Annotated in this window: 104 protein-coding genes, 1 tRNA gene, 1 other RNA gene, 2 pseudogenes and 1 riboswitch (2 of these 109 only partly in view); of the genes and pseudogenes, 59 read left to right on the top strand and 49 right to left on the bottom strand. The window is 71.4% G+C overall.

The features are described 5' to 3' along the window. The 3 genes from AC3AGO_RS24300 to AC3AGO_RS24290 all read left to right on the top strand — a co-directional run. Window positions 1-794: the 3' portion of a carbohydrate ABC transporter permease gene (locus AC3AGO_RS24300; RefSeq protein WP_487822354.1), read on the top strand. The gene continues 115 nt to the left of window position 1, outside the view; 794 of the gene's 909 nt are visible here — the last part of the coding sequence; its start codon lies beyond the left edge, outside the window; it ends in the stop codon at window positions 792-794. A gap of 70 nt (window positions 795-864) precedes the next feature. Further along, the gene (locus AC3AGO_RS24295) at window positions 865-1,890 is read left to right on the top strand and encodes a hydroxyacid dehydrogenase (protein ID WP_487822353.1); all 1,026 of its coding nucleotides are present in this window, start codon (window positions 865-867) and stop codon (window positions 1,888-1,890) included. Continuing rightward, complete coding sequence (locus tag AC3AGO_RS24290) at window positions 1,887-3,845, top strand: DUF2264 domain-containing protein (RefSeq protein ID WP_487822352.1); 1,959 nt, start codon at window positions 1,887-1,889, stop codon at window positions 3,843-3,845. Before AC3AGO_RS24295 ends, AC3AGO_RS24290 begins: the two co-directional genes overlap by 4 nt. Window positions 3,846-3,907: 62 nt before the next feature. Here AC3AGO_RS24290 and AC3AGO_RS24285 read toward each other — a convergent pair whose 3' ends face one another. After that, window positions 3,908-4,156, bottom strand: coding sequence for a hypothetical protein (locus tag AC3AGO_RS24285; protein ID WP_487822351.1), 249 nt, complete (start codon window positions 4,154-4,156; stop codon window positions 3,908-3,910). 52 nt (window positions 4,157-4,208) lie between these two features. Here AC3AGO_RS24285 and map point away from each other — a divergent pair, with 52 nt between their 5' ends. Next, window positions 4,209-5,066 carry a type I methionyl aminopeptidase gene (map, locus tag AC3AGO_RS24280; RefSeq protein WP_487822350.1) on the top strand — a complete coding sequence of 286 codons (858 nt, stop codon included), beginning with the start codon at window positions 4,209-4,211 and terminating at the stop codon, window positions 5,064-5,066. Between the two features lie 67 nt (window positions 5,067-5,133). Continuing rightward, the gene (locus tag AC3AGO_RS24275) at window positions 5,134-5,667 is read left to right on the top strand and encodes a hypothetical protein (RefSeq protein WP_487822349.1); all 534 of its coding nucleotides are present in this window, start codon (window positions 5,134-5,136) and stop codon (window positions 5,665-5,667) included. A 127-nt stretch (window positions 5,668-5,794) separates the two neighbouring features. Here the strand turns inward: AC3AGO_RS24275 and AC3AGO_RS24270 are convergent, their stop codons facing one another. Beyond that, window positions 5,795-6,529 carry a phosphorylase family protein gene (locus AC3AGO_RS24270; protein ID WP_487822348.1) on the bottom strand — a complete coding sequence of 245 codons (735 nt, stop codon included), beginning with the start codon at window positions 6,527-6,529 and terminating at the stop codon, window positions 5,795-5,797. A 144-nt stretch (window positions 6,530-6,673) separates the two neighbouring features. Continuing rightward, window positions 6,674-7,465 carry an SDR family NAD(P)-dependent oxidoreductase gene (locus AC3AGO_RS24265; RefSeq protein ID WP_487822347.1) on the bottom strand — a complete coding sequence of 264 codons (792 nt, stop codon included), beginning with the start codon at window positions 7,463-7,465 and terminating at the stop codon, window positions 6,674-6,676. Window positions 7,466-7,500: 35 nt separating this feature from the next. On the opposite strand from AC3AGO_RS24265, the gene AC3AGO_RS24260 reads away from it, so the two are divergent. The 6 genes from AC3AGO_RS24260 to AC3AGO_RS24235 all read left to right on the top strand — a co-directional run bounded on the left by AC3AGO_RS24260 (window position 7,501) and on the right by AC3AGO_RS24235 (window position 14,335). Then, window positions 7,501-7,983 carry a cupin domain-containing protein gene (locus AC3AGO_RS24260; protein WP_487822346.1) on the top strand — a complete coding sequence of 161 codons (483 nt, stop codon included), beginning with the start codon at window positions 7,501-7,503 and terminating at the stop codon, window positions 7,981-7,983. A 208-nt stretch (window positions 7,984-8,191) separates the two neighbouring features. After that, window positions 8,192-9,355, top strand: coding sequence for an iron uptake system protein EfeO (gene efeO / locus AC3AGO_RS24255; protein WP_487822345.1), 1,164 nt, complete (start codon window positions 8,192-8,194; stop codon window positions 9,353-9,355). A gap of 10 nt (window positions 9,356-9,365) precedes the next feature. Continuing rightward, window positions 9,366-10,748, top strand: a complete 1,383-nt coding sequence (gene efeB / locus AC3AGO_RS24250; RefSeq protein ID WP_487822344.1) for an iron uptake transporter deferrochelatase/peroxidase subunit — start codon at window positions 9,366-9,368, stop codon at window positions 10,746-10,748. Window positions 10,749-10,752: 4 nt separating this feature from the next. After that, window positions 10,753-11,619, top strand: coding sequence for an iron uptake transporter permease EfeU (gene efeU / locus AC3AGO_RS24245; RefSeq protein ID WP_487822343.1), 867 nt, complete (start codon window positions 10,753-10,755; stop codon window positions 11,617-11,619). Window positions 11,620-11,687: 68 nt separating this feature from the next. Further along, the gene (locus AC3AGO_RS24240; protein WP_487822342.1) at window positions 11,688-13,322 is read left to right on the top strand and encodes an IS200/IS605 family accessory protein TnpB-related protein; all 1,635 of its coding nucleotides are present in this window, start codon (window positions 11,688-11,690) and stop codon (window positions 13,320-13,322) included. 38 nt (window positions 13,323-13,360) lie between these two features. Continuing rightward, window positions 13,361-14,335: an SCO2278 family lipoprotein gene (locus AC3AGO_RS24235; protein ID WP_487824787.1), complete on the top strand. Its 975-nt coding sequence runs from the start codon at window positions 13,361-13,363 to the stop codon at window positions 14,333-14,335. 64 nt (window positions 14,336-14,399) lie between these two features. Here the strand turns inward: AC3AGO_RS24235 and AC3AGO_RS24230 are convergent, their stop codons facing one another. Further along, complete coding sequence (locus AC3AGO_RS24230; RefSeq protein WP_487824786.1) at window positions 14,400-15,170, bottom strand: bifunctional DNA primase/polymerase; 771 nt, start codon at window positions 15,168-15,170, stop codon at window positions 14,400-14,402. Window positions 15,171-15,319: 149 nt separating this feature from the next. Between AC3AGO_RS24230 and AC3AGO_RS24225 the strand changes: the two genes are divergently transcribed. Further along, window positions 15,320-16,234, top strand: a complete 915-nt coding sequence (locus tag AC3AGO_RS24225) for a glycerophosphodiester phosphodiesterase (protein WP_487822341.1) — start codon at window positions 15,320-15,322, stop codon at window positions 16,232-16,234. Between the two features lie 51 nt (window positions 16,235-16,285). Here the strand turns inward: AC3AGO_RS24225 and AC3AGO_RS24220 are convergent, their stop codons facing one another. Beyond that, complete coding sequence (locus tag AC3AGO_RS24220) at window positions 16,286-16,900, bottom strand: TetR/AcrR family transcriptional regulator (RefSeq protein WP_487822340.1); 615 nt, start codon at window positions 16,898-16,900, stop codon at window positions 16,286-16,288. A gap of 157 nt (window positions 16,901-17,057) precedes the next feature. On the opposite strand from AC3AGO_RS24220, the gene ddaH reads away from it, so the two are divergent. Both ddaH and AC3AGO_RS24210 read left to right on the top strand, forming a co-directional pair. After that, window positions 17,058-17,891 carry a dimethylargininase gene (ddaH, locus tag AC3AGO_RS24215; RefSeq protein ID WP_487822339.1) on the top strand — a complete coding sequence of 278 codons (834 nt, stop codon included), beginning with the start codon at window positions 17,058-17,060 and terminating at the stop codon, window positions 17,889-17,891. 435 nt (window positions 17,892-18,326) lie between these two features. Continuing rightward, window positions 18,327-19,331 (top strand): small ribosomal subunit Rsm22 family protein, encoded by a 1,005-nt coding sequence (locus tag AC3AGO_RS24210; RefSeq protein ID WP_487822338.1) that lies wholly within the window; start codon window positions 18,327-18,329, stop codon window positions 19,329-19,331. A 48-nt stretch (window positions 19,332-19,379) separates the two neighbouring features. On the opposite strand, the gene AC3AGO_RS24205 is transcribed toward AC3AGO_RS24210, so the two are convergent. The 3 genes from AC3AGO_RS24205 to AC3AGO_RS24195 form a co-directional block, all read right to left on the bottom strand. Beyond that, on the bottom strand, window positions 19,380-20,519 hold the full coding sequence (locus AC3AGO_RS24205; RefSeq protein WP_487822337.1) for a serine hydrolase domain-containing protein: 1,140 nt from the start codon (window positions 20,517-20,519) through the stop codon (window positions 19,380-19,382). Then, complete coding sequence (locus AC3AGO_RS24200) at window positions 20,492-21,916, bottom strand: multidrug effflux MFS transporter (RefSeq protein ID WP_487822336.1); 1,425 nt, start codon at window positions 21,914-21,916, stop codon at window positions 20,492-20,494. The genes AC3AGO_RS24205 and AC3AGO_RS24200 overlap by 28 nt, the downstream gene beginning before the upstream one ends. Before the next feature lie 105 nt (window positions 21,917-22,021). Beyond that, window positions 22,022-23,656, bottom strand: a complete 1,635-nt coding sequence (locus tag AC3AGO_RS24195) for an alkaline phosphatase D family protein (protein WP_487822335.1) — start codon at window positions 23,654-23,656, stop codon at window positions 22,022-22,024. Between the two features lie 109 nt (window positions 23,657-23,765). On the opposite strand from AC3AGO_RS24195, the gene AC3AGO_RS24190 reads away from it, so the two are divergent. The 3 genes from AC3AGO_RS24190 (at window position 23,766) to rnpB (ending at window position 26,349) form a co-directional block, all read left to right on the top strand. Beyond that, window positions 23,766-24,557: an SDR family oxidoreductase gene (locus AC3AGO_RS24190; RefSeq protein WP_487822334.1), complete on the top strand. Its 792-nt coding sequence runs from the start codon at window positions 23,766-23,768 to the stop codon at window positions 24,555-24,557. 169 nt (window positions 24,558-24,726) lie between these two features. Further along, entirely contained in the window at window positions 24,727-25,902 is a 1,176-nt protein-coding gene (locus AC3AGO_RS24185; protein WP_487822333.1) for a lactate 2-monooxygenase, read from the top strand. Window positions 25,903-25,941: 39 nt separating this feature from the next. Next, window positions 25,942-26,349: RNase P RNA component class A (gene rnpB, locus AC3AGO_RS24180), an RNA gene on the top strand. 161 nt (window positions 26,350-26,510) lie between these two features. Here rnpB and AC3AGO_RS24175 read toward each other — a convergent pair. From AC3AGO_RS24175 to AC3AGO_RS24165, 3 genes are read right to left on the bottom strand one after another with little or no spacing between them, the layout of a single operon-like run. Next, window positions 26,511-26,726 (bottom strand): hypothetical protein, encoded by a 216-nt coding sequence (locus AC3AGO_RS24175; RefSeq protein WP_487822332.1) that lies wholly within the window; start codon window positions 26,724-26,726, stop codon window positions 26,511-26,513. Between the two features lie 59 nt (window positions 26,727-26,785). Next, window positions 26,786-27,982 (bottom strand): hypothetical protein, encoded by a 1,197-nt coding sequence (locus tag AC3AGO_RS24170; protein ID WP_487822331.1) that lies wholly within the window; start codon window positions 27,980-27,982, stop codon window positions 26,786-26,788. A gap of 11 nt (window positions 27,983-27,993) precedes the next feature. After that, window positions 27,994-28,551, bottom strand: a complete 558-nt coding sequence (locus AC3AGO_RS24165) for a hypothetical protein (RefSeq protein ID WP_487822330.1) — start codon at window positions 28,549-28,551, stop codon at window positions 27,994-27,996. Between the two features lie 131 nt (window positions 28,552-28,682). Between AC3AGO_RS24165 and AC3AGO_RS24160 the strand changes: the two genes are divergently transcribed. The 7 genes from AC3AGO_RS24160 to eda all read left to right on the top strand — a co-directional run bounded on the left by AC3AGO_RS24160 (window position 28,683) and on the right by eda (window position 32,934). Then, on the top strand, window positions 28,683-28,919 hold the full coding sequence (locus AC3AGO_RS24160; RefSeq protein ID WP_487822329.1) for a chaplin: 237 nt from the start codon (window positions 28,683-28,685) through the stop codon (window positions 28,917-28,919). Between the two features lie 241 nt (window positions 28,920-29,160). Next, complete coding sequence (locus AC3AGO_RS24155) at window positions 29,161-29,727, top strand: hypothetical protein (protein ID WP_487822328.1); 567 nt, start codon at window positions 29,161-29,163, stop codon at window positions 29,725-29,727. A gap of 302 nt (window positions 29,728-30,029) precedes the next feature. Continuing rightward, entirely contained in the window at window positions 30,030-30,281 is a 252-nt protein-coding gene (locus AC3AGO_RS24150) for a hypothetical protein (protein WP_487822327.1), read from the top strand. A 164-nt stretch (window positions 30,282-30,445) separates the two neighbouring features. Beyond that, a complete protein-coding gene (locus AC3AGO_RS24145) occupies window positions 30,446-30,697 on the top strand; it encodes a hypothetical protein (RefSeq protein ID WP_487822326.1) in 252 nt (83 codons plus the stop codon). Between the two features lie 217 nt (window positions 30,698-30,914). Beyond that, window positions 30,915-31,190 carry a hypothetical protein gene (locus tag AC3AGO_RS24140; RefSeq protein WP_487822325.1) on the top strand — a complete coding sequence of 92 codons (276 nt, stop codon included), beginning with the start codon at window positions 30,915-30,917 and terminating at the stop codon, window positions 31,188-31,190. A 132-nt stretch (window positions 31,191-31,322) separates the two neighbouring features. After that, complete coding sequence (yaaA, locus tag AC3AGO_RS24135) at window positions 31,323-32,120, top strand: peroxide stress protein YaaA (protein ID WP_487822324.1); 798 nt, start codon at window positions 31,323-31,325, stop codon at window positions 32,118-32,120. A gap of 169 nt (window positions 32,121-32,289) precedes the next feature. Continuing rightward, window positions 32,290-32,934 (top strand): bifunctional 4-hydroxy-2-oxoglutarate aldolase/2-dehydro-3-deoxy-phosphogluconate aldolase, encoded by a 645-nt coding sequence (gene eda, locus AC3AGO_RS24130; RefSeq protein ID WP_487822323.1) that lies wholly within the window; start codon window positions 32,290-32,292, stop codon window positions 32,932-32,934. 188 nt (window positions 32,935-33,122) lie between these two features. Here eda and AC3AGO_RS24125 read toward each other — a convergent pair whose 3' ends face one another. The 4 genes from AC3AGO_RS24125 to AC3AGO_RS24110 all read right to left on the bottom strand — a co-directional run bounded on the left by AC3AGO_RS24125 (window position 33,123) and on the right by AC3AGO_RS24110 (window position 37,594). Then, window positions 33,123-34,478: an MFS transporter gene (locus AC3AGO_RS24125; RefSeq protein WP_487822322.1), complete on the bottom strand. Its 1,356-nt coding sequence runs from the start codon at window positions 34,476-34,478 to the stop codon at window positions 33,123-33,125. Between the two features lie 247 nt (window positions 34,479-34,725). Further along, entirely contained in the window at window positions 34,726-35,961 is a 1,236-nt protein-coding gene (locus tag AC3AGO_RS24120; RefSeq protein WP_487822321.1) for a bifunctional RNase H/acid phosphatase, read from the bottom strand. Next, window positions 35,958-36,701, bottom strand: a complete 744-nt coding sequence (locus AC3AGO_RS24115; protein ID WP_487824785.1) for a zinc ribbon domain-containing protein — start codon at window positions 36,699-36,701, stop codon at window positions 35,958-35,960. The genes AC3AGO_RS24120 and AC3AGO_RS24115 overlap by 4 nt, the downstream gene beginning before the upstream one ends. Further along, entirely contained in the window at window positions 36,698-37,594 is an 897-nt protein-coding gene (locus AC3AGO_RS24110) for a Nif3-like dinuclear metal center hexameric protein (protein WP_487822320.1), read from the bottom strand. The genes AC3AGO_RS24115 and AC3AGO_RS24110 overlap by 4 nt, the downstream gene beginning before the upstream one ends. Window positions 37,595-37,936: 342 nt before the next feature. On the opposite strand from AC3AGO_RS24110, the gene AC3AGO_RS24105 reads away from it, so the two are divergent. Together AC3AGO_RS24105 and AC3AGO_RS24100 are read left to right on the top strand one after the other, a co-directional pair. Next, on the top strand, window positions 37,937-39,211 hold the full coding sequence (locus AC3AGO_RS24105) for a hypothetical protein (protein ID WP_487822319.1): 1,275 nt from the start codon (window positions 37,937-37,939) through the stop codon (window positions 39,209-39,211). A 74-nt stretch (window positions 39,212-39,285) separates the two neighbouring features. Next, window positions 39,286-39,465 carry a hypothetical protein gene (locus AC3AGO_RS24100; RefSeq protein WP_487822318.1) on the top strand — a complete coding sequence of 60 codons (180 nt, stop codon included), beginning with the start codon at window positions 39,286-39,288 and terminating at the stop codon, window positions 39,463-39,465. 101 nt (window positions 39,466-39,566) lie between these two features. On the opposite strand, the gene AC3AGO_RS24095 is transcribed toward AC3AGO_RS24100, so the two are convergent. The 7 genes from AC3AGO_RS24095 to AC3AGO_RS24065 all read right to left on the bottom strand — a co-directional run bounded on the left by AC3AGO_RS24095 (window position 39,567) and on the right by AC3AGO_RS24065 (window position 48,112). Beyond that, window positions 39,567-40,499, bottom strand: a complete 933-nt coding sequence (locus AC3AGO_RS24095) for a 3-oxoacyl-ACP reductase (RefSeq protein WP_487822317.1) — start codon at window positions 40,497-40,499, stop codon at window positions 39,567-39,569. Between the two features lie 141 nt (window positions 40,500-40,640). Beyond that, window positions 40,641-41,717, bottom strand: coding sequence for a Zn-dependent alcohol dehydrogenase (locus AC3AGO_RS24090; protein ID WP_487822316.1), 1,077 nt, complete (start codon window positions 41,715-41,717; stop codon window positions 40,641-40,643). A 151-nt stretch (window positions 41,718-41,868) separates the two neighbouring features. Then, the gene (locus AC3AGO_RS24085; RefSeq protein ID WP_487822315.1) at window positions 41,869-42,726 is read right to left on the bottom strand and encodes a MaoC/PaaZ C-terminal domain-containing protein; all 858 of its coding nucleotides are present in this window, start codon (window positions 42,724-42,726) and stop codon (window positions 41,869-41,871) included. Between the two features lie 340 nt (window positions 42,727-43,066). Beyond that, on the bottom strand, window positions 43,067-43,939 hold the full coding sequence (locus tag AC3AGO_RS24080) for an SDR family NAD(P)-dependent oxidoreductase (RefSeq protein WP_487822314.1): 873 nt from the start codon (window positions 43,937-43,939) through the stop codon (window positions 43,067-43,069). Beyond that, the gene (locus tag AC3AGO_RS24075; protein ID WP_487822313.1) at window positions 43,923-45,419 is read right to left on the bottom strand and encodes an MFS transporter; all 1,497 of its coding nucleotides are present in this window, start codon (window positions 45,417-45,419) and stop codon (window positions 43,923-43,925) included. Before AC3AGO_RS24075 ends, AC3AGO_RS24080 begins: the two co-directional genes overlap by 17 nt. Before the next feature lie 264 nt (window positions 45,420-45,683). Next, window positions 45,684-46,880, bottom strand: coding sequence for a lipid-transfer protein (locus AC3AGO_RS24070; RefSeq protein ID WP_487822312.1), 1,197 nt, complete (start codon window positions 46,878-46,880; stop codon window positions 45,684-45,686). 143 nt (window positions 46,881-47,023) lie between these two features. Then, on the bottom strand, window positions 47,024-48,112 hold the full coding sequence (locus AC3AGO_RS24065; RefSeq protein ID WP_487822311.1) for a hypothetical protein: 1,089 nt from the start codon (window positions 48,110-48,112) through the stop codon (window positions 47,024-47,026). 285 nt (window positions 48,113-48,397) lie between these two features. Between AC3AGO_RS24065 and AC3AGO_RS24060 the strand changes: the two genes are divergently transcribed. From AC3AGO_RS24060 to AC3AGO_RS24030, 7 genes are all read left to right on the top strand, one after another. Then, window positions 48,398-49,063: a class I SAM-dependent methyltransferase gene (locus AC3AGO_RS24060; protein WP_487822310.1), complete on the top strand. Its 666-nt coding sequence runs from the start codon at window positions 48,398-48,400 to the stop codon at window positions 49,061-49,063. Next, window positions 49,060-50,052 carry an N-acetylmuramoyl-L-alanine amidase gene (locus AC3AGO_RS24055; protein WP_487822309.1) on the top strand — a complete coding sequence of 331 codons (993 nt, stop codon included), beginning with the start codon at window positions 49,060-49,062 and terminating at the stop codon, window positions 50,050-50,052. The genes AC3AGO_RS24060 and AC3AGO_RS24055 overlap by 4 nt, the downstream gene beginning before the upstream one ends. 121 nt (window positions 50,053-50,173) lie before the next feature. Continuing rightward, a complete protein-coding gene (locus AC3AGO_RS24050) occupies window positions 50,174-51,010 on the top strand; it encodes a hypothetical protein (RefSeq protein ID WP_487822308.1) in 837 nt (278 codons plus the stop codon). 338 nt (window positions 51,011-51,348) lie between these two features. Beyond that, window positions 51,349-52,368 (top strand): LLM class F420-dependent oxidoreductase, encoded by a 1,020-nt coding sequence (locus AC3AGO_RS24045; protein ID WP_487822307.1) that lies wholly within the window; start codon window positions 51,349-51,351, stop codon window positions 52,366-52,368. A 393-nt stretch (window positions 52,369-52,761) separates the two neighbouring features. Further along, window positions 52,762-53,736, top strand: coding sequence for an acyl-ACP desaturase (locus tag AC3AGO_RS24040; RefSeq protein WP_487822306.1), 975 nt, complete (start codon window positions 52,762-52,764; stop codon window positions 53,734-53,736). Window positions 53,737-54,176: 440 nt separating this feature from the next. After that, complete coding sequence (locus AC3AGO_RS24035) at window positions 54,177-54,569, top strand: hypothetical protein (protein ID WP_487822305.1); 393 nt, start codon at window positions 54,177-54,179, stop codon at window positions 54,567-54,569. 338 nt (window positions 54,570-54,907) lie between these two features. Further along, window positions 54,908-55,249, top strand: coding sequence for a nuclear transport factor 2 family protein (locus AC3AGO_RS24030; RefSeq protein ID WP_487822304.1), 342 nt, complete (start codon window positions 54,908-54,910; stop codon window positions 55,247-55,249). A 303-nt stretch (window positions 55,250-55,552) separates the two neighbouring features. Here AC3AGO_RS24030 and AC3AGO_RS24025 read toward each other — a convergent pair whose 3' ends face one another. The 3 genes from AC3AGO_RS24025 to AC3AGO_RS24015 form a co-directional block, all read right to left on the bottom strand. After that, window positions 55,553-56,620, bottom strand: coding sequence for a prenyltransferase/squalene oxidase repeat-containing protein (locus AC3AGO_RS24025; protein WP_487822303.1), 1,068 nt, complete (start codon window positions 56,618-56,620; stop codon window positions 55,553-55,555). Continuing rightward, on the bottom strand, window positions 56,617-57,366 hold the full coding sequence (locus tag AC3AGO_RS24020) for a class I SAM-dependent methyltransferase (protein ID WP_487822302.1): 750 nt from the start codon (window positions 57,364-57,366) through the stop codon (window positions 56,617-56,619). The genes AC3AGO_RS24025 and AC3AGO_RS24020 overlap by 4 nt, the downstream gene beginning before the upstream one ends. A 137-nt stretch (window positions 57,367-57,503) precedes the next feature. Further along, window positions 57,504-58,937, bottom strand: coding sequence for a glycosyltransferase family 4 protein (locus AC3AGO_RS24015; protein ID WP_487822301.1), 1,434 nt, complete (start codon window positions 58,935-58,937; stop codon window positions 57,504-57,506). 415 nt (window positions 58,938-59,352) lie between these two features. On the opposite strand from AC3AGO_RS24015, the gene AC3AGO_RS24010 reads away from it, so the two are divergent. Further along, window positions 59,353-59,916, top strand: coding sequence for a TetR family transcriptional regulator (locus AC3AGO_RS24010; RefSeq protein WP_487824784.1), 564 nt, complete (start codon window positions 59,353-59,355; stop codon window positions 59,914-59,916). 450 nt (window positions 59,917-60,366) lie between these two features. Here the strand turns inward: AC3AGO_RS24010 and AC3AGO_RS24005 are convergent, their stop codons facing one another. The 3 genes from AC3AGO_RS24005 to AC3AGO_RS23995 are packed head-to-tail and all read right to left on the bottom strand — an operon-like array spanning window position 60,367 to window position 62,878. After that, window positions 60,367-61,245: a 5-oxoprolinase subunit C family protein gene (locus AC3AGO_RS24005; protein ID WP_487822300.1), complete on the bottom strand. Its 879-nt coding sequence runs from the start codon at window positions 61,243-61,245 to the stop codon at window positions 60,367-60,369. A gap of 5 nt (window positions 61,246-61,250) precedes the next feature. Beyond that, on the bottom strand, window positions 61,251-62,009 hold the full coding sequence (locus AC3AGO_RS24000; RefSeq protein WP_487822299.1) for a 5-oxoprolinase subunit B family protein: 759 nt from the start codon (window positions 62,007-62,009) through the stop codon (window positions 61,251-61,253). Then, entirely contained in the window at window positions 62,006-62,878 is an 873-nt protein-coding gene (locus AC3AGO_RS23995) for a LamB/YcsF family protein (RefSeq protein WP_487822298.1), read from the bottom strand. The genes AC3AGO_RS24000 and AC3AGO_RS23995 overlap by 4 nt, the downstream gene beginning before the upstream one ends. Before the next feature lie 81 nt (window positions 62,879-62,959). Between AC3AGO_RS23995 and AC3AGO_RS23990 the strand changes: the two genes are divergently transcribed. The 5 genes from AC3AGO_RS23990 to AC3AGO_RS23970 all read left to right on the top strand — a co-directional run bounded on the left by AC3AGO_RS23990 (window position 62,960) and on the right by AC3AGO_RS23970 (window position 67,351). Further along, complete coding sequence (locus tag AC3AGO_RS23990; protein WP_487822297.1) at window positions 62,960-63,694, top strand: GntR family transcriptional regulator; 735 nt, start codon at window positions 62,960-62,962, stop codon at window positions 63,692-63,694. 217 nt (window positions 63,695-63,911) lie between these two features. Further along, the gene (locus tag AC3AGO_RS23985) at window positions 63,912-64,643 is read left to right on the top strand and encodes a DUF969 domain-containing protein (RefSeq protein ID WP_487822296.1); all 732 of its coding nucleotides are present in this window, start codon (window positions 63,912-63,914) and stop codon (window positions 64,641-64,643) included. Further along, window positions 64,640-65,608, top strand: a complete 969-nt coding sequence (locus AC3AGO_RS23980) for a DUF979 domain-containing protein (RefSeq protein ID WP_487822295.1) — start codon at window positions 64,640-64,642, stop codon at window positions 65,606-65,608. Before AC3AGO_RS23985 ends, AC3AGO_RS23980 begins: the two co-directional genes overlap by 4 nt. A 58-nt stretch (window positions 65,609-65,666) precedes the next feature. Next, on the top strand, window positions 65,667-66,320 hold the full coding sequence (pcp, locus tag AC3AGO_RS23975; RefSeq protein ID WP_487822294.1) for a pyroglutamyl-peptidase I: 654 nt from the start codon (window positions 65,667-65,669) through the stop codon (window positions 66,318-66,320). Then, complete coding sequence (locus AC3AGO_RS23970; protein WP_487822293.1) at window positions 66,317-67,351, top strand: DUF2891 domain-containing protein; 1,035 nt, start codon at window positions 66,317-66,319, stop codon at window positions 67,349-67,351. Before pcp ends, AC3AGO_RS23970 begins: the two co-directional genes overlap by 4 nt. Window positions 67,352-67,498: 147 nt before the next feature. Here AC3AGO_RS23970 and AC3AGO_RS23965 read toward each other — a convergent pair whose 3' ends face one another. The 3 genes from AC3AGO_RS23965 to AC3AGO_RS23955 all read right to left on the bottom strand — a co-directional run bounded on the left by AC3AGO_RS23965 (window position 67,499) and on the right by AC3AGO_RS23955 (window position 69,663). Next, entirely contained in the window at window positions 67,499-67,825 is a 327-nt protein-coding gene (locus tag AC3AGO_RS23965) for a putative quinol monooxygenase (RefSeq protein ID WP_487822292.1), read from the bottom strand. 147 nt (window positions 67,826-67,972) lie between these two features. Then, a complete protein-coding gene (locus AC3AGO_RS23960) occupies window positions 67,973-68,206 on the bottom strand; it encodes a ferredoxin (protein ID WP_487822291.1) in 234 nt (77 codons plus the stop codon). Window positions 68,207-68,211: 5 nt separating this feature from the next. After that, entirely contained in the window at window positions 68,212-69,663 is a 1,452-nt protein-coding gene (locus tag AC3AGO_RS23955; RefSeq protein WP_487822290.1) for an aldehyde dehydrogenase, read from the bottom strand. 224 nt (window positions 69,664-69,887) lie between these two features. Here AC3AGO_RS23955 and AC3AGO_RS23950 point away from each other — a divergent pair, with 224 nt between their 5' ends. From AC3AGO_RS23950 to AC3AGO_RS23925, 6 genes are all read left to right on the top strand, one after another. Continuing rightward, window positions 69,888-70,946, top strand: a complete 1,059-nt coding sequence (locus AC3AGO_RS23950) for a Strvi_7410 family MBL fold metallo-hydrolase (protein ID WP_487822289.1) — start codon at window positions 69,888-69,890, stop codon at window positions 70,944-70,946. Between the two features lie 126 nt (window positions 70,947-71,072). Beyond that, window positions 71,073-71,167, top strand: a riboswitch (cobalamin riboswitch). Between the two features lie 95 nt (window positions 71,168-71,262). Next, entirely contained in the window at window positions 71,263-72,624 is a 1,362-nt protein-coding gene (locus AC3AGO_RS23945; RefSeq protein ID WP_487822288.1) for an SCO2321 family membrane protein, read from the top strand. Then, a complete protein-coding gene (locus AC3AGO_RS23940; RefSeq protein WP_487822287.1) occupies window positions 72,624-73,307 on the top strand; it encodes an SCO2322 family protein in 684 nt (227 codons plus the stop codon). Before AC3AGO_RS23945 ends, AC3AGO_RS23940 begins: the two co-directional genes overlap by 1 nt. Then, window positions 73,304-74,446: a CbiQ family ECF transporter T component gene (locus AC3AGO_RS23935; protein ID WP_487824783.1), complete on the top strand. Its 1,143-nt coding sequence runs from the start codon at window positions 73,304-73,306 to the stop codon at window positions 74,444-74,446. The genes AC3AGO_RS23940 and AC3AGO_RS23935 overlap by 4 nt, the downstream gene beginning before the upstream one ends. After that, complete coding sequence (locus tag AC3AGO_RS23930; protein WP_487822286.1) at window positions 74,443-76,068, top strand: ABC transporter ATP-binding protein; 1,626 nt, start codon at window positions 74,443-74,445, stop codon at window positions 76,066-76,068. The genes AC3AGO_RS23935 and AC3AGO_RS23930 overlap by 4 nt, the downstream gene beginning before the upstream one ends. Continuing rightward, the gene (locus AC3AGO_RS23925) at window positions 76,065-76,946 is read left to right on the top strand and encodes an ECF transporter S component (RefSeq protein WP_487822285.1); all 882 of its coding nucleotides are present in this window, start codon (window positions 76,065-76,067) and stop codon (window positions 76,944-76,946) included. Before AC3AGO_RS23930 ends, AC3AGO_RS23925 begins: the two co-directional genes overlap by 4 nt. Before the next feature lie 41 nt (window positions 76,947-76,987). Here AC3AGO_RS23925 and AC3AGO_RS23920 read toward each other — a convergent pair whose 3' ends face one another. Then, window positions 76,988-78,157 carry a steroid 3-ketoacyl-CoA thiolase gene (locus AC3AGO_RS23920; RefSeq protein WP_487822284.1) on the bottom strand — a complete coding sequence of 390 codons (1,170 nt, stop codon included), beginning with the start codon at window positions 78,155-78,157 and terminating at the stop codon, window positions 76,988-76,990. Window positions 78,158-78,451: 294 nt separating this feature from the next. Between AC3AGO_RS23920 and AC3AGO_RS23915 the strand changes: the two genes are divergently transcribed. Next, window positions 78,452-79,687 (top strand): cytochrome P450, encoded by a 1,236-nt coding sequence (locus AC3AGO_RS23915; RefSeq protein WP_487822283.1) that lies wholly within the window; start codon window positions 78,452-78,454, stop codon window positions 79,685-79,687. 15 nt (window positions 79,688-79,702) lie between these two features. On the opposite strand, the gene AC3AGO_RS23910 is transcribed toward AC3AGO_RS23915, so the two are convergent. After that, window positions 79,703-81,802, bottom strand: coding sequence for a bifunctional glycosyltransferase 87/phosphatase PAP2 family protein (locus AC3AGO_RS23910; RefSeq protein ID WP_487822282.1), 2,100 nt, complete (start codon window positions 81,800-81,802; stop codon window positions 79,703-79,705). A gap of 282 nt (window positions 81,803-82,084) precedes the next feature. Here AC3AGO_RS23910 and AC3AGO_RS23905 point away from each other — a divergent pair, with 282 nt between their 5' ends. After that, the gene (locus tag AC3AGO_RS23905; protein WP_487822281.1) at window positions 82,085-82,435 is read left to right on the top strand and encodes an antibiotic biosynthesis monooxygenase family protein; all 351 of its coding nucleotides are present in this window, start codon (window positions 82,085-82,087) and stop codon (window positions 82,433-82,435) included. Between the two features lie 115 nt (window positions 82,436-82,550). Here the strand turns inward: AC3AGO_RS23905 and AC3AGO_RS23900 are convergent, their stop codons facing one another. From AC3AGO_RS23900 to AC3AGO_RS23880, 5 genes are all read right to left on the bottom strand, one after another. Further along, window positions 82,551-83,222, bottom strand: coding sequence for an HAD-IA family hydrolase (locus tag AC3AGO_RS23900; RefSeq protein WP_487822280.1), 672 nt, complete (start codon window positions 83,220-83,222; stop codon window positions 82,551-82,553). 177 nt (window positions 83,223-83,399) lie between these two features. Next, a complete protein-coding gene (locus AC3AGO_RS23895) occupies window positions 83,400-84,281 on the bottom strand; it encodes a peptidoglycan-binding domain-containing protein (RefSeq protein WP_487822279.1) in 882 nt (293 codons plus the stop codon). Window positions 84,282-84,572: 291 nt separating this feature from the next. Beyond that, window positions 84,573-86,612 (bottom strand): MFS transporter, encoded by a 2,040-nt coding sequence (locus AC3AGO_RS23890; protein WP_487822278.1) that lies wholly within the window; start codon window positions 86,610-86,612, stop codon window positions 84,573-84,575. A 200-nt stretch (window positions 86,613-86,812) separates the two neighbouring features. Further along, complete coding sequence (locus AC3AGO_RS23885) at window positions 86,813-87,397, bottom strand: TMEM165/GDT1 family protein (protein WP_487822277.1); 585 nt, start codon at window positions 87,395-87,397, stop codon at window positions 86,813-86,815. Window positions 87,398-87,569: 172 nt separating this feature from the next. After that, window positions 87,570-88,364 (bottom strand): ABC transporter permease, encoded by a 795-nt coding sequence (locus tag AC3AGO_RS23880; RefSeq protein WP_487822276.1) that lies wholly within the window; start codon window positions 88,362-88,364, stop codon window positions 87,570-87,572. A 179-nt stretch (window positions 88,365-88,543) separates the two neighbouring features. Between AC3AGO_RS23880 and AC3AGO_RS23875 the strand changes: the two genes are divergently transcribed. The 7 genes from AC3AGO_RS23875 (at window position 88,544) to AC3AGO_RS23845 (ending at window position 96,778) form a co-directional block, all read left to right on the top strand. Next, window positions 88,544-89,221 (top strand): HNH endonuclease family protein, encoded by a 678-nt coding sequence (locus AC3AGO_RS23875; protein ID WP_487822275.1) that lies wholly within the window; start codon window positions 88,544-88,546, stop codon window positions 89,219-89,221. 115 nt (window positions 89,222-89,336) lie between these two features. After that, window positions 89,337-91,118, top strand: a complete 1,782-nt coding sequence (locus tag AC3AGO_RS23870) for an alkaline phosphatase D family protein (RefSeq protein WP_487822274.1) — start codon at window positions 89,337-89,339, stop codon at window positions 91,116-91,118. Between the two features lie 37 nt (window positions 91,119-91,155). After that, on the top strand, window positions 91,156-93,201 hold the full coding sequence (locus AC3AGO_RS23865; RefSeq protein ID WP_487824782.1) for an FAD/NAD(P)-binding protein: 2,046 nt from the start codon (window positions 91,156-91,158) through the stop codon (window positions 93,199-93,201). Window positions 93,202-93,260: 59 nt separating this feature from the next. Further along, the gene (locus tag AC3AGO_RS23860) at window positions 93,261-93,770 is read left to right on the top strand and encodes a DoxX family protein (protein WP_487822273.1); all 510 of its coding nucleotides are present in this window, start codon (window positions 93,261-93,263) and stop codon (window positions 93,768-93,770) included. A 200-nt stretch (window positions 93,771-93,970) separates the two neighbouring features. Continuing rightward, entirely contained in the window at window positions 93,971-94,699 is a 729-nt protein-coding gene (locus AC3AGO_RS23855; protein WP_487822272.1) for a DedA family protein, read from the top strand. 24 nt (window positions 94,700-94,723) lie between these two features. Beyond that, window positions 94,724-95,290 (top strand): GNAT family N-acetyltransferase, encoded by a 567-nt coding sequence (locus AC3AGO_RS23850; protein WP_487822271.1) that lies wholly within the window; start codon window positions 94,724-94,726, stop codon window positions 95,288-95,290. A gap of 135 nt (window positions 95,291-95,425) precedes the next feature. Next, window positions 95,426-96,778 carry a choice-of-anchor A family protein gene (locus AC3AGO_RS23845; protein ID WP_487822270.1) on the top strand — a complete coding sequence of 451 codons (1,353 nt, stop codon included), beginning with the start codon at window positions 95,426-95,428 and terminating at the stop codon, window positions 96,776-96,778. Window positions 96,779-96,909: 131 nt separating this feature from the next. On the opposite strand, the gene AC3AGO_RS23840 is transcribed toward AC3AGO_RS23845, so the two are convergent. After that, window positions 96,910-96,981, bottom strand: a tRNA-Val gene (locus AC3AGO_RS23840). A 177-nt stretch (window positions 96,982-97,158) separates the two neighbouring features. Here AC3AGO_RS23840 and AC3AGO_RS23835 point away from each other — a divergent pair. From AC3AGO_RS23835 to AC3AGO_RS23825, 3 genes and pseudogenes are all read left to right on the top strand, one after another. Next, window positions 97,159-98,427, top strand: a complete 1,269-nt coding sequence (locus AC3AGO_RS23835; protein ID WP_487822269.1) for a hypothetical protein — start codon at window positions 97,159-97,161, stop codon at window positions 98,425-98,427. Between the two features lie 25 nt (window positions 98,428-98,452). After that, window positions 98,453-98,670, top strand: a pseudogene (locus AC3AGO_RS23830) (FmdB family zinc ribbon protein). Between the two features lie 113 nt (window positions 98,671-98,783). Then, window positions 98,784-99,371, top strand: a complete 588-nt coding sequence (locus AC3AGO_RS23825; protein WP_487822268.1) for a DUF4383 domain-containing protein — start codon at window positions 98,784-98,786, stop codon at window positions 99,369-99,371. 38 nt (window positions 99,372-99,409) lie between these two features. On the opposite strand, the gene AC3AGO_RS23820 is transcribed toward AC3AGO_RS23825, so the two are convergent. From AC3AGO_RS23820 to AC3AGO_RS23810, 3 genes are read right to left on the bottom strand one after another with little or no spacing between them, the layout of a single operon-like run. Beyond that, the gene (locus AC3AGO_RS23820; RefSeq protein ID WP_487822267.1) at window positions 99,410-100,264 is read right to left on the bottom strand and encodes an HAD family hydrolase; all 855 of its coding nucleotides are present in this window, start codon (window positions 100,262-100,264) and stop codon (window positions 99,410-99,412) included. Further along, window positions 100,261-102,705 carry a phosphoribosyltransferase gene (locus tag AC3AGO_RS23815; protein WP_487822266.1) on the bottom strand — a complete coding sequence of 815 codons (2,445 nt, stop codon included), beginning with the start codon at window positions 102,703-102,705 and terminating at the stop codon, window positions 100,261-100,263. Before AC3AGO_RS23815 ends, AC3AGO_RS23820 begins: the two co-directional genes overlap by 4 nt. Window positions 102,706-102,719: 14 nt before the next feature. Then, the gene (locus AC3AGO_RS23810; RefSeq protein ID WP_487822265.1) at window positions 102,720-103,883 is read right to left on the bottom strand and encodes an HpcH/HpaI aldolase/citrate lyase family protein; all 1,164 of its coding nucleotides are present in this window, start codon (window positions 103,881-103,883) and stop codon (window positions 102,720-102,722) included. A gap of 231 nt (window positions 103,884-104,114) precedes the next feature. On the opposite strand from AC3AGO_RS23810, the gene AC3AGO_RS23805 reads away from it, so the two are divergent. Then, the gene (locus tag AC3AGO_RS23805; RefSeq protein ID WP_487822264.1) at window positions 104,115-105,221 is read left to right on the top strand and encodes a TerD family protein; all 1,107 of its coding nucleotides are present in this window, start codon (window positions 104,115-104,117) and stop codon (window positions 105,219-105,221) included. 61 nt (window positions 105,222-105,282) lie between these two features. On the opposite strand, the gene AC3AGO_RS23800 is transcribed toward AC3AGO_RS23805, so the two are convergent. The 6 genes and pseudogenes from AC3AGO_RS23800 to AC3AGO_RS23775 all read right to left on the bottom strand — a co-directional run bounded on the left by AC3AGO_RS23800 (window position 105,283) and on the right by AC3AGO_RS23775 (window position 109,500). Continuing rightward, a complete protein-coding gene (locus AC3AGO_RS23800) occupies window positions 105,283-106,038 on the bottom strand; it encodes a Tellurium resistance (RefSeq protein WP_487822263.1) in 756 nt (251 codons plus the stop codon). Between the two features lie 146 nt (window positions 106,039-106,184). Beyond that, window positions 106,185-107,360: a DUF475 domain-containing protein gene (locus AC3AGO_RS23795; RefSeq protein ID WP_487822262.1), complete on the bottom strand. Its 1,176-nt coding sequence runs from the start codon at window positions 107,358-107,360 to the stop codon at window positions 106,185-106,187. A 39-nt stretch (window positions 107,361-107,399) separates the two neighbouring features. Then, window positions 107,400-107,528: pseudogene (locus AC3AGO_RS23790) on the bottom strand (TerD family protein); the annotation flags it as partial. Between the two features lie 200 nt (window positions 107,529-107,728). Beyond that, window positions 107,729-108,304, bottom strand: a complete 576-nt coding sequence (locus AC3AGO_RS23785; RefSeq protein WP_487822261.1) for a TerD family protein — start codon at window positions 108,302-108,304, stop codon at window positions 107,729-107,731. Between the two features lie 145 nt (window positions 108,305-108,449). Further along, entirely contained in the window at window positions 108,450-108,908 is a 459-nt protein-coding gene (locus AC3AGO_RS23780) for a peroxiredoxin (RefSeq protein WP_487822260.1), read from the bottom strand. Window positions 108,909-109,065: 157 nt separating this feature from the next. Beyond that, entirely contained in the window at window positions 109,066-109,500 is a 435-nt protein-coding gene (locus tag AC3AGO_RS23775; protein WP_487822259.1) for a DUF3052 domain-containing protein, read from the bottom strand. A gap of 461 nt (window positions 109,501-109,961) precedes the next feature. On the opposite strand from AC3AGO_RS23775, the gene aceE reads away from it, so the two are divergent. Continuing rightward, window positions 109,962-112,709 carry a pyruvate dehydrogenase (acetyl-transferring), homodimeric type gene (aceE, locus tag AC3AGO_RS23770; RefSeq protein ID WP_487822258.1) on the top strand — a complete coding sequence of 916 codons (2,748 nt, stop codon included), beginning with the start codon at window positions 109,962-109,964 and terminating at the stop codon, window positions 112,707-112,709. A gap of 163 nt (window positions 112,710-112,872) precedes the next feature. On the opposite strand, the gene AC3AGO_RS23765 is transcribed toward aceE, so the two are convergent. Then, on the bottom strand, window positions 112,873-113,050 hold the 3' end of the coding sequence (locus AC3AGO_RS23765) for a peptidase inhibitor family I36 protein (protein ID WP_487822257.1). It continues 245 nt past the right edge of the window; only the last 178 of its 423 coding nucleotides appear in the window; the start codon falls outside the window, past its right edge; it ends in the stop codon at window positions 112,873-112,875.

The following is a 113,050-nucleotide window of genomic DNA, read 5'->3' as shown; positions in this document are numbered from 1 at the left end:
CTCTGTCCGCGCTCTACACACTGCTGCCGCTCGCCTGGCTGCTGCTGGCCGCGACGAAGAACCGCTCCGCGCTGTTCTCCTCCGACCTGCTGTCCCTCGGCGACTTCTCCCTCGGCACGAACCTCTCCGAGCTCTTCGCCATGGACGGCGGGCTGTACGGCCGCTGGTACGCCAACAGCCTGCTGTACGCCGTCCTGGGCGCGCTGCTCGGCTCGATGATCAGCGTCGCCTGCGGCTACGCCTTCGACAAGTACGCCTTCCGGCACAAGGAGAAGCTGTTCGGCCTGGTGCTGGCCGGCGTGATGGTGCCGCCGACCGTGCTCGCGCTGCCGCTGTATCTGCTGGCGTCCCAGGCGGGGCTGGTCAACACCTTCTGGGCGGTGTTCATCCCGGTCCTCTTCAACCCCTTCGGCGTCTATCTGGGCCGGATCTTCAGCCAGGGCTACGTGCCGAACGAGGTGCTGGAGGCGTCCCGGATGGACGGCGCGGGGGAACTCCAGACGTATGTGCGCGTCTCTCTGCGGATGCTGGGGCCGGGCTTCGTCACCGTCTTCCTCTTCCAACTGACCGCGATCTGGAACAACTTCTTCCTGCCCATGGTGATGCTGTCCGACCAGGACCTGTATCCGGTCAGCCTCGGCCTCTACACGTGGAACAGCGCCGCCACCGTCTCCCCCGAGTACTACCCCGTCGTCGTCACCGGCTCGCTGCTCGCGGTGGTGCCGCTGATCGCCGCGTTCGTGCTGCTCCAGCGGTACTGGCGGTCGGGGCTCACCGCGGGCAGCGTCAAGTGACGTGCCGCCCGGGCGGATCCGCCCACCCGGGCCCGTACGTCCGCCCGTCCGCTCACCGTCCTGGAGGGACATGCCGCACCGCCCGCACCCCCCGCACCGCCCGCGCGCCGCACTCGCCATGAGCCCCGACGCGGCCGCGGCCCTGCTCAACCCCGGCACTCTCGACGCGCTCGCCGAGCACACCGACCTCGAACCGCTGCCCGCCCTCGACGACTTCGGCACCGAACACGCGCGCAAGGTGCTCGGCAGCACCGAGATCCTCGTCACCGGCTGGGGCTGCCCGCCTCTCGACGAGACGGTGCTCACCGCCGCGCCCCGGCTGCGCGCCGTCGCGCACACCGCGGGCACCGTGCGCCACCACGTGACGGACGCCTGCTGGCAGCGCGGCATCGAGGTCTCCTCCGCGGCCGCCGCCAACGCGCTGCCCGTCGCCGAGTACACCCTCGCCATGATCCTGCTCGCCAACAAGCGCGTCCTGGAGTCGGGACGCGACTACGCGGCCGCCCACGGCGCGACCCGGATCGGCTCGCACTCCACCGTCGGCAACTACCGCCGTACGGTGGGCATTCTCAGCGCCTCCCTGACAGGCCGGCGCGTCATGGAGCTGCTCCGCGCCTTCGATCTGGAGGTGCTGCTGTACGACCCGTACGTGGACGCCGCGGAGGCGGAACGGCTGGGCGCCCGTCCGGTGGCGCTGCGCGAACTGTTCGCCGCCTCCGACGTGGTGAGCGTGCACGCGCCGCTGCTGCCCGCCACCCGCGGCCTCGTCGGGCGCGAACTCCTCGCCGCGATGCGCCCGGACGCCACCCTCATCAACACCTCCCGCGGCGCCGTCCTCGACCAGGACGCGCTGACGGACGCGGTACGGGAGGGCCGGATCCGGGCGGTGCTCGATGTGACGGAGCCCGAAGTGCTGCCGTCCGGGCACCCGTTGTGGGACTGCGAGAACGCGCTGATCACCCCGCACGTGGCCGGCTCGCAGGGCAACGAGCTGCGGCGGCTCGCCGAACTGACGGTGAGCGAGGTGGCGCGCTGGGCGCGCGGTGAGGGTTTCCTGCATCCCGTACGAGCGGAAAGGCTGGCGTTTCTCGCATGACTGCTGCCCCCGGACTCTCCCCCACTCTCGGACTCCCCTCCCCCGACCCGGAGTTGAGCCCCTACACCGGCTGGACCCGCGCGCACTGGGAGGCCACCGCCGACGGCCTGCTCGGCGCCGCCTGGCGCTGGGCCACCCCGCGCGGCGCGCTGCTCGACCTGCCGGGCCGGCCCTCGGTGTCGGGGGTCCGTTCGGACGGCCTGGAGGGGTACGCCCGGACGTTCCTCGCCGCCGCGTTCCGCGTCGCGGGCGCCCGGGGAAAGGACCCCTACGGGTGGCTGGACCGGTACGCGGAGGGTCTCGCCGCGGGCACCCGTACGCCCGGCCGCGACGACGCCGAGTCCTGGCCGCTGATCCTCGACCACACCGTGCAGGGCCAGCCGATGGTGGAGTCCGCCTCGGTGGCGCTCGGCCTGCGGCTCACCGCGCCGTGGCTGTGGGACCGGCTGGACAGCGGTGTGCAGGACAGGGCCGAGGAGTGGCTGCGGGGCGCGCTGCGGCACGCGCCGGCGCCCAACAACTGGTACCTCTTCCCGCTGTCGGTGGCCGGCTTCCTGGAATCCGTGGGCCGCGGCGACACCGAGACGGCACGGGCCGTCGAACGCGGACTGTCCCTCCTGGAGGGGTGGTACCGGGGCGAGGGCTGGTACGCCGACGGCGACGGCCGCGCCTTCGACCACTACAACGGCTGGGCCCTGCACCTGTATCCGACGCTGCACGCCCATCTCGCCGGAGACCAGGGCCAGTTGGAGCACCACGGTGCCCGGCTGCGGACCCATCTGGAGTCCTTCGGGCTGCTGTTCGGCGGCGACGGCGCACCCGTCCACTTCGGCCGGTCCCTCACCTACCGGTTCGCCGCCGGCGCCGCCGTGGGGCTCGGCGCGGTCACCGGGCACACGCCGCTGACGCCCGGCGCCTCACGGCGCGTCCTCAGCGGCGCCGTCCGCTACTTCCTCGACCGGGGCGCGGCCGGCGAGGACGGGCTGCTCTCCCTCGGCTGGCACGGCCCGCACGCGCCGACCCTGCAGCCCTATTCGGGTCCGGCCTCCCCCTACTGGGCGTCCAAGGCCTTCGTGTGCCTGCTGGCCCCCGACACCCATCCGCTGTGGACGGACCGCGAGGAGCCCGCACCCGCCGAGGGCCCCGACCGGGCCCTCGCGCTCCCCGGCGCCGGGCTGCTCGTGCAGACCACCGGCCGGGACGGGGTGGCCCGGCTGCACAACCACGGCAGCGACCACATGCGGCCCACCGCCGCGGAGGAGACGGCCGCCGAGGACCCCCTCTACTCCCGCTTCGCCTACTCCACCCGTACGGGGCCCACCCCGCGCGGCAACACCCCCGACAACCACGTGGCGGTCGAACTCCCCTGGGCGCCGGGCGCGTTCAGCACCCGCTGCCGCATCCACCCGCTCGACGCGGACACCGCGCCGGACGGCTCCTGGGCCTGGGCGGCCTCCTGGCACACCCCGGCCTTCCCCCCGGGAACGGCCGGGGCGCCCGGGCTGCGGGTGGAGAGCGTCACCGTCGTACGGGGCCGGTACGAACTGCGGGTGCACCGCGTGACGGGCGCCCCCGAGGGGGCCCGGATCCGCGTGACAGGCTGGGCCACGGGACCCGAGGACACCGTGACCTCCCAGCTGTACGGGCTGCACGGCTGGCCCGGGCCCGAACCCTCCTGGACCCGCGCCCCCTACGGCACGGCCTTCACCCCGTGGGGGCTCGTGCCCACCCTGACGGGGCCGCTCCCCGGGACGGAGTCCGCGGCCCTGACGGGGTCCGCCGGGAGCCGGCTCTTCGTGACCCTCGCGGCCCTGACGGGGGAGCCCGCCCCGGACCCCCTCGCCGGTGCGGCCCGGCTGGTGACGGCGGAGGCCGGGACGGTGGAGGTGGCCTGGGCGGACGACGGGGCGCGCACCCGCGTGGGCTTCAACCCCGTGACGGTGGACCGGGAGTGAGGGCGGACCGGGAGTGACGGCGGGCGGGGCGTACGAACACCCCGCCCGTTGCCGCCCGGCGTTCAGGAGGCCCGGTCCTCGCCGTCCGCTCCGTCACCCCGGCCGGACTTGTCGTGCCAGCGCGGGTCGTTCTCCCACTCGGCGTTCCGGTCGTGGGCCGTCTCCATCGCGCGGGCGGCCTCCTCACGCGTCCCGTACGGGCCGAGCCGGTTCTTCGCCGGGCACTCCGGACCCTCCTCGACCTTGCTGTGTTCCAGGCAGTAGTACCACTCGCCGGGTTTGCCGGCTGTCTTGCGCTTGAAGAGAGGCATACGCCAATGCTCCCCCACCAGGCATCCGCCGACCACGGTTAGACTCGCAGGCATGTCTGGCCAGTCTCTTCTCGTGCCCGGAACGGTCTCCCCGATGCGTACCGTCCCCGCCTCCATCCCGCGCCCCGAATACGTCGGCAAGGACGCGCCCTCGCCGTACACGGGGCCCGAGGTGCAGGACGCCGAGACGGTGGAGAAGATGCGGCACGCGGGGCAGATCGCCGCACAGGCGCTGCAGGAGGCCGGCAAGCACATCGCGCCCGGCGTCACGACGGACAAGCTGGACGAGGTCGCGCACGCCTACATGTGCGACCACGGCGCGTACCCCTCGACGCTCGGCTACCGCAAGTTCCCCAAGTCGCTGTGCACCAGCCTCAACGAGGTGATCTGCCACGGCATCCCGGACTCCACAGTGATCTCCGACGGCGACATCGTGAACCTGGACGTCACCGCGTACATCGGCGGGGTGCACGGCGACACCAACGCGACCTTCCTCTGCGGCGACGTCGACGAGGAGTCCCGGCTGCTGGTCGAGCGCACCCGCGAGTCCCTGAACCGCGCCATCAAGGCGGTCAAGCCGGGCCGGCAGATCAGCGTCATCGGCCGCGTCATCGAGTCGTACGCGAAGCGCTTCGGCTACGGCGTGGTCCGGGACTTCACCGGCCACGGCATCAACACCTCGTTCCACTCGGGCCTGATCATTCCGCACTACGACGACTCGCGGGCGACGACCGTGATCAAGCCGGGTATGACGTTCACCATCGAGCCGATGCTCACCCTCGGCACGCACGAGTGGGACATGTGGGAGGACGGCTGGACCGTCGTCACCAAGGACCGCAAGCGCACAGCCCAGTTCGAGCACACCCTGCTGGTCACCGACAGCGGCGCCGAGATCCTCACCCTGCCCTGAGCCTGGTCCGTATCGCCGTGGCCGAACACCGCCGGAGCACTCCGCCGCATCGTGCATGATGATCGGCATGAGTGAACAGCACGTGGTGGACGCCTCCTTGGCGATCGATGTGGACGCGCAGGACGAAGCAGCACTCCTCGCGCTTGCGGACGGATATCACGCACGGACCACCCGCTTCCTGGGCCTGCGGCGCGCCGGGGACCACTGGGTGAAGGCGTACGCGATCGAGGCGCCCGGCCGCGAGATAGGCGAGCGGGAAGAGGCCGCGGCACTGAAGCTGGCGGCCCGTCAGCTGCTCCTGGACCGGGCCGCCGGCTCCACGGGGATCGGCTGCGTGATCGCGCACGCCGGCGCCGACGGCGACTACGTGCTGGTGCAGAGCTGGGTGGAGGGTTACATGTCCCGGCTCGCCGTCTTCGCGGGCCCCGCCGGGGAGCCCGAGGCGCTGCGCCCGGCGTCGTCCGGGCTCGCCCCGTGCGTCTGGGAGGCCGCCGTGATCGGGCACGAACGGGCCGCGTACGTGAACCGGATCCTCAACGTCCGCAGCCCCCTCGCCGACCGGCTCCGCAACTGGGCCGTCGACGTCCTCCCGCCCTCCTGACGCTCACCCCTTCCCGTACGGCCCCTCCCCGGAGGGGCCGTACTCCGTGACCCCGGAGCCCTGTCAGGGCCGGCGACCCCGACAGGGGCTCGGGGCAGGGCCGGTCAGGGACCGTCAGGGGCGCGGTTCAGGGGCGCGCGTCCGCCACGAGTGCGTCGAGGGCCGCCCGCAGGGCCGTGTCGACGGCCTCGCCGACCTCCGTACGGTCCGGGCGGTAGTCCGACATCTCCGCGTCGCCCGCGGCGAGGGGGTTCCCGTCCAGGGCGAACACGCCCGCCGCGCGCGCCCCGTGCTGAGCCGCCGTCACCAGCAGCGCCGACAGCTCCATTTCGACGGCCACGCAGCCGGCCCGCTGCCACAGTTCCAGCTCGGAGCCGAGGACGGGCGACGGGTAGAAGAGGTCGGAGCTGAGCACCACCCCGCACTCGGCCTCCGGCAGCCGGCGGCGCAGCGCGACCGTCAACTCGGCGTCGCAGAACGCCGGATAGGACGCCGGGACGAGCCGCTGCGTGGTCCCCTCGTCGCGTACGGCCGCCGCGGCGACCACCACGGAGCCGGACCCGAGGTGCGGCTGCATCCCGCCCGCCGTCCCGGCCCGTACGATCCGGCGCGCCCCGGCCCGGCACAGCTCCTCGAAGCACACCGCGGCCCCCGCCGAGCCGACACCGTGCGAGATGACCGTCACCGACGTGCCGTTGTGCCGCCCCGCGTAGCTGACGTACTCCCGGTTCGAGGCGAACGGCCGTGCCTGGTCCAGCATTTCGGCGGCCCGCTCCGCACGGTCGGGGTCCCCGACGACGAGCGCGCAGGGCGGCAGCCCGTCCACGGGGAGTCGGGTGAGGGGCAGAACGGCGGTGCTCACAGCGGTGCTCCCGGTGCGTCGGCGGTACGGAAGCCCGACTGTACGGAGCCGGGCCCCCGCCCTCCACCAGGCAGCGCCCGGACGGAGGGCAGTGTCCGGACGAAGGGCAGTGTCCGGACGGGGGCAGGGGCCCGCTGCCGCGGCTCACCAGGTCGGGTGGACCGAGACGCCGCCGTCCACGGTGAGGTCCTGGCCGGTGATCCAGGAGGCCATCGGGGAGGCGAGGAAGACGCACGCGTCGCCGACGTCCTCCGCCGTGCCGAGCCTGCCCAGCGGTGCCGCGGCGCGCCAACGGGCCACGCCCTCCGGCCAGTCGGACTCCAGCGTGTCGTGTCCGATGAGCCCCGGGGACACGGAGTTGACCCGGATACCGTCGGGGGCGAGTTCGAGGGCCGCGGTCCGCGCGTGCATGAGGACGGCGGCCTTCGAGGAGCAGTAGTGGGAGTGGGCGTACTGCGGCTGGGAGCCCTCGATGGAGGCGATGTGGATGACGGACCCGCCCCCGCCGCCGCGCATCACGTCCGCCGCGGCCTGGGTCGCGGCGAAGGTCGCCGTGGTGTTGGTGTCCACGACCTCCCGCCACTGGGCGGCCGTCATCTCCCGCAGCTCCTGGACGGGTTGGACGCCCGCGTTGTTCACCAGCACGTCGAGCCGGCCGTACGTGTCCACGGCGCACCGCATCAGCGCGGCGCACGCCTCGGGGTCGGTGAGGTCGGCGCGTGCGGCGACGGCGCGCCCGCCGTCGGCCTCGATACGGGAGACGACGTGCCGCGCGGCGTCCGCTCCGGAGCGATAGTGGACGACGACCGCCGCTCCCGCGACCGCCAGCCGCCGGGCGATGCCCCGTCCGACGACGCCGCCGGCGCCGGTGACGACGGCGACCCGGCCGTGCAGCGAGGGCAGTTCGGGAATGTCCGCCTGGGGCAGCTCCGTCATGGCGAGCACACCTCCACATCTGCTAGGGGATCTCCATGCATACACCGAACCCGTACGGGACGGGCTCCGACCCCCGTCAGGGGCGCGAACTCGCGGACGCACTCGGCCTGGAGCCGCTCCCCGAGGAGGGCGGGCTGTTCCGCCGTACGCACATCGACGGACACTCGTCGGCCATCTACTTCATGCTGGTCGCGCCCGACGTCTCCGCACTGCACCGCCTGCGGTCCACGGAGGTCTACCACTGGTACGGGGGCGCCCCGCTGCGTCTGCTGTTGCTGCGTCCGGACGGCTCGGCGGAGGAGCCGGTGCTCGGACCGGACGTGGCGCGCGGGCAGCAGCCCCAGCTCGTCGTACCGCCCGGTGTCTGGCAGGGCTCGTCCACGGCGGACGCGTGGTCGCTGTGCGGGACGACGATGTCGCCGCCGTTCGGCTGGGGCGGATTCGAGCTCGGCAGACGGGGACCGCTGACGGCCCGTCACCCGGAAAAGGCGCAGCGTATTGCGGAGTTGACCCCCTGATGGGATGGAACGCCACTCACTGACCGATTTTTCCACTCACGTGCGGATGACCCGGGACCGTAGTCGTGGAATTGAGAGGAGCGTCACCGCTGAGCGGGGAACTCAGAGGGAATCGTTGAGGCAAGCCTAAGTTAACTTAGGTCCGCCTCAAAAACCGGGAGACGGTGCCCCCACCGCCGGCTTCCGCTTCCCCGAAGCAGGAGTCCCCATGCGAACCATCCGCTCGCTCACCGCAGTCGCCCTCGCCACTGCGCTCACCGCGGCGGCGGCGGGCTGTGCCAAGAAGACCGACGTCGCGGACGCGGAGAAGAACGGCGCGATCGGCGTCACCGCCTCCGACTCGGCCTGCAAGGTGTCGAAGAAGGAGTTCCCCGCGGGCCACGTGAAGCTCGCCGTCGAGAACAAGGGCAGCAAGGTCACCGAGGTGTACGTGTACGCCCCCGGCGACCGCATCGTCACCGAGCGGGAGAACATCGGCCCGGGCACCAGCACGAACATCACCGCCGAGGTGAAGGCCGGTTCGTACGAGATCGCCTGCAAGCCCGGCATGAAGGGCCACGGCATCCGCCAGTCCGTGAAGGCGAAGGGCGGCGCCGCCGCGAAGGAGCTGGACCCGCGGCTGGCCAAGGCCGTCGCGAAGTACCGCTCGTACGCGCAGGATCAGGCCGACGAGACGCTGCCGAAGGCGCAGAAGTTCGCCGACGCCGTACAGGACGGCGACATCGACGAGGCGAAGAAGCAGTACGCCCCGTCCCGCGTCGGCTGGGAGCGCACCGAGCCGGTCGCCGAATCGTTCGGGGACATCGACCCGAAGGTCGATGTGCGCGAGGACGGCCTGGAGAAGGGCCAGAAGTGGACCGGCTGGCACCGGCTGGAGAAGGCCCTCTGGAAGGACAAGAAGATCGGCGGCGAGGAGAAGAAGCTCGCCAAGCAGCTGATGACGGACCTCAAGGACTGGCAGAAGAAGGTCGGCAAGGCCGAGATCACCCCCACCAGCATGGCGAACGGCGCGAAGGAGCTGCTGGACGAGGTCGCCACCGGCAAGGTCACCGGTGAGGAGGAGCGCTACAGCCACACCGACCTGGTCGACTTCAACGCCAACGTCGAGGGCGCGCAGAAGAGTTACGAGCTGCTCCGCCCCGTCGTGAAGGAGAGCGACCCGGTGCTGGTGAAGAAGCTGGACTCGGAGTTCGACTCGCTCTTCGAGCTGCTGGACGGACACCGCGAGGACGGCGGCAAGGGACCGGTGGACTTCGTCGCGTACGACACCGTCGGCAAGGGCGACCGCAAGAAGCTGTCCGACGGCGTCAACGCGCTGGCCGAGCCGCTCTCCCAGCTGGCCGCCGCCGTCGCCAAGGTGCAGACGAAGTAAGGGGCCCGTCATGAGCGACAAGAACCACGACGCCGACGGCACTGCCACCGGCGCCGGCACCACCGACAGCACCGCTTCCGCCGACAGCACCGCTTCCGCTGCCGGCACCCCCGCGGCGGAGGCGGCCCCCGCGAAGACGGCCCCCTCCCGCCGTGCCCTGCTCGGCTGGGGCGGGGCCGGGCTGGCCCTGGGCGCGGCCGTCACCGGCGGCACGGCGGTGGCCGTCCAGGGCGGCGAAACCGCGGACGCCTCCACGGGCCCCGCGCCCGTGCCGTTCCACGGCGCGCACCAGGCCGGCATCGGCACGGCCGTACAGGACCGGCTGCACTTCGCGGCGTTCGACGTGACCACGAAGGACCCCGAACTCCTCGTCGCCGTCCTCAAGGAGTGGACGCGCGCGGCGGAGCGGATGACCGCGGGCAAGCCGGTCGGCGACGGCGCCGCCGGCGGCCTCGCGGAGGCCCCGCCCGACGACACCGGCGAGGCCCTCGGCCTCGACCCGGCACGGCTGACCCTGACGTTCGGGGTCGGCCCGTCCCTCTTCGACGGCCGGGAGGGCTTCGAGAAGCTGAAGGACAAACGTCCCGAAGCCCTCGTGGATCTGCCGCAGTTCGCCGGGGACGACCTCGATCCGGACCGCGGCGGGGGCGACTTGTGCGTCCAGGCGTGCGCGGACGACCCGCAGGTCGCGGTGCACGCGATCCGCAATCTGGCGCGCATCGGCATGGGCACCGTCGCCATCCGCTGGTCGCAGCTGGGCTTCGGCAAGACGTCCTCGACGACGCCGGGCGCCCAGACCCCGCGCAACATGATGGGCTTCAAGGACGGCACCCGGAACATCGACGGCTCGGACGCCGCCGCCCTGCGCAAACACGTCTGGGTGGACGGGAAGACGGGCCCGGACTGGATGGCCGGCGGCTCCTATCTGGTGGCCCGCCGGATCCGGATGCACATCGAGACCTGGGACCGCACCTCGCTCAAGGAGCAGGAGGACATCTTCGGCCGGAACAAGGGCGAAGGTGCCCCGGTGGGCGCGCGCAAGGAGCGGGACGAGCCGCGGCTGAAGCGGATGCTGCCGACCGCGCACGTACGGCTGGCGCACCCCGACAGCAACGGCGGCGCCCGGTTCCTGCGCCGCGGCTACTCCTTCACGGACGGCACGGACGGTCTGGGCCGGCTGGAGGCGGGGCTGTTCTTCCTCGCCTACCAGCGGGACATGCGCGAGGCGTTCATCCCCGTACAGCGGAATCTCGCCCGGACCGACGCCCTCAACGAGTACATCCAGCACGTCGGTTCGGCCGTCTTCGCGGTGCCCCGAGGGGTGCGGGACGGCAAGGACTGGTGGGGCCGCGGTCTCTTCGACGACGGCGGCACCACGGAAGAGGAGAAGTGACGCCATGTTCGGCAACTATCTGATCGGGCTGCGCGAGGGCCTGGAGGCGTCCCTGGTCGTCTGCATCCTCATCGCCTACCTGGTGAAAACGGACCGGCGCGAGGCACTGCGCCCCATCTGGCTCGGCGTGGCGACGGCGGTGGCCATCAGTCTCGCCTTCGGCGCCTTCCTCCAGTACGGCTCGCAGCAACTCACCTTCGAGGCACAGGAGTTGCTCGGCGGTTCGCTGTCCATCGTGGCGGTGGGCCTGGTGACGTGGATGGTCTTCTGGATGCGGCGCACCGCCCGCCATCTGAAGGCCGACCTGCACGGCAAGCTGGACCAGGCGATCGCGCTGGGCACCGGCGCGCTGGTGCTCACCGCGTTCCTCGCGGTCGGCCGTGAGGGCCTGGAGACGGCCCTGTTCATCTGGACGGCCGTGGAGGCCTCGGGCGACGGCGTACGCCCCCTGGTGGGCGCCGTGCTGGGCCTGTTGACGGCGGTCGTGCTGGGCTGGCTCTTCTACCGCGGCGCCCTGCGCATCAACCTCTCCCGGTTCTTCACCTGGACCGGCGGCGCGCTGAACGTCGTCGCGGCGGGCGTCCTCGCGTACGGCTTCCACGACCTGCAGGAGGCCCGCTTCCTGCCGGGCCTGGACAACAAGGCGTTCGACGTGAGCGAGGCCGTCCCCCAGGACAGCTGGTACGGCACCCTCCTCAAGGGCACCGTCAACTTCCAGCCCGACCCCACAGTTGTGCAGGTCATCGTATGGCTGGCCTACCTGGTCCCGACGATGCTCCTCTTCTTCCTCCCCCAACGAAAGCCCCACCCTTCCGCCACCGAGCCCGCCACCGGAAGCCCTACGGCCCCCCAGGAGACCGCCGGAGGGTGACGAGTTGTTGATCGAGCCGGACTGATCAGTGGGCGTTACCACGCGGGACTGAATGGCGCTATCAGCCTATGAATCGCACCCTGGACGCGCCGTTCGTTGCGCTCGGCGCGTCCGGGGTGGCGGTCCGGGACCGGCTCAAACACCTCACCGCTGCGGATGAGCATGTGCTGCGGCAGGTCGGTGCGCACTTGGGTCACTTGGCCGGAATCGACCTCAAGGCCCGCTGCGCACACGGCCTGGAGCACGGTCCGGATTCATGGGCGGCGCGCAAACAGGGCCTGACGGCCGGCTCGTCGTCACGGTGGGCGGGGGCGATCACGAAGGGCACGCACGATGAGTGGGCACTCTCGCGCCGTTGCCAACTCGCCCATCTCCACAATCTGGAGGCGAGGGTGCGCATGCTGAGGCACCGCCTGTCGCTGCCGCTCGGGGAGAAAGGGACGAAGCGGATGCCGGGCGGCTACTGCTCGCGGGGCGAGTGGTTTCGCAAGTCCCGCCGCCTGCAGACCCTGGAACACCGCCTCGAAGTCGCCCGTAATGGCTGGGAATCCGGCCAGGTCCGGGTGGTGCGTGGTGGCCGACGTCTGCTGAACAACCGTCACCATCTGGAGGCGGCCGGGCTCAGCGAGGAGGGGTGGCGGCAGCGGTGGGAGGCAGCGCGCTGGTTCCTGGCCGCCGATGGCGAGACCGGCAAGCGCTACGGCAACGAGACGATTCGCGTCACCTCGGACGGCGAAGTCTCCCTCAGACTGCCCGCACCGCTGGCCCACTTGGCCAACGCTCCGCACGGCCGCTACGTCCTGTCCACGCAGGTGCAGTTCCAGCACCGGGGCGAGGAGTGGCTCGACCGCATCGAGGCGAACCGGGCCATGGCCTACCGCATCCACTTCGACGTGGGCCGGGACCGCTGGTATCTCACCGCGTCGTGGACCCGGCCCGCAGTCCAGGCGGTACCGCTGGAGACGGCCCGCGCCCAGGGCATGGTCGGCGTGGACACCAATGGCGATCACCTCGCCGCCTACCGCCTTGACGCGCACGGCAACCCGGTCGGCGACCCCAAGCGGTTCTTCTACGATCTCTCCGGGCCGGCCGCCCACCGGGACGCCCAGATCCGCCACGCCCTCACCCGCCTGCTGCACTGGACGAAGCGCTCCGGCGCCACAGCGATCGGCATCGAGAACCTGGACTTCGCGGCGGAGAAAACCCGCGAGAAGCACGGACGCAAGAAGCGGTTCCGGAAGCTGATCTCCGGCATGCCCACCGGCCAACTCAAAGCCCGCATCGTCTCCATGGCCACCGAGCACGGCCTGGCGATCGTCGCGGTCGACCCGGCCTATACCTCGCTCTGGGGCGAGGAGCACTGGCGCAAGCCCCTCACCAGCCCGAACAGGAAGATGTCCCGTCACGATGCAGCCAGCATCGCGATCGGCCGACGCGCCCTCGGCCATCCCGTCCGACGACGGACGACACCGCCCCGCGACGACCAGAGCGATCGTCGCGGGCATCGGACCGTCCAGGCCGACCGGACTGTCCGAGGGCGTGAGGAAACCCGCCATCCCGCCACGGAACGTGCACACGATGCACGAAGCCGGGCGAGGCCTACGAGAACGCGGGAGACCAGCGCATCCAACACCGTCCGGGATGCGCCCAGTTCCAGGACGTGGGGCCAGACCCATGTCCTGAACACTGGCCAGGAACGGTAAGGTTCTGATCCGCGAAGGCAGCGGGGAGGCACGGGATGATGGCGCGACGGGCGCGACTGCTGACGGCGGCGACGGCGACCGCCACGGTGCTGACGGTCACCTTGTCGGGGTGCGTGACGGTTCACGGCGAGAACGCCGTGGTGCCCGCGGCCTCGAAGGCCGAGGCGGCGAAGGCGTTGAAGAACTTCACCGCGAAGAGCAACAAGGCCAACAAGACGTACGATCCGCGGCTGAACGCCACCGTGGAGACGGGCGCGCTCGGCGCCATAGACCAGGCGGGCCTCAAGGCCCGCAAGTCGCTCAGCCCGCAGGGCGCGGAGAACTTCAGCCCGCTGAAGCTGACCGACGCCCGGTTCCTGATCCCCAAGCAGGCGGGCTGGCCGAAGTTCTTCGTCGCCGACACCCTCAGCAACCGCACCCAGGGTGGCCGCTGGTTCCTGGTGTTCCAGCGCGCGAGCGCGGACGCGCCGTGGAAGGCGACCTATCTGTCCGTGCTGGAGGACGACGAGGTCCCCGACTTCGCCATGGACTCCGGCGGGTACGCGAAGACCGTGCCCGCCGGTACGTCCGGCGGTCTCGCGATGGCGCCGGACTCGCTGAGCGAGGCGTACACCCGCTATCTCGAGGACGGCAGCGGCGACTTCGCGCCCGGCCCGCAGACGAGCCGGCTCCGCGAGAGCCGCAAGGCACGCGCCAACCAGACAGCGCTGCGTACCGACTTCGAGGACCAGCCGGCGCAGCCCCCGCAGTACACACCGGTCACGCTGCGCACCAAGGACGGCGGCGCGATGGTCTTCTTCGCCTCGCATCACTACGAGAAGCAGACCGCCGCCCGCGGCTACCGCCCGCCGGTGAAGAACACGCTGGTGAAGCAGCTGATGAAGGGCGAGGCCAAGGAGTCGGCGACGTACACCCACGTCGCGCAGCAGTCGGTCGCCGTGCCGCCGAAGTCCGGCGGCGACGTCCGCTTCCTGAACCGGATCTACGGTGTGACGGCGGCGCAGGGCCAGTGACCCCGCGGGGCCGCCGCCCCGTACACCACCGGCCCCGGGGCCGCGCCTCCCCGCGCCGGGGCGCTCAGCGCACCGGCCAGGGCGCGGCCTCCTCGCCGCCCGCCCCCTCGTACTCGGCGCACGCGTCGGTCAGCGACTCCAGCAGCGTCAGCGGCTCGGGCAGCTCCTGTACGGTCCCGGCGTCCGGCTCCGCCGCGTCCACGTGCCGCGGAGCCCGCACCCAGCGCACCTCCGCGTCCGCCGTCTCGCCGGCCAGCTGCGCCGGGGGGACGAGGACGTAGCTGCCGCGGCAGTGCCAGCGCAGCCCGGGGTGCTCGTCCATCGTCTCGGGGTGGCAGTCCAGTTCACAGGGCCACCACTCCTCCTCGTCCGCGGGGGCGCGGGTGGCGGTGAAGAACAGCATCCGGTCGCCGCCCGACAGCGCGACGGGCCCGACCGGGATCTCCTCGCTCTCCAGGCGTTTCAACGCCGCCCAGCCGGCCTCGGCCGGCACGTCGAGCACATCGTGGCCGTGCCCGGTGGCGGTGATGAAGTTCGCCTGCGGCTGGGTGCGCGCCCAGCGCTCGATCTGTACGGGATCCGTGGTCGCCTGCGTCTGCCAGGCGAAGGAGACGGGATGCCGGCCCGGCGTGGGACATCCGATGCGCACGCACGAACAGCCGTAACCGGAGGGGTGCGCCGCGGGGGCCAGCGGGAATCCCGCGGCCGCGGCGTCGAGCAGGAGCGCCTCACGGGCGCGCGCGATCTCCTCCACGCTGCCGGCCTGACCGCCACCTCGCGCACCGGTCCGATGGCGTCGGCGCATCCACTGGGCAAACCTGCTCTCGCGTACCATCAACCGCCTCACTCGCGACCACCGTGAACCGTGGATTACGAGGGTACGCCGCTCTCCGGGGGCCGCGGAGCGCACATGCCGCAACAGGACACCACTCAACTGGCGCGTTTACGCGGCAAATCACCCCATAGCGCCCTAGCTTGGTCCCCATGTTCAGAGCCCCGCACGCCACTTGCGCGTGGCCCCGGAGAACAGCCCTCACCGCTCTCCCGCTCCTCCTCTCCCTCACGCTGGCGGCCGGCCCCGCACACGCCGTACCGGAAACCGCCGGAGCGGCGGACCCGCGGCCCGTATCCCCCGCGGCGGAGCCGGAGGCGGACCGGCAGGCGGAAGCGGAGGCGGCTCCGGAGGCGAGAGCGCTGCCCGGCGTCACGTACACCGCGCACCGCGGCGGCGCCCTCGAAGTACCGGAGAACAGCCTTTCCGGGCTGACCAGAACGTTCCGGCACCACAGGGCCGATGTCCTCGACGTCGACATCCGCAGGCTCCGCGACGGCAAGCTCGTCGCGCTGCACGACCGCACCCTCGACCGCACCACGAACGCGCACGGCCCGGTGAGGCGGCTGAGCCTGCGGCAGTGGAAGCGGGTGCTGATCACGCCCAGTCCGAAACTGCCGGGCCGCTGGAAGCCGGAACACCCGCCGACCCTCAACCAGGTGCTGCGCCGCTTCGGCGGCCGGACGACCCTGCTGCTGGAGCTCAAGGACCGGAAGGGCCTGAAGAGGCTCTCGTGGATGCTGCACAAGAAGGGCCTGACGCGCTCGGTCTACGTCCAGTCCAACAAGCCACGGTTCGCCGTGAAGGCCCACAAGAAGGGGCTGTTGACGTCGGTGTGGCGGGGCCCGAAGCAGATCCGCGGCGACCACGTGGAGCGCTGGACCCGCAACGTGGACATGCTGAGCGTCGACTACCGGGCCCGCCCGCACGACGTACGCCGCGCCGTGGCCTCCGGCATCGACCGCGTCTGGTCGCACACGGTCAACACCCGCGCCGCGCGGGACCGGATGCTGGGCCGCGGCGTCTCCGGCATCGTCACCGACGCGCCCACCCGGCTGGCCCGTTGACCCTCCGCCGGGCCCGCGCCGGGGCCCGGCACTCCGCCGGGTCGGGGCCCGTCACCGGGGGGCGAGACCGCGCAGCACGTTCTCCACGAGCGCGTCCGCGAACGCGTACGTGAGCGGCGCCGTCCGCGTCAGCCAGCGCTGCTGGAAGGGGCCGAGCAGCAGCTCGACGGCGAGATCCAGATCCACATCGGCGGCGAGCTGCCCCGCCTCGCGCGCCGACCCGAGCCGCTCCACGTACACCCGCCGGCCCGGCTCGGCGAGCTTGGCGGTGAACTGCTCGGCCACGCCGGCGTCCGCGGCGGAGGCGACGGCGAGCGCGCGGTACGGCGCCTCGAAGGCGGAATCGGTGAACTCGTCGACGGTCGCCCGCAGTACGTCCTTCAGATCGGCTTCCAGGTCGCCGGTGTCGGGGATGCCCTGCTCGTACTTCTCGTCCTGCGTCACGGAGAGGAAGGCGTCCATCAGCACGGCCGCCTTCGACGGCCACCACCGGTAGATCGTCTGCTTGCCGACGCCGGCGCGGGCCGCGATCGCCTCGATGGTGAGCTTCGTGTAGCCGACCTCGCCGACCAGCTCCATGCTCGCGTCGAGAATCGCGCGACGGGAGGCCTCGCTGCGGCGCGAGGCGTCGGGGGTACGGGACGTGCCGGTCCTGGGTGCAGCCATGGCGACGAATCTAGCAAGCCTCGAAGACGAGACGAACCGTCTTGGACCCGGTCGCGGACACGGGCACAAACCACCCGTACGCCTCTCACCGGCAGGCCCCTCCCCGGAGGACCATGGGCGCACCATTCGTGTGCAACGTCCCCGCGAGGAGGCCTCTTTGTACGCACCCCGCCGCTATCTCATGTGCCCTCCGGAGCACTTCCGCGTCACCTACTCCATCAACCCGTGGATGGACCCCGGCAAGCCCGTCGATCTGCGGCTCGCCGTCGCACAGTGGGAGGACCTGCGGGACCGCTACCGCTCGCTGGGGCACGTCGTGGAGGAACTCGCGCCCCGGCCCGGGCTGCCCGACATGGTGTTCGCCGCGAACGGCGCGACCGTCGTCGAAGGGCGGGTGCTGGGCGCGCGGTTCGCGTTCCCCGAACGTGCGGGGGAAGCGGAGGCGCACCGCGAGTGGTACGCGGCGCACGGCTACGCGGAGGTGCGCGAGCCGGAGCACATCAACGAGGGCGAGGGCGACTTCGCGGTCACCGCGTCCTGGCTGCTGGCGGGCCGCGGCTTCCGCAGCAGCCCGCTGTCGCACGGCGAGGCGCAGGAGTTCTTCGGCCGCCCCGTGATCGGCCTCGAACTGGTCGACCCGCGCTTCTACCACCTGGACACCGCGCTGTGCGTGCTGGACGACGCGGGTGACGGTGACGTCATGTACCACCCCGGCGCGTTCTCGCCGGGCAGCCGCGCGGTGCTGGCCCGGCTCTTCCCCGACGCGCTCCTCGCCTCGGCGGCCGACGCGGCGGCCCTCGGCCTGAACGCGGTCAGCGACGGCCACCACGTGCTGCTCCCGCAGTCCGCGTCGGGGCTCTTCGAGCCCCTGCGGGCCCGCGGCTACGAGGTGATCCCCACGGACCTCACCGAACTCCACAAAGCAGGCGGCAGCACCAAATGCACCACATCAGAACTCCGCGAAGAGCGCTCCGCGAGACCCCATCCCTGACCGCTCCCCCCGGTCCCGCTGCACCGGCGGCGGGACCGGTCCGAGCCCCGACGCCCCGCCACCCCTTTCTTCCCCGCCGCAACGGCAAGTCGCCCAGCGGCACGGACCGGCGGCCCGAACGCAACGGCGCACCGTGCCACGGGAGAAGGCAGCCCCCTCTCCCCAGCCGGGAACGCAGGGGCGGGGCGCGGGGCGGAACCCCGCCCCTCCTTCCCGCCGCAGCGGCGATCCGCACAGCGGCACGACCCGGCGGTCACAGCGCAGCCCGGTTCACGGGTGTTGGTGGGGCGAAGCCCCAAATCCCGCCGCAGCGGCAAGTCGCCCAGCGCAACGGGCCGACGGTACGAGCGCAGCCCGGTTCACGGGGCGCACCGCACACGCGCACCGCACACGCGCAGCGCACCGCACAGCGCAGCGCACACGTAAAATGGGGCGGTGATCGACGATGAACTGCGGGCCGCGCTCGCCGCGCTGCTCGACGGCCTGCCGCCGCGCGAGGCGTCCCGTGCCGTGGAGCGGCTGATCGGGAACTACCGGGGCCGCACCCCGACGGAGTCGCCCGTGCTGCGGCACCGCGCGGACGCCGCCGCGTACGCCGCGTACCGGATGCCCGCGACCTTCGGCGCCGTGTCCGCCGCGCTGCGCGCGTTCGCGGAGCGTGCCGGGGGCTGGAGCCCGGCGAGCCACGTCGACGTGGGCGGCGGTACGGGCGCGGCCGTGTGGGCCGCGGCCGACACGTGGGACAAGCCGCGGACGACGACCGTCGTCGACTGGGCCGAGCCGGCCCTCGCGCTGGGCCGCGAACTCGCGGACGGCGCAAGCCGGGAGAGCCTCCGCGCGGCGGACTGGCGCCGCGATCGCATCACCGCGGGCCTGGCACTGCCGGACGCGGATCTCGTCACGGTCTCGTACGTACTGGGCGAGTTGACGGAGGCCGACCGGCACGCCGTCACGGATTCCGCGGCCGCCGCGGGCCGGGCCGTCGTGGTCGTGGAGCCCGGCACCCCGGACGGCTATCTGCGGATCATCGAGGCCCGGGACCGGCTCGTCGCCGCTGGCTTCCGCGTCTTCGCGCCGTGCCCGCACAGCGGTACGTGCCCGCTCACGCCGGGCGAGGACTGGTGCCATTTCGCGGCCCGGGTGAACCGTTCGTCGCTGCACCGCCAGGTGAAGGGCGGCTCGCTGCCGTACGAGGACGAGAAGTACAGCTACGTGGCCGCGGTGGCACCCGCGCAGGACGGGCCGGAGGGCACGCCCGCCGCGGCCCGCATCGTGCGCAGGCCCCAACTCCGCAAGGGCCAGGCCCTCCTGGACCTGTGCGACACGGAGGGCGCCCCGCGGCGTACGACGGTGACGAAGAAGCACGGCGCGCTGTACCGCGCGGCCCGCAACGCCGACTGGGGCGACGCCTGGCCCCCGGAGCCGGCCGAAGAGGGCTGAGCACACCCCGGCAACACCCGGCCGGAGGCTCGGCGCAAGCCCGTAGGCTCAGCGCGCGGCGCGCGCCAGGAGGGTCGCGGCGCGTACGCGGGGCGCGTTGTCGGGCCGGCCGCGCCGTACGGGGTGCACCGTCGTCGCGAGCAGCACCAGGAACGTGTCCGTGACCGGGTCGAGCACGAGGCTGGTGCCGGTGAACCCGGTGTGCCCCGCGGCCCGTCCCCCACCGAGCGGTCCGGCCAACTCGCCCATGAACCAGGGCTGGTCGACGGCGAAGCCGAGCCCCGGAGGGGCCAGCAGCCGCGCCACGGATTCCGGGGTGAGGATCCGCGCGGGACCGTACGCACCGCCCGTGAGCAGCGTGCGGCACAGCACGGCCAGGTCGGCGGCCGTGGAGAACAGCCCGGCGTGCCCTGCGACGCCGCCGAGCGCGTCCGCGTTCTCGTCGTGCACGACGCCCCGCAGCATGCCGCGGTCGGCCTTCGCCCAGGGGCGGCGCTGGTCCTCGGTGGCCGCTGCCCCGTCCGGGGGGACGGGCCCGTACGAGGTGCGGGTCATGCCGAGCGGCCGGGTGATGCCGTCCGTCACGAGCTTGTCGAGGCCCGTCCCCGTGATCCGTTCCAGGACCTGCTGGAGGGCGATCAGGTTGAGGTCGGAGTACACGTGCCGGCCGGCGGGCGAGGCGGGCCGGTCCTCCCAGAGGAGCTCCAGGGGGTCCCGGAAGGGGTCCTCCCGCCGTTCGTGGAAGGGGAGTTCGGGCCGGAGCCCCGAGGTGTGCGTGAGCAGTTGCCGTACGGTCACCCGCTCCTTGCCCGCCGCGCCGAACTCCGGCACGTACGCCGCCACCCGCCGGTCCAGGTCGAGCGTGCCGCGCTCGGCCTGCTGCAGCGCGGCGACGGCGGTGAACAGCTTGGTGAGCGAGGCCAGGTCGAAGCGGGTGCCGACGGTGGCGGGAACCCGTTCGTCCTGCGGGAGTTCCCCGTCGCGGGACGTGTACCGCAGCGCCCAGCCCGCCGCGTGCTCGACGGCGATGTACGGGCCGCGCCCGGCCAGCACCACCGCGCCGCCGCACCAGCCGCGCCCGGGCAGCGCGTCCACCTCGTCGACGAGCGCGGCCAGTTCCCGGGCGCGCAGTCCCGCGCGCCCGGGGGTGTCCGCGCGTCTCAGTCGCGCGTGCGCCACGTACGCCACGGGCGGCAGAGTCCCACGAACGCGGCGGCCGCGATGAGCAGCGCGCCGAGCTGGACGACTGCCATCGGTACAGCCGTGTGTTCGCCGGCGATGCCGACCAGGGGCGAGGCGATGGCCCCGACCAGGAACTGGGAGGTGCCCAGCAGCGCCGAGGCGGATCCCGCGGCGTGCGAGGCCCGCATCAGGCCCTGCGAGTTGGCATTCGGCATGGTGAAGCCCATGCCGGTCATCAGGACGCACAGACCGATCGCGACGGGCACCAGTCCGGTCTCGCCGAACACGCCGGTGGTCATCAGCAGCAGCGCCACGGCCGCGAGGCCGGAGACGGTGAGGCCGAAGCCCAGCACGCGGTCCAGCGGGACCCGGCCGACGAGGATCTTGCCGTTGATCTGTCCGGCGGCGACCAGGCCGATGGAGTTGGCCATGAACAGCAGGCTGAAGGTCTGCGGGGTGGCCCCGTAGATCTTCTGCATCACGAACGGGGACGCCGACACGTAGCTGAACAGTGCCGCGAAGGCGAAGCCGCCCGCGATGAGATAGCCGGTGAAGACGCGGTCGGCGAACAGTCCGCGCATGGTGCGCAGCGCGTCGGGCACGCCGCCCTTGTGCCGCTTCTCGGGGTCGAGGGTCTCGGGCAGCCACCGGAGTACGACGAGGACGAGCAGGACGCCGATGCCGGTGAGGATGAGGAAGACGCCGCGCCAGTCGGTGAACCGCAGCACCTGCCCGCCCAGTACGGGCGCGAGGATCGGCGCGACGCCGGAGATCAGCATCAGGGTGGAGAAGAACCGCGCCATCGCGAGCCCGTCGTACAGGTCGCGCACCACGGCACGGGCGATCACGATGCCCGCCGCGCCGCACAGACCCTGGACGAGCCGGCAGACGGCGAGCGCTTCGATGGTGGGTGCGAAGGCGCACACCGCGCTGGCGACGAAGTAGCCGCTCATGCCGATGAGGAGGGGCTTGCGGCGGCCGAACTGGTCGCTCATGGGGCCGACGACGAGCTGTCCGACGGCGAGCCCGAGCAGGCAGGCGGTGAGCGTGAGCTGCGCGCTGGCGGCGGTGGTGTGCAGCTGGGAGCTGACCTCCGGCAGGGCCGGGAGGTACATGTCCATCGACAGCGCGGGCAGTGCGGTGAGCCCGCCGAGGATCAGCGTGAACAGCAGACCGGCGCGCTGACGGCGCGTCAGCGGGGTCTTCTCACCGGCCTGTTGGCGCTGCCCGCTCTTCCGGTGCCGCTGTTCCGCCGACTCCTGGCGAGTCTGTGGTGACTCGTGGGTTTGCCGGGGCGTGCCTCGGGTAGAGCTCGGGTCCGGCGCGGCCTGCGGGTCGCCGGGTACGTGGGCGGAAGTGTGGTCGGGTATGACGGCCGGGGACGTAGGGCCGGGGTCGGTCATGCACCTCTCCAGGAGATTGTTAATCGCAGACACATTCTCCCAGGGTTTCCTTCCCCGGCCCAGCCATTTGCCCGGAGCAACGATCCGAGCTCAACTCCCCTGCCCTCAGGCGGGTTTGAGCCCAGGTGAGCCCGCCTTCGAAACATAGGAAGCAGTGGTCGCGACGCCGCCGCCCGGAGTTGTGACGTTGGCCACAGTCATGTAGTCGGCCCGCAACTGCTTCCGGTCCAGGGTCAGCCGGATGTATCCGCGCTGCCCGTTGTAGAACTTCAGATGCGGGTTGGCCTTCATGAAGACGTCCCAGTCGTCCGGGTGCGGCTTCCCGTTCCCGTTGCTGGAGATCGACGTCACGACGACCTCGACGCCCGTCGTGGCCGAGTCCGGGTTGTCGTAGTCCTCCTTCAGGTCGATGGCGTACTGCACGTGCACATCACCCGTGAGCACGACGAGGTTGTCGACTCCTCCGGCCTTCACCGCGGCCATGAAGCGGTCGCGCGCGGCCGGGTAGCCGTCCCAGGCGTCCATGGACATCTTGAACGGGCCCTTCAGCTGCATGTGCCGGCGGGCGAGGATCGTCTGCTGCGGGACGACGTTCCACAGCGCGGACGACTCCTTCAGCCCGGCCGCGAACCACTTCTCCTGTGTGGTCCCGAGCATCGTGCGCCCCGGATCGGCCGTCGCGTCCGTGGGCACCAGCCAGCCGTCGCCGGGCACTTGGTCGCTGCGGTACTGGCGGCCGTCGAGCACGTCGAACTGCGCGAGGGAGCCCCACTGGAAGCGCCGGTACAGCGCGAGCTCGTGCCCCTGCGGCTGCTGCGGAGGACGCAGCGGCAGGTTCTCGTAGAACGCGCGGTACGCCGCGGCCTTGCGGACCAGGAACTCCTCGCCGGTGGTGCCGTCCTCCGCGACGTCGCCGGCGTAGTTGTTCTGGATCTCGTGGTCGTCCCAGGTGACGATGAACGGGTGCGCGTGGTGCGCCGCCTGCAGATCCGTGTCGAGATGGAAGAGGGAGTACCGCAGCCGGTAGTCCTCCAGCGTCACCGTCTCCTTGTTGAAGCGGGCCGGCAGCTGGAGATCCGGGTCCCTGCGGTCGCCGCCCTGCGCGTTCACGGCGTACTCGTACATGTAGTCGCCGAGATGCAGGACCGCGTCGATGTTCTCCTCGGCCGCGATGTGCTTGTAGGCCGTGTAGTAGCCCTGGTGGTACGCCTGGCAGGCGGCGACGATGAAGCGCGCCGACGCGAGGTCGGCCGTCGCCGAGGGGGCGGTGCGGGTGCGGCCCGTCGGGCTGGTCCACTCCTCCCCGACCTTGAAGCGGTAGTAGTACGTGGTCTGCGGCTCCAGCCCCTCGGGCACGACGTGCACCGCGTGGTGGAACTCCGGGTGAGCGGTGGCGTCACCGCTCTTCACGACCTGCTTGAACCCTTTGTCGCGTGCGATCTCCCAGCGCACAGTCACGGGTTCGGCGGGCAGCCCGCTGTCGGGCTCGTACGGCTCGGGTGCGAGGCGGGTCCACAGCACGACGGAGTCGGGCAGTGGGTCCCCGGAGGCGACACCCAGTCTGAAGGGGTCTTTTCCGATGCTCATAGGTTCGAGTGTTGGCACAGCATGGGCCGTATTGGGAAGGTTCGTGCCGAGGGCGAGTGCTATGGCCGCCCCCGAAACGGTCAGAAAGCGGCGTCTGCCCAAGTGCCGCGCGGCTGCTCTGAGTTCGCTGTCCGCACTGGTTCGCTGCGTCATACAGGCAAGTGCAGTGGCCGCGGACGGCGACGCGTTGGCACGTACCCGTCACGCGAATGACCATCGGATGGCGGGCAGCCTGCAGAAAGGCATCACGTAATCTGCGGCCATGACGACAGAAGCCGACGCAGTGTTGAACGGCGGGTCATCCCGCCGCACCGCCCTTGTGACGGGCGCCGGTTCGGGTATCGGCCGCGCCGTGACGGTGGCGCTGGCCGGCGCCGGCTGGACCGTGGTCCTCGCCGGCCGCCGCGCGGAGCCGCTGCGGGAGACGGCCGCGCTCGCCGGCCTCCGGGACGCGGACGCGCGGGACGTCGTCCCCGCGGACGTGACCCGCCAGGAGGACGTCGACGCACTGTTCGGCACCGTCCGCGAGCGGCACGGCCGGCTGGACCTGCTGTTCAACAACGCGGGCAGCTTCGGCCGTTCCGTGCCCGTCGAGGACCTGTCGTACGAGGACTGGCGCGGCGTCGTCGACGTCAATCTGAACGGCGCGTTCCTCTGCGCCCAGCAGGCGTTCCGGCTCATGAAGGAGCAGGACCCGCAGGGCGGCCGGATCATCAACAACGGCTCGATCTCGGCCCACGCCCCACGCCCGCACAACACCGCCTACACGGCCACCAAGCACGCCATGACGGGGCTCACCAAGTCCCTCTCCCTGGACGGCCGCCCGTACGGCATCGCCTGCGGCCAGATCGACGTCGGCAACGCCGCCACGGACATGACGGACCGCATGCGCTCCGGCATCCTCCAGCCGAACGGCACGACCATGCCGGAACCGGTCATGTCCGCCGACGACGTCGCCCGCACGGTCCTCCACATGGCCGACCTCCCCCCGGAGGCCAACATCCAGTTCGCCACGGTCATGGCCACGACCATGCCCTACATCGGCCGAGGCTGACCCCTCCGGCGCCCCGGGCGCGGGGACAAGTGCTGCCGGTACGGGGCTCGTTGAGCGGTTCCCCGGTCCCGCCGGTAGCCTCACGACCGCCGGCGGGGCAGACTCGTTCCCGATCACCGGACCGGGACGGGCCGGGACACGCCGGGGTACGAAAGGGGCCACATCCGCGATGGGCGACACACGGTTCGGGGACTATCAGGCGGAGATCTACCTGAACGGCCTCGGCGGGCAGACGCCGCCGTTCACCACGGACCTCACCGCGCTGGAGGCGTCCGCCGAACGGCACCTCGACGCCGGCGCGTTCGGGTACGTCGCCGGCGCGGCCGGCTCCGGCGCCACCGACCGCGCCAACCGCGCCGCGTTCGACGGGCACCGCCTCGTACCCCGCATGATGAGCGACGCCACCGACCGCGACCTCGGCACGACCGTGCTCGGCACCCGCATGCCGGCCCCGGTGCTCCTCGCCCCCGTCGGCGTCCAGTCGATCCTGCACGAGGACGGCGAACTGGCGACGGCCCGCGCCGCCGCCTCCCTCGGCGTGCCGACGGTCCTGTCGACCGCCTCCTCGTACACCCTCGAAGACGTCGCGGAGGCCGCGGGCCCGGACGCGCCCCGCTGGTTCCAGCTGTACTGGCCGAACGACGACGAGGTCTGCGTCAGCATCCTCGACCGCGCCCGCCGCGCCGGCTTCACCACCCTCGTCGTCACCCTCGACACCTGGACCCTGGCCTGGCGCCCCCGCGACCTCGACACCGCGTACCTCCCCTTCCTCCGCGGCGTCGGCACCGCCATCCCCTTCTCCGACCCGGCCTTCCGCGCCGGCCTGGCGAAGCCGCCGGAGGAGGACCTGGAGTCGGCCGTGCTGCGCTGGGTCCCGATGTTCACCGGCACCGACAAGCCGTGGTCCCGGCTGGACTTCCTCCGTACGCACTGGGACGGCCCCATCGTCCTCAAGGGCATCCAGCACCCGGACGACGCCCGCCGCGCCGCCGACGCGGGCATGGACGGGATCGTCGTCTCCAACCACGGCGGCCGCCAAGTCGACGGCGCCGTCGCCTCGTTGGACGCGCTGCCCGCCGTCGCGGAGGCCGTCGGCGACCGCCTCGCCGTCCTCTTCGACTCCGGCATCCGTACGGGCGCCGACGCGCTGAAGGCCCTCGCGCTCGGCGCCGAGGCGGTCCTCCTCGGCCGCCCGTACGCGTACGGACTGGGCCACGGCGGCGAGGCCGGCGTACGGCACGTGCTGCGCAGCTTCCTCGCCGACCTCGATCTCACCCTGGCCCTCACCGGCCACCGCACCCCGTCCGCGCTCACCCCCGCAACGCTGCATCAGGGCCGTGCCTGACCTCCCCCTTCCCGCGAGTACGATGGTCCGCACGGCGGACGAGCCGGCCGGGCGGCCGCGTCGGGTGCACTTGCGGCACCCGCCGAGGAACGTCCGGGCTCCACAGGGCTGGATGGTGGGTAACACCCACCCGGGGTGACCCGCGGGACAGTGCCACAGAAAACAGACCGCCGGGGCCGTTCGCGGCTCCCGGTAAGGGTGAAACGGTGGTGTAAGAGACCACCAGCGCCCAGGGTGACCTGGGCGGCTCGGTAAACCCCATCCGGAGCAAGGTCAAAAGGGGCCGTCGTACGACGGCCCTGCGCGGATGACCGAGGGCTGCCCGCCCGAGTCCGCGGGTGGACCGCACGAGGCCGGTGGCAACACCGGCCCCAGATGGATGGCCGCCTCCCCCGGCGCCGCAAGGCTCCAGGGAGACAGAACCCGGCGTACAGGCCGACTCGTCCGCCGCCCCTCGGGGCGCCCTCACCCCGAGGCGCCGGCCAAGCCCGGAACACCTTTCCCAGTCTTCCGGCCGCTGCCCCGAACTGCCCGGCCGCGCCCGCCTCAGCGCAGTCTCATCTCTCCGAACCGGAATAAACGGCGTACACCGAGGAGAGTATCTCTTGTCACTTAAAGAGGTAAATAAATCGAGGCAGCAGAAAAATGGCACCCAGCAGCATCCAGCCCGCACCCATCACCCGTAGCGACTTGTGCGTGGCCGTGTTGAGGGTCGGAGTCACCCTGGAAAGCACTCTGAACGTCGACTCGGCAAATCCTTGAAAGTTGAAGGCAAGCAGCGTACCCAAGACCAGGAATGCCCCGCCTAGAACTACATCCGACACGGTGACCTCATTACCGAAAGTACTATTTTGATTGCTTTTTGCGCCATTGTGACGCCGGCCTACTTTTGCACGTAAAGAAGACCTGAGCTGTACCTGTTGTCGTTTACCACGCTGAACCCGGTGGATGCTTCGGTCTGCAGACCCGGTCCGATGCCTGCAGTGAAGTTCTGCACAGGCTCGCCCTTCGAGTTGGTCGTATTGATCGCCGTGGAGTGGTTCCCGAAGATGCCGTAGGGGCCTGCATGAATCGACCCACCCTTGTCCCAGGATGTCCCTTTGAGCTGCTCCCAGTCATCGGCGTTGCTCTTCATTGTCCCGACGCCGAATCCGGCGCCAAAATTCAAACCGCTGTTGCTCACGGTAGTTGAGCGAGTCCACGCCAGTTGTTTACCGCCGTCGGGCTTTTGCGTCGCTACAATGCAGGCCTCCCCGCCCACGCCTCCGACCGCCCCAATCGACCCATTGATACAGAGTCCTTGGGTCTTGTTGAACCCCTTGGATTCAGCTGCTCCTTCCACGAGGCCCTTCAGGAGGTTCTGACCGGGAGTGCCACCTCCGATCATGGCTTCCTTCAGGCCGTGGACAACCCCTCTCACCGTCGAGGAAGAGAGCTTGAATCCGCTGTTTTCCTTTTCCTTTTTCCTCGCGGCCTCAGCCTCACGCTGGGCGTGAAAATCTTTCAAACTGTCGACGGCCCCGCTGTTGAAACCGGACAGGTCACCCTTGGCGTCGGCGTCGGTCGCTGCGGCCTCGAGAGCCAGCTTGATTTCGTGATCGGACTGTGGGGCTTTCTCGACTACGTGCGCGATGTGCTGCGTCCACGCCCGCTCCGTCTTACGCCGCGAGTGCGGATCGTGGGTGATCGCCTGGGCCTCATCCTCGGTGAACTTGCTGAAGTCGTAGGTGCAGTGCCCGTCCTCGTCGACTTTCATCTTGGCGTCGATGGCCTCATCACGGGCCGCCTTCACCTTGCGCTTCCACGCGCTCAGTGAACTGTGGGCGTCACCCAGGAGCTTACCGACGGCCCTGGCCTGGTTCCGGGCCCCGGTGAACTCGTGCAAGGTGGCGTTCGAAGTGTCCCGGTAGGCGTCAGCACCCTGGCCGAGCCAATTCCCCGTTCCCAGCGCCCCTTTGACGTGGTCGATGTAGTTCTGGCGCAGCGCGTCGAAGCGTTCCCCCATGGCTTTCCACTGTGCGGAGGCTTCGGTGAGGGAGGACAGGTCGGCGCGCAGGAGATCGTGGTAGGTCAGCGCCACAGTTCGCTCCTCTAGTGGTCCGACAGCTTGCTCTTGAAGCGGTCGCCGATAGCCCCGTCGTTGGACTGGTAGAGCGTGTTGGCGCTCAGCAGCGCGCCCTGCTCCTTGCTCAGCCGGCCGAGCAGGTTCTTCAGCTGCTTGTCCCACCGGTCGACGCAGCGGCTCACGCCCGCCTGGGTCTCCAGGCCGCTCAGCGCTCCCGGCCCCTCGCCGGTCCTGTTCTTGCTGCCGGTGATGTCATCGCTGACCGGCTCCGCCTTCTTGCCTGCTGCACCCACGTCCGGCCGCAGCGTCTTCTCCAGATAGGAGGCCGCGCGCCTCTTCTCCTTGGCGGAGTGCGCCATCGACGCGTCGGGGCGCGGCACGCCGCCCGGAGACGATGCGCTGTTCAGCTGCATCGCTGGGCCTCGTTCTTGAGCGGCCGACTTCGCCTGCTCCCACTCTTCCCACGCCACGCGTGCCCCCCGGATGTACAGCTCGTACTTGTACTCGGCGTTCGGCTGCGGCACGAACTTGGTCTCGGAGTGATACGTCAGCCGCCCCTCCGTCGTGGCACACGGCGAGCGCATGCCGCGGTGCTGCGCATCCCGGGGGTGGCCGGACGCGTGGAGGGCTCGGCTCATCGGGGTATGCGCGTTTTCGCGGGGGGCGGGCCGAGAACCTGTGGAGGGTTCCGACTCCACCCCGAAGGAGCGACCCCATGCGTATCCGTACTTCCCTCGCCGCCGTGGCCTGCGCCGCGGCGGCCGTCCTCGGAGCGGCCGGAGCCGCCGGCGCGGACAGCGGCGCCGAGGGCCAGGCCACCGGCTCGTCCGGTCCCGGTTCGGGCAATCACGTCCAGGCCCCGGTGCACGCGCCGGTCAACTACTGCAACAACAGCGTCAACGTGGCCGGGGCCGGCAACCCCGCGACGGGCACCACCTGCACCGGCGGCTGACGCGGGCACAGCGCCGGCCCCGAGCCCGCCCGACGCCCCCTGGCCCGACTCGGCGCGGACCAGGGGGCGTTGGCGTTTCCGCAGGCCGACGCCCCGTCACATACCGGCCCTCGCCCCGCGCCGGGAGCGCTCCGGGGTGTGCGCCGTGTGGGGGTCGCCCGTCTGCTGTGACCACATGCCGGACAGTCGGCGGCGGGTGACGCTGATCACGACCACCGACCCAAGGAAGGGCAGATTCGGGATGACTCCCCATCGCTTCACCCTCGCACTCACCGGCGTGGCTGCCGCGGCCTCACTCGGGCTGGCCGGCGCGGGCATCGCCCAGGCAGCCCCGCACGACGCCCCCGGCGTGGACGCCGTCGACCCCTCATCGGCATGGTCGCAGCAGGATTCGCAGCGGAACGCCGAATGCGACAAGGCCCTGGAACAGCTGAAGCAGCTGTCGACTCTGCTGCCGATGATCTCTCAGATCAGCGAGACGGTGAAGACGGCCTGCACCGTCAAACCGCCGGAGAATCCGACGGATTCGGCCACGTCGAAGGAGACGAAGGAATCGGACCTGTCGCAGGCCGAATGCCAGAAGCTGGTCGAACAGCTGACGCAGTCCGCCGGCAAGATTCCCGCCGGAATCGTCGGCCCGCTCAAGGACAGCCTGTCGCTGCCCGCCACCCCGCCGCAGACCACTGAGCAACTGGACGCCTTCCCCAAGCAGTTCGAGAACGTCTTCCCGCACAAGAGCTGGAACGAGGACGCGAACTGGCAGTGCGAGGTCAACTCGACCAACTCGACCACCCCGGCCCAGCAGTAGCCCTCCTGACCTCGCGCAAGGGGCCCGGCACGCATCCGTGCCGGGCCCCTGCCGTGTGCGCGCCCCGGAACCGGCGGCGGCCCGGACCGCGCCGGCCGAAGTTCCGGACGGGTCCCGACGGCCGGCTCCGGCGCCCCCTCTACGTGCGGCATGTGAACTGCGCACGGCGGGGCGGGCCGTTGAGTGGTCCGCTGCGCCCGATAGAGGGGAACGTGTGAACCATGCGGATCAATTCGTGCGAAACACGGTGCGTCGCGTGGAACACAGCGAACGTAAGAGTCATCGACTTGGGAGGATTTCCCATGCGTAAGACCATGCGTACCGCTTTTGTCAGCGCCGCCATCGTGGGGCTCGGTCTCTCGGGAGCTGCCGCCGCGCAGGCCGACGACCACCACGCCTACGACAACGACTCCACCAGCATGACCTACGGCACCCAGGGCGGCGCCGGCATCAGCCCCTACGGCCTGGGTACGGGGTGGAGCAACGGCGGCGGCAGCGCCACCGACGACGGCGCGGGCGCTTCCCACTGGGACAACGACGGCGACCTGGGCTGACCCAGAGTCTTCGTGGTCCCGAGCGGGCCGGTTCGCGTATGCCGCGGACCGGCCCGCTCGCTGCGTGTGACGGCTGGTCACCGAATGGAGCACCCGGGATGGCAGGCCACGTTCCGGATGGCGACCGTGAATCTGACACGCAGCCGACCCGGGAGGAATTCCCCATGCGTAAGTCCATCCGCTCCGCTTTCGTCACTGCCGCCATAGTCGGGTTCGGTCTCTCGGGAGCTGCCGCCGCGCAGGCCGACGACCACCACGCCTACGACAACGACTCCACCAGCCAGTCCTGGGGCACCCAGGGTTCGGGCTCCATCACCCCCTACGGTCTGACCACCACCTGGAGCAACGGCGGCGGCAGCGCGACCGACGACGGTTCGGGCGCCTCCCACTGGGACAACGACGGGGACCTCGGCTGATCCACGGCCCCAACGCCCCGCATGGACGGGCCGGTTCGCACAGTGCGAACCGGCCCGTCCTCTGTGCGTGCGGAGAGCGCGACAGCAACCGACCGCCCCCGCACGCTCGTTCCGCTGCGTGAGGGGGCAATTACCGAATGGAGCATTCCGCGTGGCGACCGGCGTGTCGCATGGTCACGGTTGGTCTTACATGCATTCGACCCGGGAGGAATTCCCCATGCGTAAGACCATCCGCACCGCCTTTGTCAGCGCCGCCATCGTGGGCCTCGGCCTCGCGGGGGCCGCCACCGCCCAGGCAGACGGCAGCGGCGAGTTCATCGACCAGGAGACGTTCAGCAACGCCACCCAGCACCAGGGTCTCTCCGTCAGCGACGAGACCGGCGTGGACGCCCACAACAACGTCGGCGCCACGAACGCCACCGACTCGGAGGCGGGCAAGTTCTCCGACGATGACGACGACGAAGGTCTCTTCGGCGGCGGCGACGGCGACTGACCTGTCGCACTGAGGGTTCACCCGGCCGGGCCGGTCCGCGCATGACGCGGACCGGCCCGGTCTCTGTGTGCGCGGGTGAACGCATACGCTGCTGGGCGGTGCGCCGATCCGTACGTACGAAGGAGACCGACCGTGCTCGTGCTGTTGCCGCCGTCCGAGGGGAAGGCCGAGGGGAACAAGGGAGCCCCGCTCGACCTGGAGAAGCTGTCGCTGCCCGAACTGGCGCCGGCCCGCGAGGCGGTGCTGGGCGAACTGGTGTCGCTGTGCTCGGGCGACGAGGAGAAGGCGCGCGAGGTGCTCGGGCTGAGCGAGGGGCTGCGCGGCGAGGTCGCGAAGAACGCGGCACTGCGGGAGGCGCCGGCGCGGCCCGCCGGTGAGATCTACACCGGCGTGCTGTACGACGCGCTGGGGCTGTCGACGCTGAGCGCGGCGGCGAAGAAGCGGGCGGCGCGGCAACTGCTGGTGTTCTCCGGCCTGTGGGGTGTGGTGGGTACGGCGGACCGGATCCCGTCGTACCGGTGCTCGGGCGGGGTGAAGCTGCCGGGGATCGGCGGGCTGGGGGCGTACTGGCGGGGGCCGCTGGAGGAGGTGCTGCCGGCCCGGGCCGGGAAGGGACTCGTGCTGGACCTGCGGTCGACGGCGTACGCGAACATGTGGAAGCCGAAGGGCGAGCTCGCGGAGCGCACCGCGACGGTGCGGGTGCTGCAGTCGAAGACGGTGGACGGGGTCGAAAAGCGGTCGGTCGTCAGCCACTTCAACAAGGCGACGAAGGGGCGGATCGTACGGGCGCTGCTGGAGGCGGGGGCCGAACCGGCGTCGCCCGCGGCGCTGGCGGAGGAGCTGCGCGGGCTCGGTCACACGGTGGAGGAGGCCGCGCCGGCGAAGGCGGGGAAGCCGTGGCAGCTGGACGTGGTGGTCACGGAGCTTTAGCGCTCCGCGGGCAAGCCGCTTGTACGGCCGCCCTTGTGTGACCTGTTGCCGGCGTGGGGCGGGTGCGGTTCCGCTGGGGTTTGCGCAGTTCCCCGCGCCCCTGGGTTTGCTCGTTGCACTCTGCGCAACGGGCGTTGCGGCGTGTGTGGCGTGGGGGCAGGATGGTGGCATGACCTCCGCATCCTCGGCCGCGCCGTCCGCCTCTGTGCTCGATCTCGCTCCTGTCGTCCCGGTCGTCGTCATCCATGACGCCGCCGACGCCGTACCCCTCGCGCGGGCGCTCGTCGCGGGCGGGCTGCCCGCGATCGAGGTGACGCTGCGGACGAAGGAGGCGCCGGAGGCGATCCGGGCGATCGCCGAGGAGGTGCCGGAGGCCGTGGTCGGCGCCGGCACGGTCATCACGCCGGAGCAGGTGCGTACCGCGGTCGCGGCGGGTTCGCGCTTCCTGGTCAGCCCCGGCTGGACGGACCGGCTGCTGGGCTCGATGCAGGACTCCGGTGTGCCGTTCCTGCCGGGCGTCTCCACCACGTCGGAGGTCGTCGCGCTGCTGGAGAACGGCGTGACGGAGATGAAGTTCTTCCCCGCGGAGGCCGCGGGCGGGAAGCCGTATCTGAAGTCGCTGGCGTCGCCGCTGCCGCAGGCCCGGTTCTGCCCGACGGGCGGCATCGACGAGGCGAAGGCCGCCGGCTATCTGGCGCTGCCCAACGTCGGCTGCGTGGGCGGCACGTGGATGCTTCCCGCTGACGCGCTGGCGGCGAAGGACTGGGACCGCGTCCAGACCCTCGCCGCCGGAGCCGCCGCGCTGCGCGCCTGAGCCCCCGAAAGGGGCGCGGGGAACTGCGCAAACCCACAGCGGAACCGCAACCGTACGGCCGGGCTCGTCGAGCCCCGAAAGGGGCGCGGGGAACTGCGCAATCCCTCGGCGGGACCGCAGCCGCACGGTCGGCGCGTACGCCCCGCGCGCCTCCGCGCCGCGGTGAATCGCGGCGCGGAGGCCGGGAGTTACGCCGTTTCCGGGGCCGGCTGCTGCGCGCTCTCGGCGCGCTCCCGCTCCCGTGCCCGCCGGGCCAGGACGGCGATGGAGCCGAGCGCGACCACGGCGAGGAACATGATGTAGCCGGAGACGGCCAGGGACGTGCCCGCCAGTTCCAGCAGCAGCACCATGAGGAACGGGGCGAGTCCGCCGCCCAGTACGGCGCTGATCTGGTAGCCGAGCGACGCGCCCGTGTACCGCATCTCCGCCGTGAACAGCTCGGCGAACAGGGCGGCTTGGGGCCCGTACATGATGCTGAGGAAGCAGCTGCACACGAACGTGCCGACGCCCAGCAGCCACAGTGAGGTGCTGTCGATGAGCAGGAACATCGGCACGGCCCAGACGAACAGGCCGATCGCGCCCGCCGCGTAGACCGGCAGCCGGCCGACGCGGTCGGAGAGCGCCGCCGCCAGCGGGATCATCACGAACTGCGTCATGCTCACCAGCATGGAGACCATCAGCACCGAGCCGCGCTGCATGCCGAGTTCGCGGGTCGTGTAGTCGAGGACGCCCGTGATGAGGATGTAGAACGTCGCCGTGTTGACGGCGAACGAGCCGCCGGCGAGCAGCACCGTGCCCATGTGGCTGCGCAGGATGGTGCGCAGCGGCGAACGCTGCTCGATGGCGCCCTTCTCCTGCTGCGCGAGCTTCCGTTCGGCCTCGCGGAACGCGGGGGTCTCCTCCACGCGGGTGTGGATGTACCAGGCGAGCAGCAGTACGAGGACGCCGGCCGCGAAGGGTATCCGCCAGCCCCAGGCCGCGAAGGACTGGTCGGTGGTGAGGGCCTCGGAGAGGAGGAAGGCGACGTTGGCCGTCACCACGCCGATGGGGACGCCGAGTTGGACGAGGCTGCCGTACAGTCCGCGCTTGCCCTCCGGCGCGTACTCGGTGGCCATCAGCATGGCCCCGCCCCACTGGGCGCCCACGGCGAGGCCCTGGAGGACGCGCAGCAGCACCAGCAGCAGGGGCGCGGCGATGCCGATGCTCTCGTACGAGGGGAGCAGTCCGATGGCGAGCGTGGACAGGCCCATCAGGACCAGCGCCAGGACGAGCATCGGCTTGCGGCCCCGCTTGTCGCCGAGCTGGCCGGCGATGACGCCGCCGAGGGGGCGGGCGAGGAAGCCGACGGCGAACGTGGCGAAGGCGGACAGGACTTCGGCGACCGGGTTGGTCGAGGGGAAGAACTTGTCGCCGAGCACGAGGGCCGCGGCGATGCCGAAGATGAAGTAGTCGTACCACTCGACCGCCGAGGCGGCGGCCGCGGCGGTGGCGACTCTGCGGCGGTTTCCCTGTGCGGGGGACGGTGCGGATGGTGCGGTGGCCATGTCTGCACACTCCGGTGGGTGCGACGGCGGGGACGCGTGGGGGATGGTGACGCAGTCGTGCGGTGAAGTGCGGAGAACGTACCGACCAGACGGTAGGTGGTCAACGCTTTGCACAGCTTTTGCTCCACCGCAGCGCACAGCCCCCTGTCGGGCAGCCGCACAGCAACGAGCCCGTGATCCAAGGGTGTTGGATCACGGGCTCGTGGAGCCTTGCGGGCCGTGGGTCAGCGCCGGTGGCCGGTGCCGGTCAGCGCAGGTGGCCGGTGTCGTTCAGCAGCCGCACCGACGCGTTGCCGTCCGCGTAGTAGGCGACGGCGGACAGGGAGGCGGCGGACAGCTCCATGCGGAACAGCGCCTCCGGGGGCGCGTCGAGCGCCAGCCGCACCAGGGTCTTGACCGGCGTCACGTGCGTGACGAGGAGGACCTTCTTGCCGGGGTAGCGGGCCAGCAGCTTGTCGCGGGACAGCTGGACGCGCTGTGCGACGGCCGCGAAACTCTCGCCGCCGTCCGTCGGTTCGGCGTCCGGCGACGCCAGCCATGCCTCCAGGTCCTCCGGGTAGCGCTCCCGGACCTCACCGAAGGTGAGACCCTCCCAGGCGCCGAAGTCCGTCTCGCGCAGCCCCTCTTCGATCCGCACGTCGAGACCCGTCGCCTCGGCGATCGTCGCCGCCGTCTCCTGGCAGCGGCGCAGCGGGGAGCTGACGACGGCCTGTACGGTGCCGCGCGCCGCGAGCGCGTCGGCGACGGCGCGGGCCTGGCGGCGGCCCACGGCGGACAGTTCGGGGTCGGTGCCGCCGCTGCCGGAGAAGCGCTTCTCCGGTGTCAGCACCGTCTCGCCGTGCCGCAGCAGCACGAACGTGCTGGGCGTGCCCAGGTCCGGGCCCCAGCCGTTGCGCACCGGGGCCGGCTTGGCCGCCTGCTCCGTACCCTGTTCCCCGGCGGTCCCGGCCTGCTTGGCGGCCGCGGCCTGCTTGACCGGCTCCGCCGTCACATCGGCGGGCCGGCTCGCGGACGCCTCCAGCTCGGCCGTGGAGTCGGACGGCGACCACTTCTCGCCGCGCTTGCCCGCGTCCATCGCCTCGTTGGCGAGCCGGTCGGCGTGCTTGTTCTTCTCCCGCGGAATCCACTCGTACGTGACGGCGTCCTGCGGGAAGACGCGCTTCGCCTCCGCGGCGAGCGGCTGCATGTCCGGGTGCTTGATCTTCCAGCGGCCCGACATCTGCTCGATGACGAGCTTGGAGTCCATCCGCACCAGCACGGAGGCCTCCGGGTCCAGCTCGCCGGCCGCGCGCAACCCGGCCACCAGGCCCTTGTACTCGGCGACATTGTTCGTCGCCTTCCCGATGAACTCCGCGGTCTCGCGCAGGGTTTCCCCCGTCGCCGCGTCCAGGACGACCGCGCCGTACCCCGCGGGGCCCGGGTTGCCGCGTGAGCCGCCGTCCGCCTCGACGATGAACGTACGGCTGTCTCCCGTACCGCTCACAGGCCCGACTCCGGCGTACGGACGAGGATCCGGCGGCAGTTCTCGCAGCGCAGCACGGAGTCCGCGGGAGCCTCGCGGACGTCGTTCATCTCGGTGATGTTGAGCTCCAGCCGGCAGCCCTCGCAGCGCCGCTGGAAGAGCTTGGCCGCGCCGACGCCGCCCTGCTGCTCGCGGATCTTCTCGTACAGCTTGAGCAGGTCGGCCGGGACTCCGGTGACCGTCTCCTCGCGCTCCTTCTTCACCGCGGCGGCCTGCTCGTCGATGGCGGCCAGCGCCTCGTCCCGGCGGCTCATCGCGTCCGCCGCCTTGGCCTGCACGGACTCGACGCGCTGCGCCAGTTCGGTGGCGCGCTCGGCGGCCGACTCGTGACGCTCCATCACCTCGAGGACCACGTCCTCCAGGTTGCCCTGCCGCTTGGCGAGCGAGGCGATCTCGCTCTGCAGGTTCTCCAGGTCCTTCGGGGTCGTGACGACGCCGGCGTCCAGCCGCTGCTGGTCCCGGGCGGCACGCTGGCGCACCTGGTCGACGTCCTGCTCCGCCTTGGTCTGCTCGCGAGCGGTGTCGCTCTCCTCGGTCTGCGCGGCGACCAGCAGGTCCCGCAGCTGGGCGAGATCGCCCTCCAGCGTCTGGAGCTCCTCGTGCTCGGGGAGCGTCCTGCGCTTGTGTGCCAGCTGCGTCAGGCGGGTGTCGAGCGCCTGGACATCGAGCAGGCGGATCTGATCGGCGGGCTCGGCGTTCAGTTGGGGGCTCCCGTGGTCATGGTGTCGGGGACATCGGTGTGGGTTCCGTGGTGGGTGGCGGCGGATGCCGCGTGCGCCGTCCACGGGTCGGTGATCGTACGGGAGACATGCGTGCGCAGGCCCCAGCCGTTCCGGTCCGAAATCGCGTCGAGCTGGGCCGCCGCCTGCTCGCACCACGGCCACTCGGTGGCGAAGTGCGCGGCGTCGACCAGCGCGAGCGGGGAGTGCTCGCGCGCCTCCGAAGCGGGGTGGTGGCGCAGATCCGCCGTGACGTACGCGTCGACGCCCGCGGCGCGCACCTGGTCGAACAGGCCGTCGCCGGAACCGCCGGACACGGCGACCGTACGGATCATGCCGTCCGGGTCGCCCGCGGCTCGGACGCCCTGCGCGGTGTACGGCAGCCGCGCCGCGACGAGCGCGGCGAACTCCCGCAGCGGGAGCGGCTGATCGAGCTCGCAGATCCTGCCGAGGCCGCGACGGCCCTCCGGGTCCGTGGGATCCGGCACGAGCGGCGCCGTGACGCGGAGGCCGAGCGCGCCGGCGAGGGCGTCGGAGACGCCGGGGTCGGCGGTGTCGGCGTTCGTGTGCGCGACGTGCAGCGCGACATCGTTCTTGATCAAGGTGTGCACGACACGGCCCTTGAAGGAGTCCGACGCGACGGTCGTCGTCCCGCGCAGATACAGCGGGTGGTGCGTCACGAGCAGCTCGGCGCCGAGCGCGACGGCCTCGTCGGCGATCTGCTGGACGGGATCCACGGCGAACAGGACGCGGGTCACCTCGGCGTCCGGATCCGCGACATCCCCGCAGACGGTACCGACGGCGTCCCACTGCTCGGCGCGGTCGCGGGGCCAGAGAGCGTCCAGCGCGGCGATGACATCGGAGAGTGCAGGCACGTACGAAAGGCTACCTGCCACGCCGTGCCGACCGTCGAGCCGCGTCCCGTACGGGTTCCGGACGAGTCCCGTACGGGCTCCGTATGTGCCCCGTACGGGACCGTCGCGGATGCCGTACGGGACCGGCCGCGGGTGCCGTACGGGTCCGTCCCGGGGCCCGTGCGGGTCCGCTTCCGGGAGGGCGGCGCGTCGCGGAGGGCGGAGCGGAGGCGGGGTGGAACATATGGCGCGGGGCGCCGGGGGCGGAAGCGGGGGCGTGCCACCCGTCCGTGTGAAGGGTTTCAACTCTCGTTGTTCGGGCGGGAGTACGAGCTCTAACTTCCCACTGGAGGTGATCGCAAGATGACTGTCTGTGCCCCTGCTGCCCCTTCCCGATTCGCCGTCGCGGCCGACGGCTCGTACGCGGCGCGGATGGCGGACGCGCGGTTCCCCGAGCGGTGGACGCTGGACGGGCCCGAGCCGTATGCCGTCCCGCTGCCCGGTGCGCAGCCGGAGGAGGCGGACAGCCTGCTGCTGCCGCTGGCCGACGGCCGGGTGCTGATCGCGCGCCGCACCCCGCAGCGGTACGTGCTCGCGCTGCTCTATCCGACCGGGCCCGGTACGGGCGAACTGCCGCTCGGCGCCGTCGAGTCGGAGTCGCTGAGCCTGCTGCCGCCCGCCCCGTGCGGGCAGCGCGCGTACGCCCTGGCGCCGGCGCCCACCACAGGACAGCGGGAGATCACCGGCGTCTGGCTGGTCGCCGGCAGCGGCTCGGGCCGCCCGGAACCCGTCGCCACCCTGCTCGGCCGGTGCACCGGCGGCGCGTGGCTGGACCGGCGCGGCCGGCTGCTCGCGCTGGACCGCACCGACGCGGCCACCGGCATCACCAAGACCGTCGTCATCGACCTGGAGCGCGGCGGCGAGGTCAGCCCGCTGCTGCAGATCACCGAGGACAGCGACGACCGGCTGCTGCTCGCCGACCCGGACAGCGGTCTGCTGCTCCTGCGCTCGGACGCGCCCGGTGAGGAGCGGCTCGGCTGGGGCGTGCTGGGCAGTCACCGGCCGGTGCGCTTCCCGGAGGCGCTGAGCCCGGCCGGTTCGCGGCTGACCCCGTTCGCGATGCAGCCCCGGCAGACGCTGCTGCCGGAGCACTGCACGGTCGCCCTGTACGACGAGGAGGCCGGCGCGGACGGCGGCGGGCCGCGGCTCGCCGTGTGGCAGCCGCTCCTGCGGACGCTGCGTCATGTCGCAGCGCCCGACGGCTGGCTGACGGGGCACGGTCTGGTGACGGAGGACGGTGAACTCCGCCTGCCGTACGTGACGGAGCACACGCCGTGCGGGGTGGCCCGGGTGCGGGTGCCCGATCCGGAACGCGCTGGCGCGGAAGCGGAAGCCGGCGGGGAGCCGGGCGCCGTACGGGAGTTGTGGGCCGGGAGCGCTTCGGACCGCGCCGCGGAGGGCGCCGCCGTGCAAGCGGAAGGCACCGCTGCGCAAGAGGTCGCGGCGAAAGATGTCACGGCCGTACAACAGCGCGATTCAACGGACACGGACCGGGAAAACGGACTCATCGCGGACCGCTCTGCGCAATGCACTCCGGTCCCTCTTCAGGAAGCACCACTGGCTGCCCGGACCGGGTGAACGAAGATCGTGGATCTCGGTAAACTCTCGCCGGGTACGACGGCAGCAATGAGATCCACGGAGTTACTGATCTGATGTCCGAGACCCAGACCGAAGCCCCCGGCCACGAAGAATCGGCGCGGGGGAAGCACAGGGGACCGGCCGCCGTCTCGGAGGAGGCCGCGGGGTCCACACAGGGAAAGCACCGCCGTCCCGCACAGGACGCCGGCCAGTCGGCCGGCGGACAGGCCCGGCAGACCGGTACCGCCGCCTGACCGGCGCCCCGTGAAGGGTTCGGCCCTTCTCGCGGCTCAGCGCCTTTCTTGAGGCTCCTTTGGAATCCTCGGGACTCCTTGGGAATCAGCCCTTTTGAGGCTCAGCCCTTCTTGAGGCCGAGCACCTCGCCCGCCGCGAAGGTCTCGTGCGGCTGCAGCCCGTCGAAGTGCGGGGTGAGCTGCTTGTCGAGGTCCTCGAAGGTAAAGACGTCCGACGTCGCGTCGAACTTCGCCGCCACCCGGGGACGTTCGAGCAGCGCCACCATGCCGCCGTGCACGACGAGCAGCTGCCCGTTGACCTTCGCGGCGGCGGGTGACGCCAAGTAGCCGACCAGCGGGGAGACATGTTCCGGGGCGAGCGGGTCCACCCCGTCGTCCGGGGCGGCGAAGCCCTGGAACACGTCCTCCGTCATCCGGGTACGGGCCCGGGGGCAGATGGCGTTGGCCGTCACCCCGTACTTGGCGAGCGCGGCGGCCGTCGACGTGGTCAGCCCGACGATTCCGCCCTTCGCCGCCGCGTAGTTGGGCTGCCCCGGCGATCCGGCGACGAACGCCTCGGACGAGGTGTTGACGATCCGCCCGTAGACCGGCCCGCCGTCCGCCTTGGAGCGGGCGCGCCAGTGCGCCGCCGCGAAGTGGGTCGTGTTGAAGTGCCCCTTGAGGTGGACGCGGATGACGGAGTCCCACTCCTCCTCCGTCATGGAGAAGACCATCCGGTCGCGCAGGATGCCCGCGTTGTTGACCAGGATGTCGAACGATCCGTAGGTGTCGACGGCCAGTTGGACGAGCGCGCCCGCCTCGTCGAAGTCGGCGACGTCGCCGAGGTGCGCCGTGGCGTTCCCGCCGGCCGCGCGGATCTCGGCGGCCACGTCCTCGGCGGGCGCGGCCGTCGGCTCGCCGGAGCCGTCCCGCCCGGCCTGGCCGAAGTCGTTGACGACGACGTTCGCGCCGAGCCGCGCCAGTTCCAGCGCCTCGGCCCGCCCGAGCCCGCGCCCGGCGCCGGTGACGACGGCTGTCCTGCCCTGCAACGACATGCAACGGTCTCCTCACGAGAGGGGGTTGGGGCCCCGTACCGGCCGGGCGGCACGGGGTCAGGCGTTCCGGGTCACGCGTTCCGGGTCACGCGTTCCGGGTCACGCTTGCGGCGTCATGCGTGCGGTGTCACGCGGTCCTTGTCACAGTTCGATGCATGTCCTGAGCGCTTCGCCGCTGCGCATCTGGCTGATCGCCTCGTTGATGTCCTCGAAGCGGACCCGGTGGGTGATGAGGTTCTCCAGGTCGATGCGGCCGGACCGCCAGAGCGCGATGGCGCGTTCGTACGAGCGGAGCACGTCCCCGCCGCCGTACAGCGACGGCAGGATGCGCTTCTCGTCGAAGAACAGCTCGAACATGTTGATCTGGAGCTGGTCGTCGGCCGCACCCGCGCCGACGACGCAGAGGGTGCCGCCGCGCCGGGTCGTGTCGTACGCCGTACGGACCGTCGCGGACTTGCCGACGACCTCGAAGACGTAGTCGAAGCCCTCGTCGGCGGTGATCCGCCGTTTGGCGTCGGCGAGTTCGTCCGGGGAGACGGCCTCCGTCGCGCCGAACCGCAGCGCCGCCTCCCGGCGCGTGGCGACCGGGTCGACGGCGACGATCTGCGCGGCGCCACAGGCCCGCGCCCCCTGGATGGTGCTGATACCGACGCCGCCGCAGCCGATCACGGCGACGGACGAACCCGCTTCCACCTTCGCCGTGTTGAAGGCCGCGCCCAGGCCCGTGGTGACGCCGCAGCCGATCAGCGCGGCGATCTCGAAGGGCACATCGTCGGGCACCGGCACCGCGCAGGCCGCGTCGACGACGACTTCCTCCGCGAAGGTACCGGTGCCGCAGAAGCCGAAGACGTCGCCATCGGCACGCCGGAAGTTGGGCGTCCCGGCGTTCAGGAAGCCCGTCAGGCACAGGTGGCGCTGACCGCGCTTGCACGCCGGACAGTTGTTGCAGGCGGGCAGCCAGCACATCAGCACCCGGTCGCCGGGCGACAGATGCGTGACCCCCTCCCCCACCTCCGTGATCTCGCCGGCGCCCTCGTGGCCCGGGATGAACGGCGCGGGCTGCGGCAGCACCCCGCTCATCGCGGAGAGGTCCGAATGGCACAGCCCGGTCGCCTTCATCCGGAGCTTCACCTTGCCGGGGCCGAAGCCCACCGCTTCGACGTCGTCGAGCACGTCGAGCTTGTCCTGACCTGTCTCGTGCAGTACGGCTGCGCGCACGGAGCGGCTCCTCTCCCGGGGCGGGCTACGCGGACATCGGCGGTGCGGGACTTCCGTGGTGCGGAACTTCCGTGGTGCGGGCTTCAGTTGTGGGGTGGTGACGGGTGTCCGGGGGTGACAGCTTTCGGTCGGCGTGTCAGCTGTCGCGGTGTCAGCTGTGCTCGATCACGGTGTCGGCCAGCACCGGCGCGTCGTCCCGCTCGGCTGCCGTGGCCGTCACCTGGATGCGGCCCGCATCGAGCTTCCACATGCGGACACGCAGGGTCTCGCCCGGATACACCACACCCGCGAAGCGCGTGGCGTAGCTCTTCACCCGTGCCACGTCGCCGTCCAACTCCGAGTCGACGACGGCCTTCAGGGCCATCCCGTACGAGCAGAGCCCGTGCAGGATCGGCTTGTCGAAACCGGCGAGCTTGGCGAACTCCGGGTCGGCGTGCAGCGGGTTGGAGTCCCCGGAGAGGCGGTAGAGCAGGGCCTGGTCCTCGCGGATGGGGCACTCGACCGTGCGGTCGGGGGCGCGGTCCGGCAGCTCCATCCGTTCGGAGGGGCCGCGTTCGCCGCCGAAGCCGCCCGCGCCGCGGATGAAGAGCTGGCTCTCACCCGTCCACAACGGGCCGTCGGAGTCGGCCACTTCGGTACGCAGTACGACGACGGCTGCCTTGCCCTTGTCGTACACCGCGGCGACCTTGGAGGACGAGGTGGCCTCGCCCTGTACGGGGATCGTGCGGTGCGTGTCGATGCGCTGGCTGCCGTGCAGCACCGCCGCCAGGTCGATCTCGATGCCGGAACCGGCGAGCCCGCCCGCGAAGGCCATGCCGCCGCCCGCGACGGTGGCGAAGCTGGGCAGCACGTGCAGCTTGCTCTCCAGGGTGTAACGCAGCTCCTGCGGGTCGGCTGCGGGGATGCCCGCGCCGAGGCCCAAGTGGTAGAGCTGCACGTCCTTCTGGTCCCACGCGATGGTGGCGGTCTGCGGCTCGGAGGCGACGGCTTTCGCGGCGTCAATGGGCATGGCAGCGGCGCTCCCTTGGCGTACGGGACGACGGGCGGGGACCCCGGCCCGGCCGTCCGCACCGTCGGTCGGGCCGGGGTCGCATGGGGACGGCGGAACGTGCCCGAATGAGAACACGTTCTAACCGACGCGCTCCTGTATAACGCACGGCCCGGAACATGGGAAGACCCGCGGCGCCCGGCCCGTCGGCGGCCCCTGGCGTCGTCCGCGCACGGACCCGGGGGCGGGTGCGATGCGGTTGGGGTACGGGACGGATGTCGGTGGGGTGCGGACCGGATGCGGTTGGGATGCGGGCCAGATGCGGGTGGGATGCGGGCCCGGGGGCGACCCGGCCTCCGGCTCAAGTGCGCAGGTAAGAGGCGCCGTTGAGGTCGAGCACGGTGCCGGAGCTCCACTCGGCCTGCGGCGAGGCCAGCCACAGCACGGCGGCCGCGATCTCCTCGGGCTGCGCCACCCGCCCGAACGGGCTCTGGGCGCGGACCGCCTCGCCCGCGGCACCGTGCAGCCGGTCCGCGACCCGTTCCGTCTCGAAGAAGCCGGGCGCGACGGAGGCCACGGCGATGCCGTACGGGGCGAGGGCCACCGCCAGCGACTGGCCGAGGGCGTGCACGGCTGCCTTGGTGGCGCCGTACGCGGGGTGGTCGGGCTCGCCGCGGAAGGCGCCGCGCGAGCCGATGTTGACGATCCGCCCGCCGCTCCCCTGGTTGATCATGTGCTGCGCCGCCTGATGGCTGAGGTGAGCGGTGCCGAGGAGATTGACGGCGGTGTGCTGCTGCCAGGCGGCGGTCCACTCCTCGAACGAGGAACTGGCGGGCGGGTGCGGGGTGTTCACCGCGGCGTTGTTGACCAGCACGTCGAGGCCGCCGAGCGCGTGTGCCGCCTCCTCGGCGAGACTCGCGGCGCCGGCCGGCTCGGACAGGTCGGCGCCGATGAGCCGGTGCCCCTCCCCCGGCAGCGACGCGAGGGTCTGCTCGGCCTCCGCGCGACGGCTGCCGTAGTGCACCGCGACCCGGTCGCCGTTGCGCGCGAACTCCCGGGCCAGCGCCCGCCCCAGGCCGCGGGAGGCCCCGCTGACCAGGACGCGGCGGCCGGTGCCGGGAAACGGCACGGACGGGGCGGAGGGCTGGCCGGCGGGTGGCGTGGAGGGCTGGGCGGCGGGCGGCGTGGAGGGCTGGGCGGCGGGCGGCGTGGAGGGGTCAGCTGCCGGCGACATCCGCGGTCTTCCTCTGCTGTTCGGGACGGCTGTGGTGCTCGCTCCGCCGCTCCCTCGGCAGCGCGAAGAACATGAATATGGCACAGCCGAACAGGAACGCCGCGCCGAGTCCGAACGCCGCGCCGTAGCCGGAGGCGAGCGCGGCCGGGTCCTCGCCGCCGCTGCCGATCCGGGCCGCGGCCACCGTCGACAGCACAGCCAGACCCAGCGAACCGCCCATCGTCCGCGAGGTGTTGACCACTCCGGAGACGAGCCCGGCGTCCTCGGCGGACGCGCCCTGGGTGGCGGAGGTGGCCAGCGGGGTGGAGGCCAGGCCGATGCCGAGGGCCATCAGGATGCCCGGGCCGAGCACCGTGGCCGGATAGCTGCCTCCGGCGTGCATGGTGCTCTGCCACACGTAGCCGACGCAGGCGATCAGTGCGCCGGTCACGGCGAGGTTCCTGCTGCCGATGCGCTGCATCAGCCGGGGCGCCGCCTTGGAGCCGATGATGATGCTGACGGACTGCGGCATGAAGCCCAGGCCGGCCTGGATCGGCGTGTAGTGCAGCACGTTCTGCATGTAGAGCGACATGAAATACCACATCGAGAACATGGCGGCGCCGCACACGAACATGGCGAAGTTGGCAGCGGAGACCGACCGCACCTTGAACAGCCGCAGCGGCACCAGCGGCGACGGCGTACGGGACTCGACGGCGACGAACAGGGCGAGCAGCACCAGCCCGATCACCAGCGGCAGCAGCGCCTCCGCCGACGTCCAGCCCGCCGACTCGGTCTGCACGATGCCGTACGCCAGCGTGCCGAGGCCGACGGTGATCAGCAGCGCGCCGGGCGCGTCCAGCCGGCGCCGCGCACCGCGGTCCCGGCTCTCGGATATCCACAGCGCCGCGGCCAGCAGCACCAGCGCGCCGACCGGCACGTTGATCAGCAGCACCCAGCGCCAGGAGAGGACGTCGGTCAGCACTCCGCCGACGAGTCCGCCCGCGGCGCCGCCGCCCGCACCGACCGCCGTCCAGGTGCCGATCGCGCGGGTGCGCGCGGGGCCCTCGGGGAAGGCGGTGGTGAGGATCGTCAGCGTCGAGGGCGCGAGCACGGCGGCGCCCATGCCCTGCACCGTGCGCGCCACGAGCAGCTGCCAGGGCTCCTGCGCGAGCCCGCCGCCGAGGCTGGCCAGGGTGAACAGGCCGAGCCCCGCGAGGAATATTCGCTTCCGCCCGAAGAGGTCACCGGCCCGCCCGCCGAGCAGCATGAACCCGGCGAAGGTGAGGGTGTAGGCGTTCACCACCCACTGCAGCCCCGCGCCGCTCATGCCGAGGTCCGCGCGCATCGAGGGCAGCGCGACATTGACCACGGACACATCGAGGACGACGAGGAACTGTCCGGCGCACGCGGCGAGAACGACCGCCCAGAGGCGGGCCGGCTTCCTGGCGGGCTTTCCGGACACGGGGCTGGTGGGAGGGGACGACTGGGCCATGACCGACATGCTCGCATCCGCCACTGACAGCGCACAGCGGGATTTTCGGCGGACGGGCGGAGGCGGAGGGCCCGGTCCTCAAGTCCTAGGACCGGCACTCAGCAAGCCCCGTAAGGGTGGTCGCAAGTCCCGTAGAGGGCGCAAGTCCCGTAGAGGGCGCAAGTCCCGTAAGGGGCGCGGGGAACTGCGCAAACCCCAGCGGGAGCTGAGCCGCTCGACGCTGGCCCGAGGCCACACAAAACGGCGCACCCCCACCGTGCCGCCCGCCGCGCGTCAGCCGCGGCAAAGCATCGTGACCACCGCGGCGCCGCCCAGCCCGATGTTGTGCGCGAGCCCCACGCGGGCCCCGGGCACCTGGCGCGGGCCCGCCTCGCCGCGCAGCTGCCAGGTGAGTTCGGCACACTGGGCGAGCCCCGTCGCGCCCAGCGGGTGCCCCTTGGAGATGAGCCCGCCGGAGGGGTTGACCACCCAGCGGCCCCCGTACGTCGTCCCGCCGTCGGCGACGAGCTTCCCGGACTCGCCGTCGCCGCACATGCCCAACGCCTCATAGGTCAGCAGCTCGTTGACGGAGAAGCAGTCGTGCAGCTCGACGACGCCGACGTCCTCGATGCCGAGCCCGGACTCCTCATACACCTGCCGCGCCGCGTCCCGGGACATCGGCTTGCCGACGACGTCGATGCACGAGCCGGACGCAAAGGACTCCTCGGAGTCCGTCGTCATCGCCTGCCCGGCGATCTCCACCGCACGGTCGGCGAGGCCGTGTTCGGCCACGAAGCGTTCGGAGACGACGACGGCCGCGGCCGCGCCGTCGGACGTCGGCGAGCACTGCAGCTTCGTCAGCGGCTCGTGCACCGTCCGGGACCCGAGGATCTCGTCCCGCGTGTAGACGTCGCGGAACTGCGCGCGGGAGTTGCCGGCCGAGTGCCGGTGGTTCTTCTCGCCGACGGCGGCGAGCTGCTCGGCCGTCGTGCCGTACCGCTCCATGTGCTCACGGGCCGCGTTGCCGAAGATCTGCGCGGTGGGCGGTGTCATCTCGAAGCCGTGCCGCTCCGCCATCACGCCGTAGTGCCGCGCCACCGGCGAGGTGGCGAAGTCGCCGCCGTCCGAACCGCCGCCCAGCGCGCCCTTCTTCATCTTCTCGAAGCCGAGCGCGAGCACGCAGTCGTTCATCCCGGACGCGACGAACTGCCGGGCCATCATCAGGGCCGTCGATCCCGTGGCGCAGTTGTTGTTGACGTTGTAGACGGGGATGCCGGTCAGCCCCAGCTCGTACACGGCGCGCTGGCCCGCCGTGGACGCCTGGAAGCAGTAGCCCACCGGGGCCTGTTCGACGAGCCCGTAGGGGATGCCCGCATCGGCGAGCGCGTCACCGCCCGCCTCCCGCGCCATGTCCCAGTACTGCCAGTCCCGTGACTCGGGCTTCGCGAACGCGGTCATTCCGACGCCGACGATGAAGGCCTTGCCCGCCATGCTCCGCACGCTCCTCGGTAGAGGTCCGCCAGGGATGAAGTGCGCGCAACATAGAACGAGTTCCAGAAATCCGGAAGGCCCACAGGCTTGCCGGCTCCGCCCGGCGCGCGGAACCGTGACCGGGCGGCAGCCCGGGGCCCACTTCAGTCCGCCGCGTCGGGCATCTTCACCCGCACATGTCCGCAGCCCACGCGTTCCGCCTCGGCCTCGACATAGCGCGGGAACATCTCCCGTACGGCCTGCCGCCCGCTCTCGTTCTCCATGCCCTTCCGCGGCCGGGCGACGAACGCCACGTCCCCCGTGGGGCACTTCGTCGCCATGAAGACGGTTAGGGTGCTGCCCAGCGTCCCGAAGTCCCTGTCCGATCCGGCCCGTTCGATCTCGGGGCCGCCGTTCAGCGCCGCGTTCTCGTAGATCTGGGCGAGACGAGGGTCCGCGATGGTGGTGAAGCGTGTCTGATCCCCGTCGAAGTTGAAGTCGGTGACCTCACAGGTCCGGACGCCGGCACCGGACGGGCCCGTACTGGTCAGCTCCACCTTCGGCGGGTTCTTGAGGCCGCGGGGCCAGCCGAGCCCCTCGATGCCGCAGAGCCGGTCCTTTTGTGCCCCCTTCCCTTCCGGCCGCGCGGAGAGCTTGCCGGGCGCGGGGAGTGTGCCCTTGCAATCCATCTCGCGCATCGCGGCGTTGGTGACGTCGGTGACGGCCCGTGCCATCGCGCGCTGGGCGGGGGCGTCGTCCTGCGACAAGCGGGCACCGTTGGCCCGGGTCATCTCGACAACGTGCGGGGCCTCGTGTTCGCCGGTGCCGTCCCCGCGGAGGCAGCTCTCCGGAACCTCCCGCCATGCCTGTGTCGGTGAGGTCATGCCGATGCTGCTGCCACTGCCGAACGAGGTCATCTCGGACGACAGCCTCCCGGCCCACGCCGGCCCTTCCTCGTCCGCGAACTCGTCGTCACCGAGCTGCTGCACGCGTACGGTGACCGACCAGTTCCGGAGTCCCTCGGTCTTGCCGATACGGCATTCGCCCCCAGGGGCCTCCGTCGTCAGCTTCCGGTCGCCGCCGGGAAGCTGGTCGGACCACACCGGGCCGTCCAAGTCCGGCATGAGCGCGGCCTGTTCCTGCTGGGAGAACGCGCCCCAGCAGGCCTTCTGCTCCTCCAGGAAGGGCAGCGCGCCCGCCTGCCAGGCCATGCCCCCGGCCCCGATCAGCACTCCGACGAGAACGCCGGCCACGGCGGCGGCGGGCCGCCCCCTCAGGCGGCTCCGCCGAGGCTTCGCAGCGTCCTGCGGGCTGTCCGGATCGTCCGGGCCGGCAGTCGGCCCGTCCAGACCAACAGCCGGGCTGACCGGACCAATCGGGGCGCCCGGTCCGTCCGGAACGGCTTCCGATTCGTCGCGCGTCGTCATGTGTCCCCCATCTCATGATCACGGTCTCGCGGGAGCGTACAGGCGGGCGCGGCCCGGTGTGGGGCGTAAGGCAGCATGGGGGCGCACTTGATGGCGGACGGGGAGCAACCGATGGACACGCAGGACGAGCGGTACGCGCGGCAGCCGAAGCCGGGGATTCTGGACGCGTTCCGGAGCGCGAAGGGCTTCATGCCCGAGGACGAGGGGCTCGCGCTGTACGGGGCTGCCGCCGAGGCGGCCGGGCTCGGGCTGCCGCTGCTGGAGATCGGTACGTACTGCGGGCGTTCGACGCTGCTGCTCGCCGACGCGGCGCGCGAGGCCGGCGTGACGGCCGTCACCGTCGACCACCATCGGGGCAGCGAGGAGCAGCAGCCCGGCTGGGAGTTCCACGACCCCGAGGTCGTGGACCCGGAGGCGGGCAGGATGGACACGCTGCCGGAGTTCCGCCGCACTCTGTACGCGGCCGGCCTGGAGGACCATGTGGTCGCCGTGGTGGGCAAGTCGCCGCGTGCCGCGGCCGTCTGGGGCGGCGCCGTGGGGCTGGTCTTCATCGACGGCGGGCACACGGACGAGCACGCCGCGGGCGACTACGAGGGGTGGGTGCCGCATCTCGCGGAGGGCGGACTGCTGGTGATCCACGACGTGTTCCCCGACCCGGCCGACGGCGGCCAGGCCCCGTACCGGATCTACTGCCGCGCCCTGGAGTCGGGCGCCTTCACCGAGGTGTCGGTGACCCGTTCGCTGCGTGTGCTGCGGCGCATTGGGCCGGGACTGTGAGCGGGTACGGCTGGCAGAACGGCCGTCCGGGACGCCGGCGGGCCGCGAACGTGTTCATCGTGCTCGCGGTGCTGCTGCCGCTGACCGTTGCGGGCTGGCTGGTCTGGCACGCCGTACAGGGCGCGGGCGGCGGCACGGACGGCGACGACAAGGCCGCCGGTGCGACGCCGACACTTCTGCCGGGTCCCGGCGGTCAGGCGGACGACGGTCAGCGGGACGGCGGCCAACAGGGCGACGGTCAAAAGGACAACGGTCGACAGAGCGGCGACCAAAAGGACAGCGGTCAGCAGGGCGACGTCGGGAAGGAACTGCCGCTCCACGGCCGGACTGTGGTCATCGACCCGGGCCACAACCCGCGCAACAGTGAGCACCCCGAGGAGATCGCCCGCCGTGTCGACATCGGTACGGGCAAAAAGGAGTGCGACACCGCGGGCGCCTCGACGGACTCCGGCTACGCGGAGGCGGAGTTCACACTGGACCTCGCCCACCGCGTACAGAAGGCGCTGGAAAAGCAGGGCGCGACGGTCAAACTGACGCACGACGGCGACGCACCGTACGGCCCGTGCGTCGACGAACGGGCACGCACCGGCAACAAGGCGCACGCCGACGCTTCGGTCTCCCTGCACGCCGACGGCGCCCCCGCGGACAACCGGGGCTTCCATGTGATCGTGCCCGCGTCCGTACAGGAGGGGACGGCCGACACGTCGTCCATCACCGGCCCATCGCGCCGTCTCGGCCGCGAACTGATCGGCGCTTTCCGGCAGTCCACGGGAGAGCCGCCGGCCGGTTACCTGGGCGACGGAAAGGGCCTGGACACTCGCGGCGACCTCGGCGGACTCAACCTGAGCAGCGTTCCGAAGGTCTTTCTGGAGTGCGGCAACATGCGCAACGCACAGGACGCAGGGAGGCTCACCGATCCACAGTGGCGCACACGTGCCGCAGACGGGGTCGCGGACGGCGTCGCGGGCTTCCTGACAGCGAAAAGCTGAACCTCGCGAGCCGCGGGACGGTCCCCGGGAGGGCCCCATAGGCTCGTCCGTACGATGGGGTGCTCACCCCGGCAGACAACGCAGACAACACCGACCACACAAGACCGACGAAGGATCCCACGTGAACATCCGCTCGCTCACCCGAGGCGACGGCGCAGTGATGGGAGCGGCGCTGCTGCTGCTCATCGCCTCGTTCCTCGGCTTCTACTCCGTCGACTGCGAAGGCGTGCCGCAGTCGATCTGCGAGAAGGTCGAGGCGCCCATCGCCTGGGAGCTGGACAAGCTGCCGATCGTACTGCCGACGGTCTTCCTGATGGGGATCATCGGGGCCGCGCTGGTCGTCCTCGGCCGTCTGCTGCCGGCGGGCCGGAAGTTCGGCGAGCTGAGCCTGCCGCAGTGGGGCACCGCGCTCAGCGTCGTGTCGGTGTGGTCCGCGCTGTGGTCCCTCCTCGCCACCCCGGGGAACAACTCCCCCGGCGTCGGCGCCATCCTGGCGTTCATCGCGACGCTGGTGCTCGCGGGTGTCGCGCTGTTCGCGGCCAAGGTTCCTGCCCTCGCCGGTCCCCTGGTGCCCGAGTCCCGCCCGAAGCCGGCTGCCGCCGCCCCCTACGGGCAGGCGTACGGGCAGCCCGGTCAGCCCGGCCCCTACGGGCAGCAGCCGCAGGGCGGTTACGGCTACCCGGCCGGTGCCACGCAGGCCCAGCCGCAGCAGGGCCAGCAGCACGCGCAGCCCGGTCCGGCGGCCGGGGGCGCCCCGGAGGCTTTCCAGCCCTTCTGGTTCGCCGTTCCGGTCGCGCGTCCGCTGTTCGGTGAGGACGGCTCCCCGCAGCCCGTCGCCGAACTGACGCCCGGAACCTGGTACCTGGCGGTCGAGCAGCGCGGCCAGGCGCTGGTCGCGCAGACGCAGGACGGGCGGCGCGGTCTCCTCCAGGACACGACGGGCATCCAGCGCGGCTGACCCTTCGCTTCGGCCCCTTACGGGGCGGCCACCTCGTACGGACACGCCCCTGACAGGGGTGGTCCCTTACGAGACCGGCCCCTTACGGACGTGCCCCCGGCTCCGCGCCGGACCCGCACTCCGCGGCCCCTCACCCTTCCGGGTGGGGGGCCGCTGCCGTACGCTGCGCCGCCGGACCGTCTTCTGACGCCACGTCAGGCACGTCGCCCCCTCGGGCGCGCGCGTCACATCGGACGCGCGGCACGTCAGGGGTGCGTCACGTCAGGGGCGTCTCACGTCACGCACGTGCCACGTCAGGGGCGCGTCGTAAGGCGCGTACGTATGGGAGGGAGCGGCGGATGCGACTCGGTCTCGCACTCGGTTACTGGGGCCGCGGCCCCGACCCCAGGCATCTGGAACTGGCCCGCGCGGCCGAGGACTTGGGATATGACTCCGTGTGGACGGCGGAGTCGTGGGGCTCCGACGCGTTCACGGCCCTCACCTGGATCGCCGCGCACACCTCGCGGATCCGGCTGGGAACGGCCGTGGCACAGATGGCGGCCCGTACCCCTACGGCCACCGCCATGCACGCCCTCACCCTCGACCATCTGTCCGGCGGCCGCATGATGCTCGGCCTCGGCCTGTCCGGGCCGCAGGTGGTGGAGGGCTGGTACGGCCGCCCCTTCCCGGCCTCGCCCCTCACGGCCACGCGCGAGTACGTCGACGTGATCCGGCAAGTCCTGCGCAGGGAGGGCCCGGTGGAGCTGAAGGGGCGCTTCCACTCCCACCCGTACGCCGGTGGTGACGGGCCCTCCGGTACGGGGCTGGGCAAGCCCCTGAAGCCCATCACGCATCCCCTACGGGCCGACCTTCCCGTACTCCTGGGCGCGGAGGGCCCCAAGAACATCGCCCAGACCGCGCGCATCGCCGACGGCTGGCTTCCCCTCTACTGGTCTCCCCTACGGGCCGGCATGTACGAGGAGGCTCTGGCCGGTACCCCCGACGACTTCATGGTCGCCCCCATGGCCCAGGCCCGCGTCTGCGACGACGTGGCGGAGGGCCTGCTGCCGGTCAAGATGATGCTGGGCTTCTACATCGGCGGCATGGGCCACGCGAAGCGGAACTTCCACGCGGATCTGATGGCGCGCATGGGCTACGAGGAGGAGGCCGCCCGCGTCCAGGAGCTCTTCGCGGAGGGCCGCCGCGAGGACGCGGTCCGCGCGGTCCCCGACGCGTTCGCCGACGAGATCTCCCTCGTCGGCCCCCGCGCCCGCATAGCGGACCGCCTGGCGGCCTGGCACGAGAGCCCCGCCACGGACCTCCTGGTCACCAGCCCCGACCTCGAAACCCTCCGAGTTCTGGCCGAGTTGAACGCGTAACGCGCCGGGGTGCGACGGCGCGGCACCCCGAGACTCCGCCCGGGCGAGGCAGTACGACGGGGCGCCGTCACGGCCGCCTGTCCGGGATCTTCGCCGCTTCCATGGCCTTCGCCCTGATGCGAGGGCTCGGCGCCACCTGTCCCCGCCCCCGAGAGGCGGGCCTCTCCCGACGCCGCAGACTTCGCGATGCTGCGGACCGCTGCCTTGCTCCCCCTTACGAGACTTTCGACACCTTCGATGCCGGGTGCCGCCCCAGGCGCCCCAGGAACCCCCACACCCCCAGCGCGACCAGTCTGCTGCCCGGATTCCCGGCAGCTACCCGGACCGGGCTTCCACCAGCGCGGTAGTTAACCTACGGTGGCGTAGGTTATTCCCCCGTCCCCAGGAGCCTCGATGACCCTTAACTCCCTCCCCCGCGAAGGATCGGACGCGTGGTCGGATGCCCGACTGCTGTACGCGCTGGAAGAGGTGGTGGAGACCGAGCTCAACCGGCACCTGAAGGTCGCCAAGGACTGGATGCCGCACGAGTACGTGCCCTGGAGCGACGGCCGGAACTTCGACGGCCCGCTGGACGGCGAACCCTGGGCACCCGAGCAGTCCAAGGTCAGCGACGTCGGCCGAATAGCGCTCGTCGTCAACCTGCTCACAGAGGACAACCTCCCGAGTTACCACCACGAGATCGCCTCGCTCTTCGGCCGCGACGGCGCCTGGGGCACGTGGGTGCACCGCTGGACAGCGGAGGAGGGCCGCCACGGCATCGTCATGCGCGACTATCTGCTGACTACGCGGGCGGTCGACCCGGTGCAGCTGGAGCAGTTCCGCATGGCGCACATGACGGAAGGCTTCGAATCGGACAACCGGCACAGCGTGCTGCACTCCATCGCGTACGTCGCCTTCCAGGAGCTCGCCACCCGCATCTCGCACCGGAACACCGGCCACCAGGCAGGCGACCCGGTGTGCGAGCAGATGCTCACCCGGATCGCGACCGACGAGAACCTGCACATGGTCTTCTACCGGAATCTTCTGGGCAAGGCATTCGAACTCGCCCCCGACCAGACCATGACCGCCGTCCGCGACGTGGTCGTGAACTTCCGGATGCCCGGTCACGGCATGCCCGGCTTCGAGCGCGCCGCGGCCCAGATGGCCATCGGCGGCATATACAACCTGCGCGTCCACCACGACGACGTCCTGCAGCCCGTGCTGCGCTTCCTGAAGGTGCTGGACATCTCCGGCCTGGGCCCGGAGGGCCTGAAGGCGCAGGAGGAGTTGGGGCTGTACATGGGCGGACTCCAGGACCAGGCATCCAAATTCGACGAGCGCCGAGAGGCCCTGCTGGCCCGACGCGCGGCACGGAAGGCCTCGGCCTGAGCGACGGAGAGCGCCGCAGGTCCCCAAGGCGCAACCGGGGCCGACCAGTTGCCGGCCGCGGCCCCGAACCCCGTAAGGGTCAGATCGCACCGGACTGTTTCCCCTGAGGCGGACGATGCCTGATGCCCCAGGTGTCGGCCAGGGTTTCCCCCAGGCACAGGCCCCGTTCCCCGACCACGGGGCACGGGGCCGTCAGCGGCGACAGAGGGCCGGCGCTCCCCGTACGCGTCCGAGACCCCGATGCGGAGCGTCCCGCTTCCGCCCAGGGCGAGGGCCAGTGGGAAGTCGCGGCCGAACGGCCGCGCGTGTGAGGGGCGCCCCGAGGCGCCGGCTCTCGGAGAGGACCCCAGGGCACCGGCCACACCCGGTCGGAATGATCACCTATACTTCGCGCGCCCCGAATCGCACGCAGCGCCCCACACGTGAAGCGAGCCATACCCATGCCGCCGGAACTCCTGGATGTCATCAGGTCTTTCGAAGAAGAAGGCAAGACCTTCTTCCAGCAACTCGACGAGGACACGTGGATTCTCGCACCCAAGGAGTCCGGCTCTCCCATCGTCTTCAAGGACATCTGCGAATCGGTCGTCATGCGAACGGGCTTCGACATTGAAGTGGCGCAGGACTATGAGTTCGAGACCGACCCCGTAACGCCGCTCCGCGAGATCATCACCGCGCTGATGAACGGAGACGCGGTGGAACGCTTCCGAACGACCGGCACCAAGGGCCTGGTTCCGGCCGGCTACAAGGTCGACTACCCGACCGGCACCCACGAAGAGGGCACCAGCAACCCCAACACCGCCCAAGCACACCTCCCCAAGTGGAACCGCCCCTGACCACCGCACGTCTCGGCCCAACCACCGGACAGCCCCAGGGACATGACCGTGGTTCCTCGACTCATCCTGACGTCGAGGCGTGGTCTCGGAGTTTCGGGGTGGGAGGGGCTACGTCGACTTCTTGTCGGCGCGGCTCTCTGATGCTCACGACACTGATGCTCACTTCAACACCGGGATGGACGCAGTAACGAGTCGTTGCCGGCCCTCCGAGTGCAACTCGATCGAGCCGAGAACGCCTCGCCCTGCGGAGAGGGTCGTCGTGGGGCGATGAGTGGTGGGCGTGGGGGTGGTCTGTACTCCTGCAGGAAAGGGTGTCGGGGCGTCGGAGGGAGAGGGTTGTGGGGAATGTTGATGTGGTGCGGGAGTGCATGGAGAGTTATGTCGCTCAAGACCGGGCACGGGCCGAGGAGTTGATCGACAAGGGCTTCGTGTTCACGAGCCCGCAGGACGATCACATCGGCAGAGACGCCTTCTTCGAACGTTGCTTCCCGACCACGGAACGGCTGCGCTCCCAGGAGATCCTGGATCTCGTGCCCGGCAGCGGCGACGACGTCTTCATCCTGTACGAGTACGAGTTGAAGACCGGCGAGCGCCACCGCAACGCGGAGGTGAGCACGGTCCGCAACGGCCGCATCGTGGAGACCCAGGTCTTCTTCGGAGGGCGCGTTCCCAAGGTGTGATTCACACATGTGGGAGGCAGTTGTCATGTTGCGCGCGCAGGGGGTGATGAGCCCCTCTGCGACGCGTGCCGGGGCTGCGCCCCGGAAGACCAACAACCGCCGGGCGAGCGGGAGTCCGAACCGGGGCCCGGCCCGGGATACCGCACGTTCCTCGCCGCCCGCCGCGGGGCCCCTGCCGGGGCCGGGGCAGCGGAAACGTGACCCGTACGGGATCCCGTCCCTGTGAGGGCAGATAGCCCCGTAAGGGAGCCGCACGCCCCACGGGGACACGCGCCCCGCGAAGGAGCCCGCGCCCCGCAGGGGTTAGCAGCAGTCGGGGGTGAGGCCTTCCGGGAGGGTGTTGCCGGCGAAGACCTGGACTGTCGGTTCGTCGCCGCCGAGGGCGGCGACGGCCAGGAGCAGGGAGCCGGCGGTCCACGCCGTGCGTTCCTCGGGCCAGATCGCGTCGTCCTCGAAGACGTACCCGGTCCAGTACATGCCGTCCTCGGCACGGAGATGCTGGATCCAGGTCAGCACGTCTATGGCGCTGCCGGATTCGCCCACCGCCCAGAGGGCGAGGGCCAGTTCGGCGCTCTCGCCGCCGGTGACCCACGGGTTGGGGGAGACGCAGCGCACCCCGTAGCCGGGTACGACGAAGCGGTCCCAGCCCTCCTCGATGCGTTCCTTGGCCGCCGTGCCGCGCAGGGCGCCGCTCAGGACGGGGTAGTACCAGTCCATGGAGTAGCGGCTCTTGTCGAGGAAGCGCTCAGGGTGATGCCTCAGGGCATGGCCGAGCCAGCCCGCCGCCAACTCCCAGTCGGGCTGCGGGTCCTCGCGGTGTTCGGCGATGGCGAGGGCGCAGCGGAGCGCCTGGTAGACGGAGGAAGAGCCGGTGAGCAGCGCGTCGTCGACCGCTTCGCCGTCCGCCGTGCGCTTCCAGCCGATCTGGCCGCCGGGCTGCTGGAGCCGCAGCACGAACTCGACCGCGGCGAACACCACGGGCCACATCCGTTCCAGGAACGCCTCGTCGCCCGTGGACAGATAGTGGTGCCAGACGCCGACGGCGACGTACGCGCAGAAGTTGCTCTCCCGGTCGCGGTCCGTGGGCTCGGCCGCGTCGCCGTCGGCGTAGGCCGCGTACCAGGAGCCGTCGCCCAACTGGTGTTCCGCCAGCCACAGATAGGCGCGTTCGGCGCGCTCGTGCTCGCCGGCCGTGTCGAGTGCCATCGCCGCTTCGACGTGGTCCCACGGGTCCAGATGGTGGCCGCGGAACCACGGGATGGCCCCGTCCTCGCGCTGCACGGCGGCGATCCCGTCGACAGTCCGCGCGGCCTGTTCGGCCGTCAGGACACCCTGCAGGGTGAGCCGTTCGGTGCGCTCCGGGCTCGTCACGGGGCCGCCGTCATGCCGGCGTCTGCGGTGGGCAGGTGCGGCTTGGTCGCGTAGGCGACGAAACTCTTGCCGATGAGCGGGTTGAGGGCGCTCTCCGCGACCCGCGTGGCCAGGGGCTTCTTCATGATGTCCCAGACCAGCAGCTTGTGGTACGCGCGCACCGGCAACGCCTTCTCGTTGTCCACCCCGAAGGCGCACTTGAGCCACCAGTAGGGGGAGTGCAGTCCGTGCGCGTGGTGCGTGCCGTACGGGCGGAGGCCCGCTTCCCGCATCCTGCCGAGCAGTTCGTCGCCGCGGTAGATGCGGATGTGGCCGCCCTCCACCTCGTGGTACTCGTCGCTGAGCGCCCAGCAGACCTTCTCCGGGCCGTAGCGCGGAACGGTCACCGCGATCCGGCCGCCGGGCTTCAACACCCGGACCATTTCGGCGAGTACGCCCTTGTCGTCGGGGATGTGTTCCATCACCTCGGAGATGATGACGACGTCGAAGCTCTCGTCGGGGAAGGGCAGCGCCAGGGCGTCACCCTCCATCGCGGTGGCGGCGGCACCCGCGGGCGCCTCACCGGCCTCCTCCATCGCCGCGAACCAAGTGGCCACCTCGCGGATCTCGTCGGCGTTCTGGTCGAGCGCCACGACCTTGGCGCCGCGCCGGTAGCACTCGAAGGCGTGCCGTCCGGCACCGCAGCCCAGATCGAGTACGCGATCGCCCGGGGCGAGCGGGAAGCGGGAGAAGTCCACGGTCAGCACTGTGTTCTGCCTTCCTGGGGTGAGGCGTGGGGGTGGGGGCGTGGAAGAACGTCGTGGGAGGCCGGTCCTCGGGGCCGGTCGTCGGGGAAAGTCAGGGGCCGGCCCCGAGGGGCTGTTCGGACCCCTCCGGGTGGACGTCAGACCCTTACGGGTGGCCGCTGCCGCTCCATCGCGGCCCGGTAGTGCCCTACGGTGCCGCGCGCCGCCTGCTCCCAGGTGAAGCGGCGCAGCACCCGGTCACGCCCCGCCGCGCCGAGTCTCGCGCGCAGTTCCCCGTCGCCCAGCAACCGGTTGAGGGCCGCGGCCAGCGCGCCCGCGTCGCCGGGCGGCACGGCGAGGCAGGTCTCCCCGTCGGCGCCGGCGACCTCGGGGATCGCACCCCCGGTGGTGGCGACCAGCGGCGTACCGGTGGCCATCGCCTCGGCGGCGGGCAGCGAGAACCCCTCGTACAGCGAGGGCACGCAGGCCACTTGGGCCGACCTGATGAGCCCGGCCAGTTCGGCGTCGCTGATGCCCTTGACGAACTCGACGTGCCCGGTGAGGCCGTACCGCTCGATGGCGGCGGCCACCGGGCCCTCCTCGGGCCGCTTCCCGACGACGACGAGGTGCGCCTCAGGGTTCTCCGTACGGACCTTGGCCAGCGCCTCCACGAGATACACGAGGCCCTTGAGGGGGACGTCCGCGCTGGAGGTGGTCACGATGCGGCCCGGCACGACCGGAACGGCCGGGTCCGGGGAGAACAGTTCGGCGTCGGCACCGATGTGCACGACGTGCACGCGCTCCTGGTCGACCCCTAGGTGTTCGGAGATCTCCTGGCGCGAGGACCCGGAGACGGTGAGCACGTTCGGCAGCCGGCGGGCCACCCGCTTCTGCATCCGCGTGAAGCCGTACCAGCGGCGTACGGAGGCACGGCCGCGCAGCCCTTCAGCGGCGTCCAGCTCCAGCTGCCGGTCCACGGTGATGGGGTGGTGAATGGTCGTCACCAGGGGCGCGCCGAGGGCGCGCGGGCCGCCGAGCAGCCCGTAACCGAGCGTCTGGTTGTCGTGCACGACGTCGAACTCGCCGCGGCGGGCCGCCAGATGACGGCGTGCACGCAGGGAGAACGTCAGCGGCTCGGGGAAACCCCCGGTCCACATCGTGCCGACCTCCAACAGGTCCACCCAGTCGCGGTATTCGGAGGCATTGGGGGTACGGAAGGGGTCGGGCTGGCGGTAGAGGTCGAGGCTCGGCAGCTCTGTGAGGGTGACCCCGTCGTCCAGTACGGGATAGGGCTGGGCACCTATCACCTCGACGGTGTGGCCGAGCCGGGCGAGCTCCCGGGAGAGATGGCGGACGTAGACGCCCTGACCACCGCAGAACGGATTCCCCTTGTAGCTCAGCAGCGCGATGCGGAGGGGGCGTTCGCCGCCCTCGCCTGCGGTGGTGCCGAGCGCCGTCTCGTGGGCGGGTGCGGCCGGGTGTGCGGGTGCGGACTCGCGTACGGGTGCGGATTCGGGTGCGACGGTCCCCTGAGGGGGACCGGAGCCGGTGTCCTGTACGGCCTCTGCGGTCACTCGCGGCCCCCTTCTCACTGCACTTTCGCCGGAGCGTAACCGCTCACGCTAACCTAGAACAAGTTTCAGGATTGACGGGACCGGCCTGGCCCTTGGTCATCCACGCGACATGAATTTACCGGCCGGTCACTTGTGCGGCGGCGCACAGCCAGGTGATTCGCGCCACCTCGGCGGCTCCTGCGAGGATGCGGGGTCTCCGGGAACGGCCCGCACACCATGGAGGGACGAGGGGACGGACAGGATGACGACACAGCCCAAAGCGTCCTCGACCCCGGCGGGTCCGGGTTCGGGCTCCGGGTCGGGTTCGGGTACGGGGCCCCGGTCGGGGTCGGGTTCCCGGTCGGGTTCGGGGTCCGGTTCCGCTTCTGCTTCCGGGGCGGCTTCGGGGTCGGGGTCCGGGGCGGGTGCGGGGTCCCCTTCGGGGTCCGCGCCGCTGACGGAGCGCCAGGAGGCGCGCCGCCGCCGGATCCTGCACACCACGGCACGGCTCGCCCGCCGCGGCGGCTTCGACGCGGTGCAGATGCGCGAGGTCGCCGAGTCCTCGAACGTGGCGCTCGGCACGCTGTACCGGTACTTCCCCTCGAAGATCCACCTGCTGGTCGCGACCATGCAGGACCAGCTCCAGCAGATGCACGAGACGCTGCACAAGCGGCCCCCGCCCGAGGAGGACCCGGCGGCGCGGGTCGCGGAGACCCTGATGCGGGCCTTCCGCGCCCTGCAACGGGAACCCCAACTGGCCGACGCGATGGTACGGGCGCTCACCTTCGCGGACCGCTCCGTGAGCCCCGAGGTCGACACGGTGTCCCGGCTCACGACGGCGATCATCCTCGACGCGATGGGCCTCGAGGAGGCCCCGACCCCCGAGCAACTGTCCGCGGTCCGCGTCATCGAACACACCTGGCACTCGGCGCTCATCACGTGGCTCTCGGGCCGCGCGTCGATCGCCCAGGTGAAAATCGACATCGAAACGGTGTGCAGACTGATCACCACGACGTGAGGGACGCGCCGAGGTGTGGGCAGCTGGTCCGCCCTTGGGGGGCGGCTGTGTTGGATGTGCGGCTCCGCCGCGCGGGGCGGGCCCACCTCGGTGTGGGCACGCGGTCCGCCCAAGGGGCGGAACGGGTGGGCACACCGGACCGCAAGCCGCGAGGTCTGTCCCGCCCGCACGCAACGCACGCGCCGCGGTGAGGGGTTGAGCCCCGGACCCGCCCCTACCCGTTTCTTCCAGGGCTCCGCCCCGGCCCCCGCCCCGCAGACGGGGAGAAAGAACCGGGGCCTCGCCCCGGAACCCACCGCGCCGCGCGGAAGGAAGAACCGGGGCTTCGCCCCGAAGCCGCGGGCGTTGCGTGCGGGGTACGAACCCCTGCGCGGGCGCACCTCGGCGGAGTGCAGGGGACCGCGTCCCGGGCGCGGGGAAAGGGGCCGGCGCCGCACAGGGGTTACGCCCTCACGTCAGGGTGAAGCGGAGGGGCGTTCCCGGTGGGGTCTGGGCCGCGGCCCACAACGCTCGGGGGTCCACCACTCCGATCACGGGGTAGCCGCCCGTGACGGGATGGTCGGCCAGGAAGACGACGGGGCGGCCGTCAGGGGGGACCTGGACCGCGCCCAGGACCATTCCCTCGCTGGCCAGTTCACCGTCGCGGGCCCGCTCCAGCGCCGGGCCCTCCGTGCGCAGGCCGATCCTGTTCGTGGCCGGCGACACCCGGTACTCCGACCCCGTGAGGGTCCGCAGCGCGCCCTCCGTGAACCAGTCGGCCCGTGGCCCGAGCCGTACGGGCAGCACCAACTCCCGTGGCGCCGCCGCCCAGGGAGCCGCCTCCACCGCGGGAGGCCCGCCAGGAGCCGACGCCGTCGGCACCGGCCCGGTCCGCAAGCAGTCGCCGTCCCGCAGGGGTTCGGGGCCGAGCCCCGAGAGGAGGTCGGTGGCGCGGCTGCCCAGTACGGGTTCCGCGTCCACGCCGCCCGCGAAGCCGATATAGGCGCGCAGCCCGTACGTCGCGGCCCCCGCTTCCAGGACGGCCCCGGCCGGAACCCGTACGGGCGTCCCCCAGGCCACCGGCCGGCCGTCCACCCGTACGGGACATGCGGCGCCCGTCACGACGGCGACGCCGCCCGAAAGGGCCCGTACCGCACAGCCGTTGAGGGTGGTCTCCAGGGTGGCCGCGCTCTCGGGGTTGCCCAGCAGCCGGTTCGCGAGCCGGTGTGCGGGTTCGTCGAGCGCCCCTGACCGGGGCACCCCCAGGTGGGCATGGCCCGCCCGGCCCAGGTCCTGCACGGTGGTGAGCGCCCCGGCGCGGACGACCTCCAGCTTTCCCGGACCCGCCATGCCCCTCACTCCTCTTCCGCCACGGCGGAGCCACCCGGCACGGACTCCGGGACATCCACGGCACCCACGGCACCCACGGCCCCCGCCGCGTCCACCGCATCCACCGCGTCCACCGCGACGAACCGCACCCGCGTCCCCGGCGTCAGCAGCGCCGCGGGATCCCGGTCCGGGTCCCACAGGACGGTCTCCGGCGACGCCGTACCGATCAACTGCCAGCCGCCGGGCGAGGAACGCGGATACACCCCGGTGTACGCGCCGGCGAGCCCTACCGCACCGACCGGCACCTTGGTACGCGGGCTGGAGCGGCGTGGTACGGCGAACTTCTCGTCCAGTCCCGTCAGATAGCCGAAGCCCGGCGCGAACCCGCAGAACGCCACCCGGAATTCGGTTCCGGCGTGCACCTGCGCAACCTCCTCGGGGGTGACCCCCCACAGCGCGGCGACGTCCTCCAGGTCGGGCCCGTCGTACCGCACGGGGATCTCCACTGCCGTGCCCGAGTCCCGGGTCAGCGGCGGAATGCGCCACCCGGGCAGTTCGGCGGCGAGCCTGTCGGGCGCGTCCAGCCCGTCGAGCAGCACGGTCCTGGCACCGGGCACGATCTCCCGTACGGACGGCAGCGTGCCCGCCGCGCGCCGCCGCAGCAGCTCGGCGTGCAGGGCCTCAGCGCCCTCCCCGGTGGGGAGTTCGACGAGCAGCCCGTGCCGCCCGACGGTACGCACGACCGGGCGATCGACCAGGTTCGCCGCCTCGAACGACGCGGTCACGCGAAGGCCCGTACCGCGACGCCCGCCGCCGCCAGCTCGTCCCGTACGCGCCGCGCCAGCCGCGCCGCGTCCGGGGTGTCGCCGTGTACGCACAAGGAGCGGGCCCGCATCCGCAGCGTCCCGCCGTCGGCCGTCGTGACCTCACCGTCCCGGGCGAGACCGACGGACCGCTTGATCACCTGGTCCGGGTCGACGATGACAGCATGCGGCTCGCTCCTCGGTACCAGGGTTCCGTCGGGGCGGTAGCCGCGGTCCGCGAACGCCTCGCGGACGACCGGCAGTCCGGCCTCCCCCGCCGCGTCGTGCAGCTGCGATCCGGGAAGTCCGAGCACCGGCAGCGGCGCCCCCGCGGATCCGGCGGTGCCGGCGAGCCGTACGCCTTCGACAATGGCGGCGGCCTGTTCGGCGTCCCGTACCGCGCGGTTGTAGAGCGCCCCGTGGGGCTTCACGTACGCGACGTGGGCGCCCGCGGCGCGGGCGAAGATCTCCAGGGCGCCGATCTGGTAGGCGACTTCGGCGGCCAGCTCGTCGGCGGGCACGTCCATCGCGCGCCGCCCGAATCCGGCGAGGTCCCGGTAGGAGACCTGTGCGCCGATGCGGACGCCGCGCTCCACGGCGAGATCGCACACCCGCCGCATGGTGGCGGGGTCGCCGGCGTGGAAGCCGCACGCCACGTTGGCGCTGGTCACCGAGGAGAGCAGCGCCTCGTCGTCGGTGAGCTGCCAGCGTCCGAACCCTTCGCCGAGATCGGCGTTGAGATCGATGGCAGGCTCGGAGGCGGGTCCCGCAGCGGCCGGCGCGACGGCCGGGGCGCCCTGCGGGGTGGCGGTCGGGTGCGCAGCAGGAGCCGCAGTCGGGTTCGCAGTCATCGACGGCAACGTATGGGATCGTTGAACGATCCGGCAAGAGTTTTGTTGTTTCGCACGCGTTTCTGGGCTTGACTGGGCCCCATGACCGCCGACTCCGCAGACCGGCCGGCACCCGACGCCGTGGCCGGACTGTCCGAACTCGCCGCCGACCGCGCCCTGCTGGGCCGCACCAGCACGGCGGAGCGAGTGGCCGGCATCCTGCGCGAACGGATCGCCCAGGGCCTGTTCCTGCCCGGCGTCCGGCTCTCCGAGGACCGGATCTGCGCGGCCCTGGGGATCTCCAGGAACACCCTGCGCGAGTCCTTCCGGCTGCTGACGCACGAGCGCCTGCTGGAGCACCGTCTCAACAAGGGGACATTCGTCCGCCTGCTCAGCCAGGCGGACCTGGTGGACATTTACCGCGTAAGGCGCCTTGTCGAATGCGCGGCACTGCGCGGACTCGGCGAGCCCCCGTACCGGCTGGACGACGTCGAGGCGGCCGTCGTCCACGGCGAGCAGTCCGCCGCCGAGGGCGACTGGCACGGCTGCGCCACCGCCAACATCCGCTTCCACCAGGCGATCGCCGGTCTCGCGGAGAGCACCCGCACGGACGATCTGATGCGCGGCGTCCTGGCGGAACTGCGCCTCGCGTTCCACATCATGGACAACCCGCGCCGCTTCCACGAGCCGTATCTCACACGGAACCGGGAGATCCTCAACGTTCTCGCGTCCGGCGACGCGGAGTCCGCCGAGCGGCTGCTCGGCTTCTATCTCGAGGACTCCCGGCGGCAGTTGACCGAGGCGTACCCGGCGCCTCCGGTCGGCCGTCAGGGCTGACGGGCAGGCGCGTACGCCCTCTCGGCGCGCTCCGGCGCACACCGCGCGCCGAAAAGAAGGCCGTCTCACACTCTTGTCGGATCGTTGAACGATCCAATAGCCTCCCTGCAATTCGCTACTTCAGCGCGCCTCCCCACGAGCATCCGCCGACGCCCGCGTGCCGTACGGCCCCGTTCCGCCCGTGCCGAGGCGCCCCACGCACGGAAGGCCGACAGACATGATCGTTCTGCTCGGCGTCCTCGTGGTGATCCTCGGATTCGCCACGCGGCGCAACCCTCTGCTGGTGGTCGGCGTGGCCGGGATCGCCACCGGACTGCTGGGCAAGCTCTCCCCCGTCGAGATCCTCAGGACCTTCGGGGAGGGCTTCGCCTCCAGCCGTTCGGTGACGATCTTCGCCATCACCCTGCCCATCATCGGCCTGCTGGAGCGCAACGGCCTCCAGCAGCAGGCCCGTACGCTGATCGGGAAGCTCGGAAAGCTCACCACCGGCCGCTTCCTGGCCCTCTATCTGCTGCTCCGGCAGGTCACCGCCGCGGTCGGGCTGCAGACCATCGCAGGCCCCGCGCAGAGCGTCCGCCCGATGATCGCGCCGATGGCGGAGGCCGCGGCCGAGCGCCGCAACGGCGGCCGTCCGCTGCCGGAGAAGGTCCGCGAGAAGGTTCGTTCACACGCCGCCGGATCCGACAACGTCGGACTGTTCTTCGGTGAGGACTGCTTCCTCGCCGTCGGTTCGATCCTGCTCATCACCGGATTCGTGAACAGCACGTACAACACCCATCTGGAACCGCTGCAGCTCGCACTGTGGGCGATCCCCAGCGCGGTGTGCGCCTTCCTCATACACGGCTCGCGGCTCATACGGCTGGACCGGACGCTGGAACGTGAACTGGCCACCGCCCACGCGGAGACGGCCGCCGGGCCCGCGCCCGCCGCAGAGGAGGCCGCCAAGTGATCAAGTCGGAGTGGTTCTTCTGGCTCGTCGGCGCCGTCTTCCTCGTGATGGCCGCGCAGATGCTCTTCGACCGCAGCAACGCCAAGCGCTACGGCTCGGCGTCCTTCTGGGGCCTGCTCGGCATCAGCTTCTTCTACAGCACCTGGGTCACCGCGAAGACCGCGCCGGCCGAACCCCTCGGCGTCGCCGTACTGGTGCTGATCTGTCTGGGCGGCTTCAACCTCACCGGAAAGGGCACCCCCGACACCACGAACGAGAAGCAGCGCACTCAACTCGCCGCGCGCTGGGGCAACAAGCTCTTCATCCCCGCGCTGACCATCCCCGTCGTGGCGATGCTCTGCGCGGTGCTCGGCCCCAAGGTGAAGGTCGGCGGCGAGCCGCTGCTGGAGACGGGCAGCGAGACCATCCTCGGGCTCGGCGTCGGCGCGCTCGTCGCCCTCGGCGTCGGCATGTGGGTGCTCCGCGAACCCCGCGTCTCCGTGCCCGTACACGCGGGCCGCGGACTGCTGGAGGCAATGGGCTGGGCACTGCTGCTGCCGCAGCTGCTGGCCGTACTGGGCTCCATATTCCAGGCGGCCGGCGTCGGTACCCAGGTACGCACCCTCACCGAGGCCATCCTGCCGGAGGGCCAGAAGCTCGCCGCCGTGGCGCTCTACTGCGTCGGCATGGCCGCCTTCACGGTCGTCATGGGCAACGCCTTCGCCGCGTTCCCCGTGCTGACGGCGGCCGTCGGCTGGCCCGTGCTCATCGAGCAGATGCACGCCAACCCCGCGGCCGTCCTGGCCACCGGCATGCTGGCCGGCTTCTGCGGCACGCTGCTCACCCCCATGGCGGCGAACTTCAACCTCGTGCCCGCCGCACTCCTCGAACTCAAGGACCGGTACGGGCCGATCAAGGCGCAGGCCCCCACAGCGCTGGTCATGATCGGCTGCAACATCCTCATCATCTACTTCTTCGCCTTCTAGCCATCCGGCTCACCGGCCATCCGGTCAGCGGCAACGTCAGAGAAGGGAGGGCCCGCTCATGACGTCACGGGTCCTGGTCACCGGCTTCGAACCGTTCGGCGGCGACACCGTCAACGCCTCGTGGCAGGCCGCGCGCAGTCTGGCCGCGGAACCGCCGCCCGGCGTGCTGGTCACACCGGCCGAACTGAGCTGCGTCTTCGGCACGGCCATCGCGGAACTGCGCAGGGCTGTCGCCGACGTACAGCCCGACCTGGTGCTGTGCGTCGGTGAGGCGGGAGGCCGGCAGGACATCTCGGTGGAACGTGTCGCCCTGAATGTCGACGACGCGCGGATCCCCGACAACGCGGGACGGCAGCCCATCGACGAACCGATCGTCGAAGGCGGCTCCGCGGCGTACTTCGCCTCGCTCCCCGTCAAGGCGTGCGTGGCGGCGGCCCGTGCGGCAGGCGTGCCGGCATCCGTCTCACAGACGGCCGGCACGTTCGTGTGCAACCACGTGTCCTACGGGCTCGGCCACTTGATCGCCACCGAACGTCCCGGCCTGCGCGGCGGGTTCATCCATGTGCCCCTCACGCCGGAGCAGACGGTCACCCGGCCGAACCCCTCGCTGTCCGTACGGGACGCCGCGGCGGGTCTCGCGGCCATCGTCACCGAAGCGCTCCGTACGCCGGCGGACGCGGACCTCAAGGTGACGGGCGGGGCGACACATTGACCGGGACAGCCGAGACGGTGGGCGGCGCTTCCTCCGTCGCCGCGCGTGCCGGGACGTACGCGGCGGTCGCCCTCGGCAACGTCACCCGTGAATACCCCAACGCTCCGGCCCACTTGCTGACCTCCCCCGCCGAACTGGTGCCGCCCCGCACTCTCCATCCGGCCTTCTACGGCGCGTACGACTGGCACTCGTCGGTGCACATGCACTGGCTGCTGGTGCACCTTCTGCGCCACCATCCTGACCGGGTCGCCGCGAGCCACGGGGACATCGTCCGCGCACTGGACGACCACCTCACCCCGGACAACCTGACGGCCGAAGCGTCCTATCTGCGGGACCACCCGTCCTTTGAACGGCCGTACGGCTGGGCGTGGTTGCTGGCGCTCACGGCGGAGTGCACGGCGGCCGGTACCGGGAACCGCTGGCACACGGCGCTCGCCCCGGCGGCCCGCACCGTGGCCGAACTGCTGCTCGCGTGGCTGCCCAAGGCCACGTATCCCGTACGTCACGGCACGCACGCCAACAGTGCGTTCGCTCTCGGTCTTGTGCTGGACAGTGCGCAGGCGGCAGGCGTGCCGGAGCTCGTGGAGCCCGTGGCGGCAAAACTGCGCACATGGTTCGCCGACGACCACGGGGCGGCACTCCGCTGGGAGCCCTCGGGGCAGGACTTCCTGTCTCCCCTGCTCACCGAGGCCGACGCGATGCGCCGCGTCCTCTCCCCGGGAGACTTCACGGACTGGCTGACGGGCTTCCTGCCGGAACTGTCCGGGGCGGAGGGCGAGTTCCTGCCGGTACCGCACATCTCCGATCCGTCCGACCCGCAGATCGGTCACCTTCTGGGCCTGTGCCTGAGCCGCAGTCTGGCCCTGCGCAACGTGGCGTCTGCCCTCCCCGCGGACGACCCTCGTACGGGCCGTCTCGGTGGGGCGGCGCGGGCTCATCTGTCGGCGGCTCTCCCGGCGACCACGTCGGGCGACTTCACCACGGACCACTGGCTGGCCACGTTCGCGACCCTCGCGCTGGAAGCGGGCTGACGGCGGTACTGGCAGCGGTGTGCCGGGGCAGGTGAGGGCCTGCCCCGGCACGGTGCAGAACTGTGCGCGGTGTGAAACGCGCACAGTTCTGCACTCAGGTGCCCGCAGAACTGTGCGCGGGCGACGCCTGGTTGGGGCGCGCAGCTGTCAGAGCGCGCCTGCGGACGGGTCGCCCGCCGGCAGCGCCGACAGTACGGCGATGTCGACGGGCTCGGAGAGCAGTCCGTCCAGCGCCACATTCAGGTCCTTGAGCGCGGGAGCCTTGCCGTGCACGCCCAGCGCCTCGGCGCTGCTCCACTTCTCCACCAGCACCAGCCGGTCCTCCGCCTCGTGCAGGGCGTACAGCTCACAGCCTGGCTCGGCGTGCACACGCTCGGCCGCCTCCCGCAGCGCGTCGATCGCACGCGTACGGGACGCGGGCAGCGGACGGAACGTCGCGACGACGATGACGGGCTTGTCGTCCGATGCGGTCATCTACAGCACCTCTTCGCTCTCCGGAAACTCCAGCAACACCATGCTCCCAGCAGCACCCCGGAAGGGGCGCGGGGAACTGCGCGAACCCACAGCGGGGACCGCAGCCGCCCAACACCCGCAACGGGGCACACAAGCGCCCCGGAGCAGTCAGTCGTCCGGCGGGAACACCGCGTCGCCCGTGTCCGCCAGCGTGATGAGGATGGCTTCCGCGGGACAGCTCTCGGCAGCGCCGAGGACCGTCTCGGACGGGTCGCGTTCCGTTGCGCGGGGCTGCGACTGGCGTGCCGAGTCCAGTTGGAAGGCCTCCGGCGCGCTGCCGACGCACAGTCCGGACCCGAAGCACAGTCCGCGGTCGACCTCGACGTGCCAGCGGTCACCCATCGCGTTCAGCCCTCCGCCGGCAGGTGGATGGTCTTGGCCTCCGTGTAGGCGGCGAATCCCTCGGGGCCGAACTCCCGTCCCAGACCGGAGTTCTTGAAGCCGCCGAACGGTCCGAGCATGTCGAGGCTGAAGGTGTTCACGGAGTACGTGCCCGTGCGCACCTTGCGGGCGATGTCCGTGCCGCGTTCGGTGTCCGCCGTCCACACGCTGCCGGACAGTCCGTACTCCGAGTCGCCGGCTATCCGGACGGCCTCTTCCTCGGTGTCGTACGGGATGAGGCACACCACCGGGCCGAAGATCTCCTCACGGGCGACCCGCATGCCGTTGCCGACGTCCCCGAAGAGGGTCGGCTCGACGTACCAGCCTGTCGGCTGGTCCTCCGGACGGCCGCCGCCCGTCAGGACCTTGGCGCCCTCCTTCTGGCCGAGGGCGATGTAGTCGAGGGAGCGCTTGCGCTGCCGTTCGGCGACCAGTGGGCCGAGTTCCGTCGCCGGGTCGAGCGGGTCACCGACCGTCAGCCCGGAGGCAGCGGCGGTGAACCGTTCGGCGATCTCGTCGTAGTGGCTGCGCGGCGCGAGGATCCGCGTCTGCGCCACACACGCCTGCCCGTTGATCATCCAGGCGAAGGGGGTGATGCCGGCGACGGCGGCCTCCAGGTCGGCATCGGGCAGGATGACCGCCGCCGACTTGCCGCCCAACTCCAGGGTGACCCGGGTCAGATGGCGCGAGGCCACCTCCATGACACGCTTGCCCGCCGCGACGGAACCGGTGAACGACACTTTGTCCACGCCGGGGTGGCCCACCAGATACTCGCTGACCTCCCGGTCGGCGGGCAGGATGGACAGCACCCCCTCCGGCAGCCCGGCCTCCGTGGCGATCTCCGCCAGGATGTACGCGTCGAGCGGCGTCTCCGGGGACACCTTCAGCACCACCGAGCACCCGGCGAGCAGGGCGGGCGCCAGCTTCGCCGCCGCGGTGAACTGCGGCACGTTCCACGGCACCACGGCGGCCACCACGCCCGCCGGTTCACGCCGTACGAGCAGCGGACCGAGCACACCGGCCCGCTTCTCCTCGAACTCGAAGTCCCGCGCGATGGCGAGCGCCGAGTCCCACACCATCATCGCGGCGAGCGACTGCACCATGACGCCGGTCGTGTACGGGGTGCCGTTCTGGGCGCTGATGAGCCGCGCGATCTCGTCGCTGCGGGCCGCGAAGCCGTCCTTGATGCGGGTGACGACCTCGATCCGTTCTTCCACGGAACGATCCGCCCACTCGCCCGATTCGAAGGACCGGCGGGCCACGGCGACGGCCCGGTCGACGTCCTCGCGGGAGGCGTGCGGGGTACGGCCGATGAGCTGTTCACTGTGCGGCGATATGACGTCGATGGTTTCCGTACCCGCGGGATCGGCCATCTTGCCGCCGATGTAGAGCTGTCCGTGTTCGATCAGGTCGGTCATCCCGTGCCTGCCTCTCCCGACTGCGGCTCCTGTAAAAGCGTCTGACGGCGCATCAGAACTGATACCAGTTCTACTTATACTCGGCAATGCTTGCGCCGGGGGGCATGGTGATCCCATGGACCCACGGGCCGCGTACGACAGACGGACCCGCGCACAACGCGCGCAGAGCGACAACCGCACGACCGACGCACCAGCCCGAGCAGCAGAGTGAGGGGAATGCGCCCATGACCGGTGAGCCGCACGTGACCGACCACGGCGGCGGGGTGTGGAGCATCCCCGTGCCGATTCCGGACAACCCACTGGGACACACGCTCGTCCACGTCCTCGACACCGACCGGGGGCCGGTGCTCGTGGACACCGGCTGGGACGACCCCACCGCGTGGGACACGCTGACCAACGGCCTCTCACAGTGCGGCACTTCCGTCGCCGAACTGCACGGCGTACTGGTCACCCACCACCATCCCGACCACCACGGACTGTCCGCACAGGTACGGGAGGCGTCGGGCGCCTGGATCGCCATGCACGCGGCGGACACGGCTGTCGTACAGCGCGCCCGTACGACCGGATCGCTCGAGTGGCTGGGGTACTTGAGGGACAAGCTCACCGCGGCCGGCGCCCCCGAGGAGCACACCGCGCCCCTGACCGCGGCGCTCGACGCCGGATACGCGCGGGACGTGCCCGGTCTGCACGCTGCGCTGCCCGACCGGGACATACCGCCCGGCGAACTGCTCGACCTGCCCGGCAGGCGGCTGCGCGCCATATGGACCCCCGGCCACACCCCGGGCCACGTGTGCCTGCACCTGGAGGAGGAGCACCCCGCGGGTCCCGAACGACCGGGCACGGGGCGGCTGTTCTCCGGCGACCACCTGCTGCCGGAGATCTCCCCGCACATCGGCCTGTACGAGGATCCGGACGACGCCACACCCGGCGACCCCCTCGGGGACTACCTCGACTCCCTGGAGCGCATCGGACGCCTCCGGCCCGCCGAAGTGCTGCCCGCGCACCAGTACGCGTTCGCGGACGCCACGGGCCGCGTGCGCGAGCTGCTGGAGCACCATGCGCAACGGCTGGCCGCACTGCGCGGACTGCTGACAGGCACACCGCTGACACCGTGGCAGCTGGCAGTACGGATGGAATGGAACCGCCCGTGGGAGGAGATCCGGGCCGGCTCGCGGAACATCGCGGTCGCCGAGGCGGAGGCCCATCTGCGACGCCTGGTCAAACTGGGCGAAGCGGAGACCGTCCCGGACACCGATCCGGTGACGTACAGGGCGACGGACTGAGACAGGTGGACGGACCGAGTCACAAGTGGGCGGACCGAGATGCGGCCGGGTGCGGTCCGGGACGGGTGAACGGCCGTCTTCCGGACACGCTCTAAGGTAGACAGCACAGACATCGCTGCCGATCGGGGGAAGCCGGTGGAAATCCGGCGCTGACCCGCAACCGTGAGCGGTGCCCTGCCTCCCGTACGCGGGCGGCGGGGCGGCCCGCGAGCCGGAGCACCCGGTCGGCAGCACGGCTCACGCGTCCGACGGCACACCCGCCGGCGGACGTGCAACGCACCGTCGAGGTATACGGAGGCGAGCCCGGTGTGCCGCCGTGCCCAGCGCACGGCAGCGCGTCCGTGCGCGGCTGCGGACCCGCCCCGGCGGTCCCGGTCACGGCTCACCGAAAGGCACCGTCATGTTCCTGCGCCGCAAGGCAGCGGCCCCGGCCTCCGCCGTCGCCGCCCTCGTGCTGTGCGGACTCACAGCCCCGGCAGCACTGGCCGACGACTCGCCGTCCTCCGGCGCCCCGTCGGCGAAACTGCCGGACGGTCTCTACGGGAAAGCCGACCCGAAGTTCGACGGAGTGTGGCGGCAGTCCCTCACACTGCTCGCGCAGGACGCGGCGGGCGCCGTACCGGCCGGGAAGGCCGTGGACTGGCTGACCGGACAGCAGTGCGCCGACGGCTCGTTCACCGCGTACAGGTCCGCCCCGGGCAGCAAGTGCGACGCGAAGAAAACGCCCTCCGACACGAACGCGACCTCCGTCGCCGTGCAGGCGCTGGCCGCCGTCGGCGGACACACGAACACGGTCAACAAGGCGACCGGCTGGCTCAAGTCGGTGCAGAACAAGGACGGCGGCTGGGGCTTCGGAGCGGGCGGCCCGTCCGACGCCAACTCCACCTCCGTCGTCATCGGCGCCCTTTCGGCAGCCGGCGAAAAGGTCGACGGTGCCGGCGGGAAGAAGTCCCCGTACGACGCGCTCGCCGCCCTCCAGCTCGGCTGTGACGCACCGGCCGCGAGCAGGGGCGCGTACGCCTATCAGCCCGGCAAGGACGGCAAGCTCGCCGCCAACGACGACGCCACGGCCGCCGCCGCGCTGGCCGGCCTCGGCGAGGGGATGGCAGTCGAACCCCTCGGCGAGGACGAGGAGGACCGGCCCCTCAAGCCGCTGGACTGCGCCGGGGGTTCACAGGCGGCACAGGACAAACCGCTGGCACACGACAAGGCCGCCGACGCGGGCGCGGCCTATCTGGCGTCCGTGATGAAGAAGAACGGCGGACACCTCGACTCGGTCATGCCGGGTGCGAAGGGGCAGCCCGACTACGCCAACACCGCCGACGCGGTGATCGCCCTCGCCGCCGGCGGGCACTCCGCGGCCGCGCAGCGCTCCCTCGACTGGCTGGCCGGAAACCTCGACAAGTGGAACAAGGCGAAGAGCGACCCGGCGGCCATCGCGACGGTGATGATGGCCGTCCACGCGACGGGCGGCGACCCGGCTGAGCTCGGCGGCACCGACCTGCTGAAGCGCCTCGACGCGACAGGGCCGGCGCCGGCGAAGCTGCCGGAGAGCCCCAAGTCCGCCTCCGGGGACGGCGGGAGCGGCACGGTGGTCGCCTGGTCGCTCGCGGGCGCCGCCGTGGTCGTCGTCGCGGGCCTTGTCCTCGTCGTCCGCCGCAAGCGGCAGGGGCAGTGATGGCCCGCCGCACCAAAAGCGCGCTGCTCGCTCTGCTGCTGCCCGCCCTCGCACTGCTCGGCCAGGGCACCGCACAGGCCGTCGACGGCTACCGCTACTGGTCGTTCTGGGAGCAGAAGGACGCCAAGTGGACGTACGCCACCCAGGGTCCGTCCGTACTGCGCCCCGCGGACGGTGACGTCATCGGGTTCCGCTTCGCCGTCAGCAAGGACTCCAAGGACGCCGCCACCCCGCGCGGCACCGCACAGTTCGACACGGTCTGCGGCGACACGAAGGACAAGGCGGGTGCCAAACGGATCGCCGTCAGCGTGGACTTCGGTACCGCGGCCGACGCGCCGAAAGGCGACACCCCGCCACGGCGGCTGACGGAGTGCGCCCGTGTCGCACAGGACGCGACCGCGGCCGAAGCACTCGCGCGCGTGGCCGCACCGCTGCGCTACAACTCCGACTCCCTGCTGTGCGCCGCCAAGGGCTACCCGAAGAGCGGCTGCGGCGAACAGTTGTCGGGCGACAACAGCGAAGAAAGCAGCGACAGTTCGGCCGGCAAGGACGACAGCACGGCGTCCAACGGGGATGACGGCGACGGCGGGCTGCCTACCGGCGTCGGCGTCGGCGCGGGAGTCGTCGTCATCGCCGGTCTCGCCGGAGCGGCGGTGTGGCAGGCACGCCGCCGCGGGGAGTGAGCCGCGTGCGCGCACATCTGCGCCCTCCTCCGGCCTCCCGCAGTGAAGCGCTGCACCCCGGCGCGTGGTGGCTGTGGGCGCTCGGTCTGGCGACTGCCGCCTCCCGTACGACCAATCCGCTGCTGCTGGCCCTGCTGACCGCCGTCGCCGGCTACGTGGTCGCGGCGCGCCGTACGGACGCGCCGTGGGCACGTTCGTACGGCGCGTTCCTGAAGCTCGGTCTGCTGGTCATCGGCATCCGTCTGGTGTTCGCCTTCTTCCTCGGCTCACCTGTCCCCGGCACGCACACCGTGGTCACCCTGCCCGAAGTCCCGCTGCCCGACTGGGCGCAGGGCGTCCGCATCGGCGGGCGCGTGACGGCCGAGGGGATGGTGTTCGCGCTGTACGACGGGCTGAAACTCGCGACGCTGCTCATCTGCGTCGGCGCCGCCAACGCGCTGGCCAACCCGGCACGGCTGCTGAAGTCCCTGCCGGGCGCCCTGTACGAGGCGGGTGTCGCCGTGGTCGTCGCCATGACGTTCGCGCCGAACCTGGTCGCCGACGTACAGCGGCTGCGTGCCGCACGCCGGCTGCGCGGCAGGGACGACAAGGGGCTGCGCGGACTGCCCCAGGTCGGACTGCCGGTGCTGGAGGGCGCGTTGGAGCGCTCGGTGGCGCTGGCGGCCGCCATGGACGCCCGCGGGTACGGCCGCACCGCACAGGTGCCGCCCGCCGTCCGCCGGACGACGACCGTTCTCACCCTGGGCGGACTGCTCGGCGTGTGCGTGGGCACGTACGCACTGCTGGCCGCCGAAGGGGCGGCGTTCGGGCTGCCGTTGCTGCTGTGCGGACTCGTGCTGGCGCTGGCCGGACTGCGGCTCGGCGGCAGACGCAGCGTCCGCACCCGCTACCGCCCGGACCGCTGGGGTGCGCGCGCCTGGCTGGTGACCGGGTCCGGAGTGGCCGTCGCGGCGCTCATGATCTGGGCGAACAGCGCGTACCCCGCCGCCCTCCACCCGCCGGCCGTCCCGCTGACCGTGCCGGAACTTCCCCTGTGGCCCGCGGCGGCCACACTGCTCGGCCTGCTGCCGGCGTTCGTGGCGCCGGCGCCCGGGGGCCGGGCACAGCACCACCAGGACGACTGGAGTGACCGCACGTGATCCGCTTCGACCAGGTCTCCGTCACGTACGAGGGGCAGGCCGAACCCGCCCTGCACCACGTCGACCTGGAGGTGCCGGAGGGGGAACTGTGCCTGCTCGTCGGCCCGTCCGGCGTCGGCAAGTCCACCCTCCTGAACGCGGTGTGCGGGCTCGTTCCGCACTTCACCGGGGGCACGCTGCGCGGCAAGGTCACCGTGGCGGGCCGCGACACCCGTACGCACAAACCGCGCGAACTGGCCGACGTCGTCGGCACCGTGGGACAGGACCCCCTCGCGCACTTCGTCACCGACACGGTCGAGGACGAACTGGCCTACGGCATGGAGTCCCTGGGCCTGCCGCCCGGCACGATGCGCCGCCGCGTCGAGGAGACCCTCGATCTGCTCGGCCTCAACGACCTGCGCGACCGCCCCCTCGCCACCCTCTCCGGCGGCCAGCGGCAGCGGGTCGCCATCGGCTCCGTCCTCACCCCCCACCCACGCGTCCTCGTCCTGGACGAGCCGACCTCCGCGCTCGACCCGGCGGCAGCCGAGGAAGTGCTCGCCGTCCTGCAGCGGCTCGTGCACGACCTGGGCACGACCGTCCTGATGGCCGAGCACAGGCTGGAACGCGTCGTCCAGTACGCCGATCAGGTCCTCCTGCTGCCCGCCCCCGGCGCACCGGCACAACTGGGCGACCCCGCCCGCATGATGGCCGTCTCCCCTGTCGTCCCGCCTGTCGTCGATCTCGGCCGGACTGCGGGCTGGTCCCCGCTGCCGCTGTCCGTACGGGACGCGCGCCGCGCCGCCGGTCCCCTCCGCGAACGCCTCGCCGGGCACCCGCCGCCCTCCACCGGGAACGGCACCCCGCAGGACGGTGCGCCGCTGGCGGAGCTCTCCCGGCTGACGCTCAGGAGGGGCCGCGTCACCGCACTGCGCGAGGCATCGCTCACCGTACGGCCGGGTGAAACGGTCGCCCTGATGGGCCGCAACGGGGCCGGAAAGTCCACCCTGTTGAACACGCTGGCCGGTATGCACACACCCACCTCGGGCACGGTCACCGTGGGCGGCCTCACCCCGCACCGCACCCGCCCCGCACGACTGCTGCGCCATGTGGGCCTCGTACCGCAGGAGCCCCGCGACCTGCTGTACGCGGACACGGTGGCAGCCGAGTGCGCGGCAGCCGACACGGACGCCGGCGCACAGTCCGGCACGTGCCGCGCCCTGGTGTCCGAACTGCTGCCCGGCATCACGGACGACACCCATCCCCGCGATCTGTCGGAGGGTCAGCGCCTCGCCCTCGCCCTCGCGGTGGTGCTCACGGCGAGCCCGCCCCTGCTGCTGCTCGACGAGCCCACCCGCGGCCTCGACTACGCGGCGAAGTCCCGGCTCACGGGCGTACTGCGCGGTCTTGCGGCACAGGGGCACGGCATCGTCCTGGCCACCCACGACGTGGAGCTGGCGGCCGAACTGGCCCACCGTGTCGTCATCCTGGCGCAGGGCGAACCGGTGGCCGACGGGCCCACGGCCGAAGTGGTCACCTCCTCCCCCGCGTACGCCCCTCAGATCGCCAAGATCATCGCCCAGGACGCCTGGCTCACCGCCTCGCAGGTCCGCGCGGCACTCCCCGGGCAGGCCACCCGATGAGCCCCGGCCGGTCCCCGTCCTCCGCGAAAGCCGTCCCGTCCCCGTCAGGGGCGCCCCGGGCGGACGGGCCCGTACGCCGGCGCACGCAGGCCGTGCGACTGGGCCCCCGTTCGATCGCCGCGCTGGTCCTCACCTCCGCCGCCGGAGCCGCCGCCTTCGCCTGGCCCCTGCTGGCCGACACCACCTCCGGGCTGGCCCACTCCCGGGACGCGCCCTGGCTGTTCGCGGCGCTGCTTCCGCTGCTCCTCGCCGTCGCCGTCGCGACTGTCGCCGACACCGGCCTCGACGCGAAGGCCGTCGCGATGCTCGGCGTACTCGCCGCGGCCGGCGCCGCACTCCGCCCCCTCGGCGCCGGCACCGCGGGACTGGAGCCGATGTTCTTCCTGATGGTGCTCTCCGGCCGCGTCCTCGGCCCCGGATTCGGCTTCGTACTGGGCGCGTTGTCGATGTTCGCGGGCGCGCTGCTCACCGGCGGAGTCGGCCCCTGGATGCCGTTCCAGATGCTCGCGATGGGCTGGGTGTCCATGGGCGCCGGGCTCCTCCCCCGCCCCCTGGAGCTGCGCGGGCGCGCCGAACTGCTGCTGCTCGCCGCGTACGGCGCCCTCGCGGCGCTGCTCTACGGCCTGGTGATGAACCTTCAGGGCTGGCCGTACATCGCGGGCCTCGGCTCGGGCATCTCCTTCGTACCGGGCGACCCGCTGCACGAGAACCTCACCCGGTACCTCGCGTACGTGCTGGCGACGTCCCTCGGCTGGGACGTCCCCCGCGCACTGCTGACCGTCGTGCTCACCCTCACCCTGGGCGGCACACTCCTGCGCGCCCTCCGCCGGGCCACCCGCCGCGCGGCCTTCGACGCACCGGTGACCTTCTCACCGTAGGCCGCGCGAAGAGGGGCACTGTCCGGCTGAGAGACGCGTCCCTACAGCCGCTGCAGAATGGTGGCCGTCGACAGGGCGCCGCCCGCACACATGGTGACGAGGGCGAACTCCTTGTCCTGGCGTTCCAGTTCGTGCAGAGCCGTCGTGATGAGCCGCGCCCCCGAGGCGCCCACGGGGTGCCCCAGGGCGATCGCGCCGCCGTTCACGTTGACCTTCGAGAGGTCCTGCTCGAAGACCTGCGCCCAGGACAGCACGACGGAGGCGAACGCCTCGTTGATCTCGACGATGCCGATGTCCTTCAGCGACATTCCGGCCTTGCCCAGGACCGCACGTGTGGCGTCGATCGGACCGTCCAGATGGTAGTGCGGGTCGGCGCCGACGAGTGCCTGGGCGACGATGCGTGCCCGCGGTTTCAGCTTCAGCGCCCGTGCCATCCGTTTCGACGCCCACATGACGGCACTCGCACCGTCGGAGATCTGCGAGGAGTTGCCCGCGGTGTGCACGGCGGACGGCATGACGGGCTTGAGGCTCGCCAGCGCTTCCATGGACGTGTCCCGCAGCCCCTCGTCGCGTTCGACGTGCCGCCACATGCCCTGTCCGGCGGCCTGTTCCTCCTCGGACGTGGGCACCTGGACGGCGAACGTCTCGCGCTTGAAGCGCTCCTCGGCCCAGGCGGTCGCGGCCCGCTCCTGCGACAACAGGCCCAGCGAGTCGACCCGTTCGCGGGTCAGCCCCCGATTGCGGGCGATGCGCTCGGCGGCCTCGAACTGGTTGGGCAGATCGACGTTCCATTCGTCCGGCCACGGCTTGCCCGGACCGTGCTTCGACGCACTGCCCAACGGCACCCGGGACATGGCCTCCACACCGCAGCCGATGCCGATGTCGATGACACCCGCGGCGACCATGTTGGCCACCATGTGGTTCGCCTGCTGCGAGGAGCCGCACTGACAGTCGACGGTCGTCGCCGCGGTCTCGTACGGCAGGCCCATCGCCAGCCAGGCGTTGCGCGCCGGGTTCATGGACTGTTCGCCAGCGTGGGTGACGGTGCCGCCGACGATCTGCTCCACACAGTCGGCGTGTATGCCCGTACGGCCCAGGAGTTCGCGGTAGGTCTCCCCCAGCAGATAGGCCGGATGGAGATTCGCCAGGGCCCCTCCACGCCGGCCGATGGGGGTGCGCACTGCTTCGACGATGACGGGTTCTGCGGCCATGGGTCGTCCCTCCGGGCGGCGCGGCAGCGGCTCAAAACCTGGAAACCAGAAACGAGTTCTAGTTACACAAACAGTCTTATGAGCCTCGCGCCCGCCGCGCAAGGGTCGTGCACGGGTCCCGCGCGCCCGTATGCGGAATCCCCGCCGTCGTGCCTCTTGCCACTTGTAGAACCCGTTACTACCTTCAAGGCCGCCTTCTGATGGGCCGTCAGAGATCGCCGGAGGGCCGGGCTCCGCCGCCCGGGCCTCCGAACAGCACCGTCCGACGCCAGTCATGGATGAGTGGAGCTGCCGATGTCCCCCTGCCCCGCGCTGCCCGACGGGTTCGACTTCACCGACCCGGACGTCTATCAGGAACGTGTGCCCGTACCGGAGTTCGCGCAGCTGCGCGAGACCGCGCCCGTCTGGTGGAACGAACAGCCGCACGGGCTGGCCGGTTTCGACGACGACGGCTACTGGGTCGTGACCCGGCACGAGGACGTCAAGGAAGTCTCCACCCACCCGGAACTGTTCTCCTCGAACACCAACACCGCGGTCATACGGTTCGCCGAGCACATGACGCGCGACCAGATCGACATCCAGAAGCTGATCATGCTCAACATGGACCCGCCCGAGCACACCAGGGTCCGGCAGATCGTGCAGCGCGGCTTCACCCCGCGCTCCATACGCGCACTGGAGAACACCCTGCGCGAGCGCGCGGAGCGCATCGTGCAGACCGCCAGGACGAAGGGGACCGGCGACTTCGTCACCGACATCGCGGTCGAACTGCCGCTCCAGGCGATCGCCGAACTGATCGGCGTCCCGCAGGAGGACCGGATCAAGATCTTCGACTGGTCCAACAAGATGGTGGCGTACGACGACCCCGAGTACGCCATCACCGAGGAGATCGGCACCCAGTCGGCAGCCGAACTGATCGCCTACGCGATGGGCATGGCGGAGTCCCGCAAGGCCTGTCCGGCGAAGGACATCGTCACCAATCTGGTCGCCGCCGAGGGCGAAGGGAACCTCAGCTCGGACGAGTTCGGCTTCTTCGTCATCCTGCTGGCCGTCGCGGGCAACGAGACCACACGGAACGCGATCAGCCACGGCATGCACGCCTTCATGACCCACCCCGACCAGTGGGAGCTGTACAAACGGGAGCGGCCCGAGACCACGGCGGAGGAGATCGTACGGTGGGCCACCCCCGTCGTGTCCTTCCAGCGGACCGCCACCCAGGACACCTCGATCGGCGGCGTGAAGATCAAGGAAGGTGAACGGGTCGGCCTCTTCTACTCGTCCGCCAACAACGACCCCACTGTCTTCGACCACCCCGAACAGTTCGACATCACCCGCGACCCCAACCCCCATCTGGGATTCGGCGGCGGCGGCCCGCACTTCTGCCTCGGCAAGAGCCTCGCCGTGCTGGAGATCAACCTCATCTTCAACGCGATCGCCGACGCCATGCCCGGCATCACGCTCTCCGGCGACCCGCGCCGGCTCCGTTCGGCCTGGCTGAACGGCATCAAGGAGTTGCGCGTCGACTACGCCTGACGGCGCGCCAGGGGCTCACTCCGGCGGGGCCTGCGCCGTACGGTCCCCGCCGTGCTCCGTACGGTTGCCGGCGCGCGGCGTCCCGGGCGGTGCGGTCACCGGCACCGCCCGGGTGACACGGGTCAACGTTCCGCCACCCACGGACACTTCGGCCTCCGCTCCCGCGGCGCGGGTCGTCGGCGCGCCCTTCGGCTCGCCCGCCGCGTGCTGCTCAACGGTGCCGGACTGCTCTTCGCCACGCCGGTCCCACTGCCGGCCCCACACCCGGCCCGCCAGCCAGAGGCCGGCCGCCACAACGGCCACCCCGCCCACCGCGTCGAGCAGATAGTGGTTGGCGGTGGCCGTGACCACGAAAGTGGTCAGCAGCGGATAGAGCACACCGGCCGCACGCAGCCAGGGATTTCGCACCGTGCGCAGCACGACGACCGTGCACCACAGTGACCATCCGACATGCAGCGAGGGCATCGCCGCGTACTGGTTGGACAGTTCCGTCAGTGCGCCGAAGTCGGGGGACGTCAGATCCTGCGGTCCGTGCGCGGTGTCGATGTATCCCAGTCCTGGCATCAGCCGCGGCGGCGCGAGCGGATAGAGCCAGAAGCCGACGAGGCCCAGCAGCGTGGCGAAACCGAGCGCCCCGCGTGCGGGCCGGTAGGCGCCGGGACGTCGCCAGTAGAGCCACGCGAGCAGCACGAGCGGTATCAGGAAGTGGAAGGCCGAATAGTAGAAGTTGGAGAAGCCCTCGAGCCAAGGGGTGCGCGCCGTCAGCCTGTTGACCGCGTGCTCCACGTCGACCCTCAGGAAGGACTCGATGGCGAGCATCTGGTCGCCGTGCCCCTCGGCGGTGCTCCGCTCGTCGGGCGCCTGCCCGCGCACGTACGAGTAGGCCCAGTAGCCGACCCGGATCAGCAGCAGCTCCAGCATCAGATGCGGCCGGCTGAACGGGCTCGACGGCACAGGTCTGTCCCACAGCGCCGACTTGCGCGACAGGAACGGCACCAGGCATGCGGCCGACAGTCCCGCGATCAGGGGCGCGTTGTCGGCGATGCCGGGCAGCCAGGACACATGCGGTACGAGGGCGTCGCCCTTCAGCGACATCACCAGGACGACGAGCGCCGGCCACACCATCCGGTCGACTCTGCGCCTCCCCACCCTGCCGACGACGGCGAGGAGGATCCACAGCTGCTGGTGCTGCCACGCGGTCGGTGACACGGCGACCACCGCGCATCCCGCCACCGCGGCGGCGAGCAGCTGCTGGCCGTCCCGCGCGTACCGGATCGCACGTCGCAGTGCGCACCATCCGACCACGCACACCAGCACGGCGAGCAGGGCGAGTTCGAGCGGGCCGTTCAGTCCGAGGCGCAGCAGCGCACCGTGCAACGACTGGTTGGCCGTCGCGTCGGCCTCGTCACCGAGACCGGCACCGGCCACATGGTGCACCCAGTACGTCCATGAGTCGCCCGGCATCGCCGCCCAGGCGGCAGCCGTGCACACGGCGAACGTACCGGCGGCGGCGAACGCCGTCCGCCGCCGCCCCGTGGCCCACAGCAGCGGAAGGAACAGCAGCACGGCCGGCTGCAGCGCCGCCGCGAGCCCGAACAGCACGCCGGGCCACGGCCGTTCGCGCTCCTTCGCCAGCCAGCCGACGAGCACCAGCAGCACCGGAAGGATGCTGGTCTGTCCGAGATGGAAGGTGTTCCGGACGGGCACCGACAGCATCAGCAGCCCGAGGGCGACCGGCACGGCGAACAGCCGGGTCCGCGGCGACAGCGGCCGGGGCAGCGCCCGCACGGCCACCAGTCCGACGGCGGCGACGAGCAGCAGCGTGCCGAACGTCCAGGCCACGCCGAGTCCTTGCTCCGCCGCGGAGGTCAGCGGCTTGAGCACGAGACCGGCGAACGGCGTCCCGGTGAACGGGGACGAGCCGTCGTACAGCGCATCACGTACGCGCAGCACACCGTTGTCGCCTATCCAGGCCAGCAGCTCCGTCAGCCGCTCCTCCGGAGGCAGGCGCAGTACGGCGGCGGTCTGCCGCGCCGCCAGCGCCCCCGCCAGCAGCCACAACGCACCCAGCGTCAGCGCTGTCCTGGCCCCCCGGCCCTGGGCAGTCTCCCCCACCGTGTCCGCCCCCACGCCCAGTTGCCCCCGTCCTGTCCGGCCCCCGTGTGCAGCCCCGTCACATGCAGTCCAGCCAGTGGTTCCCGCCGCGGCCCCACCCCGCAGCCGAGAAGTCAGACGCAGAAAATCCCCTTGTTACCTGACACTCCATGATGAGGGCGGGCAAGTCATTTCACGGGGCATGAGTGCTTTCCGGCCGCCACGGAACGCCCCCGTCCACCACCCCTCCGCCCCGGCCGGGGCGCACAGCCCGCTCACCAGGCCGTGCGGCAGGATGGACGCATGAGCATCGTGAAGATCAACGTTCTGACGGTTCCCGAAGAGCAGCGCGAGACGCTGGAGAAGCGCTTCGCCTCCCGTGCCGGGGCCGTGGAGAACTCCGACGGCTTCGAGTGGTTCGAGCTGCTGCGCCCCGTCGAGGGGACGGACCAGTACATGGTGTACACCCGCTGGCGCAGCGAGGAGGACTTCCAGGCCTGGATGGAGGGCCCGATGAAGGCCGCGCACCAGGGTGGCGGTCAGGGCGGCGGCGAGAGCAACGGCAGCGAGGGCGAGCGCCCCAAGCCGGCCGCCTCGGGTTCGACGCTGTGGTCCTTCGAGGTCGTGCAGCAGGCAGCGCCGCAGCAGAGCTGACCCCGCGGCACCACCCCGTGGAACGCGGAACCGACAGGCGGGACTGACGCGTGACCGGCTCCGGCCGGCCGCCGTCGGTCTCCCGTCGCGGCGTACCGCCCGCAGGCGGCTTCCGTCAGCTGCTCTCGCCGGTGAAGTCGAGCCGCAGTCCCGCACCGTCCGGCAGGGGCGTGACCCGGACCTGCGTCAGGTCCTGTACATGCGCCGTCGGCCCGTACGCACCCGCGCGCGGGCCGACGCCCACCACCTGCATGCCGGCTGCCAGCGCCGCGGCGATCCCCGCGCCGGAGTCCTCGAAGGCCACACAGTCGGCGGGGTCGAAGCCCAGCTCCGCGGCGCCCTTGAGGAAACCCTCGGGGTCGGGTTTGCTCGCGCTCACGGCTTCCGCCGTGATGCGGACGTGCGGCATGCGGACGGCTGCCGCCCCCATGCGCGCGCCGGCCAGTCCGGTGTCCGCCGACGTCACCAGGGCGTGCGGCAGGTCCTCGATCGCGGCCATGAACGCATGCGCCCCGGCGATGGGCACGACGCCGTCGACGTCGGTGGTCTCCTCGGCCAACAGCTCGCGGTTCTCCGCGTGGTTGACCTCCGTGGGACGGTCGGGCAGCACCGCGGCCATCGTCGCGTGGCCCTGCCGGCCGTGTGCGATCTTCAGCACCTCGTCCGGGTCCACACCCTTGGCCGCGGCCCAGCGCCGCCAGATCCGCTCGACCACGGCGTCGGAGTTGACGAGGGTGCCGTCCATGTCGAGCAGCAGACCGCGTGCGGTGAGGGACGGTATCGGCATGACGCGCTGGCTCCCTGTGCGATCGGGAAGGGAAAAAGATGGCCCCGCCCGCCGGTCAGGGACGCCCCATCCTGTCGAGGTGCGGGGCACGGGCGGAACCACTTTGTTTCCCAAACATACAAAACGAGAGAGAGTCGCGCCAGTGCCCGGCCCTCACGCGCTTGTCCGCACCTGCCGTCAGCCGCTCGTACGGGACTCCAGTGAGCTGCGCGTCTGCGGCCCGTACTCGCCCCGCACGTCGTCCTCGATCCGGTGCTCGGCCTGGTACCGGAAGACCGACTGCTGGACCGCGGCGGAGTACTGTCCGTCCTCCTCCGCCGAGTCGTCGAGGTAGCCGGCCTGCTTGAGCCGCAGCTGCAGCTCGCGCACCTCGGGCCCCGAATCGCCCACCCGCAGCGTCCCGTCGTCCGCCGACGCCTCGGCTCCGCCGTCACCGGGCCCGGCGGACTCGCTCCGGTCCCGGTCGCGCCCACCGTCGTGCCACTGTCCGTCCCGCCCGTCGCCTTCCGTACGGGGAGCCGAACGGCTCGGCTCCGGCACGGGCGACTCGGTGTGTACGCGGCTGTCCCGGTCGGCCCGCTGCGGAGCGGACGTCTGCGTACGGGGCGGCGCGCTCGGCGAGGCGCTGGAGGGCGCACGCTGTGCGACGGTGCGATCCGGTGACGGGCTCTCGTGTGCCGGCGCGTTGGTCGGCCCGAGGTCGGGCTCCGCGTCCTCGGCGCTGAGGCTGTGACTGTCGGAACCGTCGTCCTTGTCGAACAGCAGCTGACTGCTGAGCAGTCCGGCGCCGAGTGCCGCGGCGACGCCGACGGCGGCCAGCAGCGCGTTGCCGGGACGGCGGCGGCGCGGCGCGCCTCCCGCACGGTGCCGCCCGTCGCCCGGCGCCGCCTCGGGGGCGGGCTCCGCGGGACGCAACGGTGGCCCGACCACTGGCAGTTCGGACGTCTCGTCCGTGCCGCAGCGGGCGAAGGGTGCGAGGTCGGGCTGTGGCCGCTCCTCGCCGGCAGGACTGTCCTGCACGCCGTCGTCGGGCAGATCGACGTACGGACGGATATGCATCGGATCGTCGTGTCCTGCGGTGAACGGCCCCGCACAGCCGCATCCGGTACCCGCTCGGCCCTCCGAAGCGAGCTCCGCACCGCATCCCGGACAGCATCTGTGTGCCGTCAAGCCGGTCCCCTCCCTGAGCGGCCGCACTGTCACGGCAGCCGCGCCCGAATCGCCAGTAACTGTCCAGACCGGGACCTTACGCGGTTCGTCACCCGAACGTGTTACCTCATACCGACATCGGCCAAAAACGACCGCCGCCCCCGGACGGGCTCCGTCCGGGGGCGGCGAGGGGCATCAGTTTCACGCCGCTTTGTTCCACCTGGGGCATTCGCCGTCCGAGCCGCCGATCTCCGCGTTCAACTGCCGCACCAGCTCCGTGAGATCCCGCGGCCGGTCCTCTGTCCACCAGTCGCCCAGCAGTTCGCCGAGCGACCTCTCCCGCGCCGCGGCCAGCCGTTCGGCGGTCTGCTCCCCCGCCGGCGACGCGAACAGTTCCAGCCCTTCCCGTACGGCAAGACCGCGCTCCTCCAACTCCCGTGCGGCGGCGGCGACCACGTCGCGCGGCAGCGCGGTCTGCTCGGCGAGCAGGGCCGGCTCGATCGTGCCGTGGCGCCTGAGGCGCAGCAGCATCCAGCAGGAGGCGGGCCGCAGTTCGACACCGGCGCCCTGGGCGATGTGCGCGTACAGCTCGCGCTGCCCGGCCCGCGTGCTGAGCGTGGAGAGGGCACGCCGTACCTCGTCCGCCGAGGTGCGGTCGACAGGATTGACGGCCATCGTCTCGCTGCCCTCGGGCACCCGCACACTGGCCCGCAGTTTGTCCTCGCGCAGGAACAGTGCGAGGACGAACGCGACGAGCACGACCGGCGCCGCGTACAGGAAGACGTCCGTGATGGCCGACGCGTACGCACCGAGCACGCCCTCCCGCAGAGCCGGCGGCAGTTGGCCGACGGCCCTCGGGTCGTGCTGCATGGCGGACGGCGTGACACCGGGCGGCAGTTGCTGCCCGCGCATCGCCTCGGCGATCTTGTCGCCGAGGCGCCCGGTGAAGATCGTGCCGAAGACGGCGACGCCGAACGAGGCGCCGATGGAGCGGAAGAAGCTGGCACCCGACGTGGCGACGCCCAGGTCCTCGTACCCGACGGCGTTCTGCACGGCCAGCACCAGTACCTGCATGACCAGCCCCAGGCCGAGCCCGAACACCAGGAAGTAGCAGCTCATCTCCAGCGTCGACGACGCGGGATCCATCCGGTGCAGCAACAGCAGGCCGCCGGTGGTGACCGCCGTACCGAGCACGGGAAAGATCTTCCACCGTCCGGTACGGCTGACCAGTTGGCCGGACAGCGTGGAGGAGAACAGCACGCCGGCCACCATCGGCAGCATGTGCACACCGGACATGGTCGGCGAGATGCCCTTGACGACCTGCAGGAAGGTCGGCAGGTAGGTCATCGCCCCGAACATGGCGAAGCCGACGACGAACCCGATGACCGAGCACAGGGTGAAAGTGCGGATGCCGAACAGCTTGAGCGGCAGCACCGGTTCGGCCGCGCGCCGCTCGACCGCCACGAAGCACACCACCAGCACGGCGGCCAGTACCGCCAGCAGCCACGTCTCCCACGACATCCACGGCCAGCTGGTGCCGCCCAGCGACGTGAGCAGCACCAGACAGGCGGCGGCGGAGGCGATCAGGAGCGTGCCCAGATAGTCGATGCGGTGCCGCTTGCTGCGTACCGGAATGTGCAGCACGGCGGCGATGACAACGAGGGCGACGGCGCCGACGGGCAGGTTGATGTAGAACACCCAGCGCCAGCTGAGGTGTTCGGTGAACAGGCCGCCCAGCAGCGGCCCGAGCACGCTCGTGGCGCCGAAGACCGCGCCGAACAGCCCCTGGTAGCGGCCCCGGTCGCGGGGCGGCACGAGGTCGCCGACGATCGCCATCGACAGCGTCATCAGCCCGCCGCCGCCCAGCCCCTGGATCGCGCGGAAGGCGATGAGCTGCGGCATGTTCTGCGCGATGCCGCACAGCACCGACCCGGCCAGGAAGATCACGATGGCGGTCTGGAAGAGCTTCTTCCGGCCGAACTGGTCGCCCAGCTTGCCCCACAGCGGAGTCGCCGCCGTCGCGGCGAGCAGATATGCCGTCACCACCCAGGACAGATGATCGAGCCCGCCCAGGTCGCTGACGATCGTGGGCAGGGCGGTCGCCACGATCGTCTGGTCGAGCGCGGCGAGCAGCATGCCCATCAGCAGTGCGCCGATGGCGATCAGGACGGTGGGCTTGGCATGTTCGCCGCTTTCGGGCGGCGCCGCGGGGGACGCGCCGGAAACCGGTTGCGCCGTCATGGACCCTCCTCGTACGGGCAGGCCTGGCGTGAGCGGCCGGGCCCCGGCCCGCGGGCGGTCCGGCCCTCACCCATCGTCACGGCAACCCCGGGTACCAGCCTGCCGGGGCATCCATTCGCGTCCGCACTGACCGCCGTGTTCCGCGCCGTACGGTGCGCCGCGGTGCGGGCGCGCGGGTGCGGCCGCGCGCCCCGCGGGCGTTACGCGGCGACCGCCTCGTACAGGCTGAAGCCGGCGAGGGCGAGCATGACGACGGCGGCGACCTTGGTGATGAGCCGCAGCGGCACGAACTTCATCAGTGTGCGGCCGCCGAGGATGCCGATGGCCGCCACGGCCCACAGGGCGAGCACGGCGCCGAGGCCGACCGACACCGGATCGTCGTACCGGGCCGCGAGGTTGGCAGTCATGATCTGGGTGAGGTCACCGAACTCGGCGACGAGGATGAGGCTGAATCCGCTGCCCGCGACCTTCCAGAAGGACTGGTCGGCGGGTGCCTTGATCTCCTCGTCCTCGTCGTCGTCCTTCTTCAGCAGCAGGACGGCGGCGCCGATCAGGAAGAGCACGCCGACGATGCCCTGCACGAGGCGGTGCGGCAGCAGAGTCAGCACGCTGCCCGCGGCGATGGCGAGCACGACGTGCACGGCGAAGGCCGCGGCGACACCGGCGAACACGTACGAGGCGCGGTAGCGGGTGCCGAGCATCAGGCCGGCCAGTGCGGTCTTGTCGGGCAGTTCGGCGAGGAAGACGACGCCGAACACGACGGCGGCGACGGTGAAACTGATCACGAGAGGATCCTCGGGGATCGGGCTGCCGTACCGCTGCTGAGACACACTTCGGCACGGCAGCGTCTGCTGTGGACACTGCTGCCGAAGGTCTCGCTGGCGGGGGCCCGTGGGCCGCTCGCTCCGGGCGCCGGGGTGATCGAGTCACCCAGTATGTCGACGGTCCGGCGAAGAGCTACTCCCCTTCTGACGCCACAGAGGGTACGCGATGCAGGACCCCGCGGGCGATGAGCTCCAGCGCCGCGGACACCGCGACCGACTGCACGAGCATCAGCGCGACGAGCACGAACAGCTGCACCGCACCCGCCAGTACGGGCGAGGCGCCGCCCAGCAGCATGCCGACGAAGGCGCCCGGCAGTGTGACCAGACCCACAGTGCGGGTCTGGTCGAGACCCGGCAGCAGCGCTCCCGCCGCGGCGGGGCGGGCGATCTCCAGACGCGCCTCGCGCGGCAGCATCCCGAGCGCCATGCCCGCCTCGACCTCGCCGCCGCGGACCGCCAGTTCCTCCAGCGCCCGCCGCCCGGCCAGCACGGTCGCCGTCAGCGCGCCGCCGATGAGGATGCCCGCGACGGGCACGAGCGCGATACCGCGCAGCGGGACGAGACCGGTCAGCAGCAGTACGGCGAGCACCGGCAGCACTCCGGCGGCGATCGGCACGGCGGCCCACCACCACGTGCCGTTCGGCGTGATGCGGCGGCCGGCCGTCCGCACCGCGACGGCGAACATCAGCACGATGAACGCCAGCAGAGTCGGTACGGCACCGACCACCCACACGATCACCCAGGAAACGGCGGCCAGTTGGACGGCGGCGCGCAGTCCGGCAGCCAACACCGCGCGCGCGTACGGGCGGCCGTTGTCCTGGGCGAGGTGGGCGATCGACGTGACGGCCGCCGCGCAGAGCAGCAGGACCGCGAGGACGGCTGCGAGCGTGCGGTTGACAGGCAGCAGGGCGTTGGCGGCGAGCAGCACCGGTTCACCCTATGGGGTGTCAGTTCGTATGAGGCGGAGGCGCGTTGGGCATCCTGCGCTCCACAGGGCTTGATGCGACGTGTACATGTCGTCACCCTGTTACCTGCCGACTGCCGGGCCGACACCCGCCGTCGGCAGGATCCACTCCACAACCCCCCACATACACCACGGGAGTTCGGATGCTCCGCATACACGACAGAGGGCGCCCCCTCTACGCGCGTCGATGGAAGACGCTGCTCACCGGCGTCCTCGCAGCCGTCAGCGCGGCCCTCCTGCTGCTGACCACCGGCACCTCCACCGCACAGGCCGAACCGCCCGCTCCGCCGAGCGCGGAGACGGCCAAACAGCAGCTCGGCGAGCTCAAAGAGGCCGCCGAAGGACCGATGGACGGCTACGACCGCGACAAGTTCCCGCACTGGAGCGACCAGGGCAGCGGATGCAACACCCGCGAGGCCGTCCTCAAGCGCGACGGCGAGGGCGTCGAGACCGGCTCCGACTGCTATCCGACAAAGGGCACTTGGACCAGCCCGTACGACGGCGCCAAGTGGACGAAGCCCGGCGACATAGACATCGACCACATGGTGCCGCTGGCACAGGCATGGCGCTCCGGGGCAGCCGACTGGACGCAGAAGCAGCGCGAGGCCTTCGCCAACAATCTGGACGTCGCCCAGCTGCTCGCGGTGACGGACAACGTGAACCAGGAGAAGAGCGATCAGGACCCGGCGCAGTGGATGCCGCCCAAGGCTGACTACCACTGCACCTACGCGCGCATGTGGATCTGGGTCAAGCACGAGCACAAGCTGACCGCCGACAAGGCCGAGAAGGACGCGCTGACGAAGGCCCTCGGCACCTGCTGAGTCCTCGGCCCTCCCCGGCGCACCCCTGAGCGGACTCCGTCCGCGGCTTCGGTCAGGAAACTCGCCGACTCCCTCCGTCGTTCCGTACGGTGCGAAGCGACGGAGGGAGACCACCATGGCCGGGCTGCTCCTGGGGCCGCTGCTGCGGTACGTCGACGAGGACACGGCAACCGTGTGGGTCGAGACGGACGGCCCGTGCGAGGCCGAAGTGCGCTGCACCGGCAGCAGTGCCGGCGGCAGCGCCCGCACCTGGCGTGTCGCGGGACACCACTACGCGCTGGTGACCGTGGTCGGCCTGGAGCCGGGCAGCGAGACCCCGTACCGCGTGCTGCTGGACGGCGAGGAGGTGTGGCCGCTCGCCGGGTCGCTGCTGCCGCCGAGCTCCATCCGTACCCCCGCGGCCGACACGTCCGCGCTGGACGTGGCCTTCGGCTCCTGCCGCTGGGCCTCCCGCCCCGCCGACAGCTCCCACGACCCGGTGGGCCCGGACGCCCTGGACGCGCTCGCACAGCGGGCCATCGCGGGCGGCCCGCGACCTGATCTGCTCGTACTGCTGGGAGACCAGGTGTACGCGGACGAGACCTCCGCCGGTGTCCGCGAGCGGCTCGCCGCGCACCGCGATCTGTCCGAGCCGCCCTGGGACCAGGTGGCCGACTACACCGAATACACCGAGCTCTACTACGAGTCGTGGCTCGACCCCGAAGTCCGCTGGCTCCTGTCGACCGTCCCCAGCTGCATGATCTTCGACGATCACGACGTCATCGACGACTGGAACACCAGCGAGGCCTGGCAGCGCGACATCCGCGCGACGTCCTGGTGGCGCGAGCGGATCCTCGGCGGCCTGACCTCGTACTGGGTCTACCAGCACCTGGGCAACCTCTCGCCCGGCGAACTGGCCGAGGACCCGCTCTACGCGGCCGTACGGGAGGCCGGCGACACCGGTGACGGTGTCGTGCCCCTGCGGAAGTTCGCCGAGCAGGCCGATGCCGACCCGAACGCGGTGCGCTGGAGCTACCGGCGCGACTTCGGCCGGGTACGGCTGCTGATGGCCGACACGCGCGCGGGCCGCGTCCTGGGCGAGCAGGAGCGCCGCATGCTCGACGACAGCGAGATGGCGTGGCTGCGCCGGCAGGCGCTGGACGGTGGCACCGGCAGCTACGACCACCTGCTCATCGGCACCTCGCTGCCCTGGCTGCTGCCGCCCGCCATCCACGACGCGGAGGCGTGGAACACCGCCCTGTGCGCCGGTTCGCGCGGCGCCCGCTGGGCGCGGCTGGGCGAACGTCTGCGCCAGGAGGCCGACCTGGAGCACTGGGCGGCTTTCCCGCGCTCGTTCGCGGACCTGACCGCGCTGATCGAGGAGGTCGCCTCGGCGCCGGAGGCACCGGCGACGGTCTGCGTCCTGTCCGGCGACGTGCACCACGCGTACGTCGCCGAACCGCTGTTCCCCGCGGAGCGGGACGGGAAGCGGCTGACCTCACGCGTGCTGCAGCTGACATGTTCGCCGATACACAACAGCATTCCGGCTGTCATGCGCGCCGGTTTCCGGTTCGGCTGGAGCCGTGCGGGACGGCTGCTCGGCAGGGCTCTGGCCCGGCACGGCAGGGCGGGACGGCCGATCCTCAAGTGGCGGCGCACAGGCGGACCGTGGTTCGGCAACCAGCTGATGACCCTCGCACTGCACGGCCGGTCGGCAGGACTGACGCTGGACCAGGCCCGGACGGCGGCCGCCGCCAGTACGGACGGCGCGACCGGCCCGGCTCCGGCTGCTCCCGGTGCGGGTACGGGAGGCGCGCGGCCCCCGGCGGACGCACGGATGCGACAGGTGCTCTCGAAACCGCTCACCCCTCCGGCGGCCTCCGCGGGGGCCAGTGAACAATCCCACACCGGGGCCTGAGGGTCCGAAGACGCTCGACTTCGGGTTCCCGATCGGCATGATGGGGCGCACCCCAATTCCCCTCGCGCCCCCACAGCCCCGGGAGACCCACGTGGTCCAGGTCCACTCCGTCGCCGTCGTCGGCGCAGGCCCCCGCGGCGCCAGCGTGGTGGAGCGGCTCTGCGCCTCCGTACCGGAACTCCTGCCCGCCGGCGACAGGCTGACCGTGCACGTCGTCGACCCTCATCCGCCCGGCGCGGGGCGCGTGTGGCGCACCGCGCAGTCCGGCGAGCTGCTGATGAACACCGTGGCCTCCCAAGTCACCCTGTTCACCGACGACAGCGTGACCGCGGAGGGCCCGATACGCCCCGGCCCGAGCCTGTACGAGTGGTACGCGCGTCTCCCTTCCGCACCGCCTGGCGAGGGCGCTCCCGGGCCTCGCACGCTCGGACCCGACGACTATCCGTCCCGCGCGCTCTACGGGGCCTACCTGGAGTGGGTTTTCGGCGAAGTGCTGCGCAGCGCACCGGACTCCGTGACGGTACGGGTGCACCGGGCCAGTGCCGTCCGGCTGACCGAGGAACCGGCACACGGCGTACAGTCCGGCCCCACCACCGCCGGCACACCGGCCGGCATCGCACCATCCGGCACCGCACCGTCCGGCGCCGTGCAGCAGCTCGAACTGTCCGACGGCAGCCGGATCACGGGCCTCACGACAGTCGTTCTCGCCCAGGGCCACCTCCCCGCCGAACCCGCCGCCGCACAGCGCCGCCTCGCCTCCCACGCCCGCCGCCACGGTCTGCGCTATCTGCCGCCCGCCAACCCCGCCGACCTGTCTGCCGAACTGGACGCTCTGGAGAGCGGCGAGCCGGTCCTGCTGCGCGGTCTGGGCCTCAACTTCTTCGACCACGTGGCCCTGTTGACGACCGGCCGCGGCGGCCGGTTCGAGGACACCCCCGCGGGACTGACGTACCACCCCTCCGGCAAGGAGCCCCGGCTGTACGCCGGTTCGCGGCGCGGTGTCCCGTACCACGCGCGCGGGGACAACGAGAAGGGCGCGCACGGCCGGCACACCCCACTGCTGCTCACGCCCTCCGTGATCGCCGGTTTCCGGGCCCGTACGGAGGCCGGCTCCCCGCCGGACTTCCTGTCCGAGGTGTGGCCGCTGGTCGCCAAGGAGGTCGAGACGGTCTACTACGAGACACTGCTCGGTCACCCGCACCCGTTCGGCTTCCGCGCGCGCTTCCGCGGCGCACCGCACGGCAGCGCCGAAGAGCGCGCGCTGCTGGAGGAGTTCGGCATACCGGACGCCCTGCGGTGGGACTGGCAGACGGTGTCCCATCCGCCCGTGCGACGCGAGTTCGGCGGACCGGACGACTTCCGGGCCTGGCTGCTGTCCGTACTGCACGAGGACGCCCTGCACGCACGGCAGGGCAATGTGACCGGCCCGCTGAAAGCGGCACTGGACGTCCTGCGCGACCTCCGCAACGAACTGCGGCTTGTCGTCGATCACGGCGGACTGTCCGGCACTTCCCGGCGCGACCATCTGGACCGCTGGTACACCCCGCTGAACGCCTTCCTCTCCATCGGGCCGCCCCGCCGGCGCATTGAGGAGACCGCCGCACTGATCGAGGCCGGAGTGCTCGAAGTCCTCGGCCCCCGCCTGGAGATACGTACCGGCAGCGACGGTTTCACGGCCCACTCCCCCGCCGTCCCGGGTTCCGCCGTGACCGCGACCGCGCTGATCGAGGCCCGGCTCCCGGAGCCCGATCTGCGCCGCACGGCCGACCCGCTGCTGCGCGGCCTGCTGCGTACCGGCGCGTGCCGCCCGCACAGCGCCGACGGGTACGAGACGGGCGGGCTGGACGTGACGCCCTGCCCGTACCGGCTCGTCGACGCGCGCGGCCGGGCGCACCCGCGGCGCTTCGCGCTGGGCGTGCCGACGGAGGGAGTGCACTGGGTGACCGCTGCGGGGGCCCGTCCGGGCGTCAATTCGGTGACGCTCACCGACACCGACGCGGTGGCCCGTGCGGCACTGCGCTCACTGGCGCCCCGGAAGCTGTCCCGTACACAGAAGGTTGAGCTCGCAAGCGTAGAGAGGTAATCCTTACCCAGCGGCGCCGTTCCGTCCCCGTTCCGCGCCGCCGGACCGAAGGAGCCTTCATGTCCTCCCCCACGGACGCCGGCTACGCCTACCACCCCGCCAACTCCCCTGCCGCCCACGCCGCTTCCGGCGTACACGCCGGCACGGACGGCAGGACCTCGTTCACCACGGCCACCCGGCCGTACGCCCTCGCCGCGTTCCGCGTCGTCTTCGGCGGACTGTTCGCCTGCCACGGAGCCGCCTCACTGTTCGGCGTGCTCGGCGGCGCGATGGGCACACACGGCGGCACGGTTCCGCTGTACTCGTGGCCCGGCTGGTACGCGGCCGCCATCCAGCTCGGCTGTGGCCTGCTCGTCCTGCTCGGCCTCGGCACCCGGGCCGCGGCCCTCCTCGCCTCCGGCTCCATGGCGTACGCCTATTTCGCCATGCACCAGCCGGAAGCCCTGTGGCCGCTGCAGAACGGCGGCGAGCCCGCGGCACTGTTCTGCTGGGCGTTCCTGCTGCTGGTCTTCACCGGCCCCGGCGCGTTCGCCGCCGACCGGCTCTTCGCCCGCGGCCGCGCGGACTGACACCGGGCCCGCGCGCCGGCACCGCCCCGCGTTGGGCCGCCCCTCGTTGGGCCGCCGGTATTCCACCCGCGAGTGAGATCGTCGCCACGCCGGATCTGCTGCTTTACACACGCCTTACAGGCGTAACCTGAACGACGGGCACCCGGATAAGCCAATAATTCGGGCGCTTTCGTTCGGGCCGGGGGAGAAGCGGAGACACGGTGCTGGATACCCTCGGGTCGGTGACCGGATCCCCGTGGATCTACGGTCTCATCGCGGCCTCCGTGCTCCTCGACGTGTTCGTGCCCGTACTGCCCAGCGGCGTCCTCGTGATCACCGCGGCCACCGCGGCGGCGGGCACCACGGCGGCCGACGCGGCCGACCTCCCCAGCCACGCCCAGCAGGCGGCACACGGGCTCCCGCACCTCCCCGAGATGCTGGCCCTCATCGGCTGCGCCACCGTCGCCTCCGTACTCGGCGACCTCGTCGCCTACCGGCTGGCCTGGCGCGGCGGCGACCGCTTCGGCCGCGCCATCGCCCGCTCGCGGCGGCTGACCGCGGCGCAGGAACGCCTCGGTCAGGCCATCACCCGCGGTGGCGGCGTACTGGTCGTCCTCGCGCGCTTCGCACCCGCCGGCCGTTCCGTGGTCTCCCTGACCGCCGGTGTGGCACACCGGCGCGCCGCCGAGTTCCTCCCGTGGTCGGCCCTCGCGGGCCTCGCCTGGGCCGCGTACAGCGTGGGCCTCGGCTACTTCGGCGGACAGTGGCTGGGCGCCAGCTGGCTCAGCACCGCGCTCTCGCTGGCCGCGCTGATCCTGGCGGGCTCCGTCGCCGCGTTCGTGATCCGGCGCAGGCCGCAGGCTCCCGGCGCACCCGCCGACCAGACCGCCGCCCCGCAGGACATGGAACCGGCAGCCCCGCAGGGCACGGAAATGGCGCTGCACTCCTGACGTCCGGTGGGAGAGCATGACCGCATGACCTCTGCCGACCACCCCACAGGCCACACGGACGCAGGCCACACCGGCCACTGGCCGACCCGCGCCGAACGACACGGCGACACGGACGCCGCCGCCGTACGCCGTGTCGAACTGGCCGCCTTCGACACCACGGAAGAGGCCGACCTCGTCGACGCCCTCCGCGCCGACCCCGAAGCCTGGCTCCCCCACCTGTCCTGGCTGGCCGTCTCCCCCGGCGACGGCGCGGCAGTGGGCCACGCCCTCCTGACGCGCTGTCACATCGGTGACACCCCGGCCCTGGCCCTCGCCCCGTGCGCCGTACTCCCCGCGCACCAGGGGCAGGGCGCCGGCACCGCCGTGATCCGCGCGGCCCTGGACGCGGCACGCGACGCGGGCGAGCACACCGTCGTCGTCCTCGGCCACCCCCCGTACTACCCGCGCTTCGGCTTCACGCCCTGCGCGGGCCACGGCATCACGCCCCCGCCCGGCCAGGAGTGGCCCGCCGAGGCGTTCTTCGCCCTCTCCCTCGACGGCGCTCCGCTCCCCCGCGGCGCCGTCCGCTACTCCAAGCCCTTCGGGCTCTGACAAGTCCTTCGGTCTCTGACAAGCTCTTCGGCCCCTGACGTACAGGACCGCCGCGTACTCCGGCCGACCGCCATCCGGAGGAGCAGACGAGCGTGGTGTCCCCCTCGCCGTCCGCGCACTCCTCACCATCGGCTCATGGCACACACCCGCACCGATGGCACGACAGGGGTGCGGCGCGGTCTTGTGCTGCACGGACCAGTGACCGGACTCCTGGCGACAACGCTGCTGCTCGGGCCCCTCGCCCCGCACGGCGTCGCCGATCCGCTGCCCGACGGGCTGGGGCCCTGTCTCGGGCCGGACTGCCCGAGCGACTGGAACGACCCCAACAACGGGAGCCCGGCGGGCCGGGACAGCAATCTCAACGTCTTCGTCGGCGGTGACTACCTTGTGCGCGAGTCCGCCGCCGAGGCAGAAGGCAAGATCGTCACGCTCGGCGACTTCGACATGAACAAGTCGCCCGGTTCCAGCCTGGTCTACAACGTCGGCGTGGCAGGCGTCGGTTCACAGGTCCCGCCGCCGGACGGCAGCGACTTCCTGACCAGCGGCGGGGATGTGACCGTGGCGCCCGGCCAGAGCATGTACGCGGAGGGCAACGGCGCAGAGGGCGACGTCGAATACGAAGACACCGCGCGCGGGGACATCGAACCCGCACCGGAACACGACCCCACGGCCGACGACCCGTACCAGCACATCCGGCACAACCTCACCGCGGCGAGCCACTGTTACGCCTACGACGAAGACGTACGGCGACAACCGACCGGCACCGTGCAGCAGTCCGGCTGGGCCACCACCTTCACCGGAGACGGCACTTCACAGCTGCAGGTCTTCTCCCTGGACGCGGACATCGGCGGGACCGGAGCCGATCAGGACATCCAGTTCGAGAACATCCCGGCCGACGCCACCGTGCTGGTCAACGTCTACGGGAGCAGCCGCACGATCTCCTCCTACGTCTCCGGGCAGAGCCTTCCCGAGGACATCAGGGAACGCCTGCTGTGGAACTTCCCCGACGCGCAGGACATCGGCCTCCACGGCACCGCGGCGTTCCAGGGCGCAGTGCTGGCAGGCAACCCCGACAGCACGGCAACGGTGACCATGCCCGGCATGAACGGCCGCTTCTACACCGCCGGTTCACTCACCCACACCTCCGACCCCGGCGGTGGCGGAGGAGAGTTCCACGCCTACCCCTTCAACGGCGACCTCCCCAGCTGCGCACCTCCCGATGACCCCACCCCCACACCGACGCCGACACCCACCCCGACTCCCACGCCCACCGGCTCCCCGACAGCGACGCCCACACCGTCGCCGGCCCACAGCTCCCCCGCGCCTCACCCCACCCGGACGGCCGCCCCCTCCCCGCCACCCGGCACCCTCGCGAACACCGGCGAGGGTTCACGCCCCGAGGTCCTCCTGATCGCTGCGGCCGTGCTCGCTCTGGGCTCCGGAACCGGCCTCTGCCTGCTCATCCGCCAACGGCGCCGCACACAGTGACACCGGAAGCGCGCCAACGAACGCCCTGCCGAAGAACCGCGCACCGCGGCAGGCACACGCAGTAGGACACGCAGCACACGTCAGGCCCCCTCCGAAGATTCCCGGAGGGGGCCTGAGCTGCGTTCATGGAGTGGGCACAACTGGGATCGAACCAGTGACATCTTGCTTGTAAGGCAAGCGCTCTACCGCTGAGCTATGCGCCCGGAGCTGTGGTGACGCCACAGACTACCCTGCCATCGGGCCCGCAGCGCAAACCCGTTCAGGGTTCCGGGGCCCGTACCGCCCGGTGTGTGAACGATCGGGCCGGTGTGTTCGTTGTCCGGGGGTGGGAGAATGACCACGATCCACGGACGGCGGCGGCACACGCGGGGAGAGGTTTTGTGACGGCGATGAACGGCGGCGGGACCCGCCGCTGGGGCTGGGGGAGCGGCCGCGCGGAGAACCTCCGGGCCGATGCGCAGTCCGCCAAGGACGCCGCGGCCGATGCCTTCTACCAACTCGACTCCGCCCAGCGCGATCTGCGGATCTCCATCGAGACGCTGAGTGCCGTCGACGACTCGCCCGCCGCCCGCAAGGCTGTCGCCGACTTCGCCGACTTCGGCACCCGCATCGACGAGGTGTCGCACACGTACATCAACACCGTCGACGCGCACGACCTCGACCGGGACGGGCTCGACTCGTCCGCCGCCGCCCGCGCCCGCGCCGAGCTGGACCGGGTGCGGCAGGACCTGGACCGTACGAAGTCCGAGCTGGACCGGTTCGGGCAGAGTCTCGGCTCCCTGCTGCAGAAGGCGGAGAACGAGCTGGCCCGGCTCGCGCCCGCCGTGGAGCGGGCCCGGCAGGGCTTGATGGCGGCGACCGGCGCGCTGGAGTCCGTACGGAGCGCGGGGCTCAAGGCCGACGACCTCGCCGCGCGGCTCGCGGCCCTCTCCCCCGAGCTCACGAAGCTCAACGAGGGCGCGGCCCGGCACGGTGTGCAGGACACACTGCGGCGCGCCGACCGTGTCGTGCGGGAGGCGGAGACCCTCCGCGGGGAGGCCGAGCGGCTGCCCGAGCGCGCCGCCGAGACCGACAAGCGGCTGGCCTCCCTGCGCACCCGCACGGAGGCGCTGCACACGCGCGCCGCGCAGGTCGAGCCGGTGCTGAGCGAGCTGCGCCGCCGTTTCAGCGCCGCGTGCTGGCAGGACCTCCAGAAGGTGCCCAAGGAGGCGGAGCGTTCCGTACAGCAGGCGGAGGACAAGCTGGCCGAGGCGCGCAAGGCGCGCGCGGAGCAGCGCTGGGCGGACGCGACCGCACAGCTGTCGACGGTGCGCGCCCTGCTGAACAGCACCGACGAGGCGGTGAAGGCGGCGGGCGAGCGGCTGCAGAGACTGAACGAGGTGTCCTTCGACCACACCAAGGAGGTCGACCGCGCCCGGTTCGCCATCCGGGACGCGCAGCGCCTCGCCATGGCCGGGCGCAGCACCCCCGATCCGCAGCACGCGCGCCCGCTGGACGACGCCGTCGCCCGGGTCGACCGTGCCGTGTCCTCGCTGACAGGCCGGCACCCCGACTACTGGCACCTGCTGACCGAACTGGACGCGGTGCGCGAAACCGTCCGGCTGGTCGTCGAGCGGATACGGGAAGAGCGGGGCGGGGGCGGCGCCTGACGCGCCGGGGCCGTACTCTTCCGGCATGCCGCGATACGAGTACCGCTGCCGCGAGTGCGGGGCCACCTTCGAACTGAGCCGTCCCATGGCGGAGTCGAGCATGCCCGCCGACTGTCCCGAGGGGCACGGGGACACCGTGAAGCTGCTGTCGGCCGTCGCCGTGGGCGGCAGCGCCGGGGCGCAGCCCGCTCCCGCGCAGGGCGGGGGCGGCGGATGCTGCGGGGGGGCGGCTGCTGCGGCTGACGGACCGCACGGCGCGTACGGGACGCGGGCGACGGCGCGATCTACGCTGGAGTGCGGGGACTCCCGCAGCGGACTTCCCGCGCCGCGGATCCCCTCCGGAGAAGGAGGGCGTCATGGCTCTCGCCCACCCGCACCGTACGCACCCGTACGGCGCCGGACCCCGGCCCCGTACGCGCGCCCGCACCGTGCTGGACGAGCACCTGCCGGTCGACCACAAGCTGAGCCGCGTCTACCGCGCGGGCGCCGGGCTGATGGGGCTCGTGCTGCTGGCCTTCGGGATCCTCGGACTGACCGGCACCGTCGGCTTCTTCGACACCCGGGGCGACACTGTCGCCGGTCTCAGTACGAACGGTGCGCTGGGTGTGCTGTCCGTCGTCGTCGGACTGCTGCTCTTCTCCGGCATGCTGCGCGGCGGGAACTTCGCCTCGACGCTCAACATCGTGCTGGGCGCGGCGTTCCTGCTGAGCGGTTTCGTCAATCTGGCGCTGCTGGAGACCGGCCTGAACTCTCTGGCGTTCCGCATCCAGAACGTGCTGTTCAGCTTTGTCGTCGGACTGATGCTGCTGGTGTTCGGCATGTACGGGCGCGTGGGCAGCGCCCTCCCGCACGACAATCCGTACTGGCGCAGCCGTCACCCCGGTGAGGCGGAACGCGAACAGCGCGCGCGGGCGCGCCGGCAGCGGCACAGCATCACCTGCTGAACCGCTTCACAGACTGACCGCGCCACAAGCTGACCGCTTCACAGGCTGACTGCGGAACCCGCTTCGCGCGGCCGGCCGGCGCTGACCGCGCACATGTCGCGCAGGATGCGCTCGCCCGCCGCCACGCCCCGCTCGCGCAGTGCTGTGATGTGCGGGGCCTGCCAGCCCTCGTCGGCCAGTTCGCCGTGTCCCGGCCGCCATCCGGCGTCGGCGGCGAGCAGCATGTCGGCGTCGAGCAGTGAGTCCCCCGCCGCGTACGTACGGTCGGCGCCCGTACGCCGGGCGACCTCCGCGACGGCGGCGCTCTTGGTGAGCGGGCGCGGCACGGCGTAGATCTTGCGGCCCTGGAGGGAGACCGTCCAGCCGCGCGGCCCGGCCCACTCGCCGAGTTCCTTCACGTACGCGTCGGGCAGCCGTTCCCGGTCGACGACGAGGTAGGCGAACAGGTCCTCGGCGACGCGCTCCTTGAGCAGCCACTCGTCGCTCGTGGTGTGGCGCAGATGTGCCCGGACCTCGTCCAGCGGTGCGCATTCGGAGAGCCGTTTGCGCACCTGTGCCTGCCAGTCGGTGTCGCTCTCGCCGTCGACCAGCAGATGGCCGCCGTTGGCACAGATGGCATAACGGGGGGCCGGTCCGGGCAGCCGGATTCGTGCGTACTGCTCGCGGGTGCGAGTGGTGGACGGTACGAACACGGCGCGCTCCGCGACCTCGCACAGCAGCGCCGCCGCGGTCTCCGTCATATATGACAGCGGTCTGCCTTCGTACACTTCGACGCACAGCAGCCGGGGGGCCTCCGCGTCCGGTACGGACAGTGCGAGGGCGGCGGACGAATAGATGAGCGTCCGGTCGAGGTCGCTGGCTATGACAGGCGTCGTCGAGGACAGACTGTTCACGGGGTCACCGTCCTGCCGTCGGCACCGGTCGCACCGCGGGTGAAGCGCGGGTGGATCAGACCCACGCAGGTGTACGGGAGTCCGTCCACTTCCTCGACGGGTACGCCGCGCTGCTCCGCGAGCAGCCGCACATGGTCCAGGTCGGCGCCCGCGCCGCGCCGGGCCAGTACCCGCCAGGGCACGCGGCGCAGCATGACACGGGTGGTCTCGCCGACACCGGGCTTGACCAGGTTGACGTCGCCGATGCCGTACTCCTCGCTGATCCGCTCGACGGCACGCCAGCCGGCCCAGGTGGGCGCCCTGTCGTCGGCGGCGAGCAGCGCCCGCGCGTCGTCCTCGGCGTCGCCGCGCACGTCGTCGAAACGGGCCGCGACGGTGTCCAGGAAGTGCCGGGAGAGGTCGCTTCCGGCCAGCTCGCTGTAGAACTTCCCGCCGTGGAAGTCGTCGGGCCCGACGAGGTCGGAGCGCAGCACGGTGCGCGAGATCAGCCCGGACACCGTGGAGTTGAGGCAGGCCGACGGGATGAGGAAGTCCTCCCGCGTGCCGTAGGTCCGGACACAGCCGCCCGGGTCGGCGAGCACGGCCAACTCCGGGTCGAAGCCGTCGAACGGGGCGAGCGCGTCGGCGAGTTCGCGGGTGATGGCGCCCTTGCCGGTCCAGCCGTCGACGAACACCACATCGCGCGGGTCGTGCCGGTCGGCCAGCCAGCGCAGCGCGGTGGTGTCGATGCCGCGGCCGCGCACGATGGAGACCGCGTAGTGCGGCAGGTCGCGCCCGTGCACCCGCTGCGCCCAGCGGCGCATCAGCACACCGACAGGCGTACCGGCGCGGGCCAGCGACACCAGGACGGGCTGTGCGCCGCCGTGCTGCCGTCCTGCCGCGCCGCGTTCGGCGAGCACGGTCTCGGTGACCGCGCCGACCGCGCGGGCGATCCGTGCGGCGGAGGCGTCCAGGGCGCTGTGGAACAGCTGCTGGTACTCGTCGCTCGGCTGGTATTCGACGGGCAGCGACTCGGCGTAGTGCGCGCCGCCGCGCTGGACGGCCTCCTCGCGTTCCTCCGTGGGCGCCTCCAGCCGGACGTGCGACATGTCCTGGAGCAGCCAGCCCACTTCGTCGGGCTCGTACGAGGAGAAGGCGGGCCCGCGCAGGGGCTCCGGCAGGCGTGCGGGTGCCGGCCTGTACGAGGGGACGACGGCCAGCAGGACGGTACCGGTGTGCGGGGCGAGCCGTGCGAGAAGGCCGTCGCCGTCGTGCAGTTGAGCCGTGTCGCCCTGTGAGTCGGTGACGGCGACGACGGCGTCGAACCTGCGGGAGGGGTCACCGCCGGGGTCCACGTTGTACGCGTAGCGGGTGCCGGGCCCGTCGGCGGGCTCGTCGTGCGCGGGGAACGTGAGGGCCGTACGTATCGCGTAGCCGGGGTCGTCGACGGCCAGCACGGGTGACCGGGTTGTCGTGGAGTAGCGCACCTCGGCGTGTCCGCCGAGGTGGTCCTCCAGCGCGGTGGCCAGCCGCAGCGGCGCGTACATCAACTCCTCGCTGCCGAGGACCAGTACGCGCCGTGCGCCGTGCGGCAGCGCGCCGGCGAGCTGTGCGGCCATGGAGGGCAGCGCGTCCTCCAGCCGGCCGCGGTGCTCCGGGGTGAAGCCGTGCCGCCCGCCGTCCGGCAGCCCGTCCGGCCAGCCGAGGGCGATACGGCGCACCGCTCCGGGCTCTTCCACGCTCTCGCGTGCCGCGGGGACCGTCGCACCGTCCCACTCGTCGACCAGCCGCCGGCCGCGTTCCAGTGCGTCGTCCGGGAGCCGTACGGTGCCGCCCGCCAGGGACACCACACGGATGCGGGCGCCCAGTTCGGCGGCGAACTTCTGCAGGTCGCCGGTGTCCGCGGCGGAGCGCATGTCGACCAGCGCCACGATGACGTACTGCTCGCGCGGACTGCGCCTGTGCAGTGCGGCGATGGTGTTGCGCACAGTGCGTCCGGTGGAGAACTCGTCGTCGACGAGCACCAACGGGCCGTCCCCGTCGAGCAGTCCGGGATCCTCCGGCAGCAGCAGGTGCGACGTGGCGTGGCTGTGCTCCTCCTCGAAGCCGCCCGCCGTGGCGACACCGTGCACAGGTCGCCGGGTGGAGTGCAGATAGACGGCGCCGCCCAGACCGTCGGCGACACTGTGCCCCAGGGCCGTGGCGGTCTCCGCGTACCCGAGCACGACGGCGCGCGCGGCACCCTCCGCGCCGAGCAGCTCCCGTACGCGCGCCCCGAGTCGCAGACCCGCGCCGTGCACCACGGCGGGACTCTGCGGCACGTGCTTGCCCAGTACGCGGGAGACCAACAGGTGGGCACGCTTGGGGTTGCGGCGCAGGGCGAGCCCCAGGAGATCCCGCAGCCCGTCCCCTTCGAGCTCGGCGCCCAGCCGCTCGGCGACCCACTCGCCGGACCACGTCATCTCTCGTTCCCCTCTCACCTGACACCCGCAGCCAGCAGGTCCACGAAGCTCACGCCCTCGTGCGCCACGCCGAACACCTCACCGCGCAGCAGTGTGCGTTCGGCCCAGGCGCGGTGGGGCTTCACCTCGTTCATCTTGTTCGTGTACGCGGAGCGCAGCACTCCCCCACCGTCCCGGGCGGGGCTCAGAATGTCCGTCGCGTCGGTGTACTCCTCGTGCGTCACGACGGACAGGGCGTGCACAGGCGCGACATGTGACGGATGGATGCACGTCTTGCCCAGCAGACCGTTGGTCCGGTCAAGTTCGATCTCCCGCAGCAGGCCGTCCATGTCATGTTCGATCAGAGCCGTACGCAGTTCTTCCGCGCGGCCGCTGAGGAACGGACTGCGGCGCAGCTGCGGCTTGAACTTCCGCTGCTCGAACCGGAAGTACTCCCACACGGGCCCGGTCACCGTGAAGCCCGTGCCGTCCGCACGGCCGAGGACGTTCACCACGTCCCCGATGACCCCGGCGACCAACTGCACGTCGTACGCCGTCATCTCGGGCGTGCGCCGCAGCCCGTACGCGGAGCAGAAGTCGGTGACCCCCAGCCGCAGCGCCAGCACCCGCTCGCGGTACTTGTCGACGGCGCGGGCGATCCCGGCGAGCGTGTCGGCCCGGGTCTCCAGATGCAGAAGGGCCGGCGACTCCAGCACGGGCATCGCGAACAGCCGGTTCCCGCTCTCCGCCTCCGCGGCGGCGGCGGCCTCCAGGAACGGGATGCCCCGCTCCTCGGTGAACTTCGGCAGGACGAAGCCGGAGAGCACGCGGACGGCCTCGCCGAGCCGGGCCGTCAACGTGGTGATCTGGGCGGGCTCACGCACCCGCACGAACAGCAGCGGCAGCTCGTCCGCCGGTCCCTCGGCCAACTCGCCCAGCTGGCGCACCAGATTGTGCTCGGCGTCCGCGACATCCGCGTCGTCGATCGAGTCCTCCAGGCACAGCACCATCGACACCACGCCGCGCGCGGACTGTTTGCGCACGTCGGCGGCGAGCGCCGGGCGGGTGGCGGGACTGTAGAGGGTGGCGCCGAGCGCCGCCGCCAGCACCCGGGACGGCGAACCGGCGGTGAATTCGGCCGGTTCGCGGTGGAACAGCGCGCGCCGTCGCTCAGGCGCCAGGTGCCTGAAATGCCGCATGGATGACCCCGTCTCCCCGTCGTGTCACGGCCGCCGGGCCCTCCTCGATGCCTCGCGGCGCTGATCTCCGCACCCGCGGCAGGCAGCGTCGCCGTGGCGGGATCCGGCCGTTCATCGTACGCAAGCGCGAGAGTCGAACGTTCCTCATGTGGGTGAAAGTCGCGTTACTGGGGGGTACCCGGCGGCCATCCCGCGTTGTCGGCAGCCACGGCAGGAAGGCAGGATGAGCGCATGACGCACGCCATGGTGAAGGGATCGAACGTCCAGCTGGAGACGGGATCGGTGCGTGCCGCTCTGTACTGGGTGCCGGGTACGTCCGCGCCCGACATCGACGCCTCCGCACTGCTCCTCGGGGACACCGGCACGGTGCGCACCGACGAGGACTTCGTCTTCTACAACCAGCCCCGGCACCCCTCGGGACTTGTCCGGCACCTCGCCAAGGTCCGCGAGGGCGAAGGGCTGTTGGACACCGTCGAGGCCGACCTGTCGGCGCTCTCCCCCGAAGTGACGCAGGTGATGCTGGCCGCCTCCGCCGACGGAGGCAGCTTCGCCGGTGTACGGGAGCTGCGGCTGCTGCTCTTCGCGGCGGGCCAGGACGGGGAGCCTGCCGGCGAGCCGCTGGTGCGCTTCGACATCCACCCTGAGACCGGCGCGGAGACCGCGATGATCTGCGGTGAGCTCTACCGGCGCGGGGACGGCTGGAAGTTCCGCGCGCTGGGCCAGGGCTACGAGACCGGACTGATCGGACTGGCAACGGAGTTCGGCGTCTCCGTCGAGGACGGCGCGGCCGGCCAGGAGGCAGCGGCCCCGTCGCAGAGCACGGACTCCGAATCGGCCTCGGCCGGCGCCGCGGGCGCCGCGCCCGCACGCCCCGCGCACGCGCCCGCGGTCGAGGACGACCCGGACGCGACCGTGCCGTACATCCCGGGTCCCGGCACGCTCGGCCCGGGCATGCCGGCGCCCGCCGTGGCCGCCGCCGGCGGGGCGGGAGTCGTGGAGGGCACGGTGCCGCAGCCACCCGGAGAGCCGGACTTCCCGGAGCCGGCCCCGGTGCCCGACCCGGGCCCCGAGCCGCATCCGCAGCCCGAACCCGGCCCCGCACCGCCCGCGCCCGAGCCGCCGCCCGGACCTCCGCCGGGCCCGCCGCCCGGCCCCGGAGGGCCGCAGCCGGAGCAGGCACCGCCGGCCGCTCCGCCCGGCGCCGGCTACCCGCCGCCCCCGCAGCAGCCCCCGGCCACCCGGCCCGCGTACGGCTATCCGCAGCCCGCGTACGGCTACCCGCAACCGGACCCGAACTTCGCACTGCCGCCCCAGGGGCCGCAGTTCGTCAGCCACTGAGGGTTCAGCCCCCGGGCGCCGGAGCGCCCGGGGGCGCACGTACGGCGGGTCCCGCGGGCCCTCAGACCTTGTCGGTCTTGTAGCCGCGGCCCCACTGCAGACCCCAGCCGTACAGCCGGTCCAGCTCTGCCTGGAAGCCGTACACGTAGCGCGCCTCGCGGCGCACGATCAGCTCGTCCTTGTGGTGCTCCAGCAGCAGCACCGCGCACGAACGGGCCTGTGGCGCACGCTCGTCGAGCGCCACTTCGACGCGCGGCCCGTTGCTGGGGAACAGCGACAGGATGGCCTGCGTACGGTCGAATGCGGGCGTGCCGTCGTAGATGTAGACGAAGAACAGCAGCCGCTTGATCTGGTCCTTGTGATCGAGATTCACATAGATCGTCTCGCCGGACGGCGAGCCGAACCGGTCGTCGCCGCTGAGCTTCACGAACGGCGGGGCGTTCATGTCGCCGTAGAAGCCGCCGAGCGGCTGCACCACGCCGCGGCTGCCGTCCACCAGCTCGTACATACAGGCGAGGTCGAGGTCGACGTTGACGACGCCCTGCGTGTGCGCCTGGACGACATCCGGCTTCAGCATCTGCAGGGGGCGGCGCAGTGAACTGCTACGACGCCTGCCTTCGTCGAAGTCGGAAGTCCGCATCCGCCAGGAGAGATTGACCCGCATACTGCCGCTGTCGGCGCTCTGCTCCGTCAGCGAGACGGTGGAGCGACGCTTCGTCAGCTCCACCGCGTACGTGTCGGGACCGCCGACCGTGTCGAACTTCGGTCCGCGGCGCATGCCCGCGGCGTTCCGCCAGTGCTCCCAGAGGGAGACCATCACCCACCCCCACCAATTCTTCCCTGTGCACAACTGCTGCGGGGCGGCACCGTCGCCCTCTCGGGACTTCCGTGCCGCCCCGCAGGGAGCGTTCCGCAAACCGGCTGTGATGACACCTTCGCAGGCTGACGTCAGCCGGCCGCCCGTCAGACCTGGCTGCCGACCTCCGACTGCTTGCCGGTGCCGCCGGCGGAGTCGTCGTCGCCGGAATCTCCGCCGTCGCCGCCGGCCGCCGTAAGGCGCCGGTTCCGCGCCACCGAGGACCAGAAGGACGCCGCGATCAGCACGACGCCGATCAGACCCGTGAACACTTCGTTGATCTCGTACTTGATGGTGACCAAGAGGATCACGGCCAGCGCGCCGATGGCGTAGTGCGCCCCGTGCTCCAGGTACACGTAGTCGTCCAGGGTGCCCTGGCGGACCAGGTAGACCGTGAGCGAACGGACGTACATCGCGCCGATGCCCAGACCGAGCGCCATCCAGAAGATGTGGTTGGTGACCGCGAACGCGCCGATCACGCCGTCGAACGAGAAGGAGGCGTCGAGGACTTCGAGGTACAGGAACATGAAGAAGGCCGCCTTGCCGGCGACTCCGACCAGACTCGGGTCCTTGCCCTCCCGCCTGGCTTCCTCCTCGCGTTCCTCCTCGGCTTCCTCCTCCTCTTCGAGCTTGTTCTCGAAGTGGCTGGAGAGACCGCCGACGATCAGGTAAGTGATCAGACCGGCGACGCCGGCGAGGAGCACTGTGGCCGACTTGTCGGCGTGTGTACCGCCGTGCTGGTGCGCGGCCGTGGCCACGGTCATCGCGGAGACCAACAGCACGATCAGCGCGACGCAGACGGACAGCATGTCCACCTTGCCGAGCTTGGCGAGGGGACGCTCGAGCCACGCGAGCCACTTGTGCTCACGCTCCTCGAGAATGAAGTTGAGGAAGATCATCAGAAGGAACATGCCACCGAAGGCCGCGATCGCGGGGTGCGCGTCGGTGACGAGCTGCTCGTACCGCTCGGGGTTGTCGAGCGCTACCTGAACGGCCTCGATCGGGCCCACCTTGGCGCTGATGGCCACGATGACGACCGGGAACACCAGCCGCATTCCGAACACCGCGATCAGGATGCCGATGGTGAGGAAGATCTTCTGCCAGAAGGCGTTCATCTTGCGCAGCACACCGGCGTTGACGACTGCGTTGTCGAAGGACAACGAGATCTCGAGGATCGAGAGGATCGCCACGACGGCGAAGCCCTCCCACCCCCAGAAGTACGCGGCGAAGGCCAGACCAACGGCGGTGACGCCGAAGGACCAGCCGAAGGTTCTCAGAAGCACTGGCTACCCAATCCGCTTTACGAACGACATGACGTCTGCTTACGAAACGTTGACCCCCGAGTCTAGAGCGATGCCCCTCAACCCTGAGGCGTACCCCTGCCCGGCTGCCCGGAACTCCCACTGTCCGGCATCGCCCACAGACTCGCCAAAGATCAGCGGTTTCACCGTTACGTCTCGTGTGTCCACACCACGCGGCGCCGCACACTCCCGTCGGGAAGTCTGCGGCGCCGGGGCGCTGTGTCAAAGCGCGCAGCGGGTTGTGCTCGTACTGTGCACGCTGTTCTTTGTGTTCGGACGCGGACGCGCCACCGCACGCGGAGGGCTCGGGCGTTGGCGTCTCGGACGCCGACGCCTCGCACAGCGACGTCTCAGACGTTGACGCCGAAGTCCTGCGCGATGCCGCGCAGACCGGAGGCGTACCCCTGGCCGATGGCGCGGAACTTCCACTCCGCGCCGTGCCGGTACAGCTCGCCGAAGACCATGGCGGTCTCGGTCGAGGCGTCCTCGCTGAGGTCGTAGCGCGCCAGCTCGTTGTTGTCCGCCTGGTTCACCACGCGGATGAACGCGTTGCGGACCTGGCCGAAGCTCTGCTGCCGGGTCTCGGCCTCGTAGATGGAGACCGGGAAGACGATCTTCTCCACATCGGCCGGCACACCGGCCAGATTGACCTTGATGACCTCGTCGTCGCCCTCGCCCTCACCGGTGAGGTTGTCGCCGGTGTGCTCCACGGAACCGTCGGGGCTCTTGAGGTTGTTGAAGAAGACGAAGTTCTGGTCGCTGCCGACCTTCCCCTCGCTGTTCGTCAGCAGCGCGCTCGCATCGAGGTCGAAGTCCGCCCCGGTCGTCGTACGGACGTCCCACCCGAGACCGACGACCACGGCGGTCAGGTTCGGGGCCTCCTTGGTCAGCGAGACGTTCCCGCCCTTGCTGAGGCTGACTCCCACGAGTCCTCCAGAAATCGGTGTTCGCAAGGAGCACAGCGTGCCCCCGTTGTTTGCGGATGTACGGATACCGTCGGATCAACGAGTCGATCCTAGTGAGCGGTTCCCCCGGCTCACAGAGCTGTGACCGAAAGGGTTGCCCCCGGGGTCAGAGGGTTTCCAGGGCCTTCGCGTACTCGTTCAGATCACGGGCGTCGGGCAGGCCGTTGACGACGGTCCAGCGGACCGTGCCCTCCTTGTCGATGATGAAGGTGCCGCGCACCGCGCAGCCCTTCTCCTCGTCGAAGACGCCGTACGCGCGGGAAGCCTCACCGTGCGGCCAGAAGTCGGAGAGCAGCGGGTAGTCCAGACCCTCCTGCTCGGAGAACACGCGCAGGGCGAACGGCGAGTCGTTGGAGACGGCCAGCAGCTGCACGTCGTCGTTCACGAACTTCGGCAGCTCGTCACGCAGCGCGCACAGCTCACCGGTGCACACGCCGGTGAAGGCGAAGGGGTAGAAGAGCAGGACGACGTTCTTCTTCCCCGCGAAGTCGGAGAGCGACACGGCCTCGCCGTGCTGGTTCTTCAGCGTGAAGTCCGGAGCCTTGGTGCCGACCTCGATGGCCATGGTGAAGCGCCCCTCTCAGGGTTCGTCTGCGTGCTGACGCGCCCCAGTCTTTCACTCTGCTGCCGCCCCGGAACACGCGAGGCGTGGGCCCCGGCAGCCACACTGCCGGGGCCCACGCCTCGAAATTCCGTCGTCTACGGGGCAGCGCCCGGGGAAGCTACCGCTTGGCGGCGCCCTTCGGGGTGACCAGCCTGCTGCCGGTCCAGTCCTTGCCCGCGTTGACGCTGCTGGTCTGGGCGAGGCCGGCGGTCTGCGCCGCCTCACCGATCTCGCTGGGTTCGACGTAACCGTCCCGGCCCGTCTTCGGAGTCATCAGCCAGACCGGGGAACCCGCGTCGATCATCGTGGTGGCGTCCACCAGCGCGTCCGTCAGGTCGCCGTCCTCCTCGCGGAACCACAGAACCACGGCATCGGCCACGTCGTCGTGATCCTCGTCGACGAGCTCCGTACCCGTGATGGCCTCGATTCCCTCACGGAGTGCCTGCTCGGTGTCGTCGTCGTAACCGAGCTCCTGGACCACCTGTCCGGGCTGGAAACCCAGCCTTGCGGCGGGGTTGGTCCGCTCCTCCGCGTGGTCCGCGGTCGCGCTCACGGATTGCCTCCTGTCATATATCTGGAATATGGCTTGCGCCCCGCGCGCACGCGAAGCATTGGCCGTAGTCCACACGGGCGGGACGGATCGCGCAAGTACCCGGCCATCTATCCCGCCCAAACGTTGACGTGTCATCCCACAATGCCTGACCGGTGCGGGTGTGCACCACAGGGATCTGCCGGGGATCCGCCGGGTTTGCCCCGGCCGGGACGGGGGACCCCGCCCGACCGGCCCGCTTGACGGCCTCTCGGGCGCGCCGTGGCGTGTTTACGTCGCTCCTGACGAGCCCACAAACGCGGGCGTAGGGTGGCGAATTGGGCACCCTCCCAATCCGGTCTGCGGATCGCCGTACGGGGAGCTCGGGTTACCTCGGGGTAGAGATGACGTACGGACAGCTGCGGTCCACGATGGAGGCGGCGCGACACCCATTGGAGAGCAAGACCGAACAGCGAAGGAACAGCGTGGCTTCCGCAGCAGATCGCAACCCGATCATCATTGGCGGCCTTCCCAACCAGGTCCCGGACTTCGATCCCGAGGAGACCCAGGAGTGGCTCGACTCGCTCGACGCGGCTGTCGACGAGCGCGGCCGGGCAAGGGCCCGCTACCTCATGCTCCGGCTGATCGAGCGCGCCAGGGAGAAGCGCGTCGCCGTACCGGAGATGCGCAGCACCGACTACATCAACACCATCGCGACCAAGGACGAGCCGTTCTTCCCGGGCAACGAGGAGATCGAGCGGAAGGTCCTGAACGCGACCCGCTGGAACGCGGCCGTGATGGTGTCCCGCGCGCAGCGCCCCGGCATCGGCGTGGGCGGCCACATCGCCACCTTCGCGTCCTCCGCCTCGCTCTACGACGTCGGCTTCAACCACTTCTTCCGCGGCAAGGACGAGGGTGACGGCGGCGACCAGGTCTTCTTCCAGGGGCACGCCTCCCCCGGCATCTACGCCCGCGCCTATCTGCTGGACCGGCTGACGGAGACTCAGCTCGACGGCTTCCGGCAGGAGAAGAGCACCGCGCCGCACGGACTCTCCAGCTATCCGCACCCCCGGTCGATGCCGGACTTCTGGGAGTTCCCCACGGTCTCCATGGGGCTCGGGCCGATCGGCGCCGTCCACCAGGCGCGGATGAACCGCTATATGGAGGCCCGCGGCATCGCCGACACCTCCAAGTCCCATGTGTGGGCGTTCCTCGGGGACGGCGAGATGGACGAGCCCGAGTCGCTGGGCCAGCTGTCCCTCGCCGCCCGCGAGGGCCTGGACAACCTCACCTTCGTGATCAACTGCAACCTCCAGCGGCTGGACGGGCCGGTCCGCGGCAACGGCAAGATCATCCAGGAGCTGGAGTCGTACTTCCGCGGTGCGGGCTGGAACGTCATCAAGCTCGTGTGGGACCGCTCCTGGGATCCGCTGCTGGCCCAGGACCGGGACGGGGTGCTGGTCAACAAGCTGAACACCACGCCGGACGGGCAGTTCCAGACGTACGCCACCGAGAGCGGCTCCTATATCCGCGAGCACTTTTTCGGCGGTGACCAGCGGCTCCGGGCCATGTCGGAGAACATGACCGACAACGAGCTGCTGCACCTCGGCCGCGGCGGCCACGACCACCGCAAGGTGTTCGCCGCCTACAAGGCGGCGAAGGAGCACCAGGGCCAGCCGACGGTGATCCTCGCGCAGACCATCAAGGGCTGGACGCTGGGCCCCAACTTCGAGGGCCGCAACGCCACTCACCAGATGAAGAAGCTGACGGTCGAGGACCTCAAGGGCTTCCGCGACCGGCTGCACCTGCCCATCCCGGACAAGGACCTGGAGTCCGGCCTGCCGCCGTACTACCACCCGGGCCCGGAGTCCGAGGAGATCCAGTACATGCACGACCGGCGGCGGGAGCTGGGCGGCTATGTGCCGACCCGCATCAACCGGTCGAAGCCGCTGAACCTGCCGGACGACAAGGCGTACGCCGCGGTCAAGAAGGGCTCGGGGCAGCAGCAGATCGCCACCACCATGGCGTTCGTCCGGCTGCTGAAGGACCTGATGCGGGACAAGGAGATCGGCAAGCGCTTCGTGCCGATCGCACCGGACGAGTACCGCACCTTCGGGATGGACTCCTTCTTTCCGTCGGCCAAGATCTACAACCCGCTGGGCCAGACCTACGAGTCCGTGGACCGTGAACTCCTGCTCGCCTACAAGGAGTCGCCCACCGGGCAGATGCTGCACGACGGCATCACCGAGGCCGGCTGTACGGCGGCGGCCATCGCGGCCGGCTCGGCCTATGCCACGCACGGCGAGCCGCTGATCCCGATCTACGTCTTCTACTCGATGTTCGGCTTCCAGCGCACCGGCGATCAGTTCTGGCAGATGGGCGACCAGCTGTCGCGCGGCTTCGTGCTGGGCGCGACGGCGGGACGCACGACGCTCACCGGTGAGGGCCTGCAGCACGCCGACGGGCACTCGCAGCTGCTGGCCTCGACCAACCCGGCCGCCGTCGCCTACGACCCGGCCTTCGGCTTCGAGATCGCGCACATCGTCAAGGACGGCCTGCGGCGGATGTACGGCTCCAGCGAGGAGCACCCGCAGGGTGAGGACGTCTTCTACTACCTCACCGTCTACAACGAGCCGATCCACCAGCCGGCCGAGCCGGAGAACGTCGACGTCGAGGGCATCCTCAAGGGCCTCCACCGCTACCGGCAGGGCGAGCGCGGCACGCACAGCGCGCAGATCCTCGCCTCCGGTGTGGCGCTGGCCTGGGCGCTGGAGGCGCAGCAGATCCTCGCCGACGACTGGGACGTGAAGGCGGACGTCTGGTCGGCGACGTCCTGGAACGAGCTGCGGCGGGACGCCGTGACGATCGAGGAGCACAACCTGCTGCACCCCGAGGAGGAGCAGCAGGTGCCCTACGTCACGCGCAAGCTGCAGAGCGCGGAGGGCCCGAAGGTGGCCGTCTCGGACTGGATGCGGGCCGTGCCCGACCAGATCTCCCGCTGGGTGCCGGGCACTTACCAGTCGCTCGGCGCGGACGGCTTCGGCTTCGCCGACACCCGGGGGGCCGCACGCCGCTACTTCCACATCGACGCCCAGTCGATCGTGCTCGGCGTGCTCACCGAGCTGGCCCGGGAAGGGAAGGTCGACCGCTCGGCGCTGAAGCAGGCCATGGACCGCTACCAGCTGCTGGACGTGACGGCCGCGGATCCGGGCGCCGCGGGCGGCGACGCGTAGCCACCGCGCGGAGCGTGAAACGAGGAACCCCGTGCGCCGGGGTGCCGGGCGAGTCGCCCGGGCCCCGGACGCGGGGTTCTCCGCTACCGGCGGGCGGACCCCAAGTGCCGTACGGGCGCACGGCGTTACACCCCCGGCACGCCGGCCGGGCGCGAGCCGCATGTCAGCGCTCCCACACCTTGAAGGCCCGCACCTGATAGGCGCCCTCCGGCGTCCAGCTTCCCGAGGGGTGGGTGGCGAACTCGCCGGTCTCCGCGCACTCGCGGCTCTGATACACCGTCACGGGCCGCCCGGTGCGGTTGGCGAAGGACAGCGCTCCGGTGCCGCGGGGCAGCGGCACG

Source organism: Streptomyces sp. BL1 (genome assembly GCF_057628045.1).
The sequence above is the reverse complement of the archived record's forward strand: the minus strand, read 5'-3'. Positions and strand labels throughout refer to the sequence as shown.

Bases quoted from the DNA above. Each gene is read 5' to 3' on its own strand.
- AC3AGO_RS24295 (WP_487822353.1), top strand. From the start codon at position 865: ATGCCGCACCGCCCGCACCCCCCGCACCGCCCGCGCGCCGCACTCGCC.
- AC3AGO_RS24290 (WP_487822352.1), top strand. From the start codon at position 1,887: ATGACTGCTGCCCCCGGACTCTCCCCCACTCTCGGACTCCCCTCCCCC.
- AC3AGO_RS24285 (WP_487822351.1), bottom strand. From the start codon at position 4,156: ATGCCTCTCTTCAAGCGCAAGACAGCCGGCAAACCCGGCGAGTGGTAC.
- map (WP_487822350.1), top strand. From the start codon at position 4,209: ATGTCTGGCCAGTCTCTTCTCGTGCCCGGAACGGTCTCCCCGATGCGT.
- AC3AGO_RS24275 (WP_487822349.1), top strand. From the start codon at position 5,134: ATGAGTGAACAGCACGTGGTGGACGCCTCCTTGGCGATCGATGTGGAC.
- AC3AGO_RS24265 (WP_487822347.1), bottom strand. From the start codon at position 7,465: ATGACGGAGCTGCCCCAGGCGGACATTCCCGAACTGCCCTCGCTGCAC.
- AC3AGO_RS24260 (WP_487822346.1), top strand. From the start codon at position 7,501: ATGCATACACCGAACCCGTACGGGACGGGCTCCGACCCCCGTCAGGGG.
- efeO (WP_487822345.1), top strand. From the start codon at position 8,192: ATGCGAACCATCCGCTCGCTCACCGCAGTCGCCCTCGCCACTGCGCTC.
- efeB (WP_487822344.1), top strand. From the start codon at position 9,366: ATGAGCGACAAGAACCACGACGCCGACGGCACTGCCACCGGCGCCGGC.
- efeU (WP_487822343.1), top strand. From the start codon at position 10,753: ATGTTCGGCAACTATCTGATCGGGCTGCGCGAGGGCCTGGAGGCGTCC.
- AC3AGO_RS24240 (WP_487822342.1), top strand. From the start codon at position 11,688: ATGAATCGCACCCTGGACGCGCCGTTCGTTGCGCTCGGCGCGTCCGGG.
- AC3AGO_RS24235 (WP_487824787.1), top strand. From the start codon at position 13,361: ATGGCGCGACGGGCGCGACTGCTGACGGCGGCGACGGCGACCGCCACG.
- AC3AGO_RS24230 (WP_487824786.1), bottom strand. From the start codon at position 15,170: ATGGTACGCGAGAGCAGGTTTGCCCAGTGGATGCGCCGACGCCATCGG.
- AC3AGO_RS24225 (WP_487822341.1), top strand. From the start codon at position 15,320: ATGTTCAGAGCCCCGCACGCCACTTGCGCGTGGCCCCGGAGAACAGCC.
- AC3AGO_RS24220 (WP_487822340.1), bottom strand. From the start codon at position 16,900: ATGGCTGCACCCAGGACCGGCACGTCCCGTACCCCCGACGCCTCGCGC.
- AC3AGO_RS24200 (WP_487822336.1), bottom strand. From the start codon at position 21,916: ATGACCGACCCCGGCCCTACGTCCCCGGCCGTCATACCCGACCACACT.
- AC3AGO_RS24195 (WP_487822335.1), bottom strand. From the start codon at position 23,656: ATGACGCAGCGAACCAGTGCGGACAGCGAACTCAGAGCAGCCGCGCGG.
- AC3AGO_RS24190 (WP_487822334.1), top strand. From the start codon at position 23,766: ATGACGACAGAAGCCGACGCAGTGTTGAACGGCGGGTCATCCCGCCGC.
- AC3AGO_RS24185 (WP_487822333.1), top strand. From the start codon at position 24,727: ATGGGCGACACACGGTTCGGGGACTATCAGGCGGAGATCTACCTGAAC.
- AC3AGO_RS24165 (WP_487822330.1), bottom strand. From the start codon at position 28,551: ATGCGCTCGCCGTGTGCCACGACGGAGGGGCGGCTGACGTATCACTCC.
- AC3AGO_RS24160 (WP_487822329.1), top strand. From the start codon at position 28,683: ATGCGTATCCGTACTTCCCTCGCCGCCGTGGCCTGCGCCGCGGCGGCC.
- AC3AGO_RS24155 (WP_487822328.1), top strand. From the start codon at position 29,161: ATGACTCCCCATCGCTTCACCCTCGCACTCACCGGCGTGGCTGCCGCG.
- AC3AGO_RS24150 (WP_487822327.1), top strand. From the start codon at position 30,030: ATGCGTAAGACCATGCGTACCGCTTTTGTCAGCGCCGCCATCGTGGGG.
- AC3AGO_RS24145 (WP_487822326.1), top strand. From the start codon at position 30,446: ATGCGTAAGTCCATCCGCTCCGCTTTCGTCACTGCCGCCATAGTCGGG.
- AC3AGO_RS24140 (WP_487822325.1), top strand. From the start codon at position 30,915: ATGCGTAAGACCATCCGCACCGCCTTTGTCAGCGCCGCCATCGTGGGC.
- eda (WP_487822323.1), top strand. From the start codon at position 32,290: ATGACCTCCGCATCCTCGGCCGCGCCGTCCGCCTCTGTGCTCGATCTC.
- AC3AGO_RS24125 (WP_487822322.1), bottom strand. From the start codon at position 34,478: ATGGCCACCGCACCATCCGCACCGTCCCCCGCACAGGGAAACCGCCGC.
- AC3AGO_RS24105 (WP_487822319.1), top strand. From the start codon at position 37,937: ATGACTGTCTGTGCCCCTGCTGCCCCTTCCCGATTCGCCGTCGCGGCC.
- AC3AGO_RS24100 (WP_487822318.1), top strand. From the start codon at position 39,286: ATGTCCGAGACCCAGACCGAAGCCCCCGGCCACGAAGAATCGGCGCGG.
- AC3AGO_RS24095 (WP_487822317.1), bottom strand. From the start codon at position 40,499: ATGTCGTTGCAGGGCAGGACAGCCGTCGTCACCGGCGCCGGGCGCGGG.
- AC3AGO_RS24085 (WP_487822315.1), bottom strand. From the start codon at position 42,726: ATGCCCATTGACGCCGCGAAAGCCGTCGCCTCCGAGCCGCAGACCGCC.
- AC3AGO_RS24080 (WP_487822314.1), bottom strand. From the start codon at position 43,939: ATGTCGCCGGCAGCTGACCCCTCCACGCCGCCCGCCGCCCAGCCCTCC.
- AC3AGO_RS24075 (WP_487822313.1), bottom strand. From the start codon at position 45,419: ATGTCGGTCATGGCCCAGTCGTCCCCTCCCACCAGCCCCGTGTCCGGA.
- AC3AGO_RS24070 (WP_487822312.1), bottom strand. From the start codon at position 46,880: ATGGCGGGCAAGGCCTTCATCGTCGGCGTCGGAATGACCGCGTTCGCG.
- AC3AGO_RS24060 (WP_487822310.1), top strand. From the start codon at position 48,398: ATGGACACGCAGGACGAGCGGTACGCGCGGCAGCCGAAGCCGGGGATT.
- AC3AGO_RS24045 (WP_487822307.1), top strand. From the start codon at position 51,349: ATGCGACTCGGTCTCGCACTCGGTTACTGGGGCCGCGGCCCCGACCCC.
- AC3AGO_RS24040 (WP_487822306.1), top strand. From the start codon at position 52,762: ATGACCCTTAACTCCCTCCCCCGCGAAGGATCGGACGCGTGGTCGGAT.
- AC3AGO_RS24035 (WP_487822305.1), top strand. From the start codon at position 54,177: ATGCCGCCGGAACTCCTGGATGTCATCAGGTCTTTCGAAGAAGAAGGC.
- AC3AGO_RS24005 (WP_487822300.1), bottom strand. From the start codon at position 61,245: ATGGCGGGTCCGGGAAAGCTGGAGGTCGTCCGCGCCGGGGCGCTCACC.
- AC3AGO_RS23995 (WP_487822298.1), bottom strand. From the start codon at position 62,878: ATGACTGCGAACCCGACTGCGGCTCCTGCTGCGCACCCGACCGCCACC.
- AC3AGO_RS23990 (WP_487822297.1), top strand. From the start codon at position 62,960: ATGACCGCCGACTCCGCAGACCGGCCGGCACCCGACGCCGTGGCCGGA.
- AC3AGO_RS23985 (WP_487822296.1), top strand. From the start codon at position 63,912: ATGATCGTTCTGCTCGGCGTCCTCGTGGTGATCCTCGGATTCGCCACG.
- pcp (WP_487822294.1), top strand. From the start codon at position 65,667: ATGACGTCACGGGTCCTGGTCACCGGCTTCGAACCGTTCGGCGGCGAC.
- AC3AGO_RS23965 (WP_487822292.1), bottom strand. From the start codon at position 67,825: ATGACCGCATCGGACGACAAGCCCGTCATCGTCGTCGCGACGTTCCGT.
- AC3AGO_RS23960 (WP_487822291.1), bottom strand. From the start codon at position 68,206: ATGGGTGACCGCTGGCACGTCGAGGTCGACCGCGGACTGTGCTTCGGG.
- AC3AGO_RS23955 (WP_487822290.1), bottom strand. From the start codon at position 69,663: ATGACCGACCTGATCGAACACGGACAGCTCTACATCGGCGGCAAGATG.
- AC3AGO_RS23950 (WP_487822289.1), top strand. From the start codon at position 69,888: ATGACCGGTGAGCCGCACGTGACCGACCACGGCGGCGGGGTGTGGAGC.
- AC3AGO_RS23940 (WP_487822287.1), top strand. From the start codon at position 72,624: ATGGCCCGCCGCACCAAAAGCGCGCTGCTCGCTCTGCTGCTGCCCGCC.
- AC3AGO_RS23925 (WP_487822285.1), top strand. From the start codon at position 76,065: ATGAGCCCCGGCCGGTCCCCGTCCTCCGCGAAAGCCGTCCCGTCCCCG.
- AC3AGO_RS23920 (WP_487822284.1), bottom strand. From the start codon at position 78,157: ATGGCCGCAGAACCCGTCATCGTCGAAGCAGTGCGCACCCCCATCGGC.
- AC3AGO_RS23915 (WP_487822283.1), top strand. From the start codon at position 78,452: ATGTCCCCCTGCCCCGCGCTGCCCGACGGGTTCGACTTCACCGACCCG.
- AC3AGO_RS23905 (WP_487822281.1), top strand. From the start codon at position 82,085: ATGAGCATCGTGAAGATCAACGTTCTGACGGTTCCCGAAGAGCAGCGC.
- AC3AGO_RS23900 (WP_487822280.1), bottom strand. From the start codon at position 83,222: ATGCCGATACCGTCCCTCACCGCACGCGGTCTGCTGCTCGACATGGAC.
- AC3AGO_RS23895 (WP_487822279.1), bottom strand. From the start codon at position 84,281: ATGCATATCCGTCCGTACGTCGATCTGCCCGACGACGGCGTGCAGGAC.
- AC3AGO_RS23890 (WP_487822278.1), bottom strand. From the start codon at position 86,612: ATGACGGCGCAACCGGTTTCCGGCGCGTCCCCCGCGGCGCCGCCCGAA.
- AC3AGO_RS23875 (WP_487822275.1), top strand. From the start codon at position 88,544: ATGCTCCGCATACACGACAGAGGGCGCCCCCTCTACGCGCGTCGATGG.
- AC3AGO_RS23870 (WP_487822274.1), top strand. From the start codon at position 89,337: ATGGCCGGGCTGCTCCTGGGGCCGCTGCTGCGGTACGTCGACGAGGAC.
- AC3AGO_RS23865 (WP_487824782.1), top strand. From the start codon at position 91,156: ATGATGGGGCGCACCCCAATTCCCCTCGCGCCCCCACAGCCCCGGGAG.
- AC3AGO_RS23860 (WP_487822273.1), top strand. From the start codon at position 93,261: ATGTCCTCCCCCACGGACGCCGGCTACGCCTACCACCCCGCCAACTCC.
- AC3AGO_RS23850 (WP_487822271.1), top strand. From the start codon at position 94,724: ATGACCTCTGCCGACCACCCCACAGGCCACACGGACGCAGGCCACACC.
- AC3AGO_RS23845 (WP_487822270.1), top strand. From the start codon at position 95,426: ATGGCACACACCCGCACCGATGGCACGACAGGGGTGCGGCGCGGTCTT.
- AC3AGO_RS23825 (WP_487822268.1), top strand. From the start codon at position 98,784: ATGGCTCTCGCCCACCCGCACCGTACGCACCCGTACGGCGCCGGACCC.
- AC3AGO_RS23815 (WP_487822266.1), bottom strand. From the start codon at position 102,705: ATGACGTGGTCCGGCGAGTGGGTCGCCGAGCGGCTGGGCGCCGAGCTC.
- AC3AGO_RS23810 (WP_487822265.1), bottom strand. From the start codon at position 103,883: ATGCGGCATTTCAGGCACCTGGCGCCTGAGCGACGGCGCGCGCTGTTC.
- AC3AGO_RS23805 (WP_487822264.1), top strand. From the start codon at position 104,115: ATGACGCACGCCATGGTGAAGGGATCGAACGTCCAGCTGGAGACGGGA.
- AC3AGO_RS23800 (WP_487822263.1), bottom strand. From the start codon at position 106,038: ATGGTCTCCCTCTGGGAGCACTGGCGGAACGCCGCGGGCATGCGCCGC.
- AC3AGO_RS23780 (WP_487822260.1), bottom strand. From the start codon at position 108,908: ATGGCCATCGAGGTCGGCACCAAGGCTCCGGACTTCACGCTGAAGAAC.